The organism is Psychromonas sp. MB-3u-54, from assembly GCF_002836415.1.
Taxonomy (GTDB): Bacteria; Pseudomonadota; Gammaproteobacteria; order Enterobacterales; family Psychromonadaceae; genus Psychromonas.
In genome coordinates this window covers 1-83,806 of the sequence record NZ_PJBP01000086.1, presented here as the reverse complement: position 1 = coordinate 83,806, position 83,806 = coordinate 1, and the positions used below count along the sequence as shown (strand labels likewise).

Genomic DNA, 83,806 nt, shown 5'->3' with positions numbered 1-83,806 from the left:
ACCGGCCAGCTAGACCCCTCTTTATGAAAATCCGCACCTGAAATTGAGCAGGATAAAAGTTACATGCATTTAACAGGCCAACTTATTGTTAATTAAAATATTAGGGGGGCATTAAATTACTATTTATATTTACCAGAGGAGTCCATGCTGCGTTGCTGAATTTTTATGCTTTTTCGTAAAGAATGATTTCACTTATGCCTATAACCTACTTTTTCAAGCTGAAAACTGGCGGCACTCGGTTTACTGATAATCAATACAACTGCCTTTGTCGATCATTACCCTGCACCATTATGGTGCAGGGTGATGATCATGAGGTGTAGCCGTAAGGAAAGTATCGGGCGTCTTGGCAGAATCAACTGACGGGAATATTGGCGCAGAGAATGGTAATATTAAGACAAAAGTTTAATCGCTTAACAAGCTCAAATAATAAACCTAGCTCGTAGAGTGTATTAATAATGTAATCAGATTTACTATTCAAATCATCCCGGCGGCTTTGTGAGCGTGACTTTTCCTTTGAAGCAACTGATCATAAATTTAATGCTTTTGGTATAATTAAGACAAAGTTTAGTCGCTTAACAAGGTAAAATAATAAACCCAGTCAAATCCATCGCCAGGATCGGTTTTTCTGCCCGGCGCTATCTCACTGTGCGCGACAATACGTTGTTTATTGATGGCGGGATAACGTTGTTGTATTTTTTGTGTCAAGGCTGCAAGTGATAAATATTGCTCTTCTGTATAAGCGCTTTTATCTGTCCCCTCAAGCTCAATACCAATGGAATAGTCATTGCATTTCTCAACCCCCGCAAAACAAGAGATGCCGGCATGCCAGGCACGTTTTTCAAAAGGCACATATTGTTCAATCTCACCATCACGGCGAATCACACAATGCGCAGAGACTTCAAGCCCTTCAAGACTGCTGAAATCAGGGTGAGCCTGACTATCTAAACATCCGGTAAATAAAGACTCAATCTCGTGCCCCCCATAACAACCTTCGGGCAGGCTGATACAATGAATAACCAATAAGCTAATCTCACTGCCGGCAGGTCGTTGATTACAAAAGGGGCTGGGTATCTGTCTGGCATTTTGATAAAAACCAAGTTTATTAATCACACATAATGCTCCTGTATATAAAAGGCTGTCGGCGATCAGCTATCGGCTATCGGTTGACGGCTTCGAGCTTCGAACTTCGAGCTTCGAGCTGACGGCTATCGGCTATCGGCTATCGGCTGACGGCTGACGGCTATCGGCTGACGGCTAACGGCTGACGGCTGACGGCTGACGGCTGACCTAAATGATAGACAATAAAAAAGGCGCTAAAAGCGCCTTTTTTCAATCATTAACTGGCTAAACGTCAGTTAATTATTCCCACTCGATGGTTGCAGGCGGTTTACCTGAAACATCGTACACTACACGGGAAATACCATCAATTTCATTGATGATACGATTTGATACATGACCGATTAAATCGTAAGGAAGATGTGACCAACGCGCGGTCATAAAGTCGATTGTTTCCACACAACGCAGGGACACAACCCAATCGTATTTGCGGCAATCGCCCATCACACCCACAGAACGTACCGGCAGGAAGACCACAAAGGCCTGACTGACTTTATGGTAAAGATCCGCTTTATGTAACTCTTCAATAAAGATAGCATCGGCGCGGCGCAGTAAATCGCAGTACTCTTTCTTCACTTCACCTAATACTCGTACTCCTAAACCCGGACCCGGGAAAGGATGACGGTAAAGCATCTCATAAGGTAGACCTAACTCTAAGCCGATTTTACGCACTTCATCTTTAAACAATTCACGCAGTGGTTCAACCAGACCCATTTCCATATCATCGGGTAATCCACCCACATTATGGTGAGATTTAATAACCTGTGCTTTACCCGTTTTAGAGCCCGCCGATTCGATCACATCAGGGTAGATAGTGCCCTGCGCTAACCATTTGGCATTTTTAAGCTTTTTAGATTCTTCATCGAAAATTTCGACAAAGACACGGCCGATGATCTTACGTTTCGCTTCAGGATCGCTTTCGCCGGCCATCTGCTCTAAGAAACGGTGTTCAGCATTAACATGAATGATTTTTAACCCGAAATGATCACCAAACATATCCATCACCTGTTGGCCTTCATTTAAACGCAGTAAACCGTTATCAACAAATACACAGGTCAGTTTATCACCAATAGCGCGTTGTAATAACATCGCCACAACGGATGAATCAACACCGCCGGAAAGACCAAGAATAACTTCATCATCACCAATCTGCGCTTTCATGCGTGCAACCGCATCTTCGATGATTGAACTTGGTGTCCAGAGCGTTTCACAGCCACAAATATCCATGACAAAGTGGCGTAACATACGCTCCCCCTGACGAGTATGAGTGACTTCCGGATGAAACTGCACACCATAAAAACGTTTTTCTTCATCGGCAATAGCAGCAAACTGACAGGTCGCAGTATTTGCAATAGTAGTAAAACCTGCGGGGATAGCTGACACTTTATCACCATGGCTCATCCACACATCTAATAAAGCATTACCATTTTCAGCAACCGCATCTTCAATCAGTTTGAATAGTTCAGAGGCCGCTTTTACTTCAATCTGCGCGTAACCAAATTCGCCTTCGCCTTCACCTTTAATGACCGACCCACCGAGTTGCTCGGACATAGTCTGCATACCGTAGCAGATACCTAATACGGGCACTCCCGCAGTAAAGACATATTCAGGTGCACGCGGAGAGCCTGCCGCGGTGACACTTTCAGGGCCACCCGCTAGAATAATGCCGTTCGGGCTAAAATCTTTAATATCCTGCTCATCAACATCCCAGCTCCAAAGTTCACAGTAAACACCGATTTCACGGATACGACGCGCGATTAATTGGGTGTACTGAGAACCGAAATCTAAAATCAGAATTCGCTGTTCATGAATGTTTTTGTTCATTGGATGATCCCTTTTTATAAAAAATAAAGACGGTAAAAACCGTCTCAATAATAATTTTTCAGTTCTCTGCCATTGACAGAGACTGATAATAATTTACCCCTGCAGGCAGTGCACTACAGGGGTAAATAACTTGCACAGCGATTAACCACCAGCGCGGTAGTTTGGCGCTTCTTTGGTAATAGCTACATCGTGCACATGGCTTTCACCCATACCTGCACTGGTGATCTTCACAAACATCGCTTTAGTATTCATGTCATGAATAGTTGCACAGCCGGTGAGACCCATAGAAGAACGTACACCACCCATCTGCTGATGAATAATCTCTTTTACTTTACCTTTATAAGCAACACGTCCTTCAATACCTTCAGGGACTAATTTGTCCGCGGCATTATCTGACTGGAAGTAACGATCCGATGAACCCTGCGACATAGCAGCCACGGATCCCATACCACGATAGGATTTGTATGAACGTCCCTGGAACAAAATTATCTCACCGGGAGACTCCTCTGTACCGGCAAACATACTGCCCATCATGACACATGACGCGCCGGCAGCTAATGCTTTAGCAATGTCACCGGAAAAACGAATACCACCATCGGCGATAACCGGTACACCAGTACCTTCAAGCGCTGCGACTGCATCTGAAATAGCCGTGATTTGCGGCACACCAACACCTGTCACAATACGTGTTGTGCAGATTGAACCAGGGCCGATGCCAACCTTAACCGAACTACAACCCGCTTCAACCAGAGCTAAAGCGCCGTCCCCAGTGGCCACGTTGCCGCCAATGATATCTAAATCAGGAAAAGCCAGACGGGTGGCTTTAATGCGATCTAAAACACCTTGAGAATGACCGTGTGAAGAGTCGATTAACAGTACATCCACCCCCGCTTCAACTAATGCAGCAACACGTTCTTCATTACCCGCACCCGCACCGACTGCAGCGCCTACGCGTAAACGACCTAATGCATCTTTACAGGCATTAGGTTTCTGTTCCGCTTTACGGAAATCTTTTACCGTTATCATGCCGCACAGTTTAAAGTTATCATCGGTTAACAATACTTTTTCGATGCGGTGGGCGTGCATTAATTTTTCAATTTCATCACGCGGGGTATTTGATTTGGCGGTGACCAGATCCTTTTTCCCGGTCATAACAGAAGAAACCAGTTTATTTAAATCGGTTTCAAATAAGACATCACGACCGGTAATAATCCCGATTAACTCACCTGAATTTTCAACAACAGGATAACCAGCAAAGCCATGTTTGTCGGTTAATTCTTTAATTTCTGCAAGTGTAGTATTAGGAGAAACCGTAATTGGGCTGGCAACCACACCACTCTCATGAATTTTTACTAAACGGACTTCTTCCGCTTGTAAAGCAATTGACATGTTTTTGTGGATAAAACCAATGCCGCCCTCTTGTGCTAAAGCTATAGCAAAACGAGATTCAGTCACAGTATCCATGGCAGCTGAAACAACCGGAATATTCAATGAGATATTTGGCGTTAGTTTGGTTTTTAAGTCGGCAGTATTTGGCAGTACAGTCGAATGACTGGGTACTAATAGTACATCATCAAATGTTAATGCATCTTTGACAATTCGTAGCATTGCAATATCTCACTTATAGTTGGGAGGATTATTCAATATACTCAAATTTCTGAGTATCATATTGCGCTGGGATTTTAATCGTTCTGTGAGCTAAGTACAATTAAAAAATCACCTTAAGGGCAACTCTTTTTATCATTCCACGTAACTGTTAGAATCTAAATTAATTTTTACTGGTCACCGATAGCGATAAACCATGAATATTTCTGAAAATAAAAACATTTATAGCGTCAGTTCCCTCAATCGCGCGGCAAAAGCACTTCTGGAAACGGGATTGGGGGTCATTTGGTTATCGGGCGAAATTTCTAATTTAACCATTGCGGTTTCCGGGCATTGGTACTTCACTCTAAAAGATCACAGTGCACAAGTGCGTTGTGCCATGTTTAGAGGTAGTAATAAACGCACCGGTTTTACACCCAAACACGGCCAGCAGGTTTTAGTGCGCGCCAAACTTAGCCTTTATGAGGCACGCGGTGACTACCAGCTAATTGTTGAAAGCATGGCACCTGAAGGCGATGGTTTATTAAAACAACAATTTGAAGAATTAAAATTTAAATTAGCCGCTGAAGGTTTATTTTCTGAAAGTCACAAAAAACCCCTGCCGCAGTTAATTAAATGTATTGGTATTATTACCTCATCAACGGGGGCTGCACTGCATGATATTCTCAGTATTTTAAAACGTCGCGATCCGCGCCTGAAGGTGATTATCTATCCGTCACTCGTCCAGGGTGCGAGCAGTGCAGCCTCGGTTGCGGCGCAAATTCAGTTAGCCAATGCCCGCAATGAATGTGATTTATTAATTGTCGGCCGCGGCGGTGGTTCTCTGGAAGATTTATGGTGCTTTAATGAAGCGCTTGTAGCTTATGCTATATATGACAGTCAGTTACCTATTATCAGTGCCGTTGGTCATGAAATTGATGTCACTATTGCGGACTTTGTCGCCGATGTACGCGCGGCAACTCCCTCTGCCGCGGCTGAGCTTGTCAGTCAGAATAAAGCCTTTCATCAAACCCAATTGAATACCTTAACAAATCGCATGAAGCAGGCAATTCAGGCGCGCCTGCAGGTAAAATTACATCAACATGCTTTAATCAGAGAAAAATTACTTAATCTGCACCCTAAACATAAGCTCCAACAACAGACCTTACAGTTAGATGAACTCAGCCTGCGCTTACAACATGCTTTTCAGGCAAGCATGAATCAAGCCAAACAGGATCAGCAAAGACTGCAAAGTGGTTTATTTCAACATAGCCCGGAAGGCATTGTTTGCGTCGAAAAACAAAAACAGAAACAACTTCAGCACCGTTTAGAACATGCCATGCAGGTAACACTCAATCAGAAAAGAACTTTGTTACAAAATAAAAGCAGTCGACTCAATACCGTCAGCCCGCTGGCAACACTGGCACGCGGTTATGCGATTGTAAAAGATAAGAATGGGAAAATCACCACGGATACGGCGAATCTGCAACCCGGGGATAAAATAGCGGTGCGTTTAGATAAGGGAGAATTTAAAGCACAAGTGCTAGGCGGCGAGCTATAAGGCTGAGAGGCTATAAAGCTGAGAGGCTATAAGGCTTCGAGCTGCGGGTTAAGAGCTGCGAGGTTAAGAGCTGAGAGCTGAAAGCTGAAAGCCAACAGCTGAAAGCCGAAAGCCGACAGCTGAAAGCCGACAGCCGACAGCCGACAGCTGAAAGCTGAAAGCCGACAGCCGAAAACTGACGGCTATTATTTATGGACGAATTAAGTTTTCACCAATACCAATCCACTTGTAAGTGGTCAGTTCTTGTAATCCCATCGGACCACGTGCATGCAGTTTTTGTGTTGATACTGCAACTTCAGCCCCTAATCCGAATTGGCTGCCATCGGTAAAGCGAGTGCTGGCATTGATGTACACTGCAGCAGAATTGACAACATTGATAAATTTATTCGCAATGGTAAAATCATTGGTTAAAATACCGTCGGAATGGCCGGAGCTATGGGTGCGAATATGCATAATAGCCTCATGGAAATCGGCGACCACTTTAACGCCTAAATTTAAACATAACCATTCGCGATCGAAATCACCCGGCTCGGCAAGGGTTGCTTTGTCACCTAAAATGGCTTTTGCTTTCTCTTCTGCAATCAGCGTTACACCCATAGGGGCAAGGTGAGCATACAGCTTGGCTAAAAATTCCTCGGCAATATCCTGATGTACTAAAAGTGTCTCCAGTGAATTACACACAGTCGGTCTTTGTACTTTAGCATTGGCAACAATAGCCAGTGCTTTTTCTTGATCGACACTTTTATCAGCAAACAGATGACAAACACCAATACCGCCAACGATCACGGGGATATTACTGTTTTCTTTACAGAATTTTTGCAGGCCGGCATTACCGCGCGGAATAATCATATCCACGTAGTCATCCATTTTCAAAAGCTCGCCCACTAAAGCGCGGTCAGTGTTGTTAATATACTGCACCGACGTTTTTGGTAAACCAACAGATTCTAAAGCCGCTTGAATCACGTCTACTAAGACTATATTAGAGCGAATAGTCTCTTTACCACCACGTAAAATACATGCATTACCGGTTTTTAAACTCAACACCGCGATATCAATAGTCACATTTGGGCGAGCTTCATAAATCACGCCAATCACACCAATAGGCACGCGACGTTTACTGAGCTTCAAGCCATTTTCAAGAAGTTTGCCATCAAACTCTTCACCGACAGGATCGTCTAATTTAATCACGCTGCGCACATCACTAACAACGCCGGCTAAACGCGTTTCATCAAGCAACAAACGATCTAATAACGCTTCCGTTAATCCGGCTTCTTTACCCGCTTGAATATCTTCTTTATTGGCAGAAACAATCTTATCCTGATTAGCCTCTAACGCTAAAGCAATCGCTTCTAATGCGGTATTCTTTTTTTCGCTGCCAGTAATTGCAAGTTCATAACTTGCTTCTTTTGCTAATTTACCTAATGATTGTAAATCCATGAATTTTTCCTTAATTAAAGATTAATTATCGGTTATAAGAGTACTAAATCATCTCGATGTATAATGACTCTACCATGTTCAAAACCTAATACCGCTTCAATTTGTTCTGAGTGTAACCCTTTTATTTTTTCTATATCGGCTTTTTTATAACGTACCACCCCTCGCGCTAACTCCTGATCGGCCTGATTAACGATACTAACAACATAACCGCGCGAAAAATTTTCCGTGGTTGCGACAATACCTTTGGCTAACAAACTGCTGCCTGCATGTACAATGGCTTTCTCCGCGCCCGGATCAACAATAATTTTACCACAGCTGCGCGACGCGGCAAAAATCCAGTTTTTACGCGCTTCTAAACGGCTATTTTCAGAGCTGAAACGCGTTCCTACGGACTGATTATTAACGGCATTAATAATCACATCCTTTTTATGACCCGAGGCTATAACCACTTCAATACCCGCTCGATTGGCAATCATGGCCGATTCAATTTTGGTCGCCATGCCCCCCGTACCAAGGCCGCTTATACTGCCACTTGCCAGCCCGTGAATTTCCTGAGTAATTTTTTGGATTTCGGGAATCAGCTGCGCATCGGGGTTATTACGCGGATCACTGGTAAACAAACCCAGTTGATCGGTTAATAATAAAAGCTGATCAGCATCGGCTAATAAAGCCACTAAGGCCGACAGATTATCATTATCGCCCACTTTAATTTCACTGGTAGCGACCGCATCATTTTCATTAACGAGGGGAATAATTCGGTATTTTAACAGTGTTTTTATCGTATCTCGCGCATTCAAAAAACGCAGGCGATCATCTAAATCAGCACGGGTTAATAACATTTGTCCTACATGTAACCCGTATATTTTGAATAGGTTTTCCCATTCACGTACTAATTGCCCCTGCCCAACCGCGGCAAGCATCTGTTTATTGGCTATGCTGGGCTCAATATTATGCAATCCTAAATGCTCTTTACCAGCAGCAATAGCCCCGGAGGTTACCACTATAATGTGATGCCCCTGATGATGCAATAATGCACATTGACGTACAATTTCAACCATATGAGCGCGATCTAACTTTGTCGTGCCGCTGGTCAGCACACTTGTACCTAATTTGACTACAATGGTTTTTTTAGTGGTTTTCATGCTGGTTTCGTTTATCAAAAAGTTCATTAACCAAAAAAACAGCAACAAGTGACTCGTTACTGTTTGTGACTATACCATTATTCAATTTAGGGTAGTAAATTTGCGTTTTCAATAGTGCAGATCTTACCACGCTAAATTTCGTTGCAGACTACTTCTCGCGCATTTAATGGCAACTGAGTTTCAAATTCAAGTAATTTTTCTAATCGCCCTAAAAACAGCTCAAAAGAGTTATCAAGTTGTTGCTGATCTTTTTTATGAATAGTGACGTCTTCCCAATCTCCCGGCAGGTTATAACGGCCATTAAAGCGTTCATATTCAAAACTATTTTCATATTTTTTCACAATCATCCACCAGCCTAAAAATTCTCTTTCTTCCGGCTCTTTTTGATCATCCACACAGATTTCTAAACAATCAAAAAAATAGGATGATTCCGTTGAATTCAGGCGACGAAAATAAGGCCCCAGATCAGTGAGTAATTTAGTGATTCGCCCATGGGATGGTGCTTTCTTTACGTCCGTAGTCATAAAAATATCTTCCTATTTTGATAAATATTTTACTATTCTATACCTACTCAGCCAGATGTATTGTTAACCATTCGGCAGAATAACTTAAAGATTTCAAATATGATGCAAATATGGGAGGTTTATCAATAATGTGAGATTCTCCTTCACGACTTGCACGGGCAATCAACTTTAAATCTTGCTCATTACAAATTAGATCATCTTTGTGCCCAATACTTAATAAAGGGGTTTCAATGCGCCTCCGTGCCAGCAACCCCTGTTTAATCAGCGAAAGTGGCACACAAAACTTATACAACATTTCAGCACTGGAATTATTAATCTGCATACGTGATGCAATACAATCTAACAACATTGGCGGTAATTTTTTGAAATTCTCTAAATTGTCAAAAATACTGCCCACAGCAGCACCAACACAAACGACAGATTTAACACAGTTAGGCTCTAAAAAGGCTAAACGCGCAGCCACATTGCCGCCAAAGCGCATGCCCATCAATGCAATACGATCGTGATCCACCCAAGGTACTCCTTTTAAAAAGTGGCAAATGGCTTGATGTAAATTGGATGAGTTTTGCTCAAGTTTAACATGCGAGGCAAAACCAATGCCGGGCAGGTCGACGGTGAGCATCGCAATACCTGCCGGGGCAAGCTCCTTTTCAAAAAAAGGTAATAATTCACACTGCAGGGTATCGAGTCCACCGCTAATAATCACCACGGGATGAATGGTTTCATCATTTGGAAGATGCAAATAACAAGTGACGTCTTTACCTTGAAATGGCACTTTAATCTCTTTTAAAATCATGTTGTTATTATATTTTGCTGACTCTCGATAATTATTAAATGCTAATGCTTGGGCCTGAAGGCTTAATTCATCCCCTTTTAAGTGCGGATAACTGGCAACACTGTAAAATTGCGATGCTAAATAATACGCTTTTTTAGCCTTTTCAGTCTCGTCCTGCTCAGCATAGGCTTTACCCTGTTTGTAATAAAACATGGCTTTCTGCGTCCACTCATAGCTCCAATTTCCCGAATGAAAACCTATTACGCTGTCTAAGACCTCCGAATCACTGCGCGGATGTGTTGATACCGCGATACGGGCGAGCACCTCGGAACACTCAATAAGGTCCAAACCTTGCCAGGACCAAAGCATAAACTTTAATAAACGATACCAACCCGGTTTTTCTTCTCCCTCCATAACGACATTATTTTGTGTATGGTTTTTTTTCGTTGCGGTGTTGGTGATAAGCGTTGATGTTTCCTGCACATTAAATTTATGTGCAAACAGCGTTTCAGATAAATTTTCAGACATAGAACACTCGTATTGAAAATGGCGTTAGATTAGGAATAAAGTAAAATCAGGGATAAATGTTGCTAAAAATGAGTGCTAATAAAAAGAGTAACAATGAGACTCTTTCTGCCCCCGCTTTTTTAGCTGGCACAATTTTTACCAGCTTAAGCAGCTATTCCCCAAGCACTTAAAGACTATTAGGGTTTAAACAGGGACATAGTAACACTTTCCAAGCAAAATTTTCTCAGCAAGTTGTAACCTGTCTTTATCACCCTGCAGTAAAACCAGATCTCCCGGTTCAAAAAGTACTTTGTCTGAAATTATCACCTCGGCTCCATTTTCCCGATGCACAGATTTGATCATAACGCCGGCAAGGTGAAATTCCTGTACACAACTTCCCACTACCTCAGCCCCTGCAATTAGGGTTACCGCATGCAATTGCTCTATATGCCATGTATTTTTTTCACTTTGGCTATTTTGTCCGTAATAAAAACCGTGCAGATGCTGGTACTTAATTTTACGTTCACTCTCCAAACGCTGTAAAATTCTCCGACTTGGCACGCCGGATAAAAACAAAACATGGGCAACTAACATCAAACTGCCCTCTAACACTTCGGGGATAACCTCGGTCGCACCCGCCGCTTTTAACTGATCCAGACCCTTATCATCCTTAGTGCGCACCAGTACCTTCAGATTCGGATTTAGCGCCCTAATCAGCCCCAATAAAGCCATTGAACGGCGCAGGTCATCAAAAGTAATAATTAATAAATTGGCTTTCTCAATGCCGGCAAGTAACAATATTTCCCGGCGGCTCGCATCGCCAAATTCAATGAGTTCCCCCCCCTCCAGTGCCTCTTTGACCCGCATTGGATCCCTGTCCAAAACAATAAAGGGCAGTGATTCATTTTTTAAAAACCGTGAAACAATTTGCCCGACACGTCCATAACCACAAATAATGGTATGTTTTGTAAATTGCCCGGGCAGTGTTTTTTGAAAACGAAAAGCTTTGGCTGAATGGTGTAATAATTCGCGGGAGATATGATGGCTGTATTTTACCAATAAGGGGGTAATCGTCATGCTAATCACGCCTGTCGCAATAATCAGGGAAGATAACTGCGCGTCTAATAATTTATATTTACTGGCCAATGCGACTAATATAAAACCAAACTCGCCCATTTGTGCTAAAGCAATACCGGTTCCCAGTGCGGTGGTCAATTTTTCTTGCATAATAACGGCTGCTAAGGTGATGGTTAAAATTTTCGCCAGCATCACCCCTATTACGATTAACATTAATGTGCCAAAATCATCGAGTAATACCTGATACTGCAAAAGTGTACCAATTGAGATAAAAAAAATGGCCATTAAAATATCTTTGAATGGCCTGATATCAGCTAAAAGTTGATGGCGATAATGACTTTCGCCAAGCATCATGCCTGCCAAAAAAGCCCCTAATGCCATGGATAAACCCAGTAATTGGGTAAACCAGGCGGCCAGAATAGTGACAAACAGCGTTGATAGAATAAAAATCTCATCAAAACGCATACTCGCCATTTCATCAAAAAACCTTGGCAGTAACCAGCGCCCGACGGATAAGATAACTGCGACAGCTAACGCGCCTTTTACAAAGGCAAGCGACAAAGCGGTCACAATCTCGCCTTCAAGCCCCGGCATTGCAATAATAGGAATAATAATTAAAAAGGGGATCACGGCAAGATCCTGAAAAAGAAGAATGGAAATTGCCAATCGACCGGTTCTTGATTCCAACCTCTGTTGATCGCTTAAGACTTTAACAATAATGGCGGTTGACGACATGGTTAGAACCCCGGCAATGGTAAATGCCTGTTGCCAGCTCAGATCAAATAATCGGCATAACCAATAGAACAGAAAAAATGAAGCGCATACCTGCAGTGCCCCAATGCCAAAAACAGCGCGCCTCATTTTAATCAGTTTGTTGAGTGAAAACTCTAATCCGAGTGAAAACATTAAAAAAACGATACCAAACTCGGCGACCAGCTCTATTTCATGATAGGAGTGAAGAAGATTAAACAACGAGGGACCCAGAATAAATCCGGTAAAGAGGTAGGCAACAATATTCGACAATCTCAGGCGTTTAAAGATAAGTACGCTGACAATTGCAGAAAAGAGTAATAATAACAGATCATTAAACACTTTTTTCCCTTAACTCCCGATGGATACCGCACCTAAAGAAAATTAAAATATATTCGTCAAATATAAGCAATCAAGCCATAAAACAGTTTAATCATATTCCTATAAAAAATTTATTGGTAATAATTTTTTCTTATAAAGTGAGTGCTATTTAGAGTTAAAAGAACTTTAATATAATGCCAGTGCTTAGCATCTGAAAGGCATTAATAGCAGTACAATGCCTGCTATTAATGGTTGAATTTTTACTTTAAAGGTTTTAACAAGCCCTTAATAACACTCATCAGGCTGGCAAAAACTACTAACAGGGCTAAAAACGGCAAGGTAAACCACATTAAAGGATGCAAGCTCGGATCTAACTTAAACCCCCATTTTAGCAAACTAAAAACGATTAACTCAGCCCCGGCGACGGCCACAAAACCTGCGGCAATGGCCATTACCCCATATTCACTCCACAGGGTTTGGCTGATTCTTTTCCTGCTTGCCCCTAATGTTCTATATAATGTAATTTCACGTTGCCGCTGATTCAAGCTTAAACGTAATAAAGTAAAAATCAATAATAACCCGCTGAGCACGCCAACACCCGCAAGCACCGTTAGTGACCAGGTTATTTGCCCTAAAATAGTTTGCAGTTTGCCGCCCATACTGCGCAAATCTAATAAACTGACCGTTGGGTAATTGCGTCCAAGCTGATTCAGGAAAGGCAGCTTTTGATCGTTAATACGAAAACTGACTAACCAGGTAGCGGGCAGTTCCTTAACGACATCGGGGGTAAAAATAAGGTAAAAGTTTGGCTTCATACTTTGCCATTCCACTTCACGAATTGAATTTACCGGCACGCTAAAGGCTTGCCCATTAACCATAAATCCTAATTTATCTCCAATTTTAATCCCTAAATCTGCCGCTAAGCTTTGCTCGATAGAGACCCCTTTTTGGTCTGTCCATTGCCCTGCAACCACGGGATTATCATCGGGGAGCTCGGTTACCCAGGTAAAATTTAATTCCCGATGTAAGGCGTTAATATGGTCATTGCCATTATCTGCAGATCGTTTTGCATTCTCACCATTAATTTCCGTCAGGCGGCCGCGAATAATAGGGTAAGCCGATGATCGCTGGATCTGATTATCATCTAACTGTTTTAAGTAGGCTTGCTGCTCGGTTGGCGCAATATTGATGGCAAATACATTAGGCGCATCCGCCGGTAAGGTCTCCTGCCAATCACTCAACAAATCCGTTCTTACCAGCCAAATCACCGCCACCAGCATAAGCGATCCCGACAATGCGGCCAGCTGCATCATACTGCTTTTGGCAGAACGTTTAATGCGGCTTAAGGCAAGGGACATAGCCGGTCCCCACTTGGCTTTACTGAGAAGATGCAATAACACATAACTGGCGCTAGCAAGCACCACAAAGAGCGCTATTAATCCGCCAAAGACCATCCAGACTAAGGTATTAGCACCATAAATCAGTAAAAATGCAATAGCAGGCGCAGCAATTAACCATAACCCTTTTTTAGAGGGTTTTACAGTCTGAGCCTGCAACACCGCAATGGCCGATGTATCCAATAACCTTATTAGCGGTATTCCCAATGCAGGCAAACCAATGAGCAACGCCACCGCACTGCCAAAAACAAAAGGCTGCCAACCATAACCCGGCAATTGATCCGGTAAAATACCCGCCAAAGGTAAACGCAGCAGTGCCTCCAGTCCCAGACCAATCAGTGAACCTAAAACAATAGCCGCTACAAACATCAAACCGACTTGGCTTAATAACCATTGACGCAACCAGCGTCTACCGGCCCCCATACTTTTTAACATCGCCACCGTATTAGTCCGGCTATCGGCATAATGCTGGCAGGTAAGTACTAAGGTGACCGCTGCCATTAGGATCACCATCAAAATAGTCAGCGACAGGTATTGTTTCGCTTTTATGATTAAATCGGCTGTTCGCCCCTGATTCCCTTCACTTATCCAACGTTCACCCGTTTGTAGCGGGTGAACTTTCTGCAGCAGCTTAAGTGTACTGTCATCGCCCTTAAAAAAAGTCCGGTATTGTACGCGACTGCCTAATTGTACCGCCCCCGTTTTACCCAGATCCGCTTGATGGATAAACACACTCGGCATAGTCCGAAAAGGGTTATAAGTCAGTTCAGGCTCCGACGCTATTTTCCCGGAGACCTTTAAGGTTAAATCACCAATAGCAAGCTGGTCACCAATTTTAATCCCTAATAAAGAAAACAAGCGTTCAGCAATCCATAACTCCCCGGGTTGCAAGGATCCTTTCGACACGGCATTCGAGCCGATTAAAATTAATTCACCGCGCAGCGGGTAGCTGCTTTGCACCGCTTTAACGCTCACCAACTGCATACTGCTGTCGCTAAATGCCATGGTTTGAAAACGGATTTGTTCTGACTTTGTTAAACCGAGTTGCTCAGCCTCAGTCAATATTAATTCCGGTGTCGGATTCGCGGAAGAGAAAACCAGATCGGCTGCAATCATCGAACGGCCATGATCTGTCATCACCTTTTCAACGCGAATCGCTAATGCAGACAGCGCCACAACACAGGCAATAATCAAGGTAAGCGCGGCCATCACCGGCCACAGTTGCCCTTGCCAGATCTCACGCCAACTCCAACGTATTACCATCTTCCGCCCTGAAGCCATTTTATGCTTGTCCATTAGACCTCCTGCAGCTGGCCGGCGTGAATAGAGAGAGTACGATCGCAGCGTTTAGCTAAATTGGTATCATGGGTTATTAAGACTAACGTCGTGCCATGATCACGATTCATTTCAAATAAAAGTTCAATAATATTTTCTGCCGTGTGCTCATCTAAATTACCCGTTGGCTCATCGGCAAACAGGATTTTTGGCTGGGTCATAAATGCCCTTGCTAATGCCACTCGTTGCTGCTCGCCACCGGATAACTGTGCAGGCAGATGCGTTTCACGTCCAGTCAGTCCGACGGAAGCGAGTAGCTGCTTAGCTTTCTCTATATCTTCCCCTTCCCCGCGTAAAATAGCTGGTAAGGTCACATTCTCGACTGCGGATAAAGATGGAATCAACAAAAAACTCTGGAAAACAAAACCGATTGATTCGCTGCGAATTTGAGCGCGTTGTTCATCATTCAACTGCGATAAAGGCTGACCCAGTAATTCAATTTCACCTGAGCTGACAATGTCGAGTCCCGCCAACAAGGCCATTAAGGTTGATTTACCCGCTCCGGAGGTACCAACAATGGCGACCGTCTCACCCGCAACCACGTCAAATGTGATATCTTTTAGAATAGATAATTCGGTTTCATTAGAAATGACGGATTTACTCACTGATATTGCTTTTATAATGGATAATGACATGACGAAAATATTTTCCTTTTATGTTGCTCTGCTTTTTTGCGCAGCAGCCAATGGTCAAACACTGCTCATACTGGGTGACAGTTTAAGTGCCGGTTATAATATGTCCATCGAGCAGAGTTGGCCTTCTTTGTTAAGTGCAGAACTGCAGACACTGGATAAATCAACGACGGTTGTTAATGCAAGTATTTCCGGCGATACAACCAATAATGCCTTAGCCCGCTTGCCTGAATTATTGTCGTTACATAAACCCACATCTGTCTTAATTGAACTGGGTGCAAATGATGGCTTACGTGGTTTTCCCCCCGCATTGGTGATGGGGAATATTAAGCAGATAATTAACTTAATTAAAGCTCAAAATGGCTCACCCATCTTAATGCAAATCCAAGTTCCACCTAACTATGGTAAACGTTACAGCCAAGCATTTAGTTCACTTTACCCACAATTAAGTGAAAAATACAATACGCCCTTAATCCCGTTTTTTCTGGAAGAGGTGATAGTCAAGCCACAATGGATGATGAATGACGGTCTACACCCGACAGCGGAAGCTCAACCCTGGATAGCACAATATATGGCTAAACAACTGGCACCTTATTTGCGGAACAGATAAGCCATAAGCCATAAGCCATAAACCATAAGCCATAAGCTGTCAGCTGTCAGCTGTCAGCTATCTGCTATCTGTTGTCAGTTTAAATAAAAGAAACACTTAAATAACGGGGTTTGCCGGCTGTTTTTTCAGACTGGCAAGACCATAAGCCAACCGCCATTTTAAGCTCACCATCGAGCAGAATAAAAGGCACTAAATCGCGTAACCAGGGTGCAATATGGTATTCGTGCAGGAGTTTTTTGATACTGCGGGAACCTGTTCTCCCCAAGGGCTGGCAGGTTACATTGGCAGGTAGTTGGGAACGGAAACAGATTTCAACTTTTGCATTATCACCCAAGTTAAGTAAATTTTTAGCGGCCTTATTGTCTTTCTCAACACTAAAGGACAATTCAACTAATCCCTCGAGTAAAACAATTTTATCCTGCCCCTGCCACAAAATCTTCTCAGCAATGCGGGCGGCGAGCTTATTATCATTAACAAGATAAAGATGGTGACGATAGCGGCGAACCGAGTGACCTTTAAATTGCAGCACCGGTTGTGCGTCAATAGTGGCTAACGCGACATCGCCCCAAAGTGCCTGTAATTGTTTTGCCGATGGATAGTCTAGCTGGTTTTTTTTAAACCAAAAGCGTAATAGATTATTACGCCTTCCAATGCTGAGTGCCGCTAAGTCTGCAATGGGTAAGACTTGTTGATTGAGTGAAAATTCAACCAGAAGATTAAAATCTGCCGAGGCAATTTCATCTAAAAGCTGCTGCTGTTCCTGACAAATATTAGCGCTGCGTGCAACGGCTTTACCCATGCCCGGCCAGCGTTCTTTTAATAAGGGCGTAATCGCATGGCGAATGAAGTTACGGTCAAAAGCCTGATCCTGATTACTTTCATCCTCGATCCATTCCAACTGAAAAAGTTGTGCATAGCCTTCTAACTGCTGACGCGAAAAGTTTAATAAAGGCCGAATTAAATAACCTTTATCCAGTTTTTGCCTTTTTTGAATGCCCTGTAAACCGGTACTGCCCGACCCTCTTTTCAAGGCAAGCAGAACAGTTTCCAGTTGATCATCCTGATGATGTGCGGTGATTAAATAGCTATTATCTGAGAGGTTACCCGTTAAACAAGCATAACGCTTTTCCCTTGCCAGCGCTTCCAGACTAATACGATTTTTTTTCTCTAAAATCACCGTCGAGCAACAAAAATCAATGCCTAATGAAGCACATAGATTTTCGCAAAACAGTTGCCAATCCGCTGCATTATCACTTAAACCATGGTTTATATGATGGGCACAAAGAAAAGATTTTTTATCAAATGCGCGCAGTCGTGAAAATAGATGCAATAGCACTACTGAGTCCAATCCTCCGCTGAGCGCGATATGGAAATTGTGATCGCGGTTTACTTGCGGGGCAAGGATTAAGTTTAATTGCGCCTGAAATGCAGTAAATAAATCAGCTTTATTCATTTTTGATTCCTTAGTTAACATGATCTAGTTAACATGATCAAAATGCAAAGTCACATTTTCAGGCCCAAGCAATCTGGATAATGAAAATAAAAGATCATCACTCGGGGTGATCGACCATTGTCGTGCCAATACCAGCTCGGTTTGGGCCGACGTATTAGTATATTCAAGATACACAGGACATAAGCCGCCTTTGGCAGGCAGTAATGCCTCCTTTAACAGCCGTTGAAAATCAGCATCAATATTAGCGCTATTGACTTTTAAACGCAGTTTTGAAGCAAAACGTTCACGCGCCTGCTCAATACTCATCACTTCACGGGCGTTCATTTTTAAGCCCCCGTTAAAATAATCTTCACTAACCTGCCCCTGCAGAACAATCACATTATCAGCGAGCAGAAGATCTTCATACTGATCCAGCAGATCGGCAAAGACGGTGATCTCCATACGTGCACTTTTATCATCTAAGGTAATAATGCCCATACGTTTACCCGCTTTCGTCACCATAATGCGCATACTTAGAATCAGACCCGCAACACGGCTATTTTGACCGCGGCGGTTAGCCACCAGGTTAGCGAGTTTTAGACAATGAAAAGCACGGATATCTGTTTCATATTGATTAATGGGGTGACCCGTCAGATATAAACCCAGGGTTTCCTTTTCACCCGCTAACCATTGTTTCTCCGGCCATTTATCTACCGAGGAAAATTTATCTGCAATCTCTTCACTGTCCGTGGTTAGAACACCAAAAAGATCACTTTGCCCAAAGGATTCCGCTTTTTTATGCTGCAGTGCAGACTTCAGGGCATTCGGTAGCGTTTCCATCAAAGCGGCACGGTGCGGACCGAGTTTATCGAGGGCGCCCGCCAAAATCAGTTTTTCTAAAATGCGTTTATTGCAGCGTTTAAGATCAATTCTATTACAAAAATCAAACAGATCGATAAATTTACCGCCCGCTGTCCGCGCTTCGATAATCGCATCAACGGGGCCTTCTCCAACGCCTTTAACCGCGCCGATACCGTAGATAATACGCAGATCAGGATCGACATTAAACTTGAATAAACCTTCGTTTACATCCGGGGGACCGAGATCCAGTCCCATACTCTGACATTCCGCCACTAAGGTAACGATTTTTTCGGTATTATCCATATCTGCCGACATAACAGCGGCCATAAAATAGGAAGGGTAAAAGGTTTTCATCCACAGCGTTTGATAGGATACCAGCGCGTAGGCCGCAGAATGCGATTTATTAAAACCATAACCCGCAAATTTTTCAACTAAATCAAAGATTTTCATAGCGAGTTCGCCATCAATCCCATTATCAATTGCACCCTGCTCAAAGGTTTCACGCTGCTTGGCCATCTCTTCAGGTTTTTTCTTACCCATCGCACGGCGCAGCATGTCTGCCCCGCCAAGCGTGTAACCCGATAACACCTGCGCAATCTGCATAACCTGTTCTTGGTAGAGAATAATGCCGTAGGTCGGGGATAAAATTTCTTCTAAGGATTCATGCTGCCATTTTTCATCGGGGAAAGAAACCGCCTCCCGACCATGCTTACGTTCAATAAAGTTATCTACCATGCCCGACTGCAAGGGGCCCGGACGAAACAGTGCCACTAAGGCTATCATGTCCTCGAAACTGTCGGGCTGCAGGCGGCGGATCAGATCCTTCATGCCGCGCGACTCTAACTGAAATACCGCAGTGGTTTCATAACGTTTTAACAGCTCAAAACAGGCGGGTTCCGTAAGACAGATTTTTTCAATGAAGATAGGCTCTTCACCGCGCGCATCTTTATGCGCATTGGCCATATCCAGCGCCCATTGCACTATGGTCAGAGTACGTAAGCCCAGAAAGTCGAATTTTACTAACCCTGCGGTTTCAACATCATTTTTATCAAATTGGGTCACCGGGTTATTACCCAGCTCATCACAATATAAAGGCGCAAAATCGGTAATAGTGGTTGGCGAAATAACCACACCACCGGCATGTTTACCGGCATTACGAATGGTCCCCTCTAAGGTGCGGCACATATCAATTAATGCGCGTACCTCTTCACTGCCGTCATAACGTTCCTGTAAACGTGGCTCTTCTGCAAATGCTTTGCTGAGGGTCATACCCGGTGTCGGCGGAATAAGCTTGGAAATCCCATCAACAAAACCATAGGGATGCCCTAATACTCGACCGACATCGCGTATTACCGCTTTTGACGCCATAGTGCCAAAGGTAATGATCTGTGATACTGCGTCTCGCCCGTACAATTCAGCAACGTGATCGATCACTTCATCACGCCTGTCCATACAGAAATCGATATCAAAATCGGGCATCGAAACACGTTCCGGATTTAAGAATCGTTCAAACAGTAATTCCAGCTCCAGGGGATCAAGATCAGTGATTTTCAGTGCATAAGCCACTAATGACCCGGCACCTGAACCCCGTCCGGGTCCAACAGGGATCTTATTATCTTTACTCCACTGAATAAATTCCATCACGATTAGAAAGTACCCGGGAAACCCCATGGTATTAATCACGTCTAATTCAATTTGTAAACGTTGATCATAGGGGATGCGAATATCGGCAAAGTCAGGCGAATTTTTATCAAACAAAATGGCTAAACGGTCTTCTAAACCTTGCCGTGAAACATCACAAAAATAGTCTGTTATTGACATATCACCCGTTGGGAAATCAGGTAAAAAATATTCACCTAAGCGCAGCGTCACATTACAGCGTTTGGCGATTTCAACACTGTTTTCAAGCGCCTCCGGAATGTCTGAAAAAAGTTCACACATCTCCTCCTGGCTGCGAAGATATTGCTCATCACTGTATTGTTTAGGACGGCGATTATCACCCAATGTATAACCCTGATTAATACAAACCCGAATTTCATGGGCATCGTAAAGCGCTTTATCGGCAAAAACGACTTCATTGGTTGCAACAACGGGCAGCTGGTATTTTTCAGCCCAATCTAAGGCGTAATGCAGATAGGTTTCTTCATGAAGGCGATTGGTGCGTATTAATTCGATGTAATAACGCTGCGCGAAGTATTGTTGATAAAACTGAATAATTTCAACCGCAAGCTCGTGGTTACCTTTTAATAATGCTTTACCCAGATCGCCATCTTTACCGCCGGAAAGTAAAATAATGCCTCGATTATGCTCAGCTAACCAGGCCAGATCAATCACAGCACGGCCTCCAACATGGCCCCGTAAATAAGCTTTAGAGATTAATTCGGTCAGATTTTTATAACCGTCATTATCCATTGCCAGTGCCGTAATACGAAACTGTTCATCGGCAAGCAGTTCACTTTTCACCCAAAAATCAGCACCCACAATCGGCTTGATACCGGCGTCATGGGCTGCACCGTAAAACTTAACCAAACCGCAAAAATTAGTCTGTTCGGTGATAGCTAATGCCGGCATATTTAATGCGGCGGCTTTCGCTACTAAGGGTTTTATTTTAGTGACACCATCGACCATAGAATAATCACTGTGCACTCTTAAGTGAATAAACTTTGGCTGGTTAGTTGAAATACTTGTGCTTTGCTCTGCTGACATACAATCTCGATTTTATAACTTTACTATTATTTGAATAACAGATCCGCTGGTGTTTAACTGCTTAAAAATTTAGCAATTGTAATAGCCATTTTCTTCAATGCACTATTATAACAAATCCAGTATCTTTTAAACGGGTTTAAAATTTTTACGGTATACAGGTGTTTTTCGATTGCTGCGAAATGCACTATTATAACAAACCCAATATCTTTTTAACGGGTTTAAAACTTTTACGATATTCGGCTGTCACACCGTGTTTTTCGATTGCTTCAAAATGCGCTTTGGTAGGATAGCCTTTATGCTTAGCAAATCCATATTGTGGATATTGTTTATCTAATTCACACATTTCCCGATCCCGAGTGACCTTAGCAATAATAGATGCCGCACTTATTTCGGCAACACGCGCATCCCCTTTTACAACACTTTCACAGGGCATGCTCAATTCAGGACAACGGTTGCCATCAATAAAGACAAATTCCGGCTGAATGCTTAGATTATCAACCGCACGCTGCATCGCCAGCATAGTCGCATGCAAAATATTAAGCTCATCTATTTCCAAAGGTGAGGCGCGGCCTACGGCCACATACAGGGCTTTTTCCTGAATCTCATCAAACAACAGCGCCAGTTTCTTTTCACTGAGTTTTTTCGAATCGGCTAAACCCGATATGGGATTATTGGCATCCAGAATAACACAGGCGGTCACCACGTCGCCGACTAAGGGGCCTCGCCCCACCTCATCAACACCGGCAATCAAGCTGAAATCGGGGTATACAACCGCAGGGAAATCAATTTTTAACTTACTCATATTACGCTCTATTAGGTCTATTTTTTATTTATTAGATCAACCACAGCCTGGGCTGCTTGCTGGTCGGCATCACAGCGAATCAACTTGTGCAATTGGATGAAAGTATTGATCATTTCATGGTTATCCTGGCCTAATAAGGGCTCTAATGCTGCGACTATATTGTCCACGGTACAATTATATTGACTGAGCTCTTTTACAATTTCTTGATCGGCAATTAAGTTCGGCAGTGAAGTGTATTTAACCTTCACTAAGGCTTTGGCAATAACATAAGTGAGAAGGTTCACTTTATAGGCAACCACCATCGGCACTTTGGCGAGCATTGCTTCTAATGCTGCCGTGCCCGAGGCAAGTAATACCGCATCGGCTGATTGTAAAACAGCGCTCGCCTGCCCGTCAAAAATCTGCAGAGGCAAATCCGGAGCATATTGTTGCTGCAGCGCTAAAAGTTGTTTTTTACGCGCCGCATTAACCATAGGGACAATAAATTTATAGGCCGGGTATTTTCTGCTGAGTAACGCTGCCGACTGTAAAAATATAGGGCCTAAAATTTCAACCTCGGCTTTTCGGCTGCCGGGTAAAATGGCCAGTAATTTAGCATCGGCCTGAAGGCCCAGCACTTGCCGTGCTTGTTGCTTTTCAGGTTGCAGCGGTAATTGATCCGCAAGCGTATGGCCTACAAACCGGCAAGGTACATCAAATCGGTCATAGAACGCTTTTTCAAAGGGCAGAAAAGCTAAGACCAGATCCGTGGCTTTAGCAATTTTATGAATACGCCACTGTTTCCAGGCCCAGACAGAAGGACTGACATAATGAATCGTTTTAATAGATTGCTGTTTTAATTTCAGCTCAACCGTCAGGTTAAAATCCGGCGCATCAATACCGATAAAAATATCCGGCGGGTTAGCGATAAAATGCTTGATAATAGATTTTCTAATACGCAAAATACTGCTTAATTTACCCAGTACTTCGACAAATCCCATCACCGACAAAGCTTCCAGCGGATGCAAAGCAGTACAGCCCTGAGCAATCATTTTTGGCCCGGCGATCCCTTCGAAAACAGCATCGGGATAATGTATTTTTAATGCTTTAATTAAACCTTCACCTAGGATGTCACCTGAAGCTTCTCCGGCAATTAAACCGATTCTCAAGGGTTTATTCATATTTCAATTCGCTCTTAAAAAAAAAGGCTCTAATGAGCCTATTTCAAATATAAAACCACAGTACAAAATGCTTAACGGACAATGCCGCGACTGTCTTCACAGATAAAATCGTATAAAACCTGTAATTCCGGACAACCAGCTAATTTTTCTGCAATTTTAAGTTTTGCCTGCGCAAGCGTATTACCTTCGCGGCAAAGTATTTTATAAGCGCGTTTTATTTCCATAATAGCTTTACTGTCAAAACCACTGCGTTTTAACCCGACCGAGTTAACACCCTGCGCTTCCACATAATTTCCCGTCGCCATAAAGTACGGCGGAATGTCTTTGTTGACCGCAGAGCAGCCGCCAATCATGGCAAACTCACCAACACGGGTAAATTGATGCAGGGCAGAAAGACCGCCTATAATGACATTATTCGCGATCTTAGTATGACCGGCTAAGGTGGCATTATTTGATAAAATAATATTATCACCCAGTACACAATCATGCGCTACATGCACATAAGCCATCAGTAAATTATGATTACCGATCCGCGTCGTGCCCTGATCCTGAGCCGTTCCGCGGTGAATAGTACAACTTTCACGAAAAACATTATTGTCACCAATCTCCAGGAAAGTTTCTTCACCGTTATATTTCAGATCCTGGCAATCTTCTCCGATTGAAGCAAACTGGTAAATTTTATTGCCTTTACCCATTTTGGTCGGACCTTTGATAACAACATGTGGTGCTATCCAGCAATTATCACCAATTTCAACACGATCACCAATAATTGTATAAGGTCCAATTTCGACATCCTTTCCAATGATGGCATTTTCATGCACAATCGCCGTTGGATGAATCATTGCTATTTTTTTAGTCATTAAATCTCTCTTCTTGCACACATGATCATCGCTTCGCAGGCGACTTGTCCATCCACTTTTGCGACACATTCAAATTTACCCATGCCACGGCGATCCTTAAGGTAGATGACTTCAAGATCTAAAACATCACCGGGTACAACGGGTCTTCTAAAGCGCACTTTATCCATTGATGCCAGAAAATACAGTTCATTTACAGCGGGTTTTCCGTAGGTTGCAAAGGCCAGTACACCGGTTGCTTGTGCTAATGATTCAAGGATCATTACACCGGGATAAATAGGTGTTCCCGGAAAGTGCCCGGTAAATTGGGGCTCATTAAAAGAGATATTTTTAATACCATGCAGCCTTTTCCCAGGTACATAGTCAAGCACGCGATCGACCAGTAAAAAAGGGTAACGATGCGGTAAAAGATCCATGATCTCTTTGATGTCTAGTGAATTTAATTCGTTGGTCACGATTTTTTATTCCTTAAGTATTATCTTTTAGTTGTTTTTCAAGTGCTTTCACACGTTTAAATAGATCATCAATCTTTAATGTATAAGCGGTTGTTTTACGCCATGCTTTGTTTTTTTGTGCTGGTACGCCGGACGAATAAATACCCGGTTCTGTAATACTGCGCATTACCATGCTGTCACCCGTAACCACGACGTTATCTGCAATGGTTATATGGCCATTCATGGCAACGGATCCGCCTATAATACAGTTCGAGCCTACCTTGGTACTGCCCGCAATGTTTGATCCACCTGCTATTGCAGTATGTGCGCCAATGGAAACGTTATGGGCAATTTGACATTGATTGTCAATTTTGACGCCATCTCCAATCAGCGTATCCGATAGCCCGCCACGATCAATCGTTGTTGAAGCCCCGATTTCAACATCATCACCAATAATGACTTTGCCTATTTGCGGAATTTTAATCCAAGTCCCCTGATATGGCGCATTGCCAAAACCATCGGATCCGATAACCGCATTCGCATGAATAATACAGCGCTTACCCAACTCAGTTTGATGATAAAGAGTGGCATTAGGGTAAATTCTGGTTTTCTCTCCCAGAGTGCTGTACTGCCCAACGACAACATTGTCCATAATTTGACAATTATCACCAATCACCACCCCTTCTTCAATCACCACATTATGCGCAATAGTCACATTATGACCTATTATTGCATCTTTATGAATCTGTGCTGAAACGGCAATAGCAGGTTGCGGATTTGGCGTCGTATCAAAAATCCTGGCTAATAATGCATAACCCACATAGGGGGTTTCCATAAACAGCGCATTGCCTTGATAGCCTTGTTTAAAAAAATTCGGCAATACAATCGCACTCGCGTTGCATTCATCTAATCTGGTCAATAAGTTTTTATCCGAGACAAAAGTAATATCACCCTGCCCGGCTTTTTCAAAAGTTGCAAGTCGATATATTTTGAGATCAGCATCACCGACCAGTTGTGCATTAAGTTGTTTTGCTAATTGCCCTAAATTGTACTCCATACTTGATAACCTATTTTTTGCTAATTTCTTTAATAACGCGATCAGATATATCAAGTGTGGTTTTAGAAAAAACAATTTGCTCGCCATTAAGAATAATATCGTAATCGTCTTGCGCTGCAATATTATTGATAACGTCACGCAGTACAATTAATGCTTTTTGCTGCTCTTCACCTTGACGACGACGGTTATCCTCTTCAAATGCTTTACGTTTTAATTTGTACTCAGATACTTTAACCTCAACCTGACGTTTCATCGCGGTCACTTTACCTTTACCTAATAATTCGGCATCACGCTGAAGTGTTTTTTCTAATTTCTTAATTTCATTTTCTAACAGCTGCAGAGCTTGATAACGGCCCTTGAACTCATTTTCTAATTTTTTAATAATCTTGTTACGTTGCGGAGATTCCTGCATGATTTTTGACGGGTATACTACGGCAATTTTTTGTACTGCCTGTGCCGCGTTCGTGTAGGGAACGAAAACCAGTGTTGCGGCTAATGTAACTATTTTAAAAAACGCTTTCATCTTTTAGCTCCTTGATAATTGAAAATTATTGAAAAAATCACGCCACTTAGTCAGTGGAATTAGTATAAATAAATGCTTAGAAAGTTTCGCCGATATTAAATGAGAACATTTCAGTCTGATCGCCCTCATATTCGATTAAAGGCCATGCCAGCGTGAATATTAACGGTCCCATTGGCGATACCCAAGTGATTTGAGTACCTGCCGAGACGCGAATCCTGCCGGGTTTAGAATAATCGGCAAAATAAGCACAATTAGAGACACAACCGAGCTGACTATAATCATCATAATTAAATTCGGTGTCCCAAGTCTCGCCCGCGTCAACAAATAAGCTGGTGCGCGCCTGCCTTGCATAAGCCTCATCTAAAAAGGGGACAGGGAAAATCACTTCGCCACTCAGGGTATACTTAGCGTTACCACCCACTGCATTATCGGTTAATGATACATTGCCATTGTTGACATATAGAGAACGAGGACCGACGGTATTACTCGCAAAACCACGCAGGGTCCGGTAGCCGCCAACATAATAATTTTCAAAGAAAGGTAAAATCTGATCATTACCTTCAAGTTGTCCATAACCGTTTCCGTATCCTCCCGAGGCTCTGACTAAAGTCGTCCAATCTCCCGACTCGGTAATGCGCTGATAATGACTAATATTAAAATTAATTTTAAAATACTGTAAATCAGAACCCGGAACCGTTATTTTACTCGACAGAGAATGCTTAGTCCCCTGAGTCGCTAACTGCCCTTTATCTAAATTATTTCTTGTCCAATTAGCCGAGATATCAAAGTTCTGAAATGTTGCTGAGTTATCGGACTCTAGATAGGGTTTATAAATATCCCAAAATGTCTTAAATTGATCATAGGAATTTAATTGTGAAATACCGTTATTTTCCCAACCGACACTAAACCCTAAACGGTTTGTTTCATTCACCGGAAAACCGCTATTTAAACGCACCCCGTAGGTTGTATTGGTATAATCAACAATATTTGCGTCGCCCGCTTCAAATTTATCATAAAAAAGACGACCACCGGCACTGACGCCATCTTTAGTCAGATAAGGCGTTGTATAGTTAACATTTGCACTGAGATTATATTGGTTGGTTTTTACTTCAAAGCCAACTTTATCACCCGAGCCTAAAAAGTTATTCTGCTGTATCCCTGCAGTTAAACTCATTCCGGACTCAGTACCATAGCCGATACCTGCATTAAATGAACCGGAAGCCTGTTCTTCGACGTTAAGGTTTAAATCAACTAAATCATCACTTATTCTTTCCGTATTAATATCAATTTTGGAGAAAAATCCGAGCCGATTTAAGCGCGATTTTGAGGTTTCAATATTTTCGCTTGATAACCAACCGCCTTCCATTTGGCGCATCTCGCGGCGTATAACCACATCTTTGCTTGTCGTATTGCCGGAGATATTGATGTGCCGTACATAACCGCGCGATCCTGGATCCACAGAAAAATTGATAACAACACTGTTGGTCGCATCATTAACTTCAGGATAAGTGGTGATTTGCGGATAGGCATAGCCTAAACGGCCAAAGTACTTGCGAATACTTTGCTCTGTAAATATGACCTCGGAAGCCGCATAAATATCACCGCGCTTAAAAGGGACAAGTGAGGCAATATCATCATCATAACCGAGCAGATTGCCGATAAAATTAACATCAGAAACGCTGTATATTTTCCCTTCATTAATATTAACCGTAACGTAAACCCCTTTTTTATCGGGCGTTAATGCTACCTGTGACTCATCAATAGCAAAACGAATATAACCACGGTCTAAATAATAACTTTTGATAACTTCAAGGTCACCCGCCAATTTCTGTTTTTGGTAGGCATCATCAGCAAAGAAGTCCCACCAACCGCCGGAATCACCTAGGGTCAGGCGTTTTAATAAATCTTGATCCGTAAAAGCATTGTTGCCGACAATATTTATCTGCTCAATTTTTGCCGTGCGGCCTTCTTTAAATCTAAATTTAATCGAGACACGATTACGTGGCAATGACGTCACCACGGCCTCAACTTTGGCACTGTATTTACCTACACTATGATAAAAATCTTCAAGACTTTTTTCAATTCCCGAGAGAGTGGTACGATCCAGAGATTCACCCACTTTCAGCGCTGATGATTTAAGCGAATCAAAGATTTGTTCTTCAGTGAGCTTTTTGTTTCCGGAGAGTTCTACATTACTAATGGTCGGGCGTTCTTTTACTTTGAATATTAAAACATCCCCCTCTCTGAGTAACTCAATAGACTCAAAGTAACTGCTGGCATAAAGCTGTTTTAACGCTTTTCCTAATGCATAATCGTCAACGGCATCACCTTCCCGAATAGGCAAACTGAGCAACGCAGCACCTAAAGTCACGCGCTGCAGACCTTCAAACTGCAAATCAGAAACGGTAAATTTTTCCGCAAAGGAAAATCCCGAAATACAACTGCCGATTACCAATGCACCAGTAAGTAAAAATTTCTTAATCATTTTATTAGCTAATCCTTTACAACACTTATAGGGTGTTTTTTGTACTTACTAAGCACATCATTTTTGAGGAAACCGCCAGCATGAGACTTAAGTAAAACCTTAAACAACTGGAATAGGTAACCAAATATAAAAGATGTGGCGTTTATAAACTAATGACCTAAGTTTCAATACCATCATGAGTTAAACGATGGTTCCGAAGGTTCTATAATAAATCAAAATCATTCAGTATAGCAATCAGCATCAGGGTTATTAAAATAGCGCCACCTATTCTAAATCCTATCTCTTGCACCCTTTCTGGAACCGCTTTTCCCGTCACAACTTCGAAAAAATAGTATAACAGGTGCCCGCCATCTAATACCGGCAGAGGAATTAAATTCATTAATCCCAAGTTGACACTAATTAAGGCTAAAAATCCTAAAAAATATTCAATACCATAATTTGCACTCATACCGGCGCCTTTAGCAATTGCGACCGGTCCACTGAGATTTTTAACTGAAATATCGCCAGTGACCAGCTTTACTATGGTATTAAAAGTTAACTTTGTAAGCACCCCGGTTTGTTCAATGGCGCGATCCAGTGCGGCTAATGGCCCAAATTGCAGTTTAACCCGGTATTCTTCCGGGTAAGTCTCCATTGCAGGGGAAACGCCAATATGCCCTTGAATAAGTTCAGATTCAAGCTTTCTTGCTGCCGGTGTCAGCTTAACTGTTTGTGTTATTGTGCCTCTTTCGATTTCAAGTTGCAGCGTTTGCTGTGCATTTTTTTGGATAAGCGCGACAAATTGCTGCCAATTGTTTAATTTCTCACCATCAATGCTTAATAACTTATCACCGATTCGTAAACCGGCCTTGTCTGCTGCCCCGCCTTTAGTCAGTTGCCCAACCTCTAAATAGATCGCAGGCCGATAGGGAATAAAACCTAAGCTGCTAATAATTGACTCTGTTTTGGGATCAAATTGCCAATCCTGCAATGAGACAGTGAAACTTTTTGTAGGTTCACTGGAGAGTCCAGCATTGTTATTTTTTAGTGGCTGATGGCTGTCTTTTAGCGGCTGAATAGTGATATTAAACTGATTTTCACCAATTTGATTAACCAATGCTAAGTTCAATGAATCCCAATCTTCAACCGCTTGGTTGTTGATAGCAACCACTTGAAAGTGCTTTTCGTCTTGTAAAACACTCATGGGGCTGTTGAACTCTGTTGTTTCAACGATAGGTTTAGCGCTGTTCACGCCGATCATATACATAAAAAAGAAGGCAATAACGGCTAATATAAAATTAGCAACAGGTCCTGCAGAAACAATTGCAATGCGCTGCCAAACGGTTTTTTGATCAAAGGCAAATGCTTCATCCCCAGCACTTAATTTGTCGATTCGGCCATCGAGCATTTTAACATAACCACCGAGAGGGATCGCTGCAACAGCAAATTCGGTTCCCTGTTTATCAAACCATTTAAATAAAACTTTACCAAAGCCAATAGAAAAACGGTGAACTTTCACGCCGCATTTTCTTGCCACCCAAAAATGTCCAAATTCATGAACAGCCACCAGAATGCTTAATGCGACGATAAATGCGCCTAAGTTCCACAAACTACTCAGCATAAATAATCCCGTTTAATAATCTCACTGGCGCTTAACCTCGCCTGGCTATCAATCTTCAACAAATAATCAACTGACTCAATATTTGCACTTTCATGCGTCATTAAAACGCACCAGCTAAATGCCATAAACTACTCAGCATAAATAATCCCGTTTAATAATATCACTGGCGCTTAACCTCGCCTGGCTATCAATCTCTAACAAATGCTCGACTGATTCAATAGCAGCACTTTGATATTGATTTAAAACACGCTCAACAAGTTGTGATATCTGGGTGAACTTGATGCTCTGATTTAAAAAAGCCTCAACCGCAATTTCATTTGCTGCATTTAGAATAGTGGTTGACTGCTGCCCTTCAAAACAAGCGTCAATGGCTAATTTCAGACAGGGATAACGATCAAAATCAGGCGCGCTAAAACTAAAATCAGGCGCGGCAAAAAAATCTAAAGAATCGATTCCACTTTCTATACGCTGCTCACCTCCTAAGACGTAGGCAATCGGAATGCGCATATTCGGGTTGCCCATCTGCGCTATCACACTACCATCTTTATATTGCACCATGGAATGAATGACCGATTGAGGGTGTATTATTATCTGCAACTGCTCTTTCGTTGCATTAAATAACCAGCGCGCTTCAATATACTCAAGTCCTTTATTCATCATGGTGGCCGAGTCTATTGATATTTTTTTACCCATCGACCAATTAGGATGCTTAACAGCCTGAGCCGGAGTGATCGCTGAAAATTCTGCTAAGGGTTTTTCTAAGAAGGGACCACCAGAACCGGTTAACAGTATCTTAGAGACACCTTCCCCGGATAAATCACAAGCGCCAATAGTATCTTGCAACTTCGGTGATAATGCCTGATAAATAGCATTGTGCTCACTATCAACGGGCCAAAGCTTTGCACCTGACTTTTTAACAGCATCAATAAAAAGTGCGCCGGACATCACCAAAGCTTCTTTGTTGGCTAAAAAAACTTCTTTACCCGCATCAACCGCCGCGAGCGTTGTTTTTAACCCTGCGGCGCCAACAATAGCAGCCATCACTGAATCCACATAATCACTTGCAAGTAGTTGTAATAACGCCTGCTCATCATCAAGCACATGGCATGATAAATTATCTACTTTTAGTAAGCTGCGCAATTTTTCAGCCGCTATTTTACAGCTCATTGAAACGTACAACGGGGTAAACTCGCGGCACAGCGCGAACATTTTATCAACACTGGATGAGGCTGCTAATAAGGTAATCTGATATAACCCGGGGTTACTCCGGCAAACGCTGAGTGTACTATCGCCTATCGAACCCGTTGCGCCTAATATAGCTAATTTTTTCATATTCTAACTTAACCAGAATAGGTAAATAAGGGTAAAAATCGGCACAGCAGCGGTTAAACTATCTATCCTGTCTAAAATGCCACCATGGCCAGGTAATAAATTACTGCTGTCCTTTACTCCGGCTTCTCGTTTAAATAAACTTTCACTTAAGTCACCGAGTGTAGAAACCATAATAGTGACCAAAGAGCCGACCAAAAAGATGGCCATTTGATCCGTTGGAATGACAAAGAAGGCTGAGCCTAGCATTGCCACAAGCATTGCGCTCATTATTCCGCCCAAAAAGCCCTCTATGGTTTTTCCGGGGCTAACCTTAGCCGCCAATTTGCGCTTACCAAATTTTTTCCCGCAAAAATAGGCTCCAATATCGGCGGCCCAAACCAGAAAGCAAACGTACATGAGTAGTTCAGCACCGAAATAAAAATCATGCTCAATATTGACCGAACGTAAAACAACCATTGCCCAAAATAAAGGTACTAGGGTTAACAAACCAAAAACAGATTTAATTAATTTATTTTTGTGCCATAGCTTTGCTGATTTTGGGTAACTGATAACCATTAGCAGAGACAGGCACCACCAAAGCGCCGCAGCGAACAGGGCATAGATAATATAACCGTTGACCTTACCCGCGCTCCAGATTTGTTCGGCGGGTATTAATAATAATGTCCCACCAAGCAGTAAACCGAAAATAAATAGAGTCAGACCGGAAGGCGTTTTACTCACGAACCCCGCCCACTCTTTACTCGATAGCAGGTAAATGGCGGCACCAAAAAGCATAAAAAACTTTAATGGAAGAAAGAAGATACCAGCAATGGTAAGAGGAGCTAAAATTAAAGCAGTTATAATTCGTTGTTGCACAGAAACACCTTGATTAAATACATTGATACTGAAAAAACCAGCAACTTGATTATTAGCTTATTAATTGTGCAGCGGTTTTTCCAAAGCGACGCTCTTTGCTTGAAAATACATCTAGCGCATATTGAAACTCTCGACCGTCAAAGTCCGGCCACAAAACATCGCTAAAATAAAATTCCGCATAAGCCAATTGCCATAATATAAAGTTACTAATACGTTGGTCGCCCCCCGTGCGGATCAGAAGATCCACTGGCGGTAATTCCGCCAAACAGATAACACTATTGAGGAGCTGTTCATTGATATCTTCTATCTTAAGCTTACCTGCCGCCACTAAAGTGGCTAACTTTTTGGTTGCCTGCGTAATATCCCAGCGGCCACCATAATTTGCGGCAACATTGACCACTAAACCGGTATTATCTTGGGTTGCATTTTCAGCTTCAATGATTTTTTTTTGTAAACTTTCGCTAAATCCAGACAGCTCACCAATGACTTTAAGTTTAATATTGTTTTTTTGTAACTTTTTGACTTCACTGCTTAATACAGTAAAAAAAAGCGCCATCAGCATATTAACTTCCTGCTCTGGGCGTTGCCAATTTTCACTGCTGAATGCGAACAAAGTTAACGCCTCAAGTTTTTGCTCACTTGCAAAAGCAATTGCCCGGCGTAAAGATTTAACCCCGTGTTTATGCCCTAATACACGATGTTTTCCTTTGCTTTGTGCCCAGCGACCATTTCCGTCCATAATAATAGCGACATGCCTGGCATGTTTTAAATTTTCATTTAATTTGGTCACAATCAACCTTGATGAATTGAACAATAGCGGAACATTAGTCAGCATATCCAAAACAGGGATATGCTAACGCTAGATGGTTAAACTTCAAGTAGTTCGGCTTCTTTGACAACAAGCAGCTCTTCAATCAGTTTAATATGATCATTGGTTGTTTTTTGCACTAACTCTTCGCCAATACGTTGCTCATCTTCACTGATATCTTTATCTTTTTCCAGTATTTTTAAGTCGTTATTTGCATCACGACGAACATTCCGGATGGCGATACGGCTATTTTCTGCTTCACCACGCACAATTTTAATTAAATCACGACGGCGCTCTTCTGTTAGCGGAGGTAAAGGAATACGAATAACAGTACCCGCAGACATCGGGTTTAAGCCGAGGCTTGAGCCCATGATAGCTTTTTCCACAGCCTTAATTAACGAGGCATCAAAAACCGTGACTGTTAATGTACGGGCATCTTCAGTAGAGACATTACCTACTTGACGAATAGGTGTATTACTGCCGTAATACGGCACCATAATACCATCTAATAAACTGGGGTGTGCACGACCCGTGCGAATTTTTGCAAGTTGGTTTCTAAATGCTTCAACACTTTTACCCATACGGGTTTGAGCATCATTTTTAACTTCATTGATCATAACAATTTCCCTAATTTTCAGTTATAAATTGATTATTGTTTTTCTATTATTGTCTCACAATGTTTAATAGTTGTACCTTCATCTTCGCCTAACACAACACGGTTTAACGCACCGGGCTTGTTCATATTAAATACGCGTATAGGTAAACTATGATCCCGTGCTAATGTAAACGCAGCGAGATCCATTACTTTTAACTCTTTTTCCAATACTAATTGATAATCAATCTCTTTATATAATTTTGCATCGGGATTTTTAGCCGGATCGGCATCAAAAACACCATCTACTTTTGTGCCTTTTAAAACAGCATCGGCTTCAATTTCAATACCGCGTAAACAAGCGGCTGAATCGGTAGTAAAAAACGGGTTACCTGTGCCAGCGGCAAAAATCACCACAGTCCCTTGTTTAAGGTATCTTATTGCTTTTGCCCAGTTGTAATCATCACAAACGCCGTTTAAAGGAATCGCTGACATTAAACGCGAATTAACGTGCGAACGTTGCAGGGCATCGCGCATTGCAAGACCGTTCATTACCGTCGCCAGCATTCCCATATGATCACCAACAACTCGGTTCATTCCAGCCTCGGCCAAACCTGCTCCACGGAAAATATTACCGCCACCGATAACCAACCCAACCTGCACACCCACTTCTATTAATGATTTAATTTCAAGCGCCATACGATCCAGCACTTTAGGATCGATACCAAACCCCTCCTCGCCGACCAAAGCCTCGCCACTTAATTTTAATAAAATGCGGCGATATGCAGATTTTGGTTTTGTTTTCATGCTAGTTCCTTAATGTAGACTTAATACCGGTTAGATTAATAAATTTTGAGCGTAATTTGTTAACCTAACAGGTATAAATAATTAAATGTTAAAGACAATACTAAACCCTATTTTGAATGCAAAAGAACCGCAGACGTAGCTGCGGTTCTTTAAAGACAATAAACAAAGCTTATTGTTCAAAAAAATTGATTACTTAGCAGAAGCTGCCATTGTCGCAGCAACTTCAGCAGCAAAATCTTCAACTTTCTTATCGATGCCTTCACCCACTTCTAAACGAATAAATGAGATAACCTCAGCGCCAGCGTCTTTAAGAAGCTTAGCAACTTTGATAGAAGGATCTTTAATAAAGGGTTGACTTGTCAGGCTGACTTCACCAGAAAATTTAGCCATACGGCCAACAACCATTTTTTCAGCAATAGCTTCAGGTTTACCACTTTCTACTGCGATTGCCAGCTGAATTTCTTTCTCTTTAGCAATAACGTCAGCAGGTACATCTGCAGCATTAACATACTGAGGAGCAGCTGCAGCAACGTGCATTGCAATATCTTTAGAAAGATCTGCATCGCCACCTTTAAGCACAGTGATAACGCCAATTTTGGCACCGTGTACATAAGCACCAAGGTTTTCACCTTCAACGATATGTAAACGACGAATAGAGATGTTTTCACCAATTTTAGACACTAAGTTAGCACGAGCAACTTCTACAGTTTCACCATCGTAAGCTAATTCATTGAGAGCTTCCACGCTAGTCACTTTATTGGCTAATGCGATGTCTGCAATTTTATTTGCAAAAGCAAGGAAGCTTTTATCCATTGCTACAAAATCTGTTTCACAGTTGATTTCAGCAAGAAGGGCAACACTACCTTCAACTTTTGCTAAGATCACACCTTCAGCAGCAACTCGGCCAGCTTTTTTAGCGGCTTTAACTGCACCTGATTTACGCATATTTTCAATTGCAAGCTCAAGGTCACCCTCGGCTTCAACTAGTGCTTTTTTACAATCCATCATACCCGCAGCAGTACGGTCACGAAGTTCTTTAACTTGCTTAGCTGTTATAGTAATAGCCATTGTCTAATTCCTATTATTTCAATTAAAAAGGGGGGGCAACAGCCCCCCAATAATCAATCATAGACTGATTAATAAGAGATACTTAGCTCTAAAGGCTAATTATTCGCTAACTTCTTCAACAAAACCGTCTTGCTCAGCTTGTACTATAACATCTTGCGCACGACCAGCTTTAATCGTTGTAGCAGCTGCTTCTAAGTAAAGTTTGATAGCACGGATCGCATCATCATTACCAGGTACAACATAATCAATGTTATCTGGGCATGAGTTAGTATCAACAATAGAGATTACAGGAATTCCTAGGTTGTTCGCTTCTTTGATTGCAATGTGTTCGTGATCTGCATCGATTACGAAGATTACATCTGGGATGCCGCCCATGTTTTTGATGCCACCAAGCGTTTTGTCAAGTTTCTCTAATTCACGAGCAAGCATTAATGCTTCTTTTTTAGTTACTTTGTCAAAAGTACCGTCTTGGCTTTGAACTTCAAGGTCTTTCAAACGTTTGATCGATTGACGAACTGTTTTCCAGTTAGTCAACATACCACCTAACCAACGGTGATCAACGTAGAATTGGTCACAGCTGATAGCTGCTTCTTTTACTGCGTCTGAAGCTGCACGTTTAGTACCAACAAATAGAACTTTACCTTTCTTAGCAGCTTTCTGCTCTAAGAAATCAAGTGCACTGTTGAACATTGGAACAGTTTTTTCAAGGTTGATGATATGAACTTTGTTACGAGCGCCGAAAATGAACGGTTTCATTTTTGGATTCCAGTAACGAGTTTGGTGACCGAAGTGAACGCCTGCTTGTAGCATATCGCGCATTGATACATTTGCCATGAGAATTTCCTTTTAAGGGGTTAGGCCTCCACACATCCCATACACTCGACCGAATTTCAAATTATTTGAAATCAGGCACCCCGAGTGACGTGTCGACGTGTGTGTGTTATTTGAAGAACGTCTTTAAATTTAAGAATTCAACCAGTGAATCTACAAATCATAAAGTACGCGCCAGTTAAGTGAGATTTGTTACAATTAAGTTATGTTACAATCTCGACGCGCTTTATACCATAGAACTAATTTTAACTCAATAAGTGTCCTGCAAAGTAATTGTTAAAGAGCTTGCCCATTGAGTGCTTACGCATTTGATATTGTAGTTGAAATAGGAGATGCGGCGATAGACACTCCGCCTATTATAAATCTATTTCAAAGTTTATGCGGACTCATCGGTTATTTGTAAACCAAGCGCTTATAAGCGCTTGGTTTAACTTTCTTTGTTGGAATTTCGCCCTGACGGCGTGTATATGATGAGAAACCGAAACGCAGTTTCGCAGTTCGAGGGAGTCATGCTCTTTCAACAGCAAGAGAGATAAGGTAAAGAGAGTTTTGTTCGAGACACTATACTGCCCCATAACTCACAGTGCCGTCCGAGACGTTTTTTTATCTTGATAAATAAATCCCTTTTTAACGCACCGGCTCGGACAGCACATCCATGTGCAGAGCCAAGCCTAATGAAATCAACAAGGGCACGCAGAGCTTAGCCCGCTCATAAACCTGAACTGGCGTTCAATTCGCTCCTCGATTTCCTTTGCTAAAGGAATTGATTGATCAAGAAAAATGGTCGGAAATTTCCGTAGCCGCTTTGGTTTGGTTTTAAAAAAGATTTGGGTGTCCAATCTTTTTTTCCTCTTTTATTAATCCGAAAAATTTTCCACCTTTTCTTTTAGGTTAACTCATATTTCAGGTATGGTTAACCATCCTATTAAATGAATTTATGCTTATGCCAATGACTGATTTACTTAAGAAAATTATAAAGACTAAAGTTCAAGAAAAATCTAATTTCATTCATAAAATCAGATTCCCTCGATATAAAAACCTTCAGAATGACACTTTTCTTACTTTTGATTCTGCGTTAACAGCTCTTGTTGGACCAAATGGCTCTGGTAAATCATCTGTTTTAACTTCTTTGTATGGTTGCCCTGATGGTTATTCCTTAGGAAAATATTGGTTTTCTACTGCATTAGATCCAATTGATGAAAGCGGAGGAGTTAATCGAATAATATATAAATTTGTACCTGCAGGAATGGATGACTCTGTCGAAGTAATTAAAAAAAGGGTTAGGTCGGCTCGTACAGGTGCTAGAAAGAATCCCGATTATTGGGAAACAGCTAGACCTAGTATGACTGATAATATGGCAAAAATGCCAGATGTCATTTTTCCTGAACATGCCCCTTTCAGAAATCAATCTCGATGGAAAGCTATTGATAAAAAAGTAGTATATATTGACTTTCGAAGTGAATTAAGTTCATTTGATATATCTTTTTACTTTAAAGATATGAGTAAGCATGAATATTACAGTCATGTTCAAGACTTTCTTCGTAATAGGTCAAAAGTGTTAGAAAGTAAGCTACTTCAACCAAAATATCTACCAGTAACTTGGCATTCACAGGTTATTAATAAAGTAGAACACTTAACAAAAACTCAATTATTTTGGGCTAATAAAATACTGGGAAAAACATACACTTCTGCAAAAAGGATTTTTCATACTTTATTTGATAACAAAGGCTCTTCTATTATTTTTTATGATGGAACAAAAAGTTATTCTGAGGCCGTAGCAGGTAGTGGTGAAGTTGCAGTAGTTAATTGTGTTTGTCGTGTACTATCTGCGCCTGAGAATGCTTTAATTTTACTTGATGAACCTGAGGTGTCTTTACACCCTGGCGCACAGAATGAGTTAAGAAATTTACTTTTCACTGCAATTATTGATAAAAATGCGCAAATAGTAATATCTACTCATTCGGAGCATTTTCTTAAAGGGTTGCCTAGCAATGCAATCAAACTTTTTCAGCAAAACCCAGCAAATAATCGATTTGATGTTATTAACGAATGTACACCTGAACAAGCTTTTTGCAGATTGGGTGGGGTAGTTAACAACAAGCGGAAAATATATGTAGAAGATAATTTAGCTAAGGCTGTTGTAGAGGCCGCTTTAGATGATATTGATTCCACTATAAGATCACAATATATTGTCGCGCCCTATTCAGGTGGCGCAGAGACTATCATTAAAAATTTATCCGTACATTTTGCAATTAATGATGGTAGTGAGGATATTGTTTTTCTTGATGGAGATAAACGCTGTTCGGTAGAGCCAAAGGATAGAGAGAAATATAAAATCAAGATTGAGAATAAAACGTTAGTATTAAAAAAACGTAGAACTAGTATTTCAGTATCTGATTACCCAAAGGTTAATAATTTATTAAGGGAACAAACAAATGTAAAGGGCAATACCTTTCCCCTACCATTGAATGGTGGAACCGCTGGAGAAGAACGGAATAAAGAAGACAAAATTCAGTTTCAGTTAAAAATATTAGATGCTTACCATAATAAATTTTTCTTTATGAATGTTGATACGCCTGAAGAGTTGCTATGGAAAATATCAACGGGTCCCTTTGTAGAAATATTTAAAGCTCAGCATACGCATATAGATGAGTATAAAGACCTACTTGAAAATTCAGCAAAGTCTCACCACGGAGAAGAAGAAACAAATGCTTCAACGATATTACAATTCCAAAAAACATTTCTTAAAAATCGGAATAAAAAGCATCCACTTTGGGAGGGTTTTTTAGACGAATTACGGAAAGGGCTCGGGGTTGAGCAAATTGAGAACTAACTTTCCAAATTTATTAACCAAATTATTTATTTTATATTAAGTATCGCTTGGATTAACTTCTTACCTAATCGTGGAGGAACTGCATTTCCAATTTGCTTAGCTTGCTCTGTCTTATTACCCAAAAAAGTAAAATTATCAGGGAATGACTGAAGCCTTGCCGCATGACGCAAGGTAATGCCGTGATTATTCCAAGGGTGAGTAAAACGACCTTTAGATGGATTATTACAGCCTGTCGTAATAGTATTACTAGGCTGATGGATTAGTATCCTACCATAGACATCATTATGGCCGTTGTAACCATTAGAGTGGCATTTTAATTTATGTTTATCCCCTGCATCCTCTCTGCTTCCATTTAGAGGAGTGTCCGCAAAGCGTTCTATCATAATAGAACTTGGCTGCATATATACATTACACTTATCGTCTTTTGGAATAGGCTCCCCGCTCTTTAAACTATATAAAAGGTCTTTTGACTCTTCTTTTGTATATTTTGTTTTTTTTAAAAAATACTCGTCAATATAACGATCAATATATTCTTCAGGAATGGGTTCAAAAACAGTAGATGCAGGCTGCCAATAAGGATGCTTTCCAGAGCTAGGAGAAAAGTGTGTTGGTATAGGAGGGAATTGAACCGAGTTATCTAGGACATCTTTTCTTACACCGTAAATAAAAACTCGCTTCCTATTTTGAGAAACACCATAATCTTTTGCATTGAGGATATCGCAATAACATATTTCATAATCTTCTTTAGTTGCTAATTCAATAAATTTATTTAAGTGATTTTCATGTCGCTTCCAAAGTAATCCGGTGACATTTTCTACTAAAAATGCTTTTGGCCTAAACTCATGAACGAATTCAAAATAGCGTAATAGAAGGATATTTCTAGGATCATCAACACCAGAGTTATTTATTCTGTGTGTAGAGAAACCTTGGCAAGGTGGACCTCCAAGAATCAGATCAAGTTCCCCTATTTTAAGTTTTAATGATCTTCTTAACTTCAAAGGCTCTACAAAGTTAATATCATCGTTAATTAACTTAATTGAACGCTTTTCTTTTACTATAAAGTTCTCTTTATAGGTATTAGATGCAGCCTTATCAAACTCAATTGCAGCAATCACATTAACCCCAGCATCGTGGGCTGCTATTGTAAATCCTCCTGCCCCAGCAAATAAATCAATTGCTTTAGTTGTCATTAAAAATACCTATAAATTATTAGCAAATAGATTTTACCGTTTTATCTAATAATTACCATCTTCATAAGTAAAAAGCAAAAAGCGGGAACACCCAAACCTTTTTGGGGCATGGGTCAGATCTTTCATTTTGCATTATTTAACAAGACACCCATGTTAATTATTTAATGCTCATAATAAGACTGCTTTATTGGAGAACAGAGTTAGTGAAGGGCTTGAGTAATAAAGGTTAGAAAAATGGGTCGCATTTTGTTATTTTAGGGTTACGAACCAGAGTACTTTAATGATTTATTTAACTCAATTATTTGACAGGTGTGGAGCGTCCATATATGTCCAATATTTTTTTTGTTGGCTAAAATAGCGACGAAGGCGCAAAAGCCAACTGTACTTTGTTCTTGTTGAACAGCTGTTTAGCTGCTGGATATAATTAATAATGGTAGCGACAGGATATAACCGTAATGTGGCTGTCATTAACTGTATATACTAGACGATTTGATTCATCTACACGTCTAGACCAAAAACCTGATAAATTTTCTTTAAGAGGTTCAGGTTTTCCTATCCCCTCAAATGGAGAACGCTTAGTGTCAGTAATTAATTTATTGATTCTTTTAAGCGTTCTTTTATCTTGTCCTTGCCAATATACATAGTCAGACCATGCATCATCAGTCCATGCTAACAACCTAGTCATTTAATATTTCTCGCTCAATCACTTGAGCCGATTTGAATTGCTCAATAGAGCGAGCTAAATGAGCTGCGTTAGCAGGAGACTTTAATAAATGAACAGTTTCCATCAAGCTGTTGTAATGATCCATAGACATAACAACAGCATCTTCAGAATCTCTACGTGTAATTACTGTATAATCTGCGTCGTTTACGACATTATCAAGTACAGATTTAAGCCCATTTCTTGCTTCAGTAAAAGATACAATTCTCATAGCCCCCCCTTTTTTAGTTGTACAATAAATAGGACAAGTCTAATTCAAAAGGGTAACCTGTGCAACATTAGGTACAGGTCAAATTGAAGCAGCTAACAGTGTATTAGTCTGCATTCTTACTAATACACATTTAAAATTTTATTTTATGGTAATAATTATATTACAACAGACCTATAAAACAGTTAGATAGACGCAGTGTGTAATTGTAAATTAATATCTTATGTTGGAAAAATGACGCAGTTGCATTTATAGAGACCTCTACAAATGCAGACCATAAAAATTAACTGATTATTTTCAATAAGTTAAAAAAAATCGGTGATATCCGAGCCTTGTTATAAATAAACTAAACCAGTGCGGCTACGAAAATTTCCGACCGTTTTTCTTGCTCAATCAATTCCTTTAGCAAGTGGAACATGGAGTGAATTGAGCGGCTGCTCAGGCTTATGAGCGGGCTAAGCTCTGCGTGCCCTTTGTTTCTGCTAAGTTCGGCTCTGCACATGGATGTGCTGTCCGGACTGGTGCGTTAAAAAGGAATTTATTTAGTAAGATAAAAAAACGTCTCGGCGAATTGAGCGGCAGCTCAGGTTTATGAGCGGGCTAAGCTCTGCGTGACCTGTATACGGCATTCTTTTGGGCGAGTTATGCGACAGCATAGTGTCACGAGCGGACTAAGCTCCGCGTGACCTGTTTTCTTTTGCTGTTGAAAGAGCATGACTCCATCGAACTGCGAAACTGCGTTTCGGTTTCTCATCGTCTACACGCCGTCAAGGGTGGAATACCAACAATGAAGGTGACACCAAAAGCTCACAAGCTAAGGCTTACGAATAACCAATACGGCATCAACATTATCATGCAGAGCTTGGCATCGATCAAAATAACTCGCCGTCAGAGCGGAATACCAACAATGAATGTGACACCAAAAGCTCACAAGCTAAGGCTTACAAACAATCCGTAGCGGCTAGGAAATTTCCTGACCACGTGGATCGTGGCATCGATCAAAATAACTCGCCGTCAGAGCGGAATACCAACAATGAAAGTTAAACCATCAGCCTCCAAGCGAAAGCTTACAAATAACCAATGCGGTATTAACTTTAGGGTTGTTACGGTGAAAGCAGTTGCTTACTTTAAGAATAAGAAAAAACAGAAAATAAACAGATAACGGCTGTCGGCTGATAACTGATAGCTGATAGCCATCGGCCATCGGCCAACTATAACACCGTCTCCAGTGTGGCATTCTCACAATTATCTGCATCGGAATGCAGCGTAACGCTATTCAATCTGAATCCTCCCGCTGCATCTATCATAACCGTAAAATTCGTATCGGACATTTTCACACTAAACGTTCCGCGGCCCTGAATACCTTTTAAATCCCATCTGTCATTAAGCCAGCCAGACCTGGCAAAAGTTAATCCACATGGCTTATCCGGGAAAGCAAAAAAAAGATTTTCGCTGATATTTGTTTCATAACAGGTAGAACTAGGACTGAGCCCCTTTCTATAGGATGCCTCCAGAAACTCAGATCCGTCAAACTCAAGATCACAAGCATTAGCATAGAGCGGAGAGATAAAGCCGAATAACAGTAGCACTGTAATTTTAAATTTATTAAGGCAAAACATTGGGCTAATTACCTATCAGCGGCGGTATATCAAAATAGGGTTGATTAGGAATAAATTGTCTGAACAGCAATCGACCATTTACCAGAATGTCATGGTTGCCTGGGGCTGTGCGAAAATAATACATTCCGTCATATCCCGTTCGATAGGACAAGCAACCTCCACCAATGATGCAGAGTTCAACAAACGCACCGTTCATTGGAAAAATTCCGTTTCGAGCACTAAAATCAATTCGTCCTCTGACATCCGTTGCATGAGCCGCCATCGAAGTAAGCAATAATAAAAAAGAAAGGGGCAAGGTGACTTTACGTGTTAAGCATTTTATAGTGTTAATGCCCATATGCTTCTCCGAAATCAAGCCAAACAGGCACAATGCCTTCCATTTTTCTGGATCCATACTTGTGGGTAATAATTTTTTTATTGTTAAGATCAAGGGTTACCCTATTTCGAGCCCCCGGCATGGAGAAATTTGCAGTCGGGAATCGCCCTTTATCGGGCACCACCCAAAATTGCAGTGTACTGGCTGACGCTTCGATATTACCCGGTTCCAGGGTCACCATAACCTGCTGCATCTCTTCATTATTAGCTTGAAGAGGCTTGCCATCTGAATCTTTTAGCCTCACAGGAACCTCAACCAACCAAGCCTGCTGGTCCTGCATTGACCGTCTCTGTATTTTTTGTGACTCCATATCGCTGTGCATGTAATATGCGGCAAAAAGCACTAACGCATAGGTCGCTGTCGATCCAAAGACATTAAACTCAACCCGAATTTTTCCCAAACTGAGAAACTGCCCCTCGTATTCTCCTTTTGCTTCATTTACATTTTTTTTATTACCGGGCGTCAGCAGAAGATAAATAATAGCGGCTGGAATTAATGGCAGTAAAAGCATGGCGGATGTAATCAGCAAAGGGTAGTAGGTGTCCATTAACATTTCCTATTAGCTATCTTGTTTTGTCCCAGACTATCGCTGTAATAATCGCTTTTAAAAGGGCTGAAAGCTTGTAGATACCACTCAACAATGTGAAATCAGCGTTCATTATTTTGTCAGGTGCGATGGTATTAGTTTAATTAACAACGGTATTAGTTTAATGAGCAACGGTATTAGTTTAATGAATTGCATCAGTATTTACGCTTATAAGCGTAGTACAAAAAAAGTATGGAGATAAGAATGGTACTAGGAAGGGAAAACTAAAATTTTTAAATTGTGAGCTAAAACTGGCCCCCTTTTTAACTTAACAAATAACCCAACGCAATGGCTTACTCACCTTTGTTTAATTGGTATTAATCTGCCCCGCCATGCAAGCTTCTTTATGCCCACCGACCATTTCGATATTAGCAGCGGTTTGTACGGATAAAAAATACAACTCTAGAGAAACATGAGGAGCGACTTCAATCTCACTGACATGACCTTAAAACATCCTTTTTCAGTAACCAGTTCAATTTTACGGGTGAATATTTTTTCAACAAATTAAAATACTTCTAATTCATATTTAATTTCATCCGTATTCGTCAGGACAAGTTTATACGTCTGTCCGGTAACTAAATTGAGCTTATAGGGTAATTGCTGGCCATTTCTAATTTAAGGATGATGACATTTGCGCGGCTTAAATCTCCTTCTGCCAATGATAATGTACGAAGGAAGTTGCCCATTCTTATATTAAACGTCCAATCGCATTCGCTTTTATTTTATTCACTGTCTATTCTATTTATGTAATACAAAAAAACGACCGTCACGAAAAAAAGACGATTTATAAAAAACATAAAATTTAATTATCTTCAATTAGCAAAAAAATGTATTATTGTCATACATAACATCGATAACAAAATCGATAACAAATCGATTTTGACTCATAATAAATTATAAAAATTTGTTATTTAGTTGTTAACTATTTGCTAGTTATTTGTTAATATGTTATGTATGCTTCATTAATGTATACGGCAGTAATAAGTATTATTATTCTAATAGTCCGATCGACTCCTGTCTTATATTTCCCATGCAGAAGGGTTCCAATGTATTCAAGTTTTAGCACAATATCAGCCTCAGCACGTAATTTGCATCTACAAGTTGCTCGTACAATTGCGCAAGGCATTTTGTCTGGTGCTTTACCTCAAGGATCGAAAATTCCGAATGAAATGACTTTATGTGACCAATTCGGTGTCAGTCGAACAGCTTTACGTGAAGCGGTAAAATTACTCAGTTCAAAGGGTCTATTACGATCTAAACCGAAAATTGGCACAACGGTAACGGATAAAACCAATTGGAATTTTATCGATCCGCAATTGCTTGAGTGGATGGATGGCCTTGAAAATTCAAAAGTTTTTTACCAACAATTTCTTGGTTTACGAAAAGCGATTGAACCCGAAGCCTGCGCATTAGCTGCAAAAAATGCTTCGGCAGAACAACGTATCGAACTTTCAGATACTTTTCAGAAGATGGAAGAAATTGCTAAAGATTTTGATCATGACCGTTGGGCAGAAGTAGACATGCATTTCCATCGTTTGATTTTCTTATCAACGGGCAATGACTTCTATTTACCTTTTGGTAATGTTTTAGCAACCATCTTTATGAGTTTTATTCTCTATTCATCAGAAAATGCTGGAGTATGTATTAAAGAGCGTCGCGCAATTTATGTGGCCATTATGGCAGGCAAAGAAGAACAAGCACGCGAAGCATCCCGATTTTCATATCATTGAGAAAATACTGTTTTCCAAGTAATTTTTCGGTTTAAAACAACTTTCAGATAGTTTTTTCTCAGACAAATATTGGCGAGCTTAGCTCGCCTTTTTTATATCTGCAGAATAATACGAATCTACTTATATCAGCCTATTCTTCGTGTTTCCACGCTTTTATTGATAGCGCATCGTTTATTTATAAGCACTCGTTTATAAGCATTTTTGATCGCTATCAGGCACAAGCTTACGAAAAACCGATCTGGTAAGGGAGTTTGATTGGGCGGATTAAATATTGCTCGAATGACTTAATAAAAGCGAGGCTTTTATTTTTATTCCGCATAGCCGAAATAAGGAGAACCATTAATACACCATTTTGCGGTTTCAGGCACACCTATTACAGCCGTCTCGTACTGTTCAACAAGTTGGAGTCGATATTTAGCGGCCCCTTTCGCTAATGACATACCTGATCTTCCGCCGTCTGCATCTAAAAATTTAAACTCTTCCTGCTGATATCCATGTTCGTATATATGTTCAGCGAACGCATCTACTAAGGCTTCTTTTGAGTTATATTTTGTTATTTTTAATGGCATAATTTTTTCTCTATTAGTTATTATCTGATTGTTCATGAATCTTAGGCTTCTATAAATTCTGCAAGCCTAATTCGCACGGTGGCGCTGCTTTATCAGTCCAAAAAGATCATTATCTTGCTGTTGCTTAACCTGCTAGTTTATAAATAAATGTAGACTTATATGATCATTTTTAGCGTATATTGATAAAAGTCGTCAATAAACTACGCACGGTAGCGCTAAGGTTATATTCATAGGTACCCTCTGGTTATAATGTTAAATCCAATGTTTTATATCTTTAAATACAATGTTTTATATCTTTAAATACAATGTCTTATATCTTTAAATACAATGTCTTATATCTTTAAATCCAATGTTTTATGTCGTTAAATACAATATTTATGTCGTTAAATACAATGTATTCCGAAGTGCATTCTCATTAAATTTCCCATAACAAGCTGCAGATTTTTGTACCATGGATGGGAGAATGCGGATGATGGGGAATGGCTGTCAGGTGACAGCGCCCCTTCCACCTAATAACAAAGTTTTTAAATTGACCGCTAAATCTTTCAAGCATAGGCAGCTTTTTAGCTTCACGCCTAAATCTTTCCTTGAGCGGAAAGAATCAATTTCACAGCGACTAAGGTCAGTCACTAACGGCGTAATATGGTCATTAAATTTATGCTCAGTTCTTATGTCACTGAATTTCATTCGTGTTTTAAGTATCTCATATTAGGGTTAGCCTATTTTTAACAGGCAAATAAAGGCGATAAGCATAAATGGCACACAGTAGAGGCATTCACTGTTTTTTATTGTCAGGAAAGCGCTCGACGGCAAAACTATCACCAAAGGCTCTGCCGTTTTTAGACTGTTTCATTAATCCCATCTAATTCCATAAACCCCTTTAGAAAATTGACCTTTTACATTGCAAACACTCAAACGAATTACACCCTTATTCTCATGGCTTTATCCAGTGTTCTTTTTTAGTGTTTGTTGATTGACAGAAGGCTATGCAACAGCAGGGAGAAGCTTAAATTTCATGAAGTGTTGGTCCGGCATTTAATTTTCATGCTTGTTAGTATGCACTTTTTTACAAAAAAAAACATGATCTGACAACTTAACATGTAAAGAGAATAAAAACATTTTATCATATAAAAGCAAACAACCTGTATTAAAATTGACTGAATGGAAGTAGTTTAACTTTATTCCACAGCACAATATTTAACTATATTGCGTAAAGAAAACCCAAATATTTATAAATAAACCGATACGGCTGCAGATCAAGCCTCCAGTATGCGAATCGATATTGCCGCCGCTGAGGTCCGGTTATCGACGCCCAATTTTTTATAAATCTGCTCTAAATGTTTATTAACCGTGCGCGCGAAAAAATGGGACATCCAAACCTTTTGATAAAGAAATCAAACCAATGCGGCTAGGCAATTTCCGACCGTTTTTCTTGCTCAATCAATTCCTTTAGCAAGTGGAACATGGAGTGAATTGAGCGGCTGCTCAGGCTTATGAGTGGGCTAAGCTCTGCGTGACCTGTTTTCTTTTGCTGTTGAAAGAGCATGACTCTCTCGAACTGCGAAACTGCGTTTCGGTTTCTCATCATCTACACGCTGTCAGGGCGGCATCAACATTACCATGCAGAGAAAAAAAGGCTGTACATTCAAACCTTTGTTAAGCTAATAATTTGATTTGTAAAAATTCAATAAGTGGATGTACCACAATTTCCTTTGCTAAAGTCATCGAGCAAACAAGAAAAACTGTCGAAGATATCCGTAGCCGCACTAGTTTGGAAGTCTAATATATTGAATTGATGATGAAATATAAGTATATGTCCAACCTTTTGGTTTTGCAGAGAGGTTGTTGTAGCGATTGTAAATGAAAATGCTAAACAGAGGATCAGTCACTTAAGCGCAACAACGAATTATCGCTAGGCGGAGAAATATTGCCACTTCTGACAATAGATATCCAACTAACGATTTAATTTAGAGATTATAAATATGAAGCGACTTAACTTACTTCAATCACGATTTTACCGCGCGTTCTGCCCGATTGACTTTGTTTATGCGCAGCAACGATTTGTTCAAGTGAAAAACGGTGTTCGATCAACGGAGTTAGTTTGTTTGCTTCAACTAAGGTATTAAGTTCGCCTAAAATGCGGCTACTTGGATCAATAAATACAAAAGCCCCGATCACACCATGCTGTTTAGCAATTTCTTCACTTGGTGCTTCAGTAATAGACACCAACATGCCGCCTTTTTTGATCAACGCCCAAGAGTCCTGCTGTACTGCACCCCCTATCGTATCAAGTACTAAATCCACCGCTTCAATCTGCTCACTTAACGGTCCTTTGGTATAATCAACAGCTTGATCAGCACCTAGTTCAGTTAACAATGCTTGGTTATCTTTCGATGCAGTTGCAATAACAATCGCACCTTTTGCTTTAGCAATCTGTATCGCTAAGTGGCCAACACCACCAGCCCCAGCATGAATAAGTACACGCTGACCAGCTTGAATCTGGCCAACATCCACCAAACATTGCCACGCAGTAATACCAGCTAAAGGTAACGATGCTGCTTGTGCAAAATCTAATTTTTTAGATTTTAAAACGGCTTCATCAGCTTTAACGGCAATAAAGTCTGCATAGCTACCGTTACGGCTAATATCTGGGCGACTAAATACTTCATCTCCGACCTTAAACTCGGTTACATCTGCACCCACTTCAGTGACAATACCAGCAACATCCCAGCCCAGGGTAACGGGTAAAGCATAAGGAATAAATTCTTTTAAATAACCTTCACGAATCTTCCAATCAACAGGGTTAATTGAAGTGGCTTTCACTGCAACTAAGATATCGTCAGCATTGATTTTAGGTGTATCGATTTGAACTAACTGTAGCGTTTCTGTACCACCATATTGTTTAATTTGAACTGCGCGCATGATGTATTCCTTAGGTATAAAATCGGATGAGTTAAAGCTAAATAAGCATAGAGCCATCACTGACTCTTTGCTGATAATTTATTGTAATGTCGCTTTATAGTGCAACACCATTAACGATTAATTTCACGTCAATGTTGCCACGTACAGCATTTGAATAAGGACAAACTTGATGCGCCGTTGTCACTAATTCAACCGCTGCTTGTTGTTCTAATTCAAGTTCAATCGATAATGTAACCGTTAACGCAAAACCACCCGTTTCATTTGGTCCGATGCCCACCGTAGAAGTTGTTGGAGCAGACTTGATAGCAACCTTGGTTTCACCTGCCACATGTAAAAGTGCATTTGAAAAACAAGCGGCATAACCGGCAGCAAATAACTGTTCAGGGTTAGTTGCTTCACCCGTGCCGCCCATCTCTTTTGGATAACTTAATGCAACGTTTAACTTGTTATCGTCAGTGCTTACTTGTCCGTTTCTGCCTGCTAGTGCTGTTGCTGATGTTGTGTATAACGTTGTCATGGTCGTTTCCTTTTTATAAATTAAAAGAGTAAGTTCAATTGCAAAATTAAGTGGCGAGCAATTAGATTGCGCGCAATTCATTTTTGTATGGTAATTGAGTTTTTCTAACAAAGCAAGTATATTGTGCACAATGTATTTATTCTTTATTTAACACTACTGGACCTTCTTTATGAGTAAACCCAATCCAACATCAAATCTGAGCCTGGATAAACAGATCTGTTTTTCTTTATACAGCGCATCAAATGCAATGGGCCGTGCCTATCAGCCGCTGCTTAAAAAATTAGATTTAACCTACCTGCAATACATAGTGATGATGGTGTTATGGGAAGACTCAACCATGAATGTCAAAGCATTAGGCAACAAAGTACATTTAGATTCGGGCACCTTAACGCCACTATTAAAACGTTTAGAAGCGAAAGGTTTGATTGTGCGTGCGCGTAGTAAAGAAGATGAACGAGTGAGAATAATTAGCTTATCCGATGCGGGTACTGCGTTGCGCCAACAAGCAGAACAAGTACCTACGGATATGTTTTGTAAATCTAAGATGGACATTGAAGCGTTAAATTCACTTAAGGCATCCTGTGATCTGTTACTGAAAAACTTAACGGGCAAGGATTAGAAACGCAGTATAATTAGGGTCAGGTTAAATTTAATCTGCCATTGAGTGAATTATAAACAACAATTTAATTTTAACCTGACCCCATTAATGTGCAAAGTCTGTAAAATCATATCCTCATTGAAAGCCCCAGAAAAACAGGCGTTATCCCTTAATGCAGTGCCATTTAGACTTGACCCCAGAGCCCTACTCAAAATAATGTCGTGTTTTTTCATTAAGCCGAGTTCAGCTTAATTACCGATTTATTTGTTGTTCAACCGATAAATTGACACTTTAACGGTACGTATTTACGAACTAAGGTTCTTGACGTGTACTTGCTAATACAATTTCACGAATACATACATTTTGTGGTTGTACATAGGCAAATTCAATTGAACGTGCAACATCATCAGGTGTAAGAATATTACCCATTGTTGCTTTCCACTCTTGGTAACCCGCTTTAATTTCTGCTGATGTTGTATGTGACAACAATTCAGTTTCAACCGCGCCCGGCGCAATAGTGATCACTCGTACATCTGATGTAGCAACGTCTTCACGTACATTTTCCGTGATTGCGTGTACCGCAAATTTGGTACCACAGTAAGCAGCGTGAGCACCGAATGTTTTACGACCCGCAACTGAACTGATGTTAATGATGGTACCCGTGTTACGTGCTTTCATTGGCGCTAAAACAGCTTGCATACCGTTTAATAATGCAATGACATTAACGTCGAACATTGTTTTGAATTCTTCTGCAGGCTGAGTATCAATTTGACCTAATAACATCATACCAGCGTTGTTCACTAATAAATCAGCAGGGCCGTATAACGCTTCTGCTTTAGAGAGTGCAGCATGGAACTGAGCATGTACTGTTAAGTCTACTTTTTCACATAAGCAGTTTGGTAGGTCTAGCGCATCCAGTTTTTCAACACGACGAGCTACTAATAATAATGGGTGACCAGCCGCGCTTAAACGCTTCGCTGTAGCTTCACCAATACCTGAACTTGCACCGGTGATCACGACTAATTTTTTCATAATATACTCTCTATGTTGATAACATTTAATATTGAATGGCAACTATTAAGCTGCGTACTTAGTTGCTTTAATCGTAGTGATTAACATTAGATCTAAGCGCTCCTTAGTGGATGAAGAGAGTATATAGAAATGAATATTGTTGATATATACACAATAAAGAACATAACTGTTACGCTTTAAGCTACAATTAATTCATTTGAATTCACCCTATAGGCCTAGTATGCAAAGCAGTTCTTCTCTTGCTGACATTCGCGCTTTTGTTTCCATTGCACAGCAAGGTAGCTTCACCAAAGCAGCAGAAGTATTACAGTCATCGCGTGCCCATGTATCTCGCCAACTGGCCCAACTCGAACAACAACTGGGCGTACAACTTATTATCCGTACCACCCGAGCACAGCGCCTTACTCCGATTGGTGAACAATTTTTTAAGCAATGCCTTACTTCTTTACAAACTATTGACCAAGCCGTGATTACCGCCAAGGATGATACCGAACAACTCCAAGGGAGCATTTGTATAAACTGTGTTGGTGGAGTAATTGGAGAGGATATATTGGCGAACATTATCAGTGATTTTAATTTACAATATCCTGATATTGATGTTGAGTTAGATTTTAGCAGCCCGCGCGTTGACTTGATTTCAGAAGCCTTTGATTTAGTTGTGCGGATGGGTGCATTAGAAGATTCAGGATTAGTAGCGAGAAAGCTCACTGATATTAAGGTCCAAGTTTTAGCCAGTCCTGATTATTTAGCCAAGCACCCTGCTATTAAACACCCCAAAGATCTTGAACAACATAATTGCTTAACCGGCAGCATCAAACGTTGGTACTTTCATCAAAAATCAGTGCAACACAACAATGCTCTAACCCATGAATTAGAGATCAATGTCAAAGGGAACTTTAGTTGTAAAAGTGGTCGCGCATTAATTAACGCAGCCAAGAATGGCAATGGGATTGTACGTTTACCCAAATTATATTGTGAAGATGAAATTAATGGCAATATACTGGCACCAGCACTGATATCTATATCTCATGAAGAACAGTGGCATTCGCCTGATGTACCACTTTTTCTGCTTTATCACCGCAATCGTTATCAGCCCGCACGATTAAAAGTATTAATTAATTTTATTTGCCAGAAATTTAAAGCTATTTAACATTGCCATAAAAGCACTGCCCGTAAGGCAGTGTTAAATTACAATCAATGGGGTCACCCATTAGCAAGTTCTGGTCAAGCTGGTATGTAAGTTTCCTTGGGTATTTTTAACCCAGTATTAAATCGTACATGAACCGCTAATTTGTTACTTATTAACTGATGTTACGCACCATAGGAAGAATTGGACAGCCACCTATATTTCATTATCAATTAAACATATTAGAATTCCAAACCGATGCGGCTACGAAAATTTCCGACCATTTTTCTTGAAAAATCAATTCCTTTAGCAAGTGGAAAAAGGGAGCGAATTGAACGCTAGTTCAGGAAAAAAGCGGGACAGCCAAACCTTTTTGCTGGTTTTTTGATTAATGTGTGTGGAGATAATTGGCCGTTTTATGATCTTTATTGAACAGGCCAAGGGGAATAAAGAGTAAAAAACAAGTAGCAGTGTTCGCCCGACGACAGTCGTTTACTCTCCTTTATCCTCTGTTTAATCGATATTAATCAGCCCCACCATGCCCGCTTCTTTATGCCCGGGAAGAGCACAGGCCACTTCGATATTAGCACCGGTTTGTACGGGTACAAAATACCACTCTACCGAAGTATGAGGACCAACTTCAATCTCAGTGATATGGCCTTTAATCTCCGCCAAAAAATCCCCTTTTTCAGTAACCAATTCAACTTTACGGGTAAATATTTTTTCAATAAATTCAAATGATTCAAATTCATGTTTAATTACATCCGTATTGGTCAGAACAATTTTATACGCCTGTCCTGTGACTAAATTTAGCTTGTTGGGTCTAAAGTACATGCCCTCTGTATCGCTACCCATTTCGAAGTTAAGGGTTATAACATTCGCGCGGCTTAAATCGCCTTCTGCTAATGTAAAGGGAGTGTAGAATAGTGTTAATGCCAAGGATAATACTATTAATATAGTTTTCATCTTAATTTCCTCATCTCGTAATTAAAATTAGCGAACAGAGTTATTTATTGGTTGAAAAAAACAACAACCAAACCTTTTTAGGTTAATGAATTGTTTTAATAATTCAAAAAATGGATATTCTCGACTTTCGAGTAAATAGCTTCCCCACCTTGTCTTAATCACTTATTAATTTCTGTGACCATGTACTATTTTTACAATAACAAACATTATGTTACAGGTTTATTTACAAAAAAAACAAAAATATTTAATCAACAAAAGAACACGGCTATTTCATAGGAAAGGTTCGGCTCTGCACAGGGATGTGCTGTCCGAACCGGTGCGTTAAAAAGCGGTTGGGCAGCGCAAGATAAAAAATGGCTAGGCGAATTAAACGACAGTTTAGGTTCATGAGCGGGACAGGCTCTGCCGTCCCTGTATCAGCCTTTCTTTTGCTTACTTTTCTTTGGCTGTTGAAAGAGCATGACTCCCTCGAACTGCGAAACTGCGTTTCGGTTTCTCATCATCTACACGCCGTCAAAGGCGGAATACCAACAACGAAAGTGACACCAAAAGCTCACAGGCAAAGGCCTGTAAACCAATCAAATCGGTTAGGTTAAAAAATCATTGGGGTTCTCGACTAAACCTCTCGAGAATGACGAGAAAAAATAAAAGAAAAGCTCACAAGTGAAGGCTTACAAATAACCGATGCGTCGTTGGCATTAACACGCGGAGCGTGGGAACGAACAACAAACATCATCTTACTGATATATCTATAAATAAAACAAAAACACTTAATCAAAATTTAATAAGACTCATGTTAATTATTCTCTACAATTATCTTGAAAAATATTTATACTACTCAAATGCTTAAAAGTGTGACGCAGATCTAACCAGGTGACAATTTCTGTCGCCTTAGTGGGATTTTTCAATATTGACCTTAATCGGAAGAAACTATGAACGCTGTAAAAACCATCAATAGAAAACAAGTTAGACCCACAGACGCTTATATCGAATACAACATGGAACCAAAAACAATTGCATTCAGTACTATAACGATTGTTCAGCAAATGATGGATGTTGACGCCAATATTGCCGGTAATGTTCACGGTGGCTCAATCATGAAATTAGTCGATAATACGGCTTGTATGGTGGGTATGCGTCATACCGGAGGCAATGCCGTCACTGTATCTCTCGACCGCCTGGATTTCCATTCTCCAGTGTATGTAGGTGATATTCTAAGAATAAAAACCAGTGTCAATTATGTTGGCTCTACTTCAATGGAAATTGGAGCTCGAATTGAAGCAGAGTCAGTTTTAACAGGCGAAGTTCGCCATACTGCCTCTGCATATCTCACCTTTGTTTCTCTCGATCCTGAAGGAAAACCGCGTCATATTCCACAGATAATTTGTGAAACAGAGAGAGAGCGAGAACGTTTTTCAGCAGCATTAGAACGTAAACAGAAACGTTCAGATGCGAGAAAAGAAGCAAAGGAACGAGCACAGATTAAAAAGTTACCAACAGAATAAAGCCCTAAGCATCTTAAAAATAAGAAGTTAAAAATTAAAAGAAAAGTTGCTTTCACAGCCCTTGAGGTTAAAGCGGAATTTTATTTAAAAACGATAGAAAACAATGGGTTGAAAACTTAAAAACAGCTGGAACCGCCCTTTTTCGGCTATTCCCATATCAATAAAAGGATTTAACTTCGCTGGCTTCATTGCGATAAATTCTTTATAGTTAATCTTTAAATTTATCAGTAACAAATAAAGAGAATAAAATATGACTGGAATCATTAAAACATCCGAAGAAATCGAAAAAATGCGTATTGCCGGACAACTGGCTGCGGATGTATTGACGATGATAGAACCTTTTATTCAAATAGGGGTCACGACTAATGAATTGGACAAAATCTGTCATGATTATATTGTTGACGTACAAGGCTGTATTCCGGCACCTTTAAATTACCACGGTTTTCCAAAATCAGTCTGCACATCGGTTAACTATGTAGTCTGTCATGGTATTCCCAATAATAAAGCATTAAAGGACGGGGATTCAATAAACATTGATATCACGGTAATTAAAGATGGTTATCACGGAGATACATCAAAAATGTTTTTCGTAGGTAAACCATCGATTCAGGCGGAACGTTTAGCGCGTATTACGCAGGAGTGTTTATATCTGGGGATTAACCTGGTAAAACCCGGCGCACGTTTGGGCGATATCGGTGCAGTAATTCAAAAACATGCAGAAAAAAACAGTTATTCTGTGGTGCGTGAATACTGCGGCCATGGTATTGGTATCGGCTTTCATGAAGAGCCACAGGTATTGCATTATGGTAAAGCCAATACAGGCGAAGTGATTAAAGTAGGCCAGTGTTTTACTATTGAACCGATGATCAATGCGGGTAAAAAAACCTGTAAAGTCCTTGGTGATGATTGGACTGTTATTACCAAAGATAAAAAATTATCGGCACAATGGGAACATACTTTATTAGTCACTGAAACCGGTGTAGAGATATTAACCCTGCGCCCTGAAGAAACCATTGCACGTGTTATTAATCATAACTAATTTAAATCCTAAAAATTAAACCTTTCTGTCATTCTAATACCAATTCTACTCATTAGATGGTCTATTTAGGCGCAGGAAAAATGGATGAAAGCAAGGCATTGATTGCAGTAACTAGTTATTCTAATTATAAAATCAATAGCTAAGACTAAAACGTAGTTTTATGTCTAGCTAGCATCCATTTTAACCAGCATAAATGACTAGAAAATCAGTAGATTTGGTATGTTAGGTGTTTTGCACCCATCATTTAATTCTAATTAAGCAGAGGTTAACATGGATTTTGAAACGCTTTCCCCAAAAAATATACCCGAAGATGACCTGACGCTGCCCTTCCTAAAAAATCATTTAAAGGAATTCCACGAATGGCAGATTGAGTGCTTTTATAAAAAACATAAAATCGCCGACATTGTGACACTGCGGGCGCATTATATTGATCAACTCTTAATACGCTTGTGGAAGCATGCAGGACTCGCCTTAAGTGAGGATATCTGCCTTATTGCTGTTGGAGGTTATGGTCGCGGTGAACTGCATCCCAAATCTGATATTGATCTCCTTATTCTTTCAAAAGAAGGATTTAATAAAGAATCAGAAAAAAAAATAAGTGCCTTTATTACCCAATTATGGGATCTAAAACTCGATGTTGGTAACAGTGTACGTACCTTACAGGATTGTTTGGAGCAAGGCAGTGCCGATATCACGGTTGCCACCAGTATGCTTGAAGCGCGTTATATCAGTGGCAATAAACAAGCGTTTGAAAAGCTAACGGCACTGATTGAGAATAAAGATTTTTGGCCTTCGGATCGGTTTTTCACGGTTAAAAAAGAAGAACAAATTAAGCGGCATAAAAATTGCCGCGGTGATGGTTATAACCTCGAACCTGATCTTAAAAATGGCAGTGGCGGTTTACGTGACATTCAAACTATTGCATGGATTGCCAAGCGTCATTTTGGTGTCCATAGCCTGATAGAATTAACCGGCTCTAACTACATAACCCAAGGTGAATACCGTGAGTTAGTCGACTGTCAGGCAATGCTGTGGACAATTCGTTTTGCGCTGCATTCTGTTACAAATAGACCCGATAATCGTCTGCTGTTTGATTATCAGACCGAGGTCGCACGTATGCTTGGTTACTCAGGAGCAGGTAATACAGCTATTGAGCAGATGATGAAAGCGTTTTATCAAACTATTCATCGCGTCAAAGAGCTCAATGAGATGTTACTGCAATATTTTGACGAGACTATTTTAGGTAATATTCCAACGCACATTGAAGCTATTGATGGAAACTTTCAATTGCGCGAAGATATGATTGAACTCAAAACCACCTCTTTATTTAACGAACAGCCAGAGTCAATCCTGCAGCTATTTTTGCATATCGCTGAAAATCCGAAAATTAAAGGCATCTACTCTCCAACTCTGCGTGAACTTCATGGGGCGCGACGCTGCTTAACACACTGGTTGCAGGATATTCCCGAGTGCCGTGATGTTTTTATGGAAATTATCAGGCATCCGCGGGGAATGGGACTGGCATTCACCCTGATGCATAAATATGGCATTCTAGCGGCTTATATTCCACAGTGGAGCCGAATTGTCGGACAGATGCAGTTTGACTTGTTTCATGCTTATACGGTTGATGAACATACTCATAAACTGATTAAGAATATTTGCAATTTTAATGAAAATAAAGAGATATACCCAATAACCACTGATATATTTAATGAGTTAGATAAACCTGAACTCCTTTATTTAGCGGCTATTTTTCATGATATTGCGAAAGGGCAAAAGGGAGATCACTCTGTACTGGGTGCGGTTGATGCGCGCGCATTTTGTGAATTACACGGACTCACTCGCTATGATAGTAAAACCGTCGCCTGGCTAGTCAAGCAACATCTCACTATGTCGGTAACCGCACAACGCCGCGATATCAGTGATCCGCGGGTGGTTATTGAATTTGCAAAAATAGTGCGCGATGAAAAACGGTTAAACCTATTACAATGTTTAACCGTTGCTGATATTCGCGCCACCAACGAAGAAACCTGGAACAGTTGGAAAGCGGCTTTGTTACGCGATTTATATTTAAGCACGTTAAAAGTACTGCGCCGCGGATTGGAAAGCCCACCGGATATTCGCGATCGGATCCGCGACAGGCAACGTAAGACTCTGGTTCTTTTGCGCCAGCAAGGTATTACGGACTCTCAGGCAAAAACACTTTGGAAACGCTTTAAGCTCGATTATTTTTTCCGTTATCGCTCGAAACAAATAGCCTGGCATACTAAAAATCTTTTAGCGCATAAAGATCATAGCCGGCCAATGGTTATAATTAGTGAGCAAAAAAGCAGCGAGGCAACTGAAATTTTTGTCTATCATAAAGAGATGCCCGCGTTATTTTCCAGCGTGGTCACTGTTATCGATAATAAAAAACTCAGTATTCATGATGCAAAAATTCTCTGCAGCAGAGATGATTTCTCATTAAGTACTTTTACTGTATTAGAAGAGGACGGTAGCCATATTGATCCTGAGAAAATTCAGCGTCTCAAAAAAGAAATCGAAATGGCACTGCTCGCGCCGGAAAAAGTCAACAGGCAACAAACTCGTCTGGCACGTGTTAAACGCCAATTCAAATTTGAACCGCAAGTGACTTTTTTACCTACCCGTCGTAAACGCACCCAAATTGAACTGGTCGCTTTTGATGCACCGGGGATTTTAGCTGATATTGGTGAGATTTTCAGATTCAGCGGCATGGTTCTTTTTACTGCCAAAATAACCACCATTGGTGAACGTGCGGAGGATCTCTTTATTATTTCAACGGCTGAAGGCAATGCACTGACTGAGCAGCAGGAAGAAAACTTAAAAGCTCAGTTAATGACCGAGCTCAGCCCTGACTGATAAAAATTTGCAGTAACTAATTAATGGCGGAAACTCGCCATTAATTTTATTCTGTTTCAAAGGCTACAAAATCATGGCTGAGCTTTAGGGATTTAAGGCTTTAAGGCTTTAAGGCTGCGAGCTTCTAATACCGTCAACGAAACTTTATTATTCTTCTTGAAAAGCAACAAAATCATGGCTTAATACCGACAACGAGACTTTATCACCAACCTTCAACTGCATACAGTTACCATAATGATTACTCTGCTTTACAATATAATGCTTACTTAAATAGTCAATGCTGACATGCTGGTATGCGCCCAAGAAATCAACCTTTTTGATAGTCCCTTTAGCGCTGGGATCAACTTCAACCGCGAGCTGCTCGGGTCGTAATAACAGGGTTAATGCTGTATTTACTGAATGTTCAATAATAGCATTACAGTTGAGTAAACCCAGATCGGACTGATAAGAATATTTATCCCTTACCGTGACCCTGAGATAATTACTCAAGCCCATAAAATCAGCTACATACCTTGAGTTGGGATGACTGTATAACATTTGAGCAGTATCAATTTGTACTATTTTACCCGACCGCATCAAAGCAATTCTATCGGCAAAAGCAAAACCTTCTTCTTTAGAATGGGTGACAAATAATGCGCTCATGGAATGCGCTTTAAGTAACTGTCTGATTTCATCGATTAACTGAAAACGAACATGCGGGTCTAAATTCGAGAAAGGTTCATCTAATAACATCAATTCAGGTTGATAAGCCAGCGCACGGGCAATCGCAATACGCTGCTGCTGCCCACCTGAAAGTTGATGCGGGAAACGATCGGCATAATCCTTTAGTCGTACTAGGGTTAATACTTCAGAGACCAGTTTTCGTTGCTCGCTACGGCTCAATTTCTGTAATGAAAACGCGACATTATCAAAAACATTAAGGTGCGGGAAAAGTGCATAATCCTGAAAAATCAAACCTACTTTGCGTTCTTCCGGTGGAATATTAATGCCCGTATTATTAACGGTTTTAGCATTTATGTTTATCTCACCAGAAAGCTCTATTTGCAAACCGGCAATCGCCCGGAGCAGGGTTGTTTTACCACAGCCACTCTCCCCCAATAAACACACTATTTCATTATTAGCGAGCTCCAAATCCAGCGAATTAAGCACTTGGTTATTTTGATAAAAACAACTTAATTTATTAACAATAAGGGTGGACATTAAGAGGATTTCTCCATTAAACGGCTGACGACAATAAAGGGTACAAGCCCTATTAAAACAATTAATAAAGCGGGTAAGGCTGCGTATTCTATCATCTCATCGGAGACAAATTGATAAGCATAAGTTGCCAGCGTTTCAAAATTAAACGGCCGCAATAATAAAGCCGTGGGCAGTTCTTTCATGGCCTCGATAAAAACCAAAATAAAGGCACTTAACATTCCTCTGGTGATTAACGGTAAATTAACGCGACGAATGGTTTGTGCCGCACTTTGCCCAAGTGTGCGCGAGGCACTGTCCAATGACGGAGAAACTTGAGCCAGACTGCTGTCTATACTGCCAACGGCTATCGCACTAAAACGCACTAAATAACCGGCCACTAAAATAAACAGCGTACCGGAAAAAAGCAGCCCTACTCTTGAATAACCATACTCAACAAGCTGTCTATTGAACCACAAATCTAAACTGGTCAAGGGAATAAGCACTGCGATCGCAACCACGGTACCCGGCAGCGCATAGCCTAAAGAGGATAACCGTATTGTTGCCCTAGCCAATACGCCCGGTGATAAGCGCTGGTAGAAATTAACAATTAATGCGATTAACAGAGATAAAGAGGCAACAATCGTTGCCAGCCAAACACTGTTTAGCGTGTATTTCCATAAAGAAAGGTTAAATGACTGGCTAAAATAAAGGCTCGCATAATAAAACAGAACCGCTAAGGGCAGAATAAAAGCAAAAAAGAAGAGTCCCCAGGAAAAGGTTAATACTCCCCACTTTCGCCAGCCCTGCAAAACAAAACGTAACTCGGTATGGGTTGAACCACTGCCCTGGTATAATTTTTGTCTGCGACGGCTGTAATTTTCAAGGCTGATTAAAATAACCAGGGCCAATAACATCAGTGATGATATTTTTGCAGCGGTGGTCAAACTGCCTAATTCCAACCAGGTATTATAAACCGCCGTGGTTAAGGTACTGACTGAAAAATAATGAACCGTTGCAAAATCACCCAAGGTTTCCATGGCAATTAATGATAACCCCACCGCGAGAGCAGTACGGGAAAGCGGTAAAGAGACACGTAAAAAAGCACGCAGAGGTGATAAGCCCAGAGTACGAGCAGCTTGAAATAATCCACCCGATTGCCCTAAAAAAGCCCCCCGTAATAACAGGTATAAATAAGGATAGAGCGCTAAACTTAAAATAATGATTGCGCCGGAAATAGTGCGAATATCGGGAAAATAATAATCAGACGGCTGTTGCCAGCCCATTAATGCGCGTAAAAAATGCTGCACCGGACCTGAAAAATCCAGCAGGTCAGTGTACACAATAGCAACAATATAAGGCGGAAGGGCCAGCGGCAACATTAACGCCCACTGCAATATGCTACGACCGGGGAATTCGCAACAGGCAACAAACCAGGCAACGGGCAGTGCAAAAATACAACTTAAAGTAATCACCCCTAGGACCATGAGTAATGTATTTAAACTGTAATCCCACAATACCGTATCAATTAAGTGTTGAAAACTACCACTATCATCGATCTGAAAAGCACTTAAAATAAGTGCTAATATGGGCGCAATTAAAAGACAAGTTACTGCCCATGGCAGTAACTTGTAAAGGTTTATTCTAGAGATCAAATTTCACTTCATCCAGTAACTTAACGGCTGTTCGATGCTGTTTGGCAATATCAGAAAGCGAAATGGAATCTGCTTTGAATTCGCCCCATGATCCGACCAATTTAGAAGGAGCCACGTTTGCATTGACAGGATACTCGTAATTCGCTTCTGCGTAAATCTGCTGCGCAGTTTCACCCGATAAAAATTCCATCAGTTTAACGGCGCTTGCTTTATTAGGTGCATACTTAGTCAATACCACACCACTGACATTAACATGTGAACCGGTTGTTGTCTGATTCGGGAAGTTAATATTGACCGCTTCAGCCCAACTCACTTGTTGCGGATCCGCAAGCATCTTCCCCAGGTAATAACTGTTACCTAAGGCATAATCACAAAGGCCATCTTTAATCGCTTTCACTTGAGCACGATCATTACCCTGTGGTTTACGCGCAAGATTAGCTTTTAGGCCTTCAAGCCAGGTTTTTGCGTTTGCCTTACCTTCATGAGCAATCACAGAAGCAAGCAATGAGACATTGTAAGGATGCTTGCCCGCACGCATACATACCTTACCTTTAAATTCCGGGGTGGCTAAATCTTGATAGGTAATATTCGGTGTGGGTCCAACCCGCTCAGCAGAAGAATAAATATTACGGACACGTGTTGTTAATGCAAACCAATGCTGTTTTGGATCGCGATACTGGCTGGGGATATTTTCGGTTAATATTTTGCTGTCAACGGATTGCGTAAGACGCTCATCATTGATCATCATTAAGCGGCTAAAATCCGAGGTTAATACAAGATCCGCAGGCGATAATTTCCCTTCACGTTTGACCCGCTCAATCAAACCACTTTTGGCAAATAATATGTTTACTTTAATGCCCGTTTGTTGAGTGAATTTTTCCATAATAGGCGCGATCAGAAAAGGCTGACGAAATGAGTAAATATTTACTTCTTCAGCATGAGCGGCAAAGCTGCTGACACTTAAGGTTGAGAAGATAGCGGCAGAGGTAAGCAATTTTTTTATAAACATTTTATTGTCCTAAATAGGAATAATTCACGATACAATAATACTAATGAGAATCATTACCATTTGCAAGCGGTTTTCTATTTTATTGAAACTTTCTTGATTTAAGTCAAAATAACCCTGTACTAAGCAAGCTGTTCAACAGAAAAACCTAACTGACATACTCACTTTAAAAATAAACACGTACCACAGATACCGCAACACAGCCCGGGCGACGCGTATTTTTTATTTCGACAGAAATCTCTTTTTCAATTTCTAAACCATTCTTGACCGGCGTGACTTTAATTAAGCGACTATGCGCTCGAATAACACTGCCTGTTTTAACGGGATAGGGGAAACGAACCTGATTAAGCCCATAATTAACCATCATTTTTGCATTTGGATAAAGCGGTTTTGTCGGGTTCACACTATCAGTTAAACGCGGTAATAAAGATAAGGTAAGAAAACCATGGGCAATGGTTGTTTTAAAAGGAGAATCCGTTTTTGCCTTATCAACATCGTTATGCAGCCATTGATGATCTTCGGTAACGTCAGCAAACTGGTCAATTCTCTGTTGAGAAACCGTTAACCAGTCACCAACATGCACTTCCTCTCCGATTTGACTTTGCAAAGATAAAAACAGCTCTCTTACCTCGGGTAACAAGCGCACCGGTTTTTGCGCCACATTGACCGACTGGCCATCTTCCAACACCGCATACTCTTTCGCCCACAATAAAAGCTGACTTTTATTGTGGTGGGCATTTTTAATGAATAATGAATAATAATCTCGAATAGAGGGCGACATCCATTGTTTAAAATCAATGCCAAACTTTCCCATAAATTCAATTTTATATTTATTCATATCAAACTTTTTCATTTAACAATTCCAGATTAATGGTGGAAAAAAAATATCTGTTTATACCAAAAGAATTAATTAAGTGATCAATGATCGCGAAGGAAAAATTAGCACTTAAGTTGCATTCGATCGTTGTTCTCCTTCACAAAATCGTATCGAACGATTTTGAACAGCTTTAGCTGGCCACAAAGTGGTGAAGAACAGGACGTTCTGAATAAAACTCACAACGCAGTTAGGGATTATTTTAACCAGCAAGGGTGATCACCTTTTTAGTTCTTTTGGTATTATTACTCAACACCGTCAACTAAACTGTCATTAATATTTTTTAATACTTCAACAGGATTTGTCGCTTGAGTGATTGGGCGACCAATAACCAGATAATCAGAACCGGCATCAATTGCTTGCTTTGGTGTCATAATTCGGCGCTGATCACCTGCATCACTGCCCAGTGGGCGAATTCCTGGCGTTATTAATTTAAATTCAGCGCCTAATAAGGTTTTTAATTCCTGCGCTTCGTGGGCTGAACATACGACGCCATCCAGACCGCTTAATTTAGCCAGTTTCGCAAGACGCTTCACCTGTTCTGCGGGGGATAATTCAATACCCAATTCTTGTAAATCGCTTTGATCCATACTGGTTAACACTGTCACTGCAATTAATAGCGGTGCATTAGTGCCATAGGGCTCTAGAATGTTTTTTGCAGCCTCCATCATGCGCCGCCCTCCACTGGCATGGACATTCACCATCCACACACCTAAATCAGCAGCCGCTTTAACAGCACTGGCAACGGTATTGGGAATATCATGAAATTTAAGATCTAAAAAAACATCAAATTCTTTGGCAACCAACTGTTTTACAAATTCAGGGCCAAAATGGGTAAACATCTCTTTACCAATTTTTAAGCGGCAATTCTTTGGATCCAACTGGCTGATAAAGTTCAATGCCTGCTGCTTATCCTGATAATCTAATGCAATAACGACCTTAGGATCTACTAACTGATTCATTCTATTTCCTGTCTTTTAATTATGTATTTTAAGCTGTCTGCAGAAAGCTTACGGCTGACAGCTATTTTTTATTCGCCGTCCAACCCGCGAATAGGTTTAATCCTTCCCCAATTTTTACAGGAAGGGCATTGCCAGTATAATTTTTTGCTCGAATATCCACATTTTTGACAGCGATATTTAGGGCGCAGTGTGATCTGCTCTGACACCAGCTTTTGTAAAAAAGTGAGACTCTCTTTTTCACTTGTCGATTGGGCTAATTGCAAATGGTAAGTCATTAAATGGTTAAACCCTTTCATCGTGGTGTTACGCTGTAACTCCTGCAGCATGAATTCTTGAGCTTTTTCAATGCCGTGATATTTAGCAATAAGTTTAGCTAACAATATAACGGCACTGGCCCCTGCTCCCATACTGACGATATTATAAAGGTAGCCTATTAATTCCTGTTCACTGCCCTGCTGCTGATGTAATTTTAATAACCTGTCGAGTATAACCTCGGTAAAATCGATATCCAGTTCGGGAATTGATTGTAAAATTTGCAGTGCCTTTTGCGGCTTATTTTGCAAAATATAATAATCACAGAGAGCGATATTTGCACGCATACAATTTGGAAAAACAGTTAATGCCTTTTGATACAATTTAATTTTTTGTTTTTCGTCTTCCGGTGTTTTTAATTGATCCGCCAAACTGCAGTAGAGATAGGATAAGGTTCTGCGCTTTTTTGTCCCCTTAGATAATTTGTGCAGGGACTCAGTCACTCTCACCGCATCTTTCCATTCTTTAAGTTGCTGATAGATTAGCAACAGATTTTCCAGTGCGACCTCCTGATACTCAGGTGATGCCTTTAACTGTACAAATATTTCTTCACTGCGATCAAATAAACCTGCCTGGTAAAAGTCTTTACCTAATTGTAGCAAAGCCAAATCACGTTGTTCTAGTGTCAGAGAGGGGCGAGCGATTAAGTTCTGGTGAATGCGAATTGCACGTTCGACTTCGCCACGCTGACGGAATAGATTGCCCAATGCGAGGTGTGTTTCAATGGTTTCATTATCAACCTCCAGCAGAGCAATAAAGTGATCAACGGCTTTATCGGGTTGATCGCTTAGCAAAAAGTTCAACCCTTGGACGTAATCTCTGCTGAGCTTATTACCTTTTTGTTGCTTTTTTTGGTGTACGCTTCTTACCCCCATATACCAGCCATATAAGGCAGCGACAGGGAGTAAAAGAAAAAACAGCTCTTGCACTAAAAGTTAATCTTTTACGGGTAAGGCACGTAACTCATTAAGTTCCTTACTGTGCTTTTTATTCATTTTAAGTAACTGCCTATTTGTTATTTTTAATTTTAAATAAAAGAGCACCGCAATAGCGCCGGATGCAATAAAACCGATTAAAAATATAATCGCTAATAATGTAGAAAGGCGCATTTCACTTTGTGCCAGCAAATAATTAATATTAACTAACTGCTGATTTTTTAAACCGAGTAAAGCAGCAACCACAAAGAATAAAATTGTAATAATGAGAGTAATAATACGTTTCATAGCGATACCTTAGCAAAGAAAGATGAGTTACTAGTCTAGTATATATTACACAGGGAATAAATCATTGATATGTATGTAATGCCCAAAAAATAAAAGGTGCCCCCCTCATTCCTAATGCGTTGTGAGTTTTATTCAGAACATACTGTTCTTCACCACTTTGTGGGCAGCTAAAGCTATTCAAAATCGTTCCAGGCGATTTTGAATAGTGAGAACAAGGATCGAACGCAACTCCCCCCCCCTTATTTAGGGCTAATTTCCCCTTCGCAATCATTGAGTGCTTGATTAATTCTTTTGCAATATGCAGATTTTATTATGCAGGTACCAATTCTACTCACTAGGTGATCTATTAAAGCACCTGAAAACAAGGCATTGATTGCAATAAATAGTTGTTCTGATGACAAAAATAGTAGGGTATTATTTTGAATAGCTTCAGCTCACCACGAGAAGTGGTGAATGCTAGGAGGTTATAAATAAAATCAATCGTAAAAACTAAAACTGCGTTTTCTATCTAGTTAGCATTCATTTTAACAAGCCCAAATGAATAGAGCATCACTGGGTTTAGTCTCATGATAAGCAAAGCAGATAAAAACAGTCATTGATGTTTTTAAAGGGAATGTAGGATAAAATTTAAGGTAAAAAAAATGGTGCTGTAAAAGCACCATTTTTTAGTTAAGCATTTGCTGCATTTACCCGCTCTCTCAATGCTTTGCCGGGTTTAAAGTGAGGAACATACTTACCGTCGAGTTCAACTCTATCACCTGTTTTGGGATTTCGTCCAACTCTTGGGGCGCGATAATGTAAAGAGAAACTACCAAAACCTCTAACTTCAATTCGTTCGCCTTGTGCAAGTGAATCGGCCATTAACGTTAGTGTTTCTTTTACGCTATCTTCCACCTCTTTTACCGACAATTGAAAGTGCTTACTGGTTAGTCTTTCGATCAAATCAGACTTAGTCATAACTTACCTCGTGTTCAAATTCGAATACAGTAAACCGACTCCAGTTAATGCTAATTATTACCTAATCGCTCTGGAAAATCGGGAATGCTTTTCCCAAGTTATTTAGGCAAGAGTGGCTGATTACCAGCCACTCTACAATTATTTGCCTTTAGCTGCATTAAATGCATCAAGCATTGCATTACCCATGCTTGCTTCGTCTTGTTGTTTCAAGCTATCAACTGCTTCTTTCTCGTCAGCTTCATCTTTTGCTTTGATAGAAAGGCTAATTACGCGGTTTTTACGATCTACACCGACAAATTTAGCATCAATCGCATCACCAGCTTTAAGTACTGTCGCTGCATTCTCAACACGCTCACGTGCGATATCACCTACACGAATGTAACCTTCAACGCCTTCAGCAAGAGTAATCGTTGCACCTTTAGCATCAACTTCAGAAATAGTACCTACAACAATAGACCCTTTCTTGTTTTCTGCTAAGTAATTATTGAACGGGTCAATTGAAATTTGCTTGATACCTAAAGAGATACGCTCACGTTCTGGATCAACTTGAAGCACAACAGCTTCGATCTCATCGCCTTTTTTGTAATCTAGAACGGCTTTTTCGCCTTCAGCTTCCCAACTAATGTCAGAAAGGTGAACTAGACCGTCGATGTTGCCATCAAGACCGATGAAGATACCAAAGTCAGTGATAGATTTAATCTTACCAGAAACTTTTTGACCTTTATCATGAGTTGAAGAGAACTCTTCCCATGGATTAGCTTTACACTGTTTAAGGCCTAGAGAAATACGACGACGTTCTTCATCGATATCCAGTACCATAACTTCAGCCGAATCACCAAGGTTAACAACTTTAGATGGGTGAATGTTTTTGTTAGTCCAATCCATTTCTGAAACGTGAACTAAACCTTCAACGCCTTCTTCGATCTCAACAAAACAACCGTAGTCAGTTAAGTTAGTCACTTTACCACTTAAGCGAGTTCCTTCAGGGTAACGCTTAGCGATTGCTACCCATGGATCTTCACCAAGTTGCTTAAGACCTAGCGATACACGAGTACGCTCACGATCAAATTTAAGCACTTTAACATTGATTTCATCACCAACATTAACGATTTCACTTGGGTGTTTAACACGCTTCCAAGCCATATCAGTAATGTGTAATAGACCGTCAACACCACCTAGATCTACGAACGCGCCGTAGTCGGTTAAGTTCTTAACGATACCTTTAATTTCTTGACCTTCTTGAAGATTTTCAAGTAGTTCATCGCGTTCAACACTGTTTTCAGTTTCAATAACAGCACGGCGAGATACAACAACGTTATTACGTTTTTGATCAAGTTTAATCACTTTGAATTCAATATCTTTGTTTTCAAGGTGAGCAGTGTCACGTACTGGACGTACGTCAACTAATGATCCTGGTAGGAAAGCACGGATACCGTTTAATTCAACAGTGAAACCACCTTTAACTTTACCGTTGATAACACCGATAACAGTTTCTTGGTCTTCGTACGCTTTCTCTAGTTGGATCCAAGCTTCGTGACGTTTCGCTTTTTCACGAGAAAGTTTAGTTTCACCGAAACCGTCCTCTACCGCGTCTAACGCTACATCTACAACATCGCCAACAGCAACTTCTAGTTCACCAGCAGCATTTTTAAATTCTTCAACTGGGATTGCAGCTTCAGATTTAAGACCTGCATCAACGAATACTAGGTTGTTACGGATTCCTACAATTGTACCTTTAACAATCGTACCGGGACGAGTTTCTACCGTTTGTAGAGATTCTTCAAATAGTTCAGCAAAAGATTCCATCATCTATTTATTCACACTTATTTTTTATACAACCACTTACAATCCATTAGCAAGGGAGGCTGAAAAAGATTACTGCTTCATCCATAAAGCAATATTAGTTAATAGTTGCTTATTCAACTATTAATTTTAGTTTAAGTTTCATCAATTCAAATATCTGATCTACAACCTGCACAACAGTTAATGACGTTGAATCGATCACCAAAGCATCTTCTGCGGGTTTTAAAGGCGCAACAGGACGATTTCGATCTCGAAAATCACGTTCTTTGATTTCGCTTAAAATTTCCGCAAGGCTAACATCAAACCCCTTGCATTGCAACTGATTAAAACGCCGTGACGCTCGCTGCTCTGCGCTCGCATCCAGAAATATTTTGACGGGTGCATCGGGAAAGACCACTGTCCCCATGTCTCGTCCGTCAGCAATTAAACCGGGTTCTTTGTAAAATGCTTTTTGCCTAGTCAATAACGCATCACGAACAAGTTGCAATGCAGCAATTTGAGAGGCTGCTTGTGCGACTGTTTCGGTTCTTAATTTATCACCAACGTTCTCACCTGCTAATAAAGTATCAACACCAACACCATTAGATTGAAAAGAAACATTCAAGTTTAACGCCAAATTCGCCAAACTTTTTTGATCATCCAAACTTATTTTTTTTTGTAGCGCTGCAAAAGCTAAAATTCGATACAGGGCCCCGCTATCAAGCAGATTCCACTTTAGTCTTGCTGCTATTATATGGCATACGGTGCCTTTTCCTGAGCCACTTGGGCCATCAACAGTGACCAAATTAATGTTAGACACATAAACTCCTGGGGTCGCTTAAAAATTATGTTTAAAAATTGTGATTGTCAAAAACTAACGCTAATCAAATAGTGGGTATATACCCATGTTATAAAAAATCAATTTATCTCATCCATAAATTCATCCAAGTTTTGATCGAGCGCTTTCTGCTCTTGAGTCGTTTTCTTCATAAAGTGCTCGACATCTGTACTATTAGAGTAAAACTTAAAGGCTTCATACTGGATGTAGGCTTCTTTAACAAATAGATAGGGGTCCAGCGATTGTTCAAGAAGGGGTTCCTGATCGATAAATCCTGCCCGTATTTCGGCCCCATCAAGCCCCCACAAGCCTACATTTTGCCACAAGCTAAGGTAACTACTCGGAAAAAATAAACCATCGACAACATCCCCGACTAATTTTCGCGTACTGCGAGGTCCGATCACCGGTACCATCAAATACGGACCATTCGCAACTGACCATCTTCCAAGCACGTTACTAAAGCTTTCTCTACGGCGCTCAATACCAATTGCACTGCCGACATCTATCAATCCGAATATTCCAAAAGTAGAGTTAAGGGTAAACCTCATTAATGCATCGAACGAGTGTTTAAAATCAAGCTGTATTAAATTATTGAGCACAGTAGTCGGCTCTTCAAGATTTAAGACAAAATTATGAATCGCCTTGCGTCCGTCATTGGGCATCACATAAATGTAACTTTTTGCTACCGGACGGTATAGGTAAGTGTCCAGAACCTTATAGTTAAATTCCCAGATAAGACGGTTAACAGGTTCAATGGGATCCCTCATTTGGTATTGACTATCGCCATTAACCGTTTGTGCAAACGGCGCAGTTGAAAACAGCAAAAAAATAAGAAAAGTCAGTTTTAGCATATTGGAATACTCTTTATCCTTAAAGTAAATACCCAGTTTGTATAATTTTACAACAGGAAAATACAGCATCACTTGTTATCAATTTACAGCGGCGAGTGATCAGTCGTGGTTGTCAAAAAAACCTCACTGCATTGAGTATAACGATTCAAAATCCAGATCGTTATACTTTTTAAATTAAATACAAACTTACTCTAGCTGTTGTGAAACAAGCACTTTTACGTTTTGTTTTTCTCCGGCGACAATGGCAGAACTTTCACCTTGCCACTGTCCTGCACTATTACTTGCATTACCATCAACTGAAATACGTGCTTTAATAATGAAATTAGGATAATCACTTAGTTTTACCCCCTTCACCATGGAATTAGCATCGGAAAGCTCAATGGTTGCTGGAAAAGTAGGTAGTTTTATTTTGAGCGCTGCAATCGGCATTGGCGGGCCGCCAACGGCTTGAGCATAAACAAATAAAAAGCCATTTTCTGGCACAACAACATTATCATCAACAGAAATTTCCACCCGATAAGTCATACCTATGGCAGCAGGCGGATTGTCAATGCTGCTATCGGGATTAGTCACTGATGCAGTAGAATTATCAATAACACTATCGGTATCTTTAGACATTTGCTGTTTTGCATAGCGAATGCTGTCACGCAGTGTGCCTGCCTGGGTCGAATTATTATCAACCAGCGTTTGCATTTTTTCCCAACGCTGGATGGCTAATGCATAATCCTGCTTTTCAAGGGCCATAAATGCCAACATAGACCATGCCTGCAGTTCATTGGGATACTCTCTTAACAGCTCGGTTAATAAATATTCCGCTTGATTTTGGCCGTCAGCATCGCCCGTCTGCATTTTCAACTGGATATCAACAAGCCGAATATTAAGAGACTCAGGCGCTAATAATAACGCTTTTTTAATCGCATCTGAGGCAACATCGGTCTCCTTAAAGACCATTGCTAGGCGGCTATACAATAACCAGCCATCGGGATCATTATCGTTTTGGCTTAGTTGGGTGCGTAAACCTAACATTAAATCGCGCAGCTCTTGCTCATTAGGACGGTTATCCTGGTCATTAAAGAGTTTATCTTGCAAATCCGGGTAACGCTCCACAACCGATTGCCACTGTGCAACTTGCTGATAAGCACCCACCGAGCTATACAGTCCATAACTGCCCAAAACCAGAATAAGGACAGCCGGAAGCCATAACATTTTACTGTTTTTATAATCCTTTTGTGTCTCTTTATCGACAGTATCATCGAGTAAATTATGTTGTAATTCACTGCGGAATATTTCTTTATCAACAATAAGATCCTGTGCTTCATCGTTTTCAAGTTCAGTTAAACGAATATCATATAACGCGCGATTTAATTGATTGCGGCGATCCCCTTGCCGGCCATTTTTATAGTGACGTATAAAAGGGATCGTCAGCAGAGCACTTGCGATAATCACAAGCAAAATACTGGTCAACCAAAACTGTAAAATCATTCCTTATTCCCTTTTTGTGACTTTTTATCTGTGGATTTTTTATTACTTAAAATTTCTTGCAAACGCTGTTCTTCCTCAGGATCTAACTGCGCCTCCTGTTTTTTTTGTCGTGTTACCAGAGCATATATAAAGTAGAACCCTACCAAAATAAACAACAAAGGACCAAGCCACAGGAAAATAGTCGCAGGTGTCATCGGCGGATCATAACGTATAAAGTTACCGTAACGGGTAACCATATAGGCAATAACTTGCTCTTCATTTTTGCCTTCTTTCACCAGCTGATAAGTTTTGTTGCGTAAATCTTCCGCGAGCTTGGCATTAGAATCGGCAATATTCTGATTCTGACATTTAGGGCAACGTAACTGCTTTGTTAAGTCATGAAAAGTCTGTTCTTGTTGTGCATTATCAAACTCAAAAAGATCAGTCGCACTAAAAGCTAATGGACTAAAAAAAAACATGAGACAAAACAGATAAGCGCTGAAATTAACTGTTTTAAAGCGATTATTTTGAACATGTAGATCTACTGAAGTCAATTGCATCGGTTACTCCATATTATCAAAGATAGCAGATAATTTATCTTGCCAATTGCGGTCATTTAAATCCCCGACATGGCGATACTGGATGATACCTTTGCTATCAATAAAGAAGGTTTCAGGCGCACCATAAACACCCAGATCAAGCCCCAGCATACCATCTTTATCAAACAGACTGATTGCATAGGGATCCTTAAGATCCGTTAACCACTTAATCGCTTTAATACGATTGTCTTTGTAGTCCATACCGATAATATACAGCCCCTGCCCGGCCAACTTAGTTAAAAATTGATGCTCGGCATAACAGGTTGGGCACCAGGTAGCCCAGACATTAAGTAATAATTTTTGACCTTTAAATATAGAGGCATCGTGCTGCTTGTCCGGGTCATAAAGATCCTGCAGAGTAAACTCCGGGACAGTTTGACCAATTAAAGTGGACTCGAGTTTTCGAGGATCAGTATAGAGACCTTGAAACAGGAAATAACAAGCAATCAAAAAGATCACTAAAGGGACTGATAGCGTCAGTATTTTTTTGCTCTTGACCATATTCAGATAACCTCCGCTGCTGATTTAGAAACTTTTTTTACCCGGTAGCGGCGATCAAACATCACCAAAACACCCGCCAATGCCATCATCAGGGGACCAAACCAGATCCAGCGTATAAAAGATTTATAATAAACACGTACAGACCAAGCCCCGTCCGGTAAGACTTCACCCATGGCGATATACAAATCACGGGTAAAACCTGAATCAATAGCGGCTTCGGTCATCGCCGTTCTTTGCACCGTGTAAATTCTTTTTTCAGGCTCCATCACAGCGACCGTTTCCTGATCATATTTAACGGTAAATTGCCCGACAATGCCGCCGTAGTTTTTCCCCTGCAGGTCATTGACGGCATCAAAATGAAAATCGTAATGCTCAAAGCGAACACTGTCCCCTATCCTTAATTTAACATCACGCTCGATAGAGAAATTCTGGGTCATAGTGATACCTATCACCATAACGGCGAATCCGGCATGACCCAAAGTCATTGCCCAATGACTGTTACCTAATTTTTTCATGCCGGTCCACAGGCTAAAACGGTGTGTCGAACGCAGGTAAATTTCCATCCCCGTTCCCACTAATATCCACATACCCAGAAAGACGCCTAATAATGCGAGCCAAGTGAAATGGGATGCAAAAGCTAATAGAAAGACCAGCGTGAGCAAGGTACTAACAACTAATAGGATAACCATTGGTTTGAATAAATCGCTTAAATTCTGACGTTGCCAGCGCACTAAAGAGCCCACGCCTAAAAAGAGTGCAAAGGGTACAACCAAAACAGTAAATATACGGTTAAAGAAGGGTTCACCAATCGAAATACTGCCTAAGCCCATTTCTTTATGGACAAGCGGTAACAGGGTCCCTAATAAAACCACAATTAACGCCGCGATTAATAAAATATTATTAATGAGCAGCATAGTTTCACGGGAGATAAGACTATAACGACCACGACTTTTTACTTTAGACGCCTGTACCGCGTAAAGTAATAATGAACCACCAATCACTAAAATCAAATAGGTTAATATAAATAGACCACGAGTAGGGTCACTTGCAAAGGCGTGTACCGACACCAAAACACCCGAGCGCACCAAAAAAGTGCCCAGCAGGCTTAATGAAAATGCAGTGATCGCAAGTAGCACTGTCCAGGATTTAAAAACACCCCGTTTTTCACTCACCGCTAATGAATGGATTAAAGCCGTACCGGCAAGCCAGGGCATAAAAGAGGCATTTTCAACGGGATCCCAAAACCACCATCCACCCCAACCCAATTCGTAATAAGCCCACCAGCTTCCCAATGCGATACCTAAGGTTAAGAAGGTCCAGGCAGCTATTGTCCAAGGACGGGACCATTTAGCCCAAGCACTGTCCAGGCGCCCTTCCATTAGTGCCGCAATAGCAAAAGCAAAAGCAACTGAAAAACCGACATACCCCATATACAACATAGGTGGGTGAAAAATAAGGCCAATATCCTGCAGTAGCGGGTTAAGATCCCGGCCATCAACGGGGAAATAGGGGAGAGTACGATCAAAAGGGTTCGAGGTTAATAAAACAAATAAGTAAAAACCCAATGATAATAAACCTAAGACAGCGAGTACCCGAGCAACAGACTCAACGGGTAAGCGTTTACTCATCAGCGCAACAGCCGTACTCCAAATGGATAATAGAAGCACCCATAAAAGTAACGATCCTTCATGTGCTCCCCAGACGGCAGACAAGCGGTAATACCAGGGCATCGCTGAGTTAGAATTGGTAGCAATATAAGCCACCGTAAAATCATTAACCAGAAACAGATAAGCTAAGATAATAAATGACAAAGCAACAAAAACAAACTGTAAAACAGTTAAAATCTTAGCGGATTCAATGGCACTTTGCTGGTGAGCATAGATCCCATAGAGCGGATAAACGACTTGTAATAATGAAAACATGCAGGCTATTGCCAGCACAACTTGACCAATTTCAGGTAACATGAAATGTCTTTTCCTTATAGTTATTTGTTATTGGCTTTGAAATTATCCATGCCAACCAGTGCCTCAGAAACTTCCGGGGGCATATACTCTTCGTCATGTTTAGCAAGCACTTCAGAAGCGTTAATTTGGGTGGCATTCAGTAAATGACCCTGAGCAACAATACCTTGCCCCTCACGGAATAAATCCGGCAAAATACCATCAAAAAAGACAGTCACAATACCACCACCGTTATCCACCAAATCAAAGCTTACTTTTAAACTCTCTGGATTCCGCTTTACTGATCCCTGTACGACCATGCCGCCAATGCGTAAGCGTTGCCCGACTTCAGGTTTTATACCGGTTTCTTTTTTACCTTCAATTATTTCTGTCGGTGTATAAAAAAGATCGATATTTTGCTGCAAAGCAAACAGCACTAACCCCACGGCCAGTGATAGGGCAACCGCCAAAAAGGAGGTGATTAACAAACGCTTTTTACGTCTCGGATTCATAGTGTGTCTTTCCTGTTTTTGGCTTTCTTTATTCGCTCTTCACGTGCAATACGCTGAGTGACAGTTTTTAATATTTTTTTTCTTTTTGTTAGGGTATTGATGATTAAAACAGCCAGCACTAAAAAAGAGATGCCGTAGGACAACCAAACATAAAAACCATAGCCTCCCATTGCAAAAAAATCTGCTAATGAATTAAATGCCATCTTAATTTTTTCCCGTTATTTTAACATTATTTAAAGCTAATTGTCTTACCCAGGGACGATGGCTTTCACGTGTTAAAATTTCATTTCGAAAGCGCATCAATATTAACGCCCCTAATAAAGTCGCAAAAGCTGCAATCATAATAAGTAAGGGCCATAACATTTCGACCGCCATTGATGGCTTACCAAATTTACTGATAGTTGGCCCCTGATGCAAGGTATTCCACCACACGACTGAGTAATGAATAACAGGTAAGTTAATCACCCCCACTAAGGTCAAGATTGAAGCGGCTCTGCCTGCTAATACTTTATCAGAAAATGCGTTATATAAAGCAATAATACCTAAATAGACAAACAGTAATATCAGCTCCGAGGTCAAGCGCGCATCCCAAACCCACCATGCACCCCACATAGGTTTACCCCATGCAGCACCGGTAAACAGGGCGATAAAAGTAAACACAGCACCAATGGGCGCCGTTGCCGCAACGGTCATTTCAGCTAATCTAATTTGCCACACTAAAGCCACAAATGCCGCAATAGCCATGCTTGAATACGCCCCCATCGCCATCATGGCCGCTGGAACATGGATATAAATGATTCGAAAACTATCACCCTGTTGATAATCTGCGGGGGCAAATAACAGTCCCCACAGCAAGCCAATGATAAATGTAATCACGGTCAGAACAACAAACCAGGGTAATAGTTTACCCGCTAATTGATAACTCTTTTCAGGTTTTGCATAAGGATGCAGCCATTTCCACATAATCTATCTCTATCTGTTTTTATTAATACTTAGATTCAAATAATAAGTGCATATTATCAACTGACATTACTCACCACATTGTTATGAATCAATAAGTTACTATTTTTAGACCTTGCTATAAGCCCTATTCTATCTGGGGACTGCGTAACATCAGTTATCAACTAACGCTGACACGCAATGATGCCGCTATTGCAAAAGGCGCTAAAATAATGGCGGTAATTAACATTGCACCTAATAAAGCTAATAACCCTATATAGGATTGACCATAGGATGCGGCATCAATCGCCATGGTCGAAAAAATTAAAATAGGAATACTCAGCGGCAGCATGATTAAACTTAATAGTATCCCCCCTTTTCTTAAGCCGACCGTCAGGGCAACACCAATAGCACCAAATAAACTCAAAATGGGCGTACCGATTAAAAGCGTTAAAAATAATGCAATATAGGTATCAATATCAAGTGATAAAAAAGTCGCCAAAAGAGGGGAAACCAATAAAAGAGGCAACCCGGTTAATAACCAGTGCGCAAATACCTTCGCGCTGACCAGCCACGCAAGCGGAAAGGGGGACAACATTAACTGCTCTAATGAGCCGTCAATAAAATCATCTTTAAATAACCGCTCAAAGGACAATAAAGCCGCCAATAATGCAGCCACCCAAATAATACCGGGTGCGATACGCTCCAGCAAAGCAGGATCTGTACCTATACCTAAGGGGAAGAGCGTGACCACAATAATGAAAAACCAAACAGGATTTAAAATATCACTGCCGTGACGGAATGCCCCCTGCAGCTCTTTAGCAACCACTTGAAAAAACGCGCTAAACAATGCCCTAAACATAGTCTTCATCGGCAGCAGCCCCACCTAATTCAATTTTCCGCAACAATGAAGAATCAAGCGTCATATCCTGATGTGTCGTGAGGAGCACAATCCCCCCCTTTTCTGCATGCTTTACAAATAACCCTTCTAACACGGCAATACCTGACTTATCAATGGCGGTAAAAGGTTCATCTAATACCCATAACGGGCACTTATTGATCCATAACCGGGCTAAAGCCACCCGACGTTGTTGTCCTGCAGAAAGCTGAGCCGTTGTCACATCTTCATAACCTGCCAATCCAACCTGTGCTAAAACAAACCACAAATCAATATCCTGCTTTGCTGCATGTAAGGTCTGAAAAAACTGCAAATTTTCTAAAGGAGTTAATTCAGGTTTTATACCTGTTTTATGACCAAGATATAAAAGCTGCTGGTAAAAAAATTCGCGATCTTTATCTATTGAGGAGCCTTGCCAAAAAATATCACCTGAATACGCGGTGGACAACCCTATTAGTAATCGAAACAGGCTTGTTTTACCCACGCCATTAGGTCCTTCAATCTGCACTATCTCGCCCGGTTTAATGGTAAAGCTTAGATCTTTGAATAAAATACGATCCTCACGGACAACCGTCAGCATTTTGCAGTGCAGCATGAACTTAACCTAATAAATTTAAAGATAACACTTGTACAAAGACAATCATTAAGGGGGTATTTGAATGCTAACACAGAAGATTATATGAAGTAATAAACATAACAGATTAATATGTGCGTTAATGTCGATACTCTTACGTAAATTTCTCCGGATTTTTGAGCAATTCACTCAATAAAGACGCTCTTTAAGATCAGAAAAGGATTTAGATATTCGCATCAGTGAATCTTTTTGGCTTTAATTAAAACCAAAAAAGCCCGGACTTAATAATAAGCCGGGCTAATTAAAGGATTTTTTAGCTGTTATCTAGCGGTGAACTCGGGGTATGCCTCTACACCACAATCGTGCAAATCCATACCTGTTTCCTCTTCTTCAGCGCTAACACGAACGCCCATAGTGACTTTAATCACGCTCCAAACAATCCATGACGCAACAAAGACAAAACCAAAGATAACCGCTGCACCATATAGTTGGCTGGCAAAAGAAGCACCCTCGTTATTTAGCGGCACAACTAATAGACCAAACAGACCACAGACACCGTGCACGGATAAGGCACCTACCGGATCATCTAACTTTAATTTATCAAAAGTGAGAATACTGTAAATAACGATGATACCAGCAACCGCACCTATACCCGCTGCAAATAGAGGCGTTGGCGATAAAGGATCCGCAGTAATAGCGACTAAACCTGCTAATGCACCGTTTAAAATCATGGTTAAATCGGCTTTACCCCATTTAAGTTTACTGACTATCAGAGCAGCAATTGCGCCCGTCGCCGCTGCCGCATTGGTATTAACAAAAATCAAACCAACCGCACTGGCATTTTCTGCATTCGACAGTGCCAATTGCGAGCCTCCGTTAAAACCAAACCAGCCCATCCATAGGATAAGTGTCCCTAACGTTGCAAGCGGCATGTTTGAACCTGGAATCGGGTGAACTGCACCGTTTTTACCAAACTTACCTTTACGTGCGCCCAGTAATATAACCGCAGCTAATGCCGCGGCAGCGCCTGCCATATGAACAATACCGGAACCTGCGAAGTCACTAAAACCGGCTTCAGCAAGGAAGCCGCCGCCCCAAGTCCAGTACCCTTCCATTGGGTAAATGAAACCTGTTAAAAAGACCGAGAATATTAAGAATGCCCACAGCTTCATACGTTCAGCAACTGCGCCGGATACGATTGACATTGCCGTTGCCACAAAAACAACTTGAAAGAAGAAATCTGATTCAAGTGAATGGTCAGCACCTTCCGCTTGGATACCTATCAAACTGCCAAATGAAGGTAACCAACCGCCTGCGCTATTATCAACATACATAATGTTATAACCAACCAGCAGGAACATGGTACAAGCGATAGCATATAACACGATGTTTTTAGTTAAAATTTCAGTGGTATTTTTAGATCGAACAAGCCCTGCTTCTAACATTGCAAAACCTGCTGCCATCCACATGACTAAGACACCTGATATTAAAAAATAGAAGGTATCAAGGGCAAACCTGAGTTCTGTTACTGTGTTTTCCATAATAATTCCTCTTTTTAAAAATTACTCAAATAGATTAAAGGGCTTCTTCATCAAGCTCACCGGTACGGATACGCACGACTTGCTCAAGGGGTTGAATAAATATTTTCCCGTCACCTACTTTCCCGGTATTAGCAGCGGCAGAAATAGCTTCAACTAAACGATCCACATCCTCTTTTTTGATAGCAATTTCAAGTTTCACTTTTGGTAAAAAATCCACCTGATATTCAGCACCACGATAAAGTTCAGTGTGACCTTTTTGACGGCCAAAACCTTTGACTTCTGAAACGGTTACACCAGCAATGCCAGCATTCATAATCGCTTCTCTTACTTCATCTAATTTAAACGGTTTAATTATTGCGGTTAACATTTTCATTAGCATTCCCTTTTTATTTAAGATTTCAATGAGTGGTAAAAATAAACAGTTAATTACTTTTTTCCTTATTTAAACATAAGCAAATAACATGCCAAAAACAAAAAGCTTTAAGATACAAGAAGTTAATCTTTAGTGTTAATTATTCCAATCTCAACAGCGCACCAAAAAGGTGCAACTATCACGTCTTTAGGCACGAGAATAAATAAGCGACTGAAATAACCGCAATCGCTTTATAGGCCTTCAAGTTAATGAAATGAATAGGTGAATTTGGCAGCCTGCTTTTAAAGCATCTTTGATCTGTAGAAATCCCTCTTCAACCCTTAGCAAATAAAGGTTGATCTGCTATGATGAGCAAATATTTTTATTCCAATCATTCACAGGTATCTTTCATGAAAAAAATAAGCCTTCTGGTTAGCGCGCTCATTTTCAGCCTTAACCTCTTTGCAAACCCCACAATAACGCCAAGTGCACCGGAAATTGGCGCAAAGGGCTATCTGCTTATTGATTTTAATTCAGGGAAAGTGCTTTCTGAGAATAATAGCGACGTCAGACTTGCCCCTGCCAGCCTGACCAAAATGATGACCAGTTATATCATTGGCCAGGAAATCAAATCCGGCAACTTATCACCTACCGATAAAGTGACCATTTCTGAAAAGGCGTGGTCCAAAAACTTCCCCGAGTCTTCTAAAATGTTTATTGAAGTCGGTAAGGAAGTGAGCGTAGCTGACTTAAATCGCGGCATTATAATACAATCGGGTAATGATGCCTGTGTGGCAATGGCTGAATATATTGCCGGCAGTGAAGGTGCATTTGCAGATTTAATGAATTCTTGGGCTGCGCAGTTAGGAATGGATAATACGCAATTTAAAAATAGCCACGGTTTAACCGCTGAAGGGCACTACACAACCCCCCATGATATGGCTCTCTTAGCGCAAGCATTAATTAATGACGTACCCGAGGAATACCTTATATACAGTGAAAAATCATTCAAATTTAATGGTATTGATCAACCCAATCGTAACTCTTTATTATGGGACAAAAGTTTAGACGTCGATGGGATCAAAACTGGCCATACTAATGAGGCGGGTTACAGCCTAATTTCTTCGGCAACCAAAGACGGTATGCGTTTGATCAGTGTTGTAATGGGCACCCATTCAACTTCAGCACGTCTGACCGAAAGTAAAAAATTACTCAATTGGGGATTCCGCTTTTTTGAAACGCTTACCCCTTATAATGCAGGCGACCAATTAGCGAATGAAAGAATTTGGATGGGTAGCCAGGCAATGATTCGCTTAGGTGTAAAAGATGATACGCCTATTACGCTGCCAAGAGGCGAAGCCAAAAATTTAACCGCTAATTTTATTATTGAAAATGAATTACGTGCACCCATCCAAAAGGGTGATGTTGTCGGCAAGGTAAACTATTCAGTGACTGGTCAACAAGCAGATCCTGATCAAACGGTAGCGACATACGATCTGATTGCCTTAGAAACCGTCGAGGAAGGTGGTTTATTTAGTCGCCTGATAGATTATATTAAATTATTGTTTATCGGTTGGTTTAGCTGATTTTAGCCCCATATTATAATCATAAGCGAACCGGTTCAGAGACAGCCCCTGAGTGAGTTCGCTTATACAACATAACAAAAGTCGATTAATATTGCCCCCTGGAGTTTAAAATGGCGTTAAATACCAACTTTGATACCCTACTAGAGTTCCCCTGTTTATTTACCTTTAAAGTAATGGGTGTTGCTAAACCAGAATTTATGGAGCAAGTGCTTGAGGTGCTCCAAAAACACGCTCCGGGAGATTATGCACCGACCATAAAACCCAGCTCAAAGGGCAATTATTGTGCTTTAAGTATTCCGGTCACTGTTACCAGCAAAGACCACATTGAAACGATCTACACTGAAGTGAGCGAACTTGAACTTGTTCGCCATATTCTTTAACACTGTGATTACTGAATGAATACATTAGATACACAGCTTAAATTACGTTACTTAGGCAGACAGGATTACCTAAGCTCGTGGCAGGCAATGAGCGACTTCACCAGTCAACGTGATCAAAATACCGTGGATGAAATATGGTTAGTCGAACACCCGGCCGTGTTTACCCAAGGCCTTGCGGGCAAAGCTGAACACCTGTTAAAGCAAAGTGAGATTCCGGTTGTGCAAAGCGATCGCGGCGGGCAAATCACTTTTCATGCACCCGGACAGCTGGTTGCATACTTACTGATTAACCTTCGCCGCAAGAGACTTAATGTGCGCGCATTAGTCACTATTATGGAAGACAGCATTATTAATTTATTAGCAGATTATAATGTTATCGCAGTAGCTAAACCCGATGCGCCGGGTGTCTATGTTGATGGTAAAAAAATAGCATCACTGGGACTGAAAATCCGCAAAGGCTGCTCTTTCCACGGATTGGCATTAAATGTTGATATGGATTTATCTCCTTTTTTGCAAATTAACCCCTGTGGTTACGCAGGACTAGAGATGACCCAATGTAAGGCTGAGGGATTAACACTTTCAGTTGACCAACTCGCACCGTTATTGATTGAAAAAATGAATCAAAAATTAGACTATTCACATATTGAGAGTTTTCACCATGAGTAATAAACCAAGTCAATTAACTGCAGGCAAAAAATTACGCGACGCCGACAAACTTTCTCATATTCCGATTAAAGTTGTCCCTTCGAACAAAACAACGCTGTTAAAAAAACCAGCTTGGATGAAAATAAAACTTTCTTCTGACAATACACGCGTTAATGAAATAAAAGCAGCATTACGTAAAAACAACCTCCATTCAGTTTGTGAAGAAGCCTCATGCCCAAACCTCAATGAATGTTTCAATCACGGCACCGCAACCTTTATGATTTTGGGTGACATTTGTACTCGACGTTGTCCATTTTGCGATGTGGGTCATGGTAAACCGCTGGCCGTCGACGCAAACGAACCGAAAAAATTGGCTGAAACCATTAAGGATATGAAACTAAAGTATGTTGTCATCACCTCGGTTGACCGCGATGATCTTCGTGATGGCGGCGCGCAACATTTTGCCGATTGTATTCGTGAAATTCGCTTATTAAATCCAGAGATTAAAATCGAAATTTTAGTACCTGATTTTAAAGGCCGTATGGATAAAGCCTTAGCCTGTTTTGAGCAGGATCTGCCCGATGTATTTAATCATAACCTTGAAACAGCCCCCCATTTATATAAGGAGGTTCGACCTGGCGCTGATTATAAATGGTCTTTAAAACTGCTCCAAAAATTTAAAGAGAAACATCCGCATATTCCAACAAAATCAGGTTTGATGGTTGGACTCGGTGAAACAAATGAAGAGATAGAGCAAGTACTTACTGACCTTAGAGCGCATGATGTTAATATGTTAACCCTAGGGCAATACTTACAACCTAGCCTCGACCATTTAGCGGTACAGCGTTATGTTCCACCCTCAGAATTTGATGAGTTAGGGGTAAAAGCCAAAGCTCTGGGATTTGATCAAGCGGCCTGCGGCCCCTTAGTTCGCTCCTCATACCATGCCGATTTACAAGCCTCTGGCAAAGAAGTGAAATAAACAGATCAATCGGCAGAGCGCATTAACGACGCTCTGCCGAT

Annotated in this window: 74 protein-coding genes; 13 read left to right on the top strand and 61 right to left on the bottom strand. The window is 40.7% G+C overall.

From position 1 onward, the window contains the following. Positions 1 to 564: 564 nt before the first annotated feature. The 3 genes from ampD to guaB form a co-directional block, all read right to left on the bottom strand. The gene (ampD, locus tag CXF72_RS01775) at positions 565 to 1,110 is read right to left on the bottom strand and encodes a 1,6-anhydro-N-acetylmuramyl-L-alanine amidase AmpD (protein WP_101036402.1); all 546 of its coding nucleotides are present in this window, start codon (positions 1,108 to 1,110) and stop codon (positions 565 to 567) included. Between the two features lie 249 nt (positions 1,111 to 1,359). After that, positions 1,360 to 2,940, bottom strand: coding sequence for a glutamine-hydrolyzing GMP synthase (gene guaA / locus CXF72_RS01765; RefSeq protein WP_101036400.1), 1,581 nt, complete (start codon positions 2,938 to 2,940; stop codon positions 1,360 to 1,362). A gap of 141 nt (positions 2,941 to 3,081) precedes the next feature. Further along, positions 3,082 to 4,548 carry an IMP dehydrogenase gene (gene guaB, locus CXF72_RS01760; protein WP_101036398.1) on the bottom strand — a complete coding sequence of 489 codons (1,467 nt, stop codon included), beginning with the start codon at positions 4,546 to 4,548 and terminating at the stop codon, positions 3,082 to 3,084. Positions 4,549 to 4,741: 193 nt separating this feature from the next. On the opposite strand from guaB, the gene xseA reads away from it, so the two are divergent. Next, positions 4,742 to 6,085: an exodeoxyribonuclease VII large subunit gene (xseA, locus tag CXF72_RS01755; RefSeq protein WP_101036397.1), complete on the top strand. Its 1,344-nt coding sequence runs from the start codon at positions 4,742 to 4,744 to the stop codon at positions 6,083 to 6,085. Between the two features lie 189 nt (positions 6,086 to 6,274). Here xseA and CXF72_RS01750 read toward each other — a convergent pair whose 3' ends face one another. The 7 genes from CXF72_RS01750 to CXF72_RS01720 all read right to left on the bottom strand — a co-directional run bounded on the left by CXF72_RS01750 (position 6,275) and on the right by CXF72_RS01720 (position 15,985). Next, the gene (locus CXF72_RS01750) at positions 6,275 to 7,522 is read right to left on the bottom strand and encodes a glutamate-5-semialdehyde dehydrogenase (protein ID WP_101036395.1); all 1,248 of its coding nucleotides are present in this window, start codon (positions 7,520 to 7,522) and stop codon (positions 6,275 to 6,277) included. A 32-nt stretch (positions 7,523 to 7,554) separates the two neighbouring features. After that, a complete protein-coding gene (proB, locus tag CXF72_RS01745; protein WP_198552466.1) occupies positions 7,555 to 8,664 on the bottom strand; it encodes a glutamate 5-kinase in 1,110 nt (369 codons plus the stop codon). A 131-nt stretch (positions 8,665 to 8,795) separates the two neighbouring features. After that, complete coding sequence (gene crl, locus CXF72_RS01740) at positions 8,796 to 9,188, bottom strand: sigma factor-binding protein Crl (protein ID WP_101036392.1); 393 nt, start codon at positions 9,186 to 9,188, stop codon at positions 8,796 to 8,798. A 43-nt stretch (positions 9,189 to 9,231) separates the two neighbouring features. After that, complete coding sequence (frsA, locus tag CXF72_RS01735; protein WP_101036390.1) at positions 9,232 to 10,491, bottom strand: esterase FrsA; 1,260 nt, start codon at positions 10,489 to 10,491, stop codon at positions 9,232 to 9,234. Positions 10,492 to 10,674: 183 nt separating this feature from the next. Continuing rightward, entirely contained in the window at positions 10,675 to 12,639 is a 1,965-nt protein-coding gene (locus CXF72_RS01730) for a monovalent cation:proton antiporter family protein (protein ID WP_101036388.1), read from the bottom strand. A gap of 239 nt (positions 12,640 to 12,878) precedes the next feature. Continuing rightward, positions 12,879 to 15,311, bottom strand: coding sequence for an ABC transporter permease (locus tag CXF72_RS01725; protein WP_101036386.1), 2,433 nt, complete (start codon positions 15,309 to 15,311; stop codon positions 12,879 to 12,881). After that, complete coding sequence (locus tag CXF72_RS01720; protein ID WP_101036384.1) at positions 15,311 to 15,985, bottom strand: ABC transporter ATP-binding protein; 675 nt, start codon at positions 15,983 to 15,985, stop codon at positions 15,311 to 15,313. The genes CXF72_RS01725 and CXF72_RS01720 overlap by 1 nt, the downstream gene beginning before the upstream one ends. Between CXF72_RS01720 and tesA the strand changes: the two genes are divergently transcribed. Beyond that, a complete protein-coding gene (gene tesA, locus CXF72_RS01715) occupies positions 15,984 to 16,592 on the top strand; it encodes a multifunctional acyl-CoA thioesterase I/protease I/lysophospholipase L1 (protein ID WP_101036382.1) in 609 nt (202 codons plus the stop codon). The genes CXF72_RS01720 and tesA overlap by 2 nt on opposite strands. A 79-nt stretch (positions 16,593 to 16,671) precedes the next feature. On the opposite strand, the gene tilS is transcribed toward tesA, so the two are convergent. The 17 genes from tilS to rpsB all read right to left on the bottom strand — a co-directional run bounded on the left by tilS (position 16,672) and on the right by rpsB (position 36,805). Beyond that, positions 16,672 to 18,045 carry a tRNA lysidine(34) synthetase TilS gene (tilS, locus tag CXF72_RS01710; protein ID WP_101036380.1) on the bottom strand — a complete coding sequence of 458 codons (1,374 nt, stop codon included), beginning with the start codon at positions 18,043 to 18,045 and terminating at the stop codon, positions 16,672 to 16,674. Between the two features lie 24 nt (positions 18,046 to 18,069). Next, entirely contained in the window at positions 18,070 to 21,591 is a 3,522-nt protein-coding gene (gene dnaE / locus CXF72_RS01705) for a DNA polymerase III subunit alpha (RefSeq protein WP_101036379.1), read from the bottom strand. Positions 21,592 to 21,778: 187 nt separating this feature from the next. Then, positions 21,779 to 22,393: a ribonuclease HII gene (gene rnhB, locus CXF72_RS01700; protein ID WP_101036377.1), complete on the bottom strand. Its 615-nt coding sequence runs from the start codon at positions 22,391 to 22,393 to the stop codon at positions 21,779 to 21,781. 17 nt (positions 22,394 to 22,410) lie between these two features. After that, entirely contained in the window at positions 22,411 to 23,553 is a 1,143-nt protein-coding gene (gene lpxB / locus CXF72_RS01695) for a lipid-A-disaccharide synthase (RefSeq protein WP_101036376.1), read from the bottom strand. A gap of 71 nt (positions 23,554 to 23,624) precedes the next feature. Next, positions 23,625 to 24,413, bottom strand: coding sequence for an acyl-ACP--UDP-N-acetylglucosamine O-acyltransferase (gene lpxA / locus CXF72_RS01690; RefSeq protein WP_101036374.1), 789 nt, complete (start codon positions 24,411 to 24,413; stop codon positions 23,625 to 23,627). Continuing rightward, positions 24,413 to 24,865 (bottom strand): 3-hydroxyacyl-ACP dehydratase FabZ, encoded by a 453-nt coding sequence (gene fabZ / locus CXF72_RS01685; RefSeq protein WP_101036372.1) that lies wholly within the window; start codon positions 24,863 to 24,865, stop codon positions 24,413 to 24,415. The genes lpxA and fabZ overlap by 1 nt, the downstream gene beginning before the upstream one ends. A 13-nt stretch (positions 24,866 to 24,878) precedes the next feature. Further along, positions 24,879 to 25,901, bottom strand: coding sequence for a UDP-3-O-(3-hydroxymyristoyl)glucosamine N-acyltransferase (gene lpxD, locus CXF72_RS01680; protein WP_101036371.1), 1,023 nt, complete (start codon positions 25,899 to 25,901; stop codon positions 24,879 to 24,881). Between the two features lie 10 nt (positions 25,902 to 25,911). Continuing rightward, positions 25,912 to 26,424 carry an OmpH family outer membrane protein gene (locus tag CXF72_RS01675; RefSeq protein WP_101036369.1) on the bottom strand — a complete coding sequence of 171 codons (513 nt, stop codon included), beginning with the start codon at positions 26,422 to 26,424 and terminating at the stop codon, positions 25,912 to 25,914. A gap of 76 nt (positions 26,425 to 26,500) precedes the next feature. Next, complete coding sequence (bamA, locus tag CXF72_RS01670) at positions 26,501 to 28,909, bottom strand: outer membrane protein assembly factor BamA (protein WP_101036367.1); 2,409 nt, start codon at positions 28,907 to 28,909, stop codon at positions 26,501 to 26,503. A 202-nt stretch (positions 28,910 to 29,111) separates the two neighbouring features. Beyond that, a complete protein-coding gene (gene rseP, locus CXF72_RS01665) occupies positions 29,112 to 30,509 on the bottom strand; it encodes a sigma E protease regulator RseP (protein WP_101036366.1) in 1,398 nt (465 codons plus the stop codon). Positions 30,510 to 30,641: 132 nt separating this feature from the next. Next, entirely contained in the window at positions 30,642 to 31,841 is a 1,200-nt protein-coding gene (ispC, locus tag CXF72_RS01660; RefSeq protein WP_101036364.1) for a 1-deoxy-D-xylulose-5-phosphate reductoisomerase, read from the bottom strand. Positions 31,842 to 31,844: 3 nt separating this feature from the next. Beyond that, positions 31,845 to 32,696 (bottom strand): phosphatidate cytidylyltransferase, encoded by an 852-nt coding sequence (locus tag CXF72_RS01655; RefSeq protein WP_101036362.1) that lies wholly within the window; start codon positions 32,694 to 32,696, stop codon positions 31,845 to 31,847. A gap of 52 nt (positions 32,697 to 32,748) precedes the next feature. After that, a complete protein-coding gene (gene uppS / locus CXF72_RS01650; RefSeq protein WP_232784851.1) occupies positions 32,749 to 33,486 on the bottom strand; it encodes a polyprenyl diphosphate synthase in 738 nt (245 codons plus the stop codon). Between the two features lie 77 nt (positions 33,487 to 33,563). Beyond that, the gene (frr, locus tag CXF72_RS01645; RefSeq protein WP_101036357.1) at positions 33,564 to 34,121 is read right to left on the bottom strand and encodes a ribosome recycling factor; all 558 of its coding nucleotides are present in this window, start codon (positions 34,119 to 34,121) and stop codon (positions 33,564 to 33,566) included. A 32-nt stretch (positions 34,122 to 34,153) separates the two neighbouring features. After that, on the bottom strand, positions 34,154 to 34,903 hold the full coding sequence (pyrH, locus tag CXF72_RS01640) for a UMP kinase (protein ID WP_101036355.1): 750 nt from the start codon (positions 34,901 to 34,903) through the stop codon (positions 34,154 to 34,156). A 189-nt stretch (positions 34,904 to 35,092) separates the two neighbouring features. Next, positions 35,093 to 35,971, bottom strand: coding sequence for a translation elongation factor Ts (gene tsf, locus CXF72_RS01635; RefSeq protein WP_442966016.1), 879 nt, complete (start codon positions 35,969 to 35,971; stop codon positions 35,093 to 35,095). 99 nt (positions 35,972 to 36,070) lie between these two features. Next, entirely contained in the window at positions 36,071 to 36,805 is a 735-nt protein-coding gene (gene rpsB / locus CXF72_RS01630; protein ID WP_101036354.1) for a 30S ribosomal protein S2, read from the bottom strand. 940 nt (positions 36,806 to 37,745) lie between these two features. Between rpsB and CXF72_RS01625 the strand changes: the two genes are divergently transcribed. Beyond that, a complete protein-coding gene (locus tag CXF72_RS01625) occupies positions 37,746 to 39,635 on the top strand; it encodes an ATP-binding protein (RefSeq protein WP_157823168.1) in 1,890 nt (629 codons plus the stop codon). A gap of 26 nt (positions 39,636 to 39,661) precedes the next feature. On the opposite strand, the gene CXF72_RS01620 is transcribed toward CXF72_RS01625, so the two are convergent. The 6 genes from CXF72_RS01620 to CXF72_RS01595 form a co-directional block, all read right to left on the bottom strand. Further along, positions 39,662 to 40,825 (bottom strand): DNA cytosine methyltransferase, encoded by a 1,164-nt coding sequence (locus CXF72_RS01620; RefSeq protein WP_101036350.1) that lies wholly within the window; start codon positions 40,823 to 40,825, stop codon positions 39,662 to 39,664. Between the two features lie 424 nt (positions 40,826 to 41,249). After that, a complete protein-coding gene (locus CXF72_RS01615) occupies positions 41,250 to 41,510 on the bottom strand; it encodes a Txe/YoeB family addiction module toxin (RefSeq protein WP_101036348.1) in 261 nt (86 codons plus the stop codon). Then, positions 41,503 to 41,757 carry a type II toxin-antitoxin system Phd/YefM family antitoxin gene (locus CXF72_RS01610; protein WP_101036346.1) on the bottom strand — a complete coding sequence of 85 codons (255 nt, stop codon included), beginning with the start codon at positions 41,755 to 41,757 and terminating at the stop codon, positions 41,503 to 41,505. The genes CXF72_RS01615 and CXF72_RS01610 overlap by 8 nt, the downstream gene beginning before the upstream one ends. Positions 41,758 to 42,965: 1,208 nt before the next feature. Next, complete coding sequence (locus CXF72_RS01605) at positions 42,966 to 43,373, bottom strand: hypothetical protein (protein WP_101036344.1); 408 nt, start codon at positions 43,371 to 43,373, stop codon at positions 42,966 to 42,968. 4 nt (positions 43,374 to 43,377) lie between these two features. After that, positions 43,378 to 43,710 carry a hypothetical protein gene (locus CXF72_RS01600; protein ID WP_101036342.1) on the bottom strand — a complete coding sequence of 111 codons (333 nt, stop codon included), beginning with the start codon at positions 43,708 to 43,710 and terminating at the stop codon, positions 43,378 to 43,380. Further along, positions 43,700 to 44,296 (bottom strand): hypothetical protein, encoded by a 597-nt coding sequence (locus CXF72_RS01595; RefSeq protein WP_101036340.1) that lies wholly within the window; start codon positions 44,294 to 44,296, stop codon positions 43,700 to 43,702. Before CXF72_RS01595 ends, CXF72_RS01600 begins: the two co-directional genes overlap by 11 nt. A gap of 1,085 nt (positions 44,297 to 45,381) precedes the next feature. On the opposite strand from CXF72_RS01595, the gene CXF72_RS01590 reads away from it, so the two are divergent. Then, the gene (locus tag CXF72_RS01590) at positions 45,382 to 46,065 is read left to right on the top strand and encodes a FadR/GntR family transcriptional regulator (RefSeq protein ID WP_101036338.1); all 684 of its coding nucleotides are present in this window, start codon (positions 45,382 to 45,384) and stop codon (positions 46,063 to 46,065) included. Positions 46,066 to 46,373: 308 nt separating this feature from the next. On the opposite strand, the gene CXF72_RS01585 is transcribed toward CXF72_RS01590, so the two are convergent. The 4 genes from CXF72_RS01585 to CXF72_RS01570 all read right to left on the bottom strand — a co-directional run bounded on the left by CXF72_RS01585 (position 46,374) and on the right by CXF72_RS01570 (position 50,073). Further along, positions 46,374 to 46,634 (bottom strand): hypothetical protein, encoded by a 261-nt coding sequence (locus tag CXF72_RS01585; protein ID WP_157823167.1) that lies wholly within the window; start codon positions 46,632 to 46,634, stop codon positions 46,374 to 46,376. A gap of 1,256 nt (positions 46,635 to 47,890) precedes the next feature. After that, complete coding sequence (locus CXF72_RS01580) at positions 47,891 to 48,007, bottom strand: LuxR C-terminal-related transcriptional regulator (protein ID WP_232784850.1); 117 nt, start codon at positions 48,005 to 48,007, stop codon at positions 47,891 to 47,893. Positions 48,008 to 48,626: 619 nt separating this feature from the next. Then, positions 48,627 to 49,556, bottom strand: coding sequence for an NADP-dependent oxidoreductase (locus CXF72_RS01575; protein WP_101036334.1), 930 nt, complete (start codon positions 49,554 to 49,556; stop codon positions 48,627 to 48,629). A 94-nt stretch (positions 49,557 to 49,650) separates the two neighbouring features. Next, positions 49,651 to 50,073: an organic hydroperoxide resistance protein gene (locus tag CXF72_RS01570; RefSeq protein ID WP_101036332.1), complete on the bottom strand. Its 423-nt coding sequence runs from the start codon at positions 50,071 to 50,073 to the stop codon at positions 49,651 to 49,653. 169 nt (positions 50,074 to 50,242) lie between these two features. On the opposite strand from CXF72_RS01570, the gene CXF72_RS01565 reads away from it, so the two are divergent. Then, on the top strand, positions 50,243 to 50,692 hold the full coding sequence (locus tag CXF72_RS01565; protein WP_101036330.1) for a MarR family winged helix-turn-helix transcriptional regulator: 450 nt from the start codon (positions 50,243 to 50,245) through the stop codon (positions 50,690 to 50,692). A 291-nt stretch (positions 50,693 to 50,983) separates the two neighbouring features. Here the strand turns inward: CXF72_RS01565 and CXF72_RS01560 are convergent, their stop codons facing one another. Next, positions 50,984 to 51,703, bottom strand: a complete 720-nt coding sequence (locus CXF72_RS01560; protein ID WP_101036328.1) for an SDR family oxidoreductase — start codon at positions 51,701 to 51,703, stop codon at positions 50,984 to 50,986. 220 nt (positions 51,704 to 51,923) lie between these two features. On the opposite strand from CXF72_RS01560, the gene CXF72_RS01555 reads away from it, so the two are divergent. Continuing rightward, positions 51,924 to 52,853 carry a LysR family transcriptional regulator gene (locus tag CXF72_RS01555; RefSeq protein WP_101036326.1) on the top strand — a complete coding sequence of 310 codons (930 nt, stop codon included), beginning with the start codon at positions 51,924 to 51,926 and terminating at the stop codon, positions 52,851 to 52,853. A 489-nt stretch (positions 52,854 to 53,342) separates the two neighbouring features. On the opposite strand, the gene CXF72_RS01550 is transcribed toward CXF72_RS01555, so the two are convergent. Further along, positions 53,343 to 53,795, bottom strand: a complete 453-nt coding sequence (locus CXF72_RS01550; RefSeq protein WP_101036324.1) for a cupredoxin domain-containing protein — start codon at positions 53,793 to 53,795, stop codon at positions 53,343 to 53,345. Positions 53,796 to 54,793: 998 nt separating this feature from the next. On the opposite strand from CXF72_RS01550, the gene CXF72_RS01545 reads away from it, so the two are divergent. The 3 genes from CXF72_RS01545 to glnD all read left to right on the top strand — a co-directional run bounded on the left by CXF72_RS01545 (position 54,794) and on the right by glnD (position 59,219). After that, complete coding sequence (locus tag CXF72_RS01545; protein WP_101036405.1) at positions 54,794 to 55,300, top strand: acyl-CoA thioesterase; 507 nt, start codon at positions 54,794 to 54,796, stop codon at positions 55,298 to 55,300. Positions 55,301 to 55,550: 250 nt separating this feature from the next. Continuing rightward, positions 55,551 to 56,339: a type I methionyl aminopeptidase gene (map, locus tag CXF72_RS01540; RefSeq protein ID WP_101036322.1), complete on the top strand. Its 789-nt coding sequence runs from the start codon at positions 55,551 to 55,553 to the stop codon at positions 56,337 to 56,339. A 270-nt stretch (positions 56,340 to 56,609) separates the two neighbouring features. Next, complete coding sequence (gene glnD, locus CXF72_RS01535; RefSeq protein WP_101036321.1) at positions 56,610 to 59,219, top strand: [protein-PII] uridylyltransferase; 2,610 nt, start codon at positions 56,610 to 56,612, stop codon at positions 59,217 to 59,219. 147 nt (positions 59,220 to 59,366) lie between these two features. Here the strand turns inward: glnD and CXF72_RS01530 are convergent, their stop codons facing one another. The 22 genes from CXF72_RS01530 to CXF72_RS01420 form a co-directional block, all read right to left on the bottom strand. Continuing rightward, positions 59,367 to 60,419 carry an ABC transporter ATP-binding protein gene (locus CXF72_RS01530; protein ID WP_101036319.1) on the bottom strand — a complete coding sequence of 351 codons (1,053 nt, stop codon included), beginning with the start codon at positions 60,417 to 60,419 and terminating at the stop codon, positions 59,367 to 59,369. Then, the gene (locus tag CXF72_RS01525; RefSeq protein WP_101036317.1) at positions 60,419 to 62,050 is read right to left on the bottom strand and encodes an ABC transporter permease; all 1,632 of its coding nucleotides are present in this window, start codon (positions 62,048 to 62,050) and stop codon (positions 60,419 to 60,421) included. Before CXF72_RS01525 ends, CXF72_RS01530 begins: the two co-directional genes overlap by 1 nt. Then, the gene (locus CXF72_RS01520) at positions 62,040 to 63,059 is read right to left on the bottom strand and encodes a Fe(3+) ABC transporter substrate-binding protein (RefSeq protein ID WP_101036314.1); all 1,020 of its coding nucleotides are present in this window, start codon (positions 63,057 to 63,059) and stop codon (positions 62,040 to 62,042) included. The genes CXF72_RS01525 and CXF72_RS01520 overlap by 11 nt, the downstream gene beginning before the upstream one ends. Positions 63,060 to 63,222: 163 nt before the next feature. Next, the gene (locus CXF72_RS01515) at positions 63,223 to 63,909 is read right to left on the bottom strand and encodes a MaoC family dehydratase (RefSeq protein WP_101036312.1); all 687 of its coding nucleotides are present in this window, start codon (positions 63,907 to 63,909) and stop codon (positions 63,223 to 63,225) included. Positions 63,910 to 64,175: 266 nt separating this feature from the next. Further along, positions 64,176 to 64,892, bottom strand: a complete 717-nt coding sequence (gene pyrF, locus CXF72_RS01510) for an orotidine-5'-phosphate decarboxylase (RefSeq protein WP_101036309.1) — start codon at positions 64,890 to 64,892, stop codon at positions 64,176 to 64,178. Positions 64,893 to 64,960: 68 nt separating this feature from the next. Next, the gene (gene lapB, locus CXF72_RS01505) at positions 64,961 to 66,133 is read right to left on the bottom strand and encodes a lipopolysaccharide assembly protein LapB (protein ID WP_101036307.1); all 1,173 of its coding nucleotides are present in this window, start codon (positions 66,131 to 66,133) and stop codon (positions 64,961 to 64,963) included. A 6-nt stretch (positions 66,134 to 66,139) separates the two neighbouring features. Beyond that, a complete protein-coding gene (locus CXF72_RS01500; protein WP_101036304.1) occupies positions 66,140 to 66,427 on the bottom strand; it encodes a LapA family protein in 288 nt (95 codons plus the stop codon). 669 nt (positions 66,428 to 67,096) lie between these two features. Further along, a complete protein-coding gene (gene ihfB, locus CXF72_RS01490) occupies positions 67,097 to 67,384 on the bottom strand; it encodes an integration host factor subunit beta (protein ID WP_101036300.1) in 288 nt (95 codons plus the stop codon). Positions 67,385 to 67,522: 138 nt separating this feature from the next. Continuing rightward, complete coding sequence (gene rpsA, locus CXF72_RS01485) at positions 67,523 to 69,193, bottom strand: 30S ribosomal protein S1 (RefSeq protein ID WP_101036281.1); 1,671 nt, start codon at positions 69,191 to 69,193, stop codon at positions 67,523 to 67,525. A 106-nt stretch (positions 69,194 to 69,299) separates the two neighbouring features. Beyond that, positions 69,300 to 69,986 (bottom strand): (d)CMP kinase, encoded by a 687-nt coding sequence (gene cmk, locus CXF72_RS01480; protein ID WP_101036278.1) that lies wholly within the window; start codon positions 69,984 to 69,986, stop codon positions 69,300 to 69,302. 98 nt (positions 69,987 to 70,084) lie between these two features. Then, positions 70,085 to 70,855: an MlaA family lipoprotein gene (locus CXF72_RS01475; protein WP_101036277.1), complete on the bottom strand. Its 771-nt coding sequence runs from the start codon at positions 70,853 to 70,855 to the stop codon at positions 70,085 to 70,087. Between the two features lie 186 nt (positions 70,856 to 71,041). Then, positions 71,042 to 72,337 (bottom strand): c-type cytochrome biogenesis protein CcmI, encoded by a 1,296-nt coding sequence (gene ccmI / locus CXF72_RS01470; protein ID WP_101036275.1) that lies wholly within the window; start codon positions 72,335 to 72,337, stop codon positions 71,042 to 71,044. Beyond that, entirely contained in the window at positions 72,334 to 72,876 is a 543-nt protein-coding gene (locus CXF72_RS01465) for a cytochrome c-type biogenesis protein (RefSeq protein WP_101036272.1), read from the bottom strand. Before CXF72_RS01465 ends, ccmI begins: the two co-directional genes overlap by 4 nt. Before the next feature lie 3 nt (positions 72,877 to 72,879). Continuing rightward, positions 72,880 to 73,416, bottom strand: coding sequence for a DsbE family thiol:disulfide interchange protein (locus CXF72_RS01460; RefSeq protein ID WP_101036270.1), 537 nt, complete (start codon positions 73,414 to 73,416; stop codon positions 72,880 to 72,882). Between the two features lie 2 nt (positions 73,417 to 73,418). Next, the gene (locus CXF72_RS01455) at positions 73,419 to 75,380 is read right to left on the bottom strand and encodes a heme lyase CcmF/NrfE family subunit (RefSeq protein WP_101036268.1); all 1,962 of its coding nucleotides are present in this window, start codon (positions 75,378 to 75,380) and stop codon (positions 73,419 to 73,421) included. A gap of 20 nt (positions 75,381 to 75,400) precedes the next feature. Continuing rightward, entirely contained in the window at positions 75,401 to 75,868 is a 468-nt protein-coding gene (ccmE, locus tag CXF72_RS01450) for a cytochrome c maturation protein CcmE (protein WP_101036265.1), read from the bottom strand. Further along, the gene (ccmD, locus tag CXF72_RS01445) at positions 75,865 to 76,071 is read right to left on the bottom strand and encodes a heme exporter protein CcmD (RefSeq protein ID WP_101036263.1); all 207 of its coding nucleotides are present in this window, start codon (positions 76,069 to 76,071) and stop codon (positions 75,865 to 75,867) included. The genes ccmE and ccmD overlap by 4 nt, the downstream gene beginning before the upstream one ends. A gap of 1 nt (position 76,072) precedes the next feature. Further along, positions 76,073 to 76,831: a heme ABC transporter permease gene (locus tag CXF72_RS01440; protein ID WP_101036260.1), complete on the bottom strand. Its 759-nt coding sequence runs from the start codon at positions 76,829 to 76,831 to the stop codon at positions 76,073 to 76,075. A 157-nt stretch (positions 76,832 to 76,988) separates the two neighbouring features. Beyond that, the gene (gene ccmB, locus CXF72_RS01435) at positions 76,989 to 77,669 is read right to left on the bottom strand and encodes a heme exporter protein CcmB (protein WP_198552467.1); all 681 of its coding nucleotides are present in this window, start codon (positions 77,667 to 77,669) and stop codon (positions 76,989 to 76,991) included. Continuing rightward, on the bottom strand, positions 77,662 to 78,300 hold the full coding sequence (gene ccmA, locus CXF72_RS01430) for a cytochrome c biogenesis heme-transporting ATPase CcmA (protein WP_101036259.1): 639 nt from the start codon (positions 78,298 to 78,300) through the stop codon (positions 77,662 to 77,664). The genes ccmB and ccmA overlap by 8 nt, the downstream gene beginning before the upstream one ends. 299 nt (positions 78,301 to 78,599) lie before the next feature. Beyond that, complete coding sequence (locus CXF72_RS01425; protein WP_198552465.1) at positions 78,600 to 79,820, bottom strand: ammonium transporter; 1,221 nt, start codon at positions 79,818 to 79,820, stop codon at positions 78,600 to 78,602. A gap of 34 nt (positions 79,821 to 79,854) precedes the next feature. Continuing rightward, positions 79,855 to 80,193, bottom strand: a complete 339-nt coding sequence (locus CXF72_RS01420; protein ID WP_101036255.1) for a P-II family nitrogen regulator — start codon at positions 80,191 to 80,193, stop codon at positions 79,855 to 79,857. Between the two features lie 389 nt (positions 80,194 to 80,582). Between CXF72_RS01420 and CXF72_RS01415 the strand changes: the two genes are divergently transcribed. From CXF72_RS01415 to lipA, 4 genes are all read left to right on the top strand, one after another. Further along, entirely contained in the window at positions 80,583 to 81,758 is a 1,176-nt protein-coding gene (locus CXF72_RS01415) for a serine hydrolase (protein WP_101036254.1), read from the top strand. Between the two features lie 110 nt (positions 81,759 to 81,868). Continuing rightward, entirely contained in the window at positions 81,869 to 82,138 is a 270-nt protein-coding gene (gene ybeD, locus CXF72_RS01410) for a DUF493 family protein YbeD (RefSeq protein WP_101036253.1), read from the top strand. Positions 82,139 to 82,153: 15 nt separating this feature from the next. Continuing rightward, positions 82,154 to 82,804: a lipoyl(octanoyl) transferase LipB gene (gene lipB, locus CXF72_RS01405; protein WP_101036252.1), complete on the top strand. Its 651-nt coding sequence runs from the start codon at positions 82,154 to 82,156 to the stop codon at positions 82,802 to 82,804. Further along, on the top strand, positions 82,797 to 83,765 hold the full coding sequence (gene lipA / locus CXF72_RS01400) for a lipoyl synthase (RefSeq protein ID WP_101036251.1): 969 nt from the start codon (positions 82,797 to 82,799) through the stop codon (positions 83,763 to 83,765). The genes lipB and lipA overlap by 8 nt, the downstream gene beginning before the upstream one ends. The last annotated feature ends 41 nt before the right edge of the window (positions 83,766 to 83,806 follow it).

Excerpts from the sequence above, each read along its gene's own strand:
- CXF72_RS01615 (WP_101036348.1), bottom strand. The coding sequence starts at position 41,510 with ATGACTAGGTTGTTAGCATGGACTGATGATGCATGGTCTGACTATGTA.
- CXF72_RS01725 (WP_101036386.1), bottom strand. The coding sequence starts at position 15,311 with ATGGACAAGCATAAAATGGCTTCAGGGCGGAAGATGGTAATACGTTGG.
- CXF72_RS01625 (WP_157823168.1), top strand. The coding sequence starts at position 37,746 with ATGCCAATGACTGATTTACTTAAGAAAATTATAAAGACTAAAGTTCAA.
- CXF72_RS01610 (WP_101036346.1), bottom strand. The coding sequence starts at position 41,757 with ATGAGAATTGTATCTTTTACTGAAGCAAGAAATGGGCTTAAATCTGTA.
- CXF72_RS01415 (WP_101036254.1), top strand. The coding sequence starts at position 80,583 with ATGAAAAAAATAAGCCTTCTGGTTAGCGCGCTCATTTTCAGCCTTAAC.
- xseA (WP_101036397.1), top strand. The coding sequence starts at position 4,742 with ATGAATATTTCTGAAAATAAAAACATTTATAGCGTCAGTTCCCTCAAT.
- CXF72_RS01590 (WP_101036338.1), top strand. The coding sequence starts at position 45,382 with ATGTATTCAAGTTTTAGCACAATATCAGCCTCAGCACGTAATTTGCAT.
- CXF72_RS01530 (WP_101036319.1), bottom strand. The coding sequence starts at position 60,419 with ATGTCCACCCTTATTGTTAATAAATTAAGTTGTTTTTATCAAAATAAC.
- CXF72_RS01460 (WP_101036270.1), bottom strand. The coding sequence starts at position 73,416 with ATGGTCAAGAGCAAAAAAATACTGACGCTATCAGTCCCTTTAGTGATC.
- CXF72_RS01545 (WP_101036405.1), top strand. The coding sequence starts at position 54,794 with ATGGAACCAAAAACAATTGCATTCAGTACTATAACGATTGTTCAGCAA.
- guaA (WP_101036400.1), bottom strand. The coding sequence starts at position 2,940 with ATGAACAAAAACATTCATGAACAGCGAATTCTGATTTTAGATTTCGGT.
- rseP (WP_101036366.1), bottom strand. The coding sequence starts at position 30,509 with ATGCTGAGTAGTTTGTGGAACTTAGGCGCATTTATCGTCGCATTAAGC.
- CXF72_RS01675 (WP_101036369.1), bottom strand. The coding sequence starts at position 26,424 with ATGAAAGCGTTTTTTAAAATAGTTACATTAGCCGCAACACTGGTTTTC.
- lpxB (WP_101036376.1), bottom strand. The coding sequence starts at position 23,553 with ATGAATAAACCCTTGAGAATCGGTTTAATTGCCGGAGAAGCTTCAGGT.
- crl (WP_101036392.1), bottom strand. The coding sequence starts at position 9,188 with ATGACTACGGACGTAAAGAAAGCACCATCCCATGGGCGAATCACTAAA.
- lipA (WP_101036251.1), top strand. The coding sequence starts at position 82,797 with ATGAGTAATAAACCAAGTCAATTAACTGCAGGCAAAAAATTACGCGAC.
- map (WP_101036322.1), top strand. The coding sequence starts at position 55,551 with ATGACTGGAATCATTAAAACATCCGAAGAAATCGAAAAAATGCGTATT.
- lipB (WP_101036252.1), top strand. The coding sequence starts at position 82,154 with ATGAATACATTAGATACACAGCTTAAATTACGTTACTTAGGCAGACAG.
- CXF72_RS01565 (WP_101036330.1), top strand. The coding sequence starts at position 50,243 with ATGAGTAAACCCAATCCAACATCAAATCTGAGCCTGGATAAACAGATC.
- CXF72_RS01620 (WP_101036350.1), bottom strand. The coding sequence starts at position 40,825 with ATGACAACTAAAGCAATTGATTTATTTGCTGGGGCAGGAGGATTTACA.
- ccmI (WP_101036275.1), bottom strand. The coding sequence starts at position 72,337 with ATGATTTTACAGTTTTGGTTGACCAGTATTTTGCTTGTGATTATCGCA.
- ccmE (WP_101036265.1), bottom strand. The coding sequence starts at position 75,868 with ATGAATCCGAGACGTAAAAAGCGTTTGTTAATCACCTCCTTTTTGGCG.
- CXF72_RS01580 (WP_232784850.1), bottom strand. The coding sequence starts at position 48,007 with ATGTCCCATTTTTTCGCGCGCACGGTTAATAAACATTTAGAGCAGATT.
- ybeD (WP_101036253.1), top strand. The coding sequence starts at position 81,869 with ATGGCGTTAAATACCAACTTTGATACCCTACTAGAGTTCCCCTGTTTA.
- rpsB (WP_101036354.1), bottom strand. The coding sequence starts at position 36,805 with ATGGCAAATGTATCAATGCGCGATATGCTACAAGCAGGCGTTCACTTC.
- proB (WP_198552466.1), bottom strand. The coding sequence starts at position 8,664 with ATGAAAACCACTAAAAAAACCATTGTAGTCAAATTAGGTACAAGTGTG.
- CXF72_RS01500 (WP_101036304.1), bottom strand. The coding sequence starts at position 66,427 with ATGAAACGTATTATTACTCTCATTATTACAATTTTATTCTTTGTGGTT.
- CXF72_RS01420 (WP_101036255.1), bottom strand. The coding sequence starts at position 80,193 with ATGAAAATGTTAACCGCAATAATTAAACCGTTTAAATTAGATGAAGTA.
- lpxD (WP_101036371.1), bottom strand. The coding sequence starts at position 25,901 with ATGGAGTACAATTTAGGGCAATTAGCAAAACAACTTAATGCACAACTG.
- ccmA (WP_101036259.1), bottom strand. The coding sequence starts at position 78,300 with ATGCTGCACTGCAAAATGCTGACGGTTGTCCGTGAGGATCGTATTTTA.
- glnD (WP_101036321.1), top strand. The coding sequence starts at position 56,610 with ATGGATTTTGAAACGCTTTCCCCAAAAAATATACCCGAAGATGACCTG.
- CXF72_RS01440 (WP_101036260.1), bottom strand. The coding sequence starts at position 76,831 with ATGTGGAAATGGCTGCATCCTTATGCAAAACCTGAAAAGAGTTATCAA.
- rnhB (WP_101036377.1), bottom strand. The coding sequence starts at position 22,393 with ATGAGTAAGTTAAAAATTGATTTCCCTGCGGTTGTATACCCCGATTTC.
- CXF72_RS01585 (WP_157823167.1), bottom strand. The coding sequence starts at position 46,634 with ATGCCATTAAAAATAACAAAATATAACTCAAAAGAAGCCTTAGTAGAT.
- tilS (WP_101036380.1), bottom strand. The coding sequence starts at position 18,045 with ATGAATAAAGCTGATTTATTTACTGCATTTCAGGCGCAATTAAACTTA.
- CXF72_RS01570 (WP_101036332.1), bottom strand. The coding sequence starts at position 50,073 with ATGACAACGTTATACACAACATCAGCAACAGCACTAGCAGGCAGAAAC.
- CXF72_RS01455 (WP_101036268.1), bottom strand. The coding sequence starts at position 75,380 with ATGTTACCTGAAATTGGTCAAGTTGTGCTGGCAATAGCCTGCATGTTT.
- ccmB (WP_198552467.1), bottom strand. The coding sequence starts at position 77,669 with ATGTTTAGGGCATTGTTTAGCGCGTTTTTTCAAGTGGTTGCTAAAGAG.
- CXF72_RS01425 (WP_198552465.1), bottom strand. The coding sequence starts at position 79,820 with ATGGAAAACACAGTAACAGAACTCAGGTTTGCCCTTGATACCTTCTAT.
- CXF72_RS01550 (WP_101036324.1), bottom strand. The coding sequence starts at position 53,795 with ATGAAAACTATATTAATAGTATTATCCTTGGCATTAACACTATTCTAC.
- guaB (WP_101036398.1), bottom strand. The coding sequence starts at position 4,548 with ATGCTACGAATTGTCAAAGATGCATTAACATTTGATGATGTACTATTA.
- dnaE (WP_101036379.1), bottom strand. The coding sequence starts at position 21,591 with ATGTCAGCAGAGCAAAGCACAAGTATTTCAACTAACCAGCCAAAGTTT.
- ihfB (WP_101036300.1), bottom strand. The coding sequence starts at position 67,384 with ATGACTAAGTCTGATTTGATCGAAAGACTAACCAGTAAGCACTTTCAA.
- frr (WP_101036357.1), bottom strand. The coding sequence starts at position 34,121 with ATGATCAATGAAGTTAAAAATGATGCTCAAACCCGTATGGGTAAAAGT.
- ispC (WP_101036364.1), bottom strand. The coding sequence starts at position 31,841 with ATGAAAAAATTAGCTATATTAGGCGCAACGGGTTCGATAGGCGATAGT.
- CXF72_RS01515 (WP_101036312.1), bottom strand. The coding sequence starts at position 63,909 with ATGAAAAAGTTTGATATGAATAAATATAAAATTGAATTTATGGGAAAG.
- rpsA (WP_101036281.1), bottom strand. The coding sequence starts at position 69,193 with ATGATGGAATCTTTTGCTGAACTATTTGAAGAATCTCTACAAACGGTA.
- CXF72_RS01605 (WP_101036344.1), bottom strand. The coding sequence starts at position 43,373 with ATGTTTTGCCTTAATAAATTTAAAATTACAGTGCTACTGTTATTCGGC.
- pyrF (WP_101036309.1), bottom strand. The coding sequence starts at position 64,892 with ATGAATCAGTTAGTAGATCCTAAGGTCGTTATTGCATTAGATTATCAG.
- CXF72_RS01720 (WP_101036384.1), bottom strand. The coding sequence starts at position 15,985 with ATGTCATTATCCATTATAAAAGCAATATCAGTGAGTAAATCCGTCATT.
- CXF72_RS01555 (WP_101036326.1), top strand. The coding sequence starts at position 51,924 with ATGCAAAGCAGTTCTTCTCTTGCTGACATTCGCGCTTTTGTTTCCATT.
- CXF72_RS01575 (WP_101036334.1), bottom strand. The coding sequence starts at position 49,556 with ATGCGCGCAGTTCAAATTAAACAATATGGTGGTACAGAAACGCTACAG.
- CXF72_RS01600 (WP_101036342.1), bottom strand. The coding sequence starts at position 43,710 with ATGGGCATTAACACTATAAAATGCTTAACACGTAAAGTCACCTTGCCC.
- ccmD (WP_101036263.1), bottom strand. The coding sequence starts at position 76,071 with ATGGCATTTAATTCATTAGCAGATTTTTTTGCAATGGGAGGCTATGGT.
- CXF72_RS01520 (WP_101036314.1), bottom strand. The coding sequence starts at position 63,059 with ATGTTTATAAAAAAATTGCTTACCTCTGCCGCTATCTTCTCAACCTTA.
- CXF72_RS01465 (WP_101036272.1), bottom strand. The coding sequence starts at position 72,876 with ATGCAATTGACTTCAGTAGATCTACATGTTCAAAATAATCGCTTTAAA.
- bamA (WP_101036367.1), bottom strand. The coding sequence starts at position 28,909 with ATGATTAAGAAATTTTTACTTACTGGTGCATTGGTAATCGGCAGTTGT.
- frsA (WP_101036390.1), bottom strand. The coding sequence starts at position 10,491 with ATGTCTGAAAATTTATCTGAAACGCTGTTTGCACATAAATTTAATGTG.
- tsf (WP_442966016.1), bottom strand. The coding sequence starts at position 35,971 with ATGGCTATTACTATAACAGCTAAGCAAGTTAAAGAACTTCGTGACCGT.
- lpxA (WP_101036374.1), bottom strand. The coding sequence starts at position 24,413 with ATGACTAAAAAAATAGCAATGATTCATCCAACGGCGATTGTGCATGAA.
- CXF72_RS01475 (WP_101036277.1), bottom strand. The coding sequence starts at position 70,855 with ATGCTAAAACTGACTTTTCTTATTTTTTTGCTGTTTTCAACTGCGCCG.
- CXF72_RS01750 (WP_101036395.1), bottom strand. The coding sequence starts at position 7,522 with ATGGATTTACAATCATTAGGTAAATTAGCAAAAGAAGCAAGTTATGAA.
- CXF72_RS01595 (WP_101036340.1), bottom strand. The coding sequence starts at position 44,296 with ATGGACACCTACTACCCTTTGCTGATTACATCCGCCATGCTTTTACTG.
- pyrH (WP_101036355.1), bottom strand. The coding sequence starts at position 34,903 with ATGAAAACAAAACCAAAATCTGCATATCGCCGCATTTTATTAAAATTA.
- tesA (WP_101036382.1), top strand. The coding sequence starts at position 15,984 with ATGACGAAAATATTTTCCTTTTATGTTGCTCTGCTTTTTTGCGCAGCA.
- CXF72_RS01560 (WP_101036328.1), bottom strand. The coding sequence starts at position 51,703 with ATGAAAAAATTAGTCGTGATCACCGGTGCAAGTTCAGGTATTGGTGAA.